This window comes from Staphylococcus sp. 17KM0847 (assembly GCF_013463155.1).
In the GTDB taxonomy this organism is placed as follows: domain Bacteria; phylum Bacillota; class Bacilli; order Staphylococcales; family Staphylococcaceae; genus Staphylococcus.
Window position 1 is genome coordinate 173014 of record NZ_CP040781.1, and the last position, 115343, is coordinate 288356.

111 protein-coding genes (2 of these 111 only partly in view) are annotated in these 115343 nt (G+C 35.6%); 82 read left to right on the forward strand and 29 right to left on the reverse strand.

All coding sequences use genetic code 11. From position 1 onward, the window contains the following. The 6 genes from rpoC to tuf all read left to right on the forward strand — a co-directional run. Positions 1-2887: the 3' portion of a DNA-directed RNA polymerase subunit beta' gene (gene rpoC, locus FGL66_RS00860; protein ID WP_374757665.1), read on the forward strand. It extends 731 nt beyond the left edge of the window; the window shows 2887 of its 3618 coding nt (coding positions 732-3618); its start codon lies beyond the left edge, outside the window; the stop codon is at positions 2885-2887. A 352-nt stretch (positions 2888-3239) separates the two neighbouring features. After that, positions 3240-3494, forward strand: a complete 255-nt coding sequence (locus FGL66_RS00865; RefSeq protein ID WP_180809738.1) for a ribosomal L7Ae/L30e/S12e/Gadd45 family protein — start codon at positions 3240-3242, stop codon at positions 3492-3494. A 96-nt stretch (positions 3495-3590) separates the two neighbouring features. Further along, positions 3591-4004: a 30S ribosomal protein S12 gene (rpsL, locus tag FGL66_RS00870; protein ID WP_180809739.1), complete on the forward strand. Its 414-nt coding sequence runs from the start codon at positions 3591-3593 to the stop codon at positions 4002-4004. An 82-nt stretch (positions 4005-4086) separates the two neighbouring features. After that, complete coding sequence (gene rpsG, locus FGL66_RS00875) at positions 4087-4557, forward strand: 30S ribosomal protein S7 (protein WP_014614746.1); 471 nt, start codon at positions 4087-4089, stop codon at positions 4555-4557. 144 nt (positions 4558-4701) lie between these two features. Then, positions 4702-6783 carry an elongation factor G gene (fusA, locus tag FGL66_RS00880; protein WP_180809740.1) on the forward strand — a complete coding sequence of 694 codons (2082 nt, stop codon included), beginning with the start codon at positions 4702-4704 and terminating at the stop codon, positions 6781-6783. Between the two features lie 146 nt (positions 6784-6929). After that, on the forward strand, positions 6930-8117 hold the full coding sequence (gene tuf, locus FGL66_RS00885; RefSeq protein ID WP_180809741.1) for an elongation factor Tu: 1188 nt from the start codon (positions 6930-6932) through the stop codon (positions 8115-8117). A gap of 102 nt (positions 8118-8219) precedes the next feature. Here the strand turns inward: tuf and FGL66_RS00890 are convergent, their stop codons facing one another. Beyond that, positions 8220-9386 carry an amidohydrolase gene (locus FGL66_RS00890; protein ID WP_180809742.1) on the reverse strand — a complete coding sequence of 389 codons (1167 nt, stop codon included), beginning with the start codon at positions 9384-9386 and terminating at the stop codon, positions 8220-8222. Between the two features lie 112 nt (positions 9387-9498). On the opposite strand from FGL66_RS00890, the gene FGL66_RS00895 reads away from it, so the two are divergent. From FGL66_RS00895 to FGL66_RS00910, 4 genes are all read left to right on the forward strand, one after another. After that, a complete protein-coding gene (locus FGL66_RS00895) occupies positions 9499-10686 on the forward strand; it encodes a glycine C-acetyltransferase (protein ID WP_180809743.1) in 1188 nt (395 codons plus the stop codon). A gap of 219 nt (positions 10687-10905) precedes the next feature. Continuing rightward, entirely contained in the window at positions 10906-11868 is a 963-nt protein-coding gene (locus tag FGL66_RS00900) for an NAD-dependent epimerase/dehydratase family protein (protein ID WP_180809744.1), read from the forward strand. A 202-nt stretch (positions 11869-12070) separates the two neighbouring features. Further along, on the forward strand, positions 12071-13156 hold the full coding sequence (locus FGL66_RS00905) for a branched-chain amino acid aminotransferase (protein ID WP_180809745.1): 1086 nt from the start codon (positions 12071-12073) through the stop codon (positions 13154-13156). Between the two features lie 218 nt (positions 13157-13374). Continuing rightward, entirely contained in the window at positions 13375-14073 is a 699-nt protein-coding gene (locus FGL66_RS00910) for an HAD family hydrolase (RefSeq protein ID WP_258007287.1), read from the forward strand. 109 nt (positions 14074-14182) lie between these two features. On the opposite strand, the gene FGL66_RS00915 is transcribed toward FGL66_RS00910, so the two are convergent. Beyond that, positions 14183-14845 (reverse strand): deoxynucleoside kinase, encoded by a 663-nt coding sequence (locus FGL66_RS00915; protein ID WP_180809747.1) that lies wholly within the window; start codon positions 14843-14845, stop codon positions 14183-14185. Continuing rightward, a complete protein-coding gene (locus FGL66_RS00920) occupies positions 14832-15455 on the reverse strand; it encodes a deoxynucleoside kinase (protein ID WP_180809748.1) in 624 nt (207 codons plus the stop codon). Before FGL66_RS00920 ends, FGL66_RS00915 begins: the two co-directional genes overlap by 14 nt. A 66-nt stretch (positions 15456-15521) precedes the next feature. On the opposite strand from FGL66_RS00920, the gene tadA reads away from it, so the two are divergent. From tadA to FGL66_RS00935, 3 genes are all read left to right on the forward strand, one after another. Beyond that, positions 15522-15992 (forward strand): tRNA adenosine(34) deaminase TadA, encoded by a 471-nt coding sequence (gene tadA / locus FGL66_RS00925; RefSeq protein ID WP_180809749.1) that lies wholly within the window; start codon positions 15522-15524, stop codon positions 15990-15992. A gap of 126 nt (positions 15993-16118) precedes the next feature. Beyond that, positions 16119-16979 carry a Cof-type HAD-IIB family hydrolase gene (locus FGL66_RS00930; RefSeq protein ID WP_180809750.1) on the forward strand — a complete coding sequence of 287 codons (861 nt, stop codon included), beginning with the start codon at positions 16119-16121 and terminating at the stop codon, positions 16977-16979. Between the two features lie 32 nt (positions 16980-17011). After that, a complete protein-coding gene (locus tag FGL66_RS00935) occupies positions 17012-17578 on the forward strand; it encodes an NADPH-dependent FMN reductase (protein WP_180809751.1) in 567 nt (188 codons plus the stop codon). Between the two features lie 115 nt (positions 17579-17693). On the opposite strand, the gene folE2 is transcribed toward FGL66_RS00935, so the two are convergent. From folE2 to FGL66_RS00955, 4 genes are all read right to left on the reverse strand, one after another. Then, positions 17694-18575 (reverse strand): GTP cyclohydrolase FolE2, encoded by an 882-nt coding sequence (gene folE2, locus FGL66_RS00940; protein ID WP_180809752.1) that lies wholly within the window; start codon positions 18573-18575, stop codon positions 17694-17696. Positions 18576-18623: 48 nt separating this feature from the next. After that, a complete protein-coding gene (gene bshB2, locus FGL66_RS00945) occupies positions 18624-19301 on the reverse strand; it encodes a bacillithiol biosynthesis deacetylase BshB2 (protein ID WP_180809753.1) in 678 nt (225 codons plus the stop codon). A 17-nt stretch (positions 19302-19318) separates the two neighbouring features. Further along, positions 19319-19678: a YojF family protein gene (locus tag FGL66_RS00950; protein ID WP_180810441.1), complete on the reverse strand. Its 360-nt coding sequence runs from the start codon at positions 19676-19678 to the stop codon at positions 19319-19321. Positions 19679-19780: 102 nt separating this feature from the next. Further along, entirely contained in the window at positions 19781-20599 is an 819-nt protein-coding gene (locus tag FGL66_RS00955; RefSeq protein WP_180809754.1) for a MurR/RpiR family transcriptional regulator, read from the reverse strand. Positions 20600-20828: 229 nt separating this feature from the next. On the opposite strand from FGL66_RS00955, the gene FGL66_RS00960 reads away from it, so the two are divergent. The 6 genes from FGL66_RS00960 (at position 20829) to FGL66_RS00985 (ending at position 26663) form a co-directional block, all read left to right on the forward strand. Next, complete coding sequence (locus tag FGL66_RS00960; protein WP_180809755.1) at positions 20829-22358, forward strand: maltose/glucose-specific PTS transporter subunit IIC; 1530 nt, start codon at positions 20829-20831, stop codon at positions 22356-22358. Positions 22359-22371: 13 nt separating this feature from the next. Further along, on the forward strand, positions 22372-23046 hold the full coding sequence (locus tag FGL66_RS00965) for an N-acetylmannosamine-6-phosphate 2-epimerase (protein WP_180809756.1): 675 nt from the start codon (positions 22372-22374) through the stop codon (positions 23044-23046). Between the two features lie 6 nt (positions 23047-23052). Next, positions 23053-23829: a glucosamine-6-phosphate deaminase gene (nagB, locus tag FGL66_RS00970; protein WP_180809757.1), complete on the forward strand. Its 777-nt coding sequence runs from the start codon at positions 23053-23055 to the stop codon at positions 23827-23829. Between the two features lie 119 nt (positions 23830-23948). Then, entirely contained in the window at positions 23949-24584 is a 636-nt protein-coding gene (gene hxlA, locus FGL66_RS00975; protein ID WP_180809758.1) for a 3-hexulose-6-phosphate synthase, read from the forward strand. A 4-nt stretch (positions 24585-24588) separates the two neighbouring features. Continuing rightward, the gene (hxlB, locus tag FGL66_RS00980; RefSeq protein ID WP_180809759.1) at positions 24589-25134 is read left to right on the forward strand and encodes a 6-phospho-3-hexuloisomerase; all 546 of its coding nucleotides are present in this window, start codon (positions 24589-24591) and stop codon (positions 25132-25134) included. A gap of 275 nt (positions 25135-25409) precedes the next feature. After that, the gene (locus FGL66_RS00985; RefSeq protein WP_180809760.1) at positions 25410-26663 is read left to right on the forward strand and encodes a DUF1958 domain-containing protein; all 1254 of its coding nucleotides are present in this window, start codon (positions 25410-25412) and stop codon (positions 26661-26663) included. A 60-nt stretch (positions 26664-26723) separates the two neighbouring features. Here FGL66_RS00985 and FGL66_RS00990 read toward each other — a convergent pair whose 3' ends face one another. Further along, positions 26724-27965, reverse strand: coding sequence for an MFS transporter (locus tag FGL66_RS00990; RefSeq protein ID WP_258007288.1), 1242 nt, complete (start codon positions 27963-27965; stop codon positions 26724-26726). Between the two features lie 114 nt (positions 27966-28079). Beyond that, positions 28080-29684, reverse strand: coding sequence for a PucR family transcriptional regulator (locus tag FGL66_RS00995; RefSeq protein WP_180809761.1), 1605 nt, complete (start codon positions 29682-29684; stop codon positions 28080-28082). Positions 29685-29829: 145 nt separating this feature from the next. On the opposite strand from FGL66_RS00995, the gene allW reads away from it, so the two are divergent. Both allW and allB read left to right on the forward strand, forming a co-directional pair. Continuing rightward, on the forward strand, positions 29830-31269 hold the full coding sequence (gene allW, locus FGL66_RS01000; RefSeq protein ID WP_180809762.1) for an allantoin permease: 1440 nt from the start codon (positions 29830-29832) through the stop codon (positions 31267-31269). Between the two features lies 1 nt (position 31270). Beyond that, on the forward strand, positions 31271-32638 hold the full coding sequence (gene allB, locus FGL66_RS01005; protein ID WP_180809763.1) for an allantoinase AllB: 1368 nt from the start codon (positions 31271-31273) through the stop codon (positions 32636-32638). A 121-nt stretch (positions 32639-32759) separates the two neighbouring features. On the opposite strand, the gene FGL66_RS01010 is transcribed toward allB, so the two are convergent. Both FGL66_RS01010 and FGL66_RS01015 read right to left on the reverse strand, forming a co-directional pair. Continuing rightward, positions 32760-34004 (reverse strand): M20 family metallo-hydrolase, encoded by a 1245-nt coding sequence (locus FGL66_RS01010; RefSeq protein ID WP_180809764.1) that lies wholly within the window; start codon positions 34002-34004, stop codon positions 32760-32762. An 11-nt stretch (positions 34005-34015) separates the two neighbouring features. Next, a complete protein-coding gene (locus FGL66_RS01015) occupies positions 34016-34789 on the reverse strand; it encodes an alpha/beta hydrolase (RefSeq protein ID WP_180809765.1) in 774 nt (257 codons plus the stop codon). Between the two features lie 177 nt (positions 34790-34966). On the opposite strand from FGL66_RS01015, the gene allC reads away from it, so the two are divergent. The 9 genes from allC to ltrA all read left to right on the forward strand — a co-directional run bounded on the left by allC (position 34967) and on the right by ltrA (position 45667). Continuing rightward, the gene (gene allC, locus FGL66_RS01020) at positions 34967-36190 is read left to right on the forward strand and encodes an allantoate deiminase (protein WP_180809766.1); all 1224 of its coding nucleotides are present in this window, start codon (positions 34967-34969) and stop codon (positions 36188-36190) included. A 14-nt stretch (positions 36191-36204) separates the two neighbouring features. After that, entirely contained in the window at positions 36205-36996 is a 792-nt protein-coding gene (allE, locus tag FGL66_RS01025) for a (S)-ureidoglycine aminohydrolase (protein ID WP_180809767.1), read from the forward strand. Between the two features lie 17 nt (positions 36997-37013). After that, positions 37014-38039, forward strand: coding sequence for an ureidoglycolate dehydrogenase (allD, locus tag FGL66_RS01030; RefSeq protein ID WP_180809768.1), 1026 nt, complete (start codon positions 37014-37016; stop codon positions 38037-38039). 19 nt (positions 38040-38058) lie between these two features. Next, positions 38059-39108: an ureidoglycolate dehydrogenase gene (allD, locus tag FGL66_RS01035; RefSeq protein ID WP_180809769.1), complete on the forward strand. Its 1050-nt coding sequence runs from the start codon at positions 38059-38061 to the stop codon at positions 39106-39108. A 15-nt stretch (positions 39109-39123) separates the two neighbouring features. Next, positions 39124-40875, forward strand: a complete 1752-nt coding sequence (gene fdrA, locus FGL66_RS01040; protein ID WP_180809770.1) for an acyl-CoA synthetase FdrA — start codon at positions 39124-39126, stop codon at positions 40873-40875. Further along, complete coding sequence (locus FGL66_RS01045; RefSeq protein ID WP_180809771.1) at positions 40875-42140, forward strand: YlbE family protein; 1266 nt, start codon at positions 40875-40877, stop codon at positions 42138-42140. The genes fdrA and FGL66_RS01045 overlap by 1 nt, the downstream gene beginning before the upstream one ends. Next, on the forward strand, positions 42137-42886 hold the full coding sequence (locus tag FGL66_RS01050; protein ID WP_180809772.1) for an oxamate carbamoyltransferase subunit AllH family protein: 750 nt from the start codon (positions 42137-42139) through the stop codon (positions 42884-42886). Before FGL66_RS01045 ends, FGL66_RS01050 begins: the two co-directional genes overlap by 4 nt. A gap of 12 nt (positions 42887-42898) precedes the next feature. Further along, the gene (arcC, locus tag FGL66_RS01055; protein ID WP_180809773.1) at positions 42899-43834 is read left to right on the forward strand and encodes a carbamate kinase; all 936 of its coding nucleotides are present in this window, start codon (positions 42899-42901) and stop codon (positions 43832-43834) included. Positions 43835-44380: 546 nt separating this feature from the next. Continuing rightward, positions 44381-45667, forward strand: a complete 1287-nt coding sequence (gene ltrA / locus FGL66_RS01060; RefSeq protein WP_180809774.1) for a group II intron reverse transcriptase/maturase — start codon at positions 44381-44383, stop codon at positions 45665-45667. 353 nt (positions 45668-46020) lie between these two features. Here the strand turns inward: ltrA and FGL66_RS01065 are convergent, their stop codons facing one another. The 3 genes from FGL66_RS01065 to thiD all read right to left on the reverse strand — a co-directional run bounded on the left by FGL66_RS01065 (position 46021) and on the right by thiD (position 48386). Next, positions 46021-46371, reverse strand: a complete 351-nt coding sequence (locus FGL66_RS01065; RefSeq protein ID WP_180809775.1) for a cupin domain-containing protein — start codon at positions 46369-46371, stop codon at positions 46021-46023. A gap of 14 nt (positions 46372-46385) precedes the next feature. Beyond that, the gene (locus tag FGL66_RS01070) at positions 46386-47339 is read right to left on the reverse strand and encodes an NAD(P)-dependent oxidoreductase (RefSeq protein ID WP_180809776.1); all 954 of its coding nucleotides are present in this window, start codon (positions 47337-47339) and stop codon (positions 46386-46388) included. A gap of 216 nt (positions 47340-47555) precedes the next feature. After that, positions 47556-48386, reverse strand: coding sequence for a bifunctional hydroxymethylpyrimidine kinase/phosphomethylpyrimidine kinase (gene thiD / locus FGL66_RS01075; RefSeq protein ID WP_180809777.1), 831 nt, complete (start codon positions 48384-48386; stop codon positions 47556-47558). Between the two features lie 253 nt (positions 48387-48639). Between thiD and FGL66_RS01080 the strand changes: the two genes are divergently transcribed. From FGL66_RS01080 to FGL66_RS01095, 4 genes are all read left to right on the forward strand, one after another. Next, the gene (locus FGL66_RS01080) at positions 48640-49287 is read left to right on the forward strand and encodes a uracil-DNA glycosylase (RefSeq protein ID WP_180809778.1); all 648 of its coding nucleotides are present in this window, start codon (positions 48640-48642) and stop codon (positions 49285-49287) included. A 13-nt stretch (positions 49288-49300) separates the two neighbouring features. Further along, positions 49301-49594, forward strand: a complete 294-nt coding sequence (locus FGL66_RS01085) for a DUF5327 family protein (protein ID WP_180809779.1) — start codon at positions 49301-49303, stop codon at positions 49592-49594. A gap of 15 nt (positions 49595-49609) precedes the next feature. Continuing rightward, positions 49610-49972, forward strand: coding sequence for a DUF423 domain-containing protein (locus tag FGL66_RS01090; protein ID WP_180809780.1), 363 nt, complete (start codon positions 49610-49612; stop codon positions 49970-49972). A 242-nt stretch (positions 49973-50214) separates the two neighbouring features. Continuing rightward, positions 50215-51666 (forward strand): APC family permease, encoded by a 1452-nt coding sequence (locus tag FGL66_RS01095; protein ID WP_180809781.1) that lies wholly within the window; start codon positions 50215-50217, stop codon positions 51664-51666. A gap of 396 nt (positions 51667-52062) precedes the next feature. Here the strand turns inward: FGL66_RS01095 and FGL66_RS01100 are convergent, their stop codons facing one another. Both FGL66_RS01100 and pta read right to left on the reverse strand, forming a co-directional pair. Next, a complete protein-coding gene (locus FGL66_RS01100; protein WP_180809782.1) occupies positions 52063-52917 on the reverse strand; it encodes a lipoate--protein ligase family protein in 855 nt (284 codons plus the stop codon). Beyond that, the gene (pta, locus tag FGL66_RS01105; RefSeq protein ID WP_180809783.1) at positions 52917-53906 is read right to left on the reverse strand and encodes a phosphate acetyltransferase; all 990 of its coding nucleotides are present in this window, start codon (positions 53904-53906) and stop codon (positions 52917-52919) included. The genes FGL66_RS01100 and pta overlap by 1 nt, the downstream gene beginning before the upstream one ends. Before the next feature lie 170 nt (positions 53907-54076). Between pta and hemQ the strand changes: the two genes are divergently transcribed. The 18 genes from hemQ (at position 54077) to FGL66_RS01195 (ending at position 70454) form a co-directional block, all read left to right on the forward strand. Then, the gene (gene hemQ / locus FGL66_RS01110; protein ID WP_180809784.1) at positions 54077-54838 is read left to right on the forward strand and encodes a hydrogen peroxide-dependent heme synthase; all 762 of its coding nucleotides are present in this window, start codon (positions 54077-54079) and stop codon (positions 54836-54838) included. Between the two features lie 306 nt (positions 54839-55144). Continuing rightward, positions 55145-56506: an APC family permease gene (locus FGL66_RS01115; protein WP_180809785.1), complete on the forward strand. Its 1362-nt coding sequence runs from the start codon at positions 55145-55147 to the stop codon at positions 56504-56506. A gap of 18 nt (positions 56507-56524) precedes the next feature. After that, entirely contained in the window at positions 56525-57280 is a 756-nt protein-coding gene (locus tag FGL66_RS01120; protein WP_180809786.1) for a threonine/serine exporter family protein, read from the forward strand. Between the two features lie 12 nt (positions 57281-57292). Continuing rightward, positions 57293-57757 (forward strand): threonine/serine exporter family protein, encoded by a 465-nt coding sequence (locus tag FGL66_RS01125; protein WP_180809787.1) that lies wholly within the window; start codon positions 57293-57295, stop codon positions 57755-57757. Positions 57758-58049: 292 nt separating this feature from the next. Next, positions 58050-59591 carry an SLC13 family permease gene (locus FGL66_RS01130; protein ID WP_180809788.1) on the forward strand — a complete coding sequence of 514 codons (1542 nt, stop codon included), beginning with the start codon at positions 58050-58052 and terminating at the stop codon, positions 59589-59591. A gap of 130 nt (positions 59592-59721) precedes the next feature. After that, positions 59722-60057, forward strand: a complete 336-nt coding sequence (locus FGL66_RS01135) for a YuzB family protein (RefSeq protein ID WP_180809789.1) — start codon at positions 59722-59724, stop codon at positions 60055-60057. Between the two features lie 155 nt (positions 60058-60212). Continuing rightward, on the forward strand, positions 60213-60773 hold the full coding sequence (locus FGL66_RS01140) for an NAD(P)H-dependent oxidoreductase (protein WP_180809790.1): 561 nt from the start codon (positions 60213-60215) through the stop codon (positions 60771-60773). Between the two features lie 68 nt (positions 60774-60841). Next, positions 60842-61324 carry a GNAT family N-acetyltransferase gene (locus FGL66_RS01145; protein ID WP_180809791.1) on the forward strand — a complete coding sequence of 161 codons (483 nt, stop codon included), beginning with the start codon at positions 60842-60844 and terminating at the stop codon, positions 61322-61324. Further along, positions 61325-62647 carry an HD domain-containing protein gene (locus tag FGL66_RS01150; RefSeq protein ID WP_180809792.1) on the forward strand — a complete coding sequence of 441 codons (1323 nt, stop codon included), beginning with the start codon at positions 61325-61327 and terminating at the stop codon, positions 62645-62647. A gap of 46 nt (positions 62648-62693) precedes the next feature. Beyond that, positions 62694-63209, forward strand: coding sequence for a YwhD family protein (locus FGL66_RS01155; protein WP_180809793.1), 516 nt, complete (start codon positions 62694-62696; stop codon positions 63207-63209). A 184-nt stretch (positions 63210-63393) separates the two neighbouring features. Next, positions 63394-63807 carry a YwiB family protein gene (locus FGL66_RS01160; RefSeq protein ID WP_180809794.1) on the forward strand — a complete coding sequence of 138 codons (414 nt, stop codon included), beginning with the start codon at positions 63394-63396 and terminating at the stop codon, positions 63805-63807. Between the two features lies 1 nt (position 63808). Then, on the forward strand, positions 63809-65467 hold the full coding sequence (gene argS, locus FGL66_RS01165; RefSeq protein WP_180809795.1) for an arginine--tRNA ligase: 1659 nt from the start codon (positions 63809-63811) through the stop codon (positions 65465-65467). 97 nt (positions 65468-65564) lie between these two features. Then, the gene (locus tag FGL66_RS01170) at positions 65565-66446 is read left to right on the forward strand and encodes an ABC transporter substrate-binding protein (RefSeq protein ID WP_180809796.1); all 882 of its coding nucleotides are present in this window, start codon (positions 65565-65567) and stop codon (positions 66444-66446) included. A 43-nt stretch (positions 66447-66489) separates the two neighbouring features. Further along, complete coding sequence (locus FGL66_RS01175) at positions 66490-67401, forward strand: FecCD family ABC transporter permease (protein WP_258007290.1); 912 nt, start codon at positions 66490-66492, stop codon at positions 67399-67401. A 41-nt stretch (positions 67402-67442) separates the two neighbouring features. After that, entirely contained in the window at positions 67443-68159 is a 717-nt protein-coding gene (locus FGL66_RS01180) for an HAD family hydrolase (RefSeq protein WP_180809798.1), read from the forward strand. Further along, complete coding sequence (locus tag FGL66_RS01185; protein ID WP_180809799.1) at positions 68146-68946, forward strand: alpha/beta fold hydrolase; 801 nt, start codon at positions 68146-68148, stop codon at positions 68944-68946. Before FGL66_RS01180 ends, FGL66_RS01185 begins: the two co-directional genes overlap by 14 nt. Before the next feature lie 84 nt (positions 68947-69030). Then, a complete protein-coding gene (locus tag FGL66_RS01190; RefSeq protein WP_180809800.1) occupies positions 69031-69531 on the forward strand; it encodes an SA0570 family protein in 501 nt (166 codons plus the stop codon). A 206-nt stretch (positions 69532-69737) separates the two neighbouring features. Next, positions 69738-70454: a hypothetical protein gene (locus tag FGL66_RS01195; protein WP_180809801.1), complete on the forward strand. Its 717-nt coding sequence runs from the start codon at positions 69738-69740 to the stop codon at positions 70452-70454. A gap of 67 nt (positions 70455-70521) precedes the next feature. On the opposite strand, the gene sarA is transcribed toward FGL66_RS01195, so the two are convergent. Next, on the reverse strand, positions 70522-70893 hold the full coding sequence (sarA, locus tag FGL66_RS01200) for a global transcriptional regulator SarA (RefSeq protein WP_180809802.1): 372 nt from the start codon (positions 70891-70893) through the stop codon (positions 70522-70524). A 432-nt stretch (positions 70894-71325) separates the two neighbouring features. Then, positions 71326-72231: a hypothetical protein gene (locus tag FGL66_RS01205; RefSeq protein WP_180809803.1), complete on the reverse strand. Its 906-nt coding sequence runs from the start codon at positions 72229-72231 to the stop codon at positions 71326-71328. A 344-nt stretch (positions 72232-72575) separates the two neighbouring features. On the opposite strand from FGL66_RS01205, the gene FGL66_RS01210 reads away from it, so the two are divergent. Beyond that, complete coding sequence (locus FGL66_RS01210; protein WP_180809804.1) at positions 72576-72809, forward strand: hypothetical protein; 234 nt, start codon at positions 72576-72578, stop codon at positions 72807-72809. Between the two features lie 170 nt (positions 72810-72979). Here FGL66_RS01210 and FGL66_RS01215 read toward each other — a convergent pair whose 3' ends face one another. Both FGL66_RS01215 and FGL66_RS01220 read right to left on the reverse strand, forming a co-directional pair. Further along, a complete protein-coding gene (locus tag FGL66_RS01215) occupies positions 72980-73198 on the reverse strand; it encodes a DUF2922 domain-containing protein (RefSeq protein ID WP_180809805.1) in 219 nt (72 codons plus the stop codon). Positions 73199-73217: 19 nt separating this feature from the next. Next, the gene (locus tag FGL66_RS01220; RefSeq protein ID WP_180809806.1) at positions 73218-73424 is read right to left on the reverse strand and encodes a DUF1659 domain-containing protein; all 207 of its coding nucleotides are present in this window, start codon (positions 73422-73424) and stop codon (positions 73218-73220) included. 218 nt (positions 73425-73642) lie between these two features. Between FGL66_RS01220 and FGL66_RS01225 the strand changes: the two genes are divergently transcribed. From FGL66_RS01225 to FGL66_RS01260, 8 genes are read left to right on the forward strand one after another with little or no spacing between them, the layout of a single operon-like run. Continuing rightward, positions 73643-74194, forward strand: a complete 552-nt coding sequence (locus FGL66_RS01225; RefSeq protein ID WP_180809807.1) for a tyrosine-type recombinase/integrase — start codon at positions 73643-73645, stop codon at positions 74192-74194. A 21-nt stretch (positions 74195-74215) separates the two neighbouring features. Continuing rightward, on the forward strand, positions 74216-76597 hold the full coding sequence (locus FGL66_RS01230; protein WP_180809808.1) for a DUF4040 family protein: 2382 nt from the start codon (positions 74216-74218) through the stop codon (positions 76595-76597). Continuing rightward, positions 76584-77009, forward strand: coding sequence for a Na+/H+ antiporter Mnh2 subunit B (gene mnhB2, locus FGL66_RS01235; protein ID WP_180809809.1), 426 nt, complete (start codon positions 76584-76586; stop codon positions 77007-77009). The genes FGL66_RS01230 and mnhB2 overlap by 14 nt, the downstream gene beginning before the upstream one ends. Further along, positions 77006-77350 carry a Na+/H+ antiporter Mnh2 subunit C gene (gene mnhC2 / locus FGL66_RS01240; RefSeq protein ID WP_180809810.1) on the forward strand — a complete coding sequence of 115 codons (345 nt, stop codon included), beginning with the start codon at positions 77006-77008 and terminating at the stop codon, positions 77348-77350. Before mnhB2 ends, mnhC2 begins: the two co-directional genes overlap by 4 nt. Further along, positions 77343-78842 (forward strand): Na+/H+ antiporter subunit D, encoded by a 1500-nt coding sequence (locus FGL66_RS01245; RefSeq protein WP_180809811.1) that lies wholly within the window; start codon positions 77343-77345, stop codon positions 78840-78842. Before mnhC2 ends, FGL66_RS01245 begins: the two co-directional genes overlap by 8 nt. Beyond that, a complete protein-coding gene (locus FGL66_RS01250; RefSeq protein WP_180809812.1) occupies positions 78843-79325 on the forward strand; it encodes a Na+/H+ antiporter subunit E in 483 nt (160 codons plus the stop codon). Continuing rightward, entirely contained in the window at positions 79322-79624 is a 303-nt protein-coding gene (locus FGL66_RS01255) for a monovalent cation/H+ antiporter complex subunit F (protein WP_180809813.1), read from the forward strand. Before FGL66_RS01250 ends, FGL66_RS01255 begins: the two co-directional genes overlap by 4 nt. Continuing rightward, the gene (locus FGL66_RS01260; protein ID WP_219621803.1) at positions 79599-80039 is read left to right on the forward strand and encodes a Na+/H+ antiporter subunit G; all 441 of its coding nucleotides are present in this window, start codon (positions 79599-79601) and stop codon (positions 80037-80039) included. The genes FGL66_RS01255 and FGL66_RS01260 overlap by 26 nt, the downstream gene beginning before the upstream one ends. 55 nt (positions 80040-80094) lie before the next feature. Here FGL66_RS01260 and mntC read toward each other — a convergent pair whose 3' ends face one another. The 3 genes from mntC to FGL66_RS01275 are packed head-to-tail and all read right to left on the reverse strand — an operon-like array spanning position 80095 to position 82611. Further along, positions 80095-81021, reverse strand: coding sequence for a manganese ABC transporter substrate-binding lipoprotein MntC (gene mntC / locus FGL66_RS01265; protein WP_374757673.1), 927 nt, complete (start codon positions 81019-81021; stop codon positions 80095-80097). Next, entirely contained in the window at positions 81021-81860 is an 840-nt protein-coding gene (locus tag FGL66_RS01270) for a metal ABC transporter permease (protein WP_180809816.1), read from the reverse strand. The genes mntC and FGL66_RS01270 overlap by 1 nt, the downstream gene beginning before the upstream one ends. Then, positions 81835-82611 (reverse strand): metal ABC transporter ATP-binding protein, encoded by a 777-nt coding sequence (locus tag FGL66_RS01275; protein WP_180809817.1) that lies wholly within the window; start codon positions 82609-82611, stop codon positions 81835-81837. The genes FGL66_RS01270 and FGL66_RS01275 overlap by 26 nt, the downstream gene beginning before the upstream one ends. A gap of 120 nt (positions 82612-82731) precedes the next feature. Between FGL66_RS01275 and FGL66_RS01280 the strand changes: the two genes are divergently transcribed. After that, the gene (locus FGL66_RS01280) at positions 82732-83379 is read left to right on the forward strand and encodes a metal-dependent transcriptional regulator (RefSeq protein ID WP_180809818.1); all 648 of its coding nucleotides are present in this window, start codon (positions 82732-82734) and stop codon (positions 83377-83379) included. Between the two features lie 167 nt (positions 83380-83546). Here the strand turns inward: FGL66_RS01280 and FGL66_RS01285 are convergent, their stop codons facing one another. Further along, on the reverse strand, positions 83547-84290 hold the full coding sequence (locus FGL66_RS01285; protein ID WP_180809819.1) for a M50 family metallopeptidase: 744 nt from the start codon (positions 84288-84290) through the stop codon (positions 83547-83549). A 212-nt stretch (positions 84291-84502) separates the two neighbouring features. Here FGL66_RS01285 and tarA point away from each other — a divergent pair, with 212 nt between their 5' ends. Then, positions 84503-85273 (forward strand): N-acetylglucosaminyldiphosphoundecaprenol N-acetyl-beta-D-mannosaminyltransferase TarA, encoded by a 771-nt coding sequence (gene tarA, locus FGL66_RS01290; RefSeq protein WP_258007291.1) that lies wholly within the window; start codon positions 84503-84505, stop codon positions 85271-85273. Positions 85274-85374: 101 nt separating this feature from the next. Here tarA and tagH read toward each other — a convergent pair whose 3' ends face one another. After that, positions 85375-86169, reverse strand: a complete 795-nt coding sequence (tagH, locus tag FGL66_RS01295) for a teichoic acids export ABC transporter ATP-binding subunit TagH (RefSeq protein ID WP_180809820.1) — start codon at positions 86167-86169, stop codon at positions 85375-85377. A gap of 232 nt (positions 86170-86401) precedes the next feature. Here tagH and FGL66_RS01300 point away from each other — a divergent pair, with 232 nt between their 5' ends. The 3 genes from FGL66_RS01300 to tagD all read left to right on the forward strand — a co-directional run bounded on the left by FGL66_RS01300 (position 86402) and on the right by tagD (position 88894). Further along, on the forward strand, positions 86402-87205 hold the full coding sequence (locus tag FGL66_RS01300) for an ABC transporter permease (RefSeq protein WP_180809821.1): 804 nt from the start codon (positions 86402-86404) through the stop codon (positions 87203-87205). Between the two features lie 105 nt (positions 87206-87310). Beyond that, positions 87311-88405, forward strand: coding sequence for a teichoic acid glycerol-phosphate primase TarB (gene tarB, locus FGL66_RS01305; protein ID WP_180809822.1), 1095 nt, complete (start codon positions 87311-87313; stop codon positions 88403-88405). A gap of 90 nt (positions 88406-88495) precedes the next feature. Next, positions 88496-88894: a glycerol-3-phosphate cytidylyltransferase gene (tagD, locus tag FGL66_RS01310; RefSeq protein ID WP_180809823.1), complete on the forward strand. Its 399-nt coding sequence runs from the start codon at positions 88496-88498 to the stop codon at positions 88892-88894. A gap of 381 nt (positions 88895-89275) precedes the next feature. Here the strand turns inward: tagD and FGL66_RS01315 are convergent, their stop codons facing one another. Together FGL66_RS01315 and pbp4 are read right to left on the reverse strand one after the other, a co-directional pair. Next, complete coding sequence (locus FGL66_RS01315; protein WP_180809824.1) at positions 89276-91594, reverse strand: CDP-glycerol glycerophosphotransferase family protein; 2319 nt, start codon at positions 91592-91594, stop codon at positions 89276-89278. Positions 91595-91966: 372 nt separating this feature from the next. Next, positions 91967-93244: a penicillin-binding protein PBP4 gene (pbp4, locus tag FGL66_RS01320; protein ID WP_180809825.1), complete on the reverse strand. Its 1278-nt coding sequence runs from the start codon at positions 93242-93244 to the stop codon at positions 91967-91969. A 214-nt stretch (positions 93245-93458) separates the two neighbouring features. On the opposite strand from pbp4, the gene FGL66_RS01325 reads away from it, so the two are divergent. Continuing rightward, positions 93459-95192 (forward strand): ABC transporter ATP-binding protein, encoded by a 1734-nt coding sequence (locus tag FGL66_RS01325; protein WP_180809826.1) that lies wholly within the window; start codon positions 93459-93461, stop codon positions 95190-95192. Between the two features lie 224 nt (positions 95193-95416). Here the strand turns inward: FGL66_RS01325 and feoB are convergent, their stop codons facing one another. Both feoB and FGL66_RS01335 read right to left on the reverse strand, forming a co-directional pair. After that, a complete protein-coding gene (feoB, locus tag FGL66_RS01330; RefSeq protein ID WP_180809827.1) occupies positions 95417-97411 on the reverse strand; it encodes a ferrous iron transport protein B in 1995 nt (664 codons plus the stop codon). Next, positions 97404-97640 carry a FeoA family protein gene (locus FGL66_RS01335; protein ID WP_180809828.1) on the reverse strand — a complete coding sequence of 79 codons (237 nt, stop codon included), beginning with the start codon at positions 97638-97640 and terminating at the stop codon, positions 97404-97406. Before FGL66_RS01335 ends, feoB begins: the two co-directional genes overlap by 8 nt. 344 nt (positions 97641-97984) lie before the next feature. Here FGL66_RS01335 and FGL66_RS01340 point away from each other — a divergent pair, with 344 nt between their 5' ends. From FGL66_RS01340 to FGL66_RS01410, 15 genes are all read left to right on the forward strand, one after another. Next, complete coding sequence (locus FGL66_RS01340) at positions 97985-99211, forward strand: NupC/NupG family nucleoside CNT transporter (RefSeq protein ID WP_180809829.1); 1227 nt, start codon at positions 97985-97987, stop codon at positions 99209-99211. A 407-nt stretch (positions 99212-99618) separates the two neighbouring features. After that, entirely contained in the window at positions 99619-100494 is an 876-nt protein-coding gene (locus FGL66_RS01345; protein ID WP_374757666.1) for a YitT family protein, read from the forward strand. A 361-nt stretch (positions 100495-100855) separates the two neighbouring features. Further along, positions 100856-101659, forward strand: a complete 804-nt coding sequence (locus FGL66_RS01350; RefSeq protein ID WP_180809831.1) for an ABC transporter ATP-binding protein — start codon at positions 100856-100858, stop codon at positions 101657-101659. Positions 101660-101684: 25 nt separating this feature from the next. Further along, positions 101685-102686, forward strand: a complete 1002-nt coding sequence (locus tag FGL66_RS01355; RefSeq protein ID WP_374757667.1) for a FecCD family ABC transporter permease — start codon at positions 101685-101687, stop codon at positions 102684-102686. Next, positions 102683-103699, forward strand: coding sequence for a FecCD family ABC transporter permease (locus FGL66_RS01360; protein WP_180809833.1), 1017 nt, complete (start codon positions 102683-102685; stop codon positions 103697-103699). The genes FGL66_RS01355 and FGL66_RS01360 overlap by 4 nt, the downstream gene beginning before the upstream one ends. Positions 103700-103870: 171 nt before the next feature. After that, entirely contained in the window at positions 103871-104371 is a 501-nt protein-coding gene (locus FGL66_RS01365) for a hypothetical protein (protein WP_180809834.1), read from the forward strand. Positions 104372-104642: 271 nt separating this feature from the next. Then, on the forward strand, positions 104643-106058 hold the full coding sequence (locus tag FGL66_RS01370; RefSeq protein ID WP_258007292.1) for an MDR family MFS transporter: 1416 nt from the start codon (positions 104643-104645) through the stop codon (positions 106056-106058). A 406-nt stretch (positions 106059-106464) separates the two neighbouring features. Then, positions 106465-107532 (forward strand): YkvI family membrane protein, encoded by a 1068-nt coding sequence (locus FGL66_RS01375; protein WP_180809836.1) that lies wholly within the window; start codon positions 106465-106467, stop codon positions 107530-107532. A 42-nt stretch (positions 107533-107574) separates the two neighbouring features. Further along, positions 107575-108606, forward strand: coding sequence for an alpha/beta hydrolase (locus FGL66_RS01380; protein ID WP_180809837.1), 1032 nt, complete (start codon positions 107575-107577; stop codon positions 108604-108606). A 150-nt stretch (positions 108607-108756) separates the two neighbouring features. Then, the gene (locus tag FGL66_RS01385) at positions 108757-109437 is read left to right on the forward strand and encodes a response regulator transcription factor (RefSeq protein WP_180809838.1); all 681 of its coding nucleotides are present in this window, start codon (positions 108757-108759) and stop codon (positions 109435-109437) included. Beyond that, complete coding sequence (locus FGL66_RS01390) at positions 109424-110446, forward strand: sensor histidine kinase (RefSeq protein WP_180809839.1); 1023 nt, start codon at positions 109424-109426, stop codon at positions 110444-110446. Before FGL66_RS01385 ends, FGL66_RS01390 begins: the two co-directional genes overlap by 14 nt. A gap of 112 nt (positions 110447-110558) precedes the next feature. After that, positions 110559-111320, forward strand: coding sequence for an ABC transporter ATP-binding protein (locus FGL66_RS01395; RefSeq protein ID WP_180809840.1), 762 nt, complete (start codon positions 110559-110561; stop codon positions 111318-111320). Continuing rightward, on the forward strand, positions 111310-113211 hold the full coding sequence (locus FGL66_RS01400) for an FtsX-like permease family protein (RefSeq protein WP_180809841.1): 1902 nt from the start codon (positions 111310-111312) through the stop codon (positions 113209-113211). The genes FGL66_RS01395 and FGL66_RS01400 overlap by 11 nt, the downstream gene beginning before the upstream one ends. Positions 113212-113795: 584 nt before the next feature. Beyond that, positions 113796-114413 (forward strand): DUF47 domain-containing protein, encoded by a 618-nt coding sequence (locus FGL66_RS01405; protein WP_180809842.1) that lies wholly within the window; start codon positions 113796-113798, stop codon positions 114411-114413. Between the two features lie 13 nt (positions 114414-114426). Next, positions 114427-115343: the 5' portion of an inorganic phosphate transporter gene (locus FGL66_RS01410; protein ID WP_180809843.1), read on the forward strand. The gene runs 85 nt beyond the window's last position; only the first 917 of its 1002 coding nucleotides appear in the window; the start codon lies at positions 114427-114429; its stop codon lies off the right edge, out of view.

Genomic DNA, 115343 nt, shown 5'->3' on the forward strand with positions numbered 1-115343 from the left:
GGATGGTGGTCGTTTTGCGACAAGTGACTTGAACGACTTGTATCGTCGTGTCATCAATCGTAACAATCGTTTGAAACGCTTATTAGACCTTGGTGCACCTGGTATCATTGTTCAAAATGAAAAACGTATGTTACAAGAAGCGGTTGATGCATTAATTGACAATGGTCGCCGAGGACGTCCGGTTACAGGTCCGGGTAACAGACCGTTGAAATCATTATCACACATGCTTAAAGGTAAGCAAGGGCGTTTCCGTCAAAACTTACTTGGTAAGCGTGTAGACTATTCTGGACGCTCGGTTATCGCAGTAGGTCCAAACTTGAAAATGTATCAATGCGGTTTACCAAAAGAGATGGCACTTGAGTTGTTCAAACCATTCGTAATGAAAGAACTTGTACAACGTGAAATTGCAACAAATATTAAGAATGCGAAAAGTAAAATTGAACGAACTGAAGATGAAGTGTGGGACGTTTTAGAAGATGTTATTACGGAACATCCAGTACTTTTAAACCGTGCACCAACCTTGCACAGATTAGGTATTCAAGCGTTTGAACCGACATTGGTTGAAGGTCGTGCAATTCGTCTACACCCACTTGTGACAACAGCATATAACGCAGACTTTGACGGGGACCAAATGGCTGTTCACGTACCATTATCTAAAGAGGCTCAAGCAGAGGCACGTATGCTTATGTTAGCAGCACAAAACATCTTGAACCCTAAGGATGGTAAACCAGTTGTTACACCATCACAAGACATGGTATTAGGTAACTACTATTTAACATTAGAGCGTAAAGATGCTGTTAACACGGGTATGTTGTTTAATGATACAAATGAAGTATTAAAAGCATATGCCAATGGTCATGTGCATTTACACACACGTATCGGTGTACAAGCATCATCATTTAACAATCCAACATTTACTGAAGAGCAAAAGCGTAAAATTTTAACAACATCTGTTGGTAAAGTGATTTTCAATGAAATCATTCCAGATTCATTTGCATACATCAACGAACCAACAGCGACAAACTTAGAGAAAAGCACACCGGATAAATATTTTGTTGATGCATCTAAGCTTGGTGAAGGTGGTTTAGCAGCATACTTTGAAGAAACTGAACTTGTACCACCATTTAATAAAAAATTCTTAGGAAACATCATCGCAGAAGTGTTTAATCGTTTCAGTATTACAGACACATCAATGATGCTTGACTTGATGAAAGATTTAGGATTTAAATACTCATCAAAAGCAGGTATTACAGTAGGTGTAGCAGATATCGTTGTACTACCAGACAAACAAGAAATCTTGGATGAATCAGAAAAACTTGTTGAACGTGTACAAAAACAATTTAGTCGTGGTTTATTAACAGAAGAAGAACGTTATAATGCGGTTATTGAGATTTGGACACAAGCAAAAGATAAAATTCAAGCAAAACTGATGAAATCCCTTGATAAAACCAACCCAATCTTTATGATGAGTGACTCGGGTGCTCGTGGTAATGCATCGAACTTTACACAATTAGCAGGTATGCGTGGTTTGATGGCCGCTCCATCTGGTAAAATTATCGAGTTGCCAATTACATCATCATTCCGCGAAGGATTGACTGTTTTAGAGTACTTTATCTCAACACACGGTGCGCGTAAAGGTCTTGCCGATACAGCATTGAAGACGGCTGACTCAGGTTACTTAACACGACGCCTAGTTGATGTTGCACAAGATGTTATTGTACGTGAAGAAGACTGTGGTACAGATCGTGGTTTACTTGTTTCAGACATTAAAGAAGGCACTGAGATGATTGAACCATTTATCGAACGTATTGAAGGCCGTTATTCTAAAGAAACAATTCGTCATCCAGAAACAGATAAAATCATTATCCGTCCTGATGAACTAATCACTGCTGAAATTGCCAAAGAGATTACAGATGCTGGCATTGAGGAAATGTATATTCGCTCAGCATTTACATGTAACACACGTCACGGTGTATGTGAAAAATGTTACGGTAAAAACTTAGCAACTGGTGAAAAAGTTGAAGTGGGTGAAGCAGTAGGTACGATTGCCGCTCAATCAATTGGTGAACCAGGTACACAGTTAACAATGCGTACATTCCATACAGGTGGTGTAGCAGGTAGCGATATCACACAAGGTTTGCCACGTATTCAAGAAATCTTTGAAGCACGTAATCCAAAAGGTCAAGCTGTTATTACAGAGATAGAGGGTGTCATTGATAACATCACAGTTGGCAAAGACAGACAACAAGAAATCGTTGTTAAAGGTGCCAATGAAACACGCTCATATCTTGCATCAGGGACATCACGCTTAAAAGTGGAAATCGGTCAATCTGTTGAACGTGGCGAAGTATTAACAGAAGGATCTATCGAACCGAAAAACTACTTAGCCGTAGCCGGTTTAACAGCTACTGAAGCCTACTTATTGAAAGAGGTACAAAAAGTTTATCGTATGCAAGGTGTAGAAATTGATGATAAACACGTAGAAGTCATGGTACGTCAAATGCTGCGTAAAGTTCGTATTATCGAAGCAGGAGATACGAAACTTTTACCAGGATCATTAGTAGATATTCACAACTTTACAGATGCAAACCGTGAAGCATTCAAAGAGCGTAAGCGTCCAGCAACAGCAAAACCAGTATTACTAGGTATTACAAAAGCATCACTTGAGACAGAAAGTTTCTTATCTGCAGCGTCATTCCAAGAAACAACACGTGTTCTTACAGACGCAGCGATAAAAGGTAAGCGAGATGACTTACTCGGTCTTAAAGAAAACGTTATTATCGGTAAGCTTATTCCAGCTGGTACGGGTATGAAACGTTATAGTGATGTGTCACTTGAAAAAGAAGAAATGCCCCGTAATATAGAAGAGCCACTTATGACTGAATAATTATTGTTGTACCGTAAAATCATAGATTGATCATGAGAACAATATATCGGTAAACAAAGAAGAAGTGACTATAAATTTTTAACAACACTTGATAGTGTTTAAGAAGATGATATTAAAATTCTTAAACCTAGTTGTGATTGATGGAGCAATAAAACCTTAATGATAACAAAGGTTTTGTTGCTCTATCTTCAATTTGTTGAACTTTTGGGTTATATGTGCGATACGTGATAGCGTATAATATAGAAAGTACTGCAAAATTTATATATTTATAGATAATAAGTGTTGACGAACCATTTAGAGAGATGATAATATAGTAAAGGTTGATGCAAGCAGTACTTTGGAGGATATGTAAATGTCTAATGAAAAAGTCACACGCTTCAATGGGCAAGCCTACGTTGTTGGTCTTAAAGAGACGCTAAAAGCATTGAAGAGACAACGCGTTAAACAATTGATTATAGGTGAAGATGTGAATGTGCATCTATTAGCACGCGTGTTAAGCTTTGCCAATCAAAATAAGATACCTATTGAATTCTTTTCAAGTCGACAAGTGCTTGGAGAGTATGTTGGTATAAAAGTGAAAGCAACAGTAGTTGCTTTGCTAAAATGAGATTAGTAAGTAGTAATGCTTACTAAATTTTATTTAACTTTAAAATGAACCACCTGGATGTGTGGAATTAAGAAGATGAGAGAGGAGGACACTTAAATGCCTACTATTAACCAATTAGTACGTAAACCAAGAAAGAGCAAAACTCAAAAATCAGATTCACCTGCTTTAAATAGAGGTTTCAACAGTCAGAAAAAACAATTCACAAAGCTAAATTCACCACAAAAACGTGGTGTATGTACACGTGTGGGTACTATGACACCTAAGAAACCAAACTCTGCGTTACGTAAATATGCACGTGTGCGTTTATCTAACAATATCGAAGTAAACGCATATATCCCTGGTATCGGACACAACTTACAAGAACACAGTGTTGTACTTGTTCGTGGTGGACGTGTGAAAGACTTACCTGGTGTGCGTTACCATATCGTACGTGGTGCATTAGATACGTCAGGTGTTGACGGTCGTATGCAAAGCCGTTCATTATACGGTACTAAAAAACCTAAAAAATAAGTTTTCGTAATTGGAAACTCAATTTAAAATTTAAGACGATTTAATGATAAATATATTATAATAGGAAGGGAGGACTTGTATTATGCCTCGTAAAGGATCAGTACCTAAAAGAGATGTGTTACCGGATCCAATTCACAACTCTAAGCTAGTAACAAAGTTAATCAACAAAATCATGTTAGATGGTAAACGTGGAACTGCACAACGTATTCTTTACTCAGCATTTGACCTAGTTCAAGAACGTTCTGGTCGTGATGCTATGGAAGTATTCGATGAAGCAATCAACAATATTATGCCAGTACTTGAAGTTAAAGCTCGCCGTGTAGGTGGTTCAAACTACCAAGTACCTGTAGAAGTTCGTCCAGAGCGTCGTACTACTTTAGGTTTACGTTGGTTAGTAAACTATGCGCGTCTTCGTGGTGAAAAAACTATGGAGGAGCGTTTAGCTAACGAAATCTTAGACGCAGCCAATAACACTGGTGGTGCCGTTAAGAAACGTGAAGACACGCACAAAATGGCTGAAGCGAACAAAGCATTTGCTCACTACCGCTGGTAAGATAATTGCTAATTCCCTGAGCACGAAGCGTATAGACACTCATCAACATGCTGCATAGCTATTGATTCTTTTGTCTTGCACTTGCTTAGGGTAAAGCTATATCTAATAATTTAATCCAATATTCTGGAAGGAGAAAGAATACCCATGGGAAGAGACTTTTCGTTGAAAAATACGCGTAATATCGGTATCATGGCGCACATTGATGCTGGTAAAACGACGACTACTGAACGTATTCTTTATTACACTGGACGTATTCATAAAATTGGTGAAACACATGAAGGTGCTTCACAAATGGACTGGATGGAACAAGAACAAGACCGTGGTATTACAATTACATCAGCTGCAACAACAGCTGCATGGAATGGTCACCGTGTAAACATCATCGATACACCTGGACACGTAGACTTCACTGTTGAGGTTGAACGTTCATTACGTGTACTTGATGGTGCTGTAACTGTACTTGATGCACAATCAGGTGTAGAACCACAAACTGAAACAGTTTGGCGACAAGCAACAACTTATGGTGTACCACGTATCGTATTTGTAAACAAGATGGACAAAATGGGTGCAAACTTTGATTATGCAGTAAGCACTTTACATGACCGTTTACAAGCTAATGCTGCACCTATTCAATTACCAATTGGTGCTGAAGATGAGTTTGAAGCAATCATTGACTTAGTTGAAATGAAATGTTTCAAATATAACAACGATTTAGGTACAGAAATTGATGAAATTGAAATCCCAGAAGATTATCAAGAGCGTGCAGAAGAAGCACGTGAAGCATTAATTGAAGCAGTAGCTGAAACTAATGATAATTTAATGGAAAAATACTTAGGTGGAGAAGAACTTACTGTAGCTGAGCTTAAAGACGCAATTCGTCAAGCAACAACAGATGTTGAATTCTACCCAGTATTATGTGGTACAGCATTTAAAAACAAAGGTGTTCAACTTATGTTAGATGCTGTTATTGATTACTTACCATCTCCATTAGATGTTAAGCCGATCGTTGGACATCGTTCTGACAACCCTGAAGAAGAAGTTATTGCTAGAGCTGATGATGATGCAGAATTCGCAGCGTTAGCATTCAAAGTTATGACTGACCCTTATGTTGGTAAATTAACATTCTTCCGAGTGTACTCTGGTACATTAACTTCAGGTTCTTATGTTAAAAACTCAACAAAAGATAAACGTGAGCGTGTAGGACGTATCCTACAAATGCATGCTAACTCACGTCAAGAGATTAGCACTGTATACTCAGGTGATATCGCAGCTGCAGTAGGTCTTAAAGACACTGCAACGGGTGACACGCTTTGTGGCGAGAAAAATGACATCATTCTTGAGTCTATGGAATTCCCAGAGCCTGTTATTCACTTATCAGTTGAGCCAAAATCAAAAGCTGACCAAGATAAGATGGCACAAGCACTTCAAAAACTTCAAGAAGAAGACCCAACTTTCAAAGCACATACAGATGAAGAAACAGGTCAAGTTATTATCGGTGGTATGGGTGAACTTCACCTTGATATCATTGTAGACCGTATGAAGAAAGAATTTAATGTAGAGGCTAATGTGGGTGCACCAATGGTATCTTACCGTGAAACATTCAAACAAGCAGCTGCAGTACAAGGTAAATTCTCTCGTCAATCTGGTGGTCGTGGTCAATATGGTGATGTTCATATTGAATTTACACCTAATGAAACGGGTGAAGGTTTTGAATTTGAGAATGCTATCGTTGGTGGTGTAGTTCCACGTGAATACATCCCATCAGTTGAACAGGGTCTTAAAGATGCAATGGAAAACGGTGTATTAGCGGGATATCCATTAATCGATGTTAAAGCAAAATTATTTGATGGTTCATACCATGATGTCGACTCATCTGAAATGGCCTTCAAAATTGCTGCATCATTAGCACTTAAAGAAGCTGCTAAAAAATGTGAACCTGTACTATTAGAACCAATGATGAAAGTTACTATTGAAATGCCAGAAGAGTATCTTGGTGATATCATGGGTGATGTAACTGCTCGTCGTGGTCGAGTAGATGGTATGGAAGCACGTGGTAATGCACAAGTTGTTAATGCATATGTACCACTTTCAGAAATGTTTGGTTATGCAACATCATTGCGTTCTAATACGCAAGGTCGCGGTACTTACACAATGTACTTTGATCATTATGCAGAAGTACCAAAATCAATTTCTGAAGAGATTATCAAAAAAAACAAAGGTGAATAATCACTAAGTGTGAACTTCCCTTGTTTATAAATTGATTTTTTTAGTAAAATGCTTTATAAAGGTAATAAAGATTATCTATCTCATGTTGGTGAGTAACTTTCATGAGAGATATTAAAATTTTTAAGTTAAAGAGGAGAGATTTCATAATGGCAAAAGAAAAATTCGATCGCTCAAAAGAACATGCCAATATTGGTACTATCGGTCACGTTGACCATGGTAAAACAACTTTAACAGCTGCAATCGCAACTGTATTAGCTAAAAATGGTGACAGTGTTGCACAATCATACGATATGATTGACAACGCACCAGAAGAAAAAGAACGTGGTATTACAATCAATACTTCACACATCGAGTATCAAACTGACAAACGTCACTATGCACACGTTGACTGCCCAGGTCACGCTGACTATGTTAAAAACATGATTACTGGTGCTGCACAAATGGACGGTGGTATCTTAGTAGTATCTGCTGCTGACGGTCCAATGCCACAAACTCGTGAGCACATCTTATTATCACGTAACGTTGGTGTACCAGCATTAGTTGTATTCTTAAACAAAGTTGACATGGTTGACGATGAAGAATTATTAGAATTAGTAGAAATGGAAGTTCGTGACTTATTATCTGAATACGACTTCCCAGGTGATGACGTACCTGTAATCGCTGGTTCAGCATTAAAAGCTTTAGAAGGCGATGCACAATACGAAGAAAAAATTCTTGAGTTAATGCAAGCAGTAGATGACTACATCCCAACTCCAGAACGTGATTCTGACAAACCATTCATGATGCCAGTTGAGGACGTATTCTCAATCACTGGTCGTGGTACAGTAGCAACTGGCCGTGTTGAACGTGGTCAAATCAAAGTTGGTGAAGAAGTAGAAATCATCGGTTTAGCTGAAGAATCTTCTAAAACAACTGTTACTGGTGTAGAAATGTTCCGTAAATTATTAGACTATGCTGAAGCTGGTGACAACATCGGTGCATTATTACGTGGTGTTTCACGTGAAGATGTACAACGTGGTCAAGTATTAGCTGCTCCAGGTTCTATTACACCACATACAAAATTTAAAGCGGAAGTTTATGTATTATCAAAAGACGAAGGTGGTCGTCATACACCATTCTTCTCAAACTACCGCCCACAATTCTATTTCCGTACTACTGACGTAACTGGTGTTGTAAACTTACCAGAAGGTACTGAAATGGTTATGCCTGGCGATAACGTAGAAATGGAAGTTGAATTAATTTCTCCAATCGCTATCGAAGACGGTACACGTTTCTCAATCCGTGAAGGTGGCCGTACAGTTGGATCAGGTGTTGTAACTGAAATCCACGCTTAATTTTAAGTGATATATCGTAAAAGCTAGCGCATCGTGCGCTAGCTTTTTTGTATTTCTTTAAGAACTTCATCCATATAGAAATAGCGTATTTACACTTTTTGACTATAAAACATTTTCTAACTCTAAAATCTTCATAAAAGTACTGACTGTATATTTCATAGCAGATTCATCAATATCAAAATGTGGACTATGATGTGGCCAGTCACTTTGTTTCTCTTTATTGCCACATCCTGTAAGGAAAAATGCACCAGGACGCGCTTGTAAATAGTATGAAAAATCTTCTCCAATCATCATAAGTTCAGCATCATGATAACGAAAATTAAGTGTATTGGCAGCGCTTTTAACAATATGTGCAGATGCATCATGATTATAAACGGGGAGGTAGCCTTTAATATAATTTAAATCATAAGTAATATCATTAGCTAATGCGAGACCTTGCAAAAGTTTATCCATTTTATTATAAATATGTTGTTGAACTTCGGGATTAAATGTACGTACCGTTCCCCGACAATATGCTGTATCCGGAATCACATTGTCTGCTTCTCCCGCTTCAACTTTGCCAAAAGAGATAACGGCTTGATTGACAGGATTGATCGTACGAGCCACAATTTTTTGTACACTTAATATAAATTCAGCCATAATCACAATAGGATCAATGGTTTCGTGAGGTTTTGCCCCATGTCCTCCTTTGCCATAGAGTGTAATATTAAATTCATCAGGTTGTGCCATCATGGGTCCCGGACGAGTATGAATTGTTCCAGTAGGATAGCCACTCCACAGGTGATTGCCGTAAACTTTATCTACACCGACTAAAGCATTGTCAGCAATCATTCCTTGAGCACCGCCAGGCATTTCTTCTTCACCATATTGAAAAATTAAAACGACATTTCCTTTAAGATGCGTACGATGTTCATGCAAAAGCTCAGCTACTGTGAGTAGAATAGCGGTATGTCCATCATGTCCACATGCATGCATGACACCAGGTATTTTTGAACGATAGGGCACCTCTTTTAAGTCTTCAATGGGTAAAGCATCAAAGTCAGCACGTAAAGCAATAGTAGGACCGTCAGCTTTACCGTGAATCGAGGCAACAATACCGTTTTCCCCGACTTTGTCTTGAATTGTAAAATCAAGTTGTTGCAGGCGCTGTAAAATATAAGCGTGTGTTTGGATTTCCTTAAATGAACGTTCAGGATATTGATGTAGATGGCGACGTGTTGCAATCATATCTTTCTCTTTTTCACATGCGCGTTGAAACCAATCCGTCAATAGTATTCCTCTCCTTAGTAAATATTATGATAATATTATACACGCGCTTTTAAGTTTGTTCAAAATGGGTTATGATAAAGATGAATTAAAGAATAAGAAAGGGGAATAAATCGTGGTACAAAGATTACACGACTTTCTAGAGGAAAATATTAACTATCTCAAAGACAATGGATTATACAACGAGATTGACACCATAGAAGGGGCAAATGGACCAAAAATTACTATTGCAGGCAAATCATATATTAACTTATCATCTAATAACTATTTAGGTCTTGCAACAGATACAGACTTGAAAGCAGCAGCTAAAGCAGCGATTGATTCACATGGTGTAGGTGCAGGTGCTGTTCGTACAATCAACGGAACATTAGATTTGCATGATGAGTTAGAAAAAACACTTGCAAAGTTTAAAGGAACAGAAGCAGCTATTGCATATCAATCAGGCTTTAATTGTAACATGGCAGCTATTTCTGCAGTAATGAATAAAAACGATGCTATTTTATCAGACGAATTAAACCATGCATCTATTATCGATGGGTGTCGTTTATCGAAAGCTAAAATTATTCGTGTAAAACATTCAGACATGGATGACTTACGTGAAAAAGCTAAAGAAGCTGTTGAGTCAGGTCAATACAATAAAGTCATGTATATTACAGATGGTGTATTCAGCATGGATGGTGATGTTGCAAAATTACCAGAAATTGTTGAAATCTGTGAAGAATATGGCATCATGGTTTATGTTGATGATGCACATGGTTCAGGTGTTATGGGTAAAGGTGCAGGAACAGTGAAACACTTTGGTCTGCAAGATAAAGTAGATTTCCAAATTGGGACATTATCAAAAGCAATTGGTGTTGTAGGCGGATATGTTGCAGGCTCTCAAAAGCTAATCGATTGGTTAAAAGTACAATCACGTCCATTCTTATTTTCAACATCGTTAGCACCTGGAGATACTAAAGCAATTACGACAGCAGTAGAAAAGCTTATGGCATCAACAGAGTTACATGATAAGCTGTGGGATAATGCAAACTATTTAAAAGAAGGTTTGAATCAACTAGGCTTTAATACGGGTGAGTCAGAAACGCCGATTACACCAGTGATTATTGGAGACGAAAAGAAAACACAAACCTTTAGTAAGCGTTTAATGGATGAAGGTGTATATGTAAAATCTATCGTATTCCCAACTGTGCCACGTGGAACAGGACGTGTACGTAATATGCCGACAGCTGCACATACGAAAGAAATGTTAGATGAAGCATTAGCAGTATATGAGCGTGTAGGTAAAGAGTTAGAAATTATTTAACTATAAATATAGCATTTATAAGCAACTACCCAATAAAGTGTGTAGTTGCTTTTTTATGATCATATATTAAAAATAAGTTTGTAGACATAACTTAGTATGTCCCCTCTCCGTGTACAAGTAAGCGTTTTAATGCTATAATACAGATGAAAAACAAAGATAAAACCTATTGAGAAGAACATATGTATTTTATATAAAGACAGTTAGGAGATGTGTTGATCCATGAAAAAAATCTTTATTACAGGGGCACTTGGACAAATTGGTACAGAACTTGTTGCGAAATGTCGCGAATTGTATGGCAATGACAATGTATTAGCAACAGATATTCGCGAGCCAGAAGAAGGTTCTATTGTTGCAGAAGGTCCATTTGAAATATTAGATGTGACAGATGCTGAAAAAATGGAACAATTAATCGCAGAGTTTAAGCCTGATACAATGATGCATATGGCTGCATTATTATCTGCAACAGCGGAGCAAAAGCCATTATTAGCTTGGAATTTAAATATGGGTGGTTTAGTCAATGCTTTGGAAGCTGCACGTAAATATGATTTGCAGTTTTTCACTCCAAGTTCAATCGGTGCATTTGGTCCAGACACACCTAAGAAGAATACGCCACAAGTCACAATTCAACGTCCAAATACCATGTATGGTGTAAATAAAGTATCAGGTGAATTATTATGTAACTATTACTTTTCTAAGTTTGGTGTAGATACGCGTAGTGTGCGTTTTCCGGGATTAATTTCATATATTAAAGAACCTGGTGGTGGTACAACGGATTATGCAGTTGATATCTATTTCCAAGCTGTACGCGAAGGAAAATACACGAGCTACATTGATCGTGGAACATATATGGACATGATGTTTATGGATGATGCAATTGACGCAATCATTCAATTAATGGAGGCAGACGGTGGTAAATTAATTAACCGTAATGCTTATAATTTGAGTGCTATGAGTATCGAACCAGAAATGGTTAAAGAAGCAATTCAAAAGCATGATCCAAACTTCACATTAGATTATGACGTTGATCCAGTACGTCAAGGTATTGCAGAAAGCTGGCCAGATAGTATTGATACAAGTTGTGCACGTGGTGAATGGGGCTTTAATCCTAAATATGATCTCGAAACGATGACTCAACGTATGCTTGAGGCAATTCAAGAAAAAGAAGCGAACAAAAATGTATAAAAACTAGGTACCATTACCGAGTGTTTTCGATAAAAGTCGTTGCAATGATATTCATGAATTGTAGCGACTTTTCATATTGAAATATCATAAACAATATAATTGTTAAGAATAAATTTAATTTTCGAAAAACTCATTGAATTGTGATGATATGGTTGGTATAATGCTTTTATTACATTTACATAGATTACAGGGGGCATTTATTATGACAGAATTAGTGAAACTTGAACCACGTCAACAGTTAAAAGAGAAACCAGATCAATCTTCTCTCACATTTGGCGAAGTATTTACAGATTATATGTTGAGCTTTGAATATTCGGCAGATCAAGGGTGGCATGATTTAGAGATTGTACCGTATGCGCCGATTGAAATCTCACCCGCTGCACAAAGTATTCACTATGGTCAATCTGTATTTGAAGGACTAAAAGCATATAAACACAAGGGTGAAGTGGTTCTATTTAGACCTGAAGAAAACTTTAAACGTATCAATATGTCACTAGAACGTTTAAAAATGCCGCGCATTGATGAAGCACTCTTATTAGAAGGACTAAAGCAATTAGTTGACGTTGAGCGTGATTGGGTACCAGAGGGCGAAGGACAATCTTTATATATTCGTCCAGTCGTATTTGCGACAGACGGTGTATTAGGTGTTGCACCATCGAAAAAATATCGTTTACTCGTGTTATTATCACCATCAGGATCATACTATGGTGGAGATTCGTTAAGACCAACAAAAATTTATGTTGAAGATGAGTATGTACGTGCTGTCCGTGGAGGTGTTGGATTTGCCAAAGTAGCGGGTAACTATGCAGCCAGTTTATTAGCACAAGCCAATGCCAATGCCCTAGGTTTTGATCAAGTATTGTGGCTAGATGGTGTAGAACAAAAATACATTGAAGAAGTCGGAAGTATGAATATCTTCTTTGTTATTAATGGAAAAGTTGTGACGCCAGCATTAAATGGCAGTATTTTGCCGGGTATTACACGTAAAACTGTCCTTGCATTGGCAGAAACATTAGGCTATGAAGTAGAAGAACGTCGTGTATCTATTGATGAGTTAATCGAACACTATGAAAAAGGCGAATTAGAAGAAGTTTTTGGTACGGGGACAGCAGCAGTTATCTCTCCAGTAGGTGAACTTCAGTTTAAAGATAAGAAGATTGTCATCAATAATAATGAAACAGGTCAAGTTACACAAACATTGTATGATCATTATACAGGCATTCAAAGTGGTAAGTTAGATGATCCACATCATTGGCGTTTAGTAGTACCACGTTATGATCGCAAATAATGAGAATATTGAATTATAAGATCAATATTGAGTCGGATATTCAAATATTTTATCACTATTTAAAAATAATATAGAGCCGTACGAAACAGAAACTTTTAATACTGAAAAGTTTCTGTTTCGTATTTTTAGGTTGGAATTATCCGGTAGAGAGGATCAGTAAAAGATATGAATAGAATATGTTAAAGTATGTATGATAAGACAACGGGAGATGATATATGATGGTACGTTGGATTTTGTTTGATAAAGATGGAACGTTAATTGAATTTGATCAAAGCTGGGTTAAAATCGGTATACAGCTTGTTGATGACGTATGTAAGCATTTTAATATTGAACAATATGAAATGTTATGTGAAGAAATAGGTATCGATGGTGACACATTTAAACCGGGAAGTATAATGGCATCGGGTTCTCTTGAAGATATGGTAAGTATTTTTAATCGGTATACACAAGAGGATACATCTTCATGGGCAGCAACTCGAAGTCAACAGTTGATCGATACACGTGAACCAGAGAGTATCTTATATGAAGGGGTTTCTGAGGTGCTTTACACATTAAAAGAGCGAGGCTATCACTTAGCTATTGTCACGGGAGATAATGCTTCTGGTATGCATCACTTTTTAACAACAACAGGATTTGAAACAGTGTTTGATTGTGTGATTTCAACAGATAGCCATCATTATGAAAAACCAGATGCTCGATTATTACAACCCTTGTGGGAAAAAGGTATCAAAGGTGAAGAGATGGTAATGGTTGGAGATACAGATTTGGATATGCAAATGGGGTATAATGCAGGGTGCTTACGAACGGTAGGAGTACGTACAGGTTTAGGAACACAAGCAACATTTGATAAAGCGGACATTGTACTTGATGATGTTACAAGATTATTAGCGTACTTGGATACAATATCACTTAAATAGAAGGTAGGATGACAAAATCTTTTTGAATGTCTAAAGTGTTGTCATTCTACCTAAAAGGAATTGGGACTTTTTAATACGCTTACAGTATAATTGCGATATTGTTAATCGCCTAACGCATATCGATTTGACGATGAGTTTGTATAATATGAGCTGTTTTATGAATAACATGATCGATAGAATCGGGATCATCGTACAAATCGTACTCATTAATATTGATACGAACAACGGGACATGCGTTGAATTGATTAATCCATTCATCATAACGTTTAAATAACATTTGCCAGTATTCGGGATCTGTATCCATTTCCATTTGGCGGCCGCGTGCATTGATACGATCAATAATGCTATCATAGTCAGACTCTAAGTAAATTAATACATCGGGTTTTGGAAAATAAGGTGTCATGACCATAGCACTAAATAAATTAGAGTATGTTTCAAAATCTTCTTGTGTCATTGTACCTTGTTCTTGATGCATTTTGGCAAAGATATCAACATCTTCATAAATCGAGCGATCTTGAATGAAACCTCCGCCATATTCAAACATACGCTTTTGCTCTTTAAAACGTTCAGCCAAAAAATAAATTTGTAAATGAAAGCTCCATCGACGGAAATCATCATAAAATTTATCTAAATAAGGATTATGATCGACATTTTCATAAGATGTACGGAAGTTGAGTTTTTTAGCGAGTGCACGCGTGAGTGATGACTTCCCGACACCTACCGTACCGGCAATTGTAATAATAGCATCAGATGGGATATTATAGTTTTTCATGTGTGGTTCCTCCAATAAGTTCATTAATACGTGTTAATACAGTTTGATAGTCTTTGGTATTAGCGACAAAGTCCATATCAGTTGTATCAATCCATAGTACGTTATGCCCCTCTTGTGATAACGCTTTATAATAAGCAGCATAATCGGCTTTTAATTTTAATAAGTAATCATCTTCTATATGTACTTCAAAACTACGGTCACGCTTAGCAATGCGCTGTTTTAACACTGCTAAATCCGCATCTAATATAATTGTGTAGTCAGGCGTTATTAAATCTTCTGTTAAAATGTCATAAATACGTGAGAACTTAGCATATTCAGCTTTAGAAAGTGTATTGCGTGCGAAAATTTTGTTTTTGTATATATGATAGTCACAAACAATACCTTGATCGAGCATTGCTAAGTCTTGATAAGCTTTGTAGCGATTGCAGAGGAAAAACATCTCTGTTTGAAAACTCCACTTTGAAATATCCTCGTAAAAATCTGAGAGAAAAGGGTTCTCCCCGACAATTTCTTTTGCTTCATAAAAATGATAAGATTGACTCAACTTGTGTGTGAGTGAGGACTTACCAACACCAATCGGCCCCTCGATAACGATAAAAGGTTTAGTCATATTTTGTTCGCTCCATCTCATGTAGTCAGTATTACAAATTTTAACATAAGTGAGGCAATTTCTGTTATGAGAAGTCATGAATATTATATGTCACTTGCATTAGACGAGGCGAGAAAGGCGGCAAAGCAAGGAGAAGTGCCAATTGGTGCAGTGATTGTGAAAGATGACCATGTGGTTGCACGTGCATATAATTTAAGGGAAACATTGCAACTCCCGACTGCACATGCAGAACACTTAGCAATTGAACGTGCAGCAGAGGCATTAGGGACATGGCGTTTAGAAGACTGTACACTTTATGTTACCTTGGAACCTTGTGTCATGTGTTCGGGTACAATTGTGATGAGTCGTATTGCACGCGTCGTGTATGGTGCAGATGATGCTAAAGGGGGGTGCAGTGGAAGTTTGATGAATCTCATTCAAGATACGCGTATGAATCATCGAGCGGATATCATCACAGGGGTACTGTCGTATTCATGTAGTGAAATTCTGAAGTCTTTTTTCAAAGCACTCCGACAGCATAAAAAGTGTTCACAATAGAACATTTTTATCGAAAACAAAATTTAACATTGTTTTTTGAAACTTTGGTACACTACTTGTGTATGTCTTAAACATCAAGTGCAATATTGTAAATAGAGAGAATAAAGTAAAGAGAGGGAATAAGGAATGGTTAAGCTAATCGCCACAGATATGGATGGTACACTGCTAAATGCAGCACATGAGGTATCCGAAGAAAATATCAAAGCGATACAATATGCACAATCACAGGGTATTACGGTTGTGATTGCGACAGGTCGTGCTTTTTATGAGGCACATACACCTGTTACTGAGGCGGGCTTAAAAGTCCCATATATTTGCTTAAATGGTGCAGAAGTAAGAGATGAAAGTCTTAATATTATTCATACGGCAAGTATTAATGATGAACTATACCATAGTGTACAAGAAATATTACATGAAGAAGGTATATATTATCAGCTTTATACGAATTTAGGTATTTATACAGAAGATCCTGAAAGAGATATAGAGATTTATATGGATATTGCCAAACATGCAGGACAACAAGCGAATATTGAGAAAATCCGACAACATGTTCAATATCGTATTGATCGTGGAACATTGAAAGTGGTATCGGACTATAAACAAGTAGAAGCGGTGCCTGGTGAATTGATTATGAAAGTTTTAGCATTTGACTATGATTTAGAAAAACTGAATCGTGTTAAAGAAAAGTTAGCCACACATACAAATTTAGCGGTGTCTTCTTCTTCAATGGGGAATATTGAAATTACACATGTACAAGCACAAAAAGGTGTAGCACTAACCGCTATTGCTGAGCAACTAGATATTGATAAAGAGGAAATTATGGCAATTGGTGATAACTTAAATGATGTTTCTATGCTTGAACGTGTAGGTTACCCGGTAGCAATGGCGAATGGGATGTCGGAAGTTAAAGATATTGCAGCATTTACTACAACGAGCAATGAAGAGAGTGGCGTAGCAAAAGCAATTTATCGTGTGTTAGATATATAAAAATTAAAAAGTGATGAAAAGGATGTTGAAATATGAAAGGTCTTATTATCGTAGGAAGTGCACAGCAAGGTTCACATACAAGGGCGTTGGCACAATTTTTAAAAGAACAAATTGAAACGCACCATGAAGAAGTCACTGTATTTGACTTGGCAGAGCAACCTATACATACATTGGATTTTACAGAGGTTAACCAAGTGCCTGAAACGTATCAACAAAATGCTGAACAGCTGAAAAAGTTAGCACGGGAAGCGGATTTTATGATTTTAGGAACACCGAATTATCATGGTTCATATTCAGGTATTTTAAAAAATGCATTAGATCATTTAACGATGGATGATTTTAAGATGAAGCCGGTTGGTTTAGTCAATAATAGTGGAGGTATTGTAAGTGCTGAACCGCTATCACATCTTCGTGTTATCGTCCGTTCATTGTTAGGGATTGCAGTACCAACACAAATTGCGACACATGATTCTGATTATGATCGAACAGAAGATGGGACACTGTACTTGTCTAACGACGAATTTCAATTGCGTGCAAAATTATTTATTGATCAGATTTTATCATTTGCGAACAATAGTCCGTATGAACATTTGAAATAATAAAATAAAAACCCCCTTACATTTCATGCTTTGATGTACACCCCAAAAGTTAGATTTTTAGTTGACTTTTGGGGTTTAGTACACTTGAGACATAAGTGTTTAGGGGGTAGCTGTTTTATGGTTGACGATATTTTAGTTTGGCAAAGGCATCGTGCTGATGGATGGATTCTTCATTACGACATTCAATGTCAAAGCCAGTGAGCCATGAGAGATTTACAAGGTCTGCGGCGATTAAGCGAATTAAGTCCTCTACAAAACGCGGATTTTCATAAGCACGTTCGGTCACACTTTTTTCGTCCGGACGTTTTAAAATCGGATATAACATTGAGCTGGCATTCGCTTCCATGGCGTCTAACAATATATCTTTGAAGTCCACAGGTAGTGTACGAGAAGGGTCAATATAAGCTTTAACTGTGATGATGCCACGTTGGTTGTGAGCAGAATATTCGCTGATTTCTTTCGAACATGGACAGAGCGTTGTAACTGCTGCTTCAAGAGTTAATGTTTTATGTGTCACATGATCGTGATGTACAGCCAGACCAAATGTCACATCTGCATGTCCAACTGCTTTGATCTTTGTGATAGGACTAAGGCGATTGAAAAACCATTTACCATGTACATCGACAGCTGCACTATGCTGATGCATACGCTCTTTTAAATGATTGAGCAATTGTGTTAAGGCATCAAAGTCTAACTGAATTCCGTTGTCGTATTCGGCTTCTACAGCTTCTAAAATACGGCTCATATTAATGCCTTTTTCATCTTGATTTAAACTTGTTGAAAAGCTAAAGTTACCAGCTGTTTGAAACTGATCAATCCATACTGGGTAAACAAGATTTTTAATACCCACTTGTTCGATTTCAAATAAAAAGTTTTTATGTGTACTTTGAAGGTCAGTCATTTCTGCTTTCGTTGTAGGTTTTGTACCTTGAATAGGGTCAACAGAACCGAAATGTTTCCAACGTCCTTCGCGTGTTGATAAATCAAATTCCGTCATGTTATTTCCTCCATAAAAATGTCACAGTATTATGGGATACTGTGCAACTTATTTAAAGCGATATGTCCAAAAAGTTTCAGTTGTTAAATAGGTAGCCGCTTCACGTGGTACACCGGGTGCATTGCCTTGAGGGTTAGCCAGTTGTTCTAAAAATGGGCCTGTTTGTGATTGGTGTGCTTGAAATGCACGCAGTTTCTGATCTTGATATGCAGAGATGTCATTGACAATATCTGGTTCCCCAAGTGCATCTACGGCATCATTGCTAAATGCGACCAGCCAAAGTTTCGGGCGTTCATTTTTAGGCATGCGTTTTACTGTGCGAACAACTGCTTCTGCTGTAGCTTCATGATCGGGGTGTACAGCATATCCAGGATAGAATGAAATAATGGTTGTAGGTTGTATTTCATCAATAAGAGATTGTACCATAGCGTCCATTTCATCGTGTGGTTCGAATTCAACGGTTTTGTCGCGTAGCCCCATTTTACGTAAATCTGTAATTCCAATCTCTTTAGCTGCTTGTTCAAGTTCTCGCTCACGAATGGCTGGTAAAGACTCACGTGTTGCGATAGGTGGATTACCAAGATTACGTCCCATCTGTCCTAAGGTTAAGCAAGCGTATGTTACAGGTATACCTTGATCAATAAAATGTGCAAGTGTGCCTGCTGAAGAAAATGTTTCATCATCAGGGTGTGGAAAGATGACTAATATATGTTTTTCAGATGTCATAAGTTTTCAACTCCCTTTTACGCGTCAAATGGTGTGCGACTGATTTCGAGTGCCGCAGCCAATTGTCCTTCATAATTAAAACCTGCAAGTAAGAACGCCCCATTATCTGTAACTTCATAATGTGTCAGTCCTTGAACGTATACCCATCCGCTATTGTTTAACTTGAGACCTACACGGAAAGGGTCTTTATTGCCACCTTTGAGCTGTGCATGTTGATAGGTGATTTGGATGTTACGCAAAAATGTGCCTGCATTGAACACACGTTGATCAAAATGGTTCGCATAAGCCCCGTTTGTTGTTTCAACATGCAAATAGACAGGTTCATTTGCATACTGATTTAATAATGATTGTACAGTTTCATTTGTAATCGTTTGCAAAACTTTCACTGCCTTCCTTTTCTGTTTATCTACTCATTTTACTAAAAAGTGATTAAAATTCATATCCCCTTGCTCACTTTATTGCGTGAAATGAACAAAAGATCAGAAAGACGTGTCATTTTCACGATAGTTGAGAAGTTGTTCATAACTTTCAGTATAGTGTGATAGGCATTGCGAGTCTTGCAATAGATGGTAACTTAATAAATCAATAATAAAGTGATTAGCCAATTGTGAATTAATAAAATAAGGGTCATGCGTACTTCGTCTGTCAGCAGTAATAATAATACGTGTACAATGTTCAGCTAATGTATCTGTTCGAAAATTTGAAATTGCAATGACTGTGGCTCCATTCGCTCGTCCGTGAGTAATACTCTTAATAATCTCTTGTGTTGAACCGCTGTTGGTTAGTGCAATAACTGTTGTTTGGGTATTGCACATATGTCCTACAACTGCCATAAGATGTGCATCGGTAATCGCAATTGTATTGAGCCCCATACGAGCAGTTCTAAAATAGAGTTCCTGTGCAGTGAGACCTGAGCTACCAATTCCAATAAAAATAATTTTTTCACTTTGCTGAATCTTTGAAACTAAAAAGTTCAAATCATTTTCAGCAATAAACTCTCCTGTATGATTGAGGATAGACATATAATGTTCATACATCGTTTGAATAGAAGGGCTGTTATCGATATGTTCAGAATGTAATTCGTGCTGAACTGCAAAGCGAAACGATTGAAAGCTGTCATAGCCTAGTTTATAAACGAAGCGTGTCACACTGGAAGATGAAACACCAACGTCGTTTGCAATAGTATGAATGGCTCCAACATCTGAAGCGTCATGCAAGTTCGATAAGTAGGCTGCAATTTTACGGTCATTTTTAGTGAATTGATGTCGTGCTTTTTGAATACGATTTTCAACTTTCATTGTTAAAACACCTCTTTTGTACACCTTTTTGAAAATAAATTCCAATCAATTATATAATATTGATTAAAAATTTCAAAGTGATATATTTAAAGTGTATATAGAACTTGTGAATAGGAGTTTTTGAATCTAAACGGTTGAACGATGAATCATATTTCTATATTGAAGTTTAAAGTTTTATAATCTGAAAAATAATATAAAACAATATATAAGGAAATAGGTGGTGGATAAGATGAACCGAGTCTTTGATAAAGCACAACAGTTTGGCAAATCATTTATGTTACCGATCGCAATTTTACCAGCAGCAGGACTTTTGCTTGGTATTGGAGGTGCATTGAGTAATCCGAATACAATTAAAGCCTATCCCATATTAGACATCGCATTGTTGCAGCATATTTTTGTATTAATGAGTGCAGCAGGTAATATCGTATTTCAAAACTTACCTGTCTTATTTGCGGTAGGTGTGGCAGTGGGTTTAGCTAAAAGTGATAAAGGAACAGCCGGATTAGCAGCAATTCTTGGATTTTTGATTATGAATGCAACAATGAATGGGATGTTGACAATCACAGATACATTGGCAAAGAGTGATCAATTAGCCAAAGCAGGACAAGGTATGGCACTAGGAATTCAGACAGTGGAAACGGGTGTATTTGGCGGTATTATTGTTGGAATATTGACTGCATATTTGCATAACAAGTACAACAAGGTGAATTTACCCCAGTTTTTAGGCTTTTTTGGGGGATCGCGTTTTGTACCTATTGTGACATCTATGGCATCTATTCTGTTAGGTGTTGTGATGTTCTTTATATGGCCGGCTGTCCAATCTGTTATTTTTGGAGCAGGTGGGCTTGTTAATAGAACGGGTGTTATTGGTACGTTCATTTATGGTTTTATTTTACGTATGTTAGGACCTTTTGGTTTACATCATATTTTTTATCTTCCATTTTGGCAAACTGCACTGGGTGGAACGATGGAGCTTAATGGCAAGTTAATACAAGGAACCCAAAATATTTTCTTTGCTCAACTTGGTGATCCGCATATCAAACATTATTTTGAGGGTGTTTCTCGTTTTATGTCTGGTCGCTTTATTACGATGATGTTTGGATTGCTCGGTGCAGCCTTAGCAATCTATCATACAGCACGACCAGAGAAGAAAAAAGTTGTAGGTGGTTTGATGTTATCTGCTGCTTTAACTTCATTTTTAACAGGGATTACAGAACCATTAGAATTTAGCTTTTTATTTGTTGCACCACTTTTGTATGTTGTTCATGCATTATTAGATGGATTGGCCTTTATGATGGCGGATATTTTTAACATTACAGTAGGCCAAACGTTTAGTGGAGGTTTTATTGATTTTATATTGTTTGGCGTACTACAAGGTCAAGCGAAAACGAATTATTTATGGATTCTCCCAATAGGACTTATTTGGTTCTGTTTATATTATGTTATTTTTAGATTTTTAATTACAAAATTTAACTTTAAGACACCTGGGCGTGAAGTGGAAGAAGAGATTCAAACTGTTAAACAAAGTGAACGCGCACGTATGATTATTGAAGGATTAGGCGGTGCGGATAATATCGAAGTCGTCGATTGTTGTGCAACGAGATTACGCGTTACGTTGATAGATGGTAGAAAATTAGATGAAACCAAAATTAAAGCGACAGAGTCCAGAGGGATTATTACGAAAGGCAACGGTGTTCAGATTGTCTATGGTCCACATGTGACGTCAATCAAAAATGAAGTAGAAGAAGCTTTACAATAAGGAGAGGTTATAAATGAAGTTACCACAAGGATTAATTGTATCATGTCAGGCATTAGAAGATGAGCCATTACACTCATCATATATTATGAGCAAAATGGCATTAGCTGCTAAAGAAGGTGGTGCTGTTGGCATTAGAGCAAATACTAAAGAGGATATTATAGCAATCAAGAAAGAAGTAGAGTTACCAGTAATTGGTATTGTTAAACGTGATTATCCTAATTCATCAGTGTTTATTACTGCAACACAAAAAGAAGTCGATGAACTATTAGAAAGTGGTTGCGAAGTGATTGCGTTAGATGCTACATTGCGTGCACGTCCTGTAGAGTCACTTGAAGCACTTGTGCAATATGTACGCCAAAAGGCACCAGATGTAGAGTTAATGGCGGATATTGCAACATTAGAAGAGGCGATCAATGCAGAACACTTAGGTTTTGATTACATTGGTACAACGTTACATGGTTACACAGAGGAAACTAAAGGATGCTTACTCTATGACGATGATTTTAAGTTTTTAGTTGATGTTCTTGAAAATGTAAATCAAAGAGTGATTGCAGAAGGAAATGTTATAACGCCTGAAATGTTGAAGAAGGTATTTGATAAAGGGGTTTATGCCTCTGTAGTAGGTGGAGCGATAACACGCCCACGTGATATTACGAAGCGTTTTGTTAAAATGATTGAGGAGTCGTGATGGTGTATGAAAATAATAAACTTAGGTACGTCTCACCAAGCAGCATTTTACGTTGCAACAGAGTTATATAAACAAATGTTGCTTAATAAAGAGAGTAAGTTAGGGCTGGCAACAGGTGGTACGATGATTGAAATGTATAAAGCACTCGTTACGCTTTTGCAAAACAATCGGTTAGACGTCTCTCAAGTTGAAACATTTAATTTAGATGAATATATCGGTTTAGATTCAGATCATCCAGCGAGCTATCATTATTATATGCGTCATATTTTATTTGATCGTTATCCAATGTTTGATACAGCTAAAATACATCTGCCGAGTGGTATCACCGAAGATGCAGATGAAGAAGCTTTGAGGTATGAAGCGTTACTTGATAAACGTGGACCTGTCGATATTCAGATATTAGGCATTGGCCAAAATGGACATATTGGCTTTAATGAGCCGGGAACACCGTTTGACAGCCTGACACATCGTGTAGATTTAACAGAGAGTACAATAGAAGCAAACAGTCGTTACTTCGATAATAGAGAGGATGTTCCCAAACAAGCTATTTCTATGGGGTTACAATCAATTATGAAAGCAAAGCGTATTATTTTATTGGCTTTTGGTGCGCATAAAAAACAAGCGATAGCACAACTGGCTTCTGGGAGGATTACGCCCGAAGTTCCTGCAACTATTTTACACCAACATCCGAATGTTGAAGTTTATGTTGATCATGCAGCAATGGTAGATTTGAATAGTCAAAATGTGGGTTTGGATGAGAGCTGTCGAGGGGACCAAGTATAGCAAAACGCATTTTGTATCTCCGGTGAACGTTCTTATTTTTATCACGTTTAGTCATTTTATGTGTGGGTAGAACAAATAATGTGATATAAATTTAATCAATGTAGGAGTTGAGTAGAACGATGGAATTACAATTAGCGATTGATTTGTTAGATAAGGAAGCAGCAGCAAATCTAGCAAAGCAGGTGACAGACTATGTAGATATTGTCGAAATTGGTACACCGATTGTGATTAATGAAGGGCTACCAGCAGTTCAACATTTGAAAGATAGTGTGAAAGATGAAGATGTTAAAGTTTTAGCAGATCTTAAAATTATGGACGCAGCAGACTACGAAGTGAGTCAAGCTGTGAAATATGGGGCAGATATTATAACCATCTTAGGTGTAGCAGAAGATGCATCCATCAAAAATGCAGTTGCAGAAGCCCATAAACACGGTAAAGCATTATTAGTAGACTTAATTGCAGTACAAAATTTAGAACAACGTGCAAAAGAAATAGATGAAATGGGTGCGGATTATATTGCAGTACACACAGGCTATGACTTACAAGCAGAAGGACAATCGCCGTTAGAGAGTCTACGCAAAGTAAAATCTGCAATTACCCATGCGAAAGTAGCAGTAGCAGGTGGTATTAAGCCTGATACTATTGAAGAGGTTGTAGCTGAAGCACCAGATTTAATCATTGTTGGTGGTGGCATTGCCAATGCAGATGATCCACGTGAAGCAGCAAGACAATGCCGAGCAATCATTGAAGGGTGATAAAATGCAACAACCAAAATATCAATTGATCTTAGATGAACTCTCTCAATTACTGCACCAAATAGACATACAATCAGTCAAACAGTTAACCACATATATTATGAATGCAAACGCAGTGTTTGTAGCGGGAAAAGGGCGTTCGGGGCTTGTGGCACAGAGCTTTGCGATGCGCCTCAATCAACTGGGAAGACAAGCGTATGTCGTAGGTGAAACAACAACACCACCGATTCAGAAGGGGGATTGTTTGTTGTTTATCTCTGGCTCAGGAAGTACAGCACATTTGCAATATCTTGCGGATAAGGCGACGTCAGTTGGTGCGATGATTTTGTTGATTACAACAGAACAGGAGACGCCTATTGGAGAATATGCCGATTCAACGGTGATATTACCAGCAAGTACAAAGCATCGTGTGGAAGGCTCAATACAACCAATGGGCAGTTTGTTTGAACAGAGCAGTCAAATTATATTGGATAGTATTGTTTTAAATATGCAGGAACAACTCAATATGGATGAGCAAGACATGCAACGAAATCATGCGAATTTAGAATAATAATGACGAGATGGGGACGTAGAAAAAATTGTACCCAATCAGTAAGTTAATAGATGCAAATAGCAGTAGGCGTATGAAATGGAAACACGTGTACTGCGAGTTAATTAGGCTAGAGCGAGACAGAGCTTTTTCAAAAATGGGCTTCCTGTCTCGCTCTCTGTTTTTATCTTGAAGTCAAATATATATACTGACATAAATATTTTCTTGGCGTGAATTGTCAGAAAAAGTAAATATTGCTATGATAAAGTTATTCAAAAAAGAGGGAGTTTATGGGTATGGTAAGGAGGTTTTTTAAGTGTTTGCTTGGACTGATGCTTTTTAATATGTTAGTGACTTCGAATGTTGAAGCGATGACAACCCCTTATAATATGGCGAAAAAGCATCAATCACAGGCAATGCAACAGTATCAGCCTGAAAGTGCATTGACTGTGTCACAAACAGGTCAGATTTTATATGATTATCGTAGTGAAAAATCACTTTATCCAGCATCATTAAGTAAGTTAATGACATTTTATTTAGTTTATGATGCATTGGAAAAAGGTGAGATTCATCTCACTGATAAAGTGAAAATTACTAAAAATCAACAAGGTGTAGCACAATTGCCGAATGTTTCAACGTATCCCATTCAATCAGGGCAAGTATTTACAGTTGAAGAACTATTGAAACAATCTATTATGGTTTCAAGTAACGCAGCATCAATGGTATTAGCAGAACATGTGGCAGGCGATACGTCTACATTTACAAAGCAGATGAATCAAAAAGCTAAAATGTTAAAGATGAATCATACATATTTTACAAATCCAACAGGCTTGGATAATGCTTGGTTGAAACAATATGCACCTAAAGCATTTCGCAACGAGGGAAAGACAATGACAACGGCACAAGATATGGGAATATTAGCCACACATCTTGTGAATGATCATCCACAAATTCTTAATATAACCTCAATAAGACAAGATATGCAAAAAGCAGGCATCCTTCATACAACGAATTATTCGTTGCCGGGCGAAACAAATGGTATGAAAGGTGTAGAAGGACTTAAAACAGGAACAGGAGATCAGGGGTATCATTTTGTATTAACAGCGAAACAACAACAATTACGTCTGCAAACAGCAGTTCTGCGTGTTACACCAGCGAATAATATTCATGCAAAACATGCAAGACACATTATGGCAAATGGTATTACCGAGGAAATATTTAATCAATATACGTATAAAAAAGTATTGTCACGCGGAGAACAGCGTATTAATGGTAAAAAATATGAGGTAAAAAAAGACTTATATGATGTAGTACCTAAAACCATGTCTGCATCAGATTATCATTTTAAAGTTGACGAAGAGAAAGAACGTGTGACTTTAAAATATAAGCGACATTTTATTTCAGGTTATCATGCACCATCTGTTGCTGTTGAACGCAAAAGTTTATTAAATCTAGTACAGTCTAATATGACGGTGATCGCTATTGGGTTGATTAGTACAGCGACCTTACTAGGCGGCGTAGCATGGTTAGCTTATAAAAAAGCATCTTAAAGTAAAAGAGAAAAACCAGTAGAAGGTCTCTAAGAGATTTCCTACTGGTTTTTTAATGTATTAAGCCATTTTTGAATGTCTTTCCTCTGTTCTATAAACGATAAGGAAGAAAATAATAGCTGCAAGTACAAGTAATATAGCTGCAATATAGAATGCTAATACTTTAGAGCCTGTAATATCGCTAATATAACCTGTTAACCATGGTGCAACTACTGAAGATGCCATACCAAAGAAGTTAAATGTGCCTAATGCTTTGGCTAATCGATCTTGTGTTACAGAACTCGATACAAAAGTGATGAGCACAGGGTCTATTGCGAGTTTACCTAGTAAGCCGTAAAGGATTAGAGCAATATAAAGAACTGCTGGGTTAGGTGAAAATACTGTTAAACTAATTGTTAATGCTGCAGCAAGCAATAAGAATAAAATCAATTTCAATCGATGCTCACCATGTTTATCGATGTATTTTGAGAAGAACAATGCACCCGGAATGGCGGTAATGGCAACGATAGCTGCAACATAACCAACAGAAGATTGTGCAAAGCCTTTTTCGGACACTAAAAATGATGGAAGCCATGTCACAATCATGTAGTAACCATAACAAGTAGCAAAATAAACGAAGTATGTTGCAAGTTGTTTGGGTGCAAAAAGTGTCGCATCTTGTGTTGTGCTATCATTGGAAACTATTGCTTTTTCAGCTTTTACATGATCTGCTTGCTGTTTATCACTCTTAATAAATGTCATGAAAATAAAAGTAACAGCAAGAATAATAACAGCAACTATATATAACATATAGTTCCATTGTACGTTTAAACCGGCAACTAATACAGATGAGCCAACGAGTCCAATGACCATACCTAAGGCAGAACCACTGTTGATGATGGCATTAGAGAATGATTTCTTTTCTTTTGGCATATGTTTAGCAGAAAGAGAGTAAGCCGCACCATAATATGATCCAGTTGAAATACCGGCAACTAAAGCACCTAAATAAACTTGTGTAATTGTTGAGCTTGTCCCTATAATAATAGCCGCTGCTGCAAAGCCTAAGAATGCAGGGATCAGTACACGCTTTTGTCCGAACTTATCAACAAGTGCTCCAGACGGGATTTGCATACCTGTATAAGCAAAGAAATATATTGAAGCGACTAGCCCCATTTGAGAGTCACTAATATCGCCTAAAGCATCCTGTATTTGTGGGTAAATGGGTGTTAATATTGTTCGATATATCCAAATCGCAACCCATCCTAAAACAAGGGCGACAATAATCTTTTTGTAATAATTGTCATTTGATTTAATATTGTCCATAATGATATCCTCCTCAACCTTATAGGTGTGTACTTAAAGGATAGGTGATAATAGTGAGGAGGACATTAGTGTAAATAGACAAACTTATTTTTACTTATGTCTAATTTGACTAAATTATAAAGTAAGATGTTCTGAAGTGAAGATGGCTAATCGAATATCTAATGAGTTTTTAGGATTACTAATATCCATTTTTAAGAGTTCTTCACATTTATTAATTCGGTATTTAACTGTATTTCGATGTACATACATTAATGAAGCAGTCTTTGTAATATCGCACTGGTTTTCCATATAAACTTTTAGTGTTTTTTTCAATTCTTTATCTTTTGTTTGTGTAGGATAGGCAAGAGGCCCTAACGTATAGATAACAAAAGGTCTTAACTTATCAACGGGAATTAATTGTAACAACTCTTCAACATTTTTAGAGCGATAAATTTCGATAAACTCTTTAACATAACTATTATTATGCGTATCATAAACTTCATTTGCTTCAATAAAAGATAAACTGATTTGTTTAAAATCTGTGACTTGGTTCCCAATGCCAAAAGATAATGAACTATTGAATATTTTCTTGTATTCTTTTTGAAGGAATTTACAGTATTCAATATAGTTTTCATGTTTTTTCTGCATTAAAATAACAAATTCAAAGTCATTGTGTAAACCATAGATACTAATATGGTCATCTATGGTTTCTAACATTTCTTTAAGCCACGCAAAAGTCATTTGGTAACGCTCACTTAAATAAATACTATTTTCCATTCCTTCTTCTCGGTCTACCCCACAAATAATGACTTGATAATAGTTTGAGTGTTTAAGGTGATACTGTTTGAAAAAGTCTGGGTTCTGACTAATATCAATGGGAGAGCTATCTTTCGACTTCATCAGAGATTCAAAAAATTGATTGATATCTTCTTGTTGCTGAGCAATGAGTCTCTTTTCTTTGTAGATTGCAAAACTCAGTACATTGACGGCTTGTTCAATGGCTAAATAACTAAAAGGATAGGTTAATTTTTGTATTTCTAAAATCATAATATAATACGGAAAATAATTGAAAGCGGGTACTTCGTAAACGGCATACTCATTTTCATCAAAATCTACCTTTTTACTTTGACTATTGAAGTTATCTGTGAATTTTTTTAAATAATAGTTAGATGCTCTTGGATTTTTTCTGAAATATTGACTTTCACTTTCGATTTTCAAAAAAGGATTGATGAGTAAAATAGGTGCTTTAATTAGCTTTGAAAGTTGGTCTATTACTTTATCAATCGTATATTCATTAACAATCATTTTGTTCATTTTTTGTTGTAAATCTAATGCGAAGTTTAACTTTTCATTTTCATCATCAGCAAGGTAAGAAGCGATTTCGTGCGTGATTGAACCAAGCTTCCAATAATATGGAATTTCAATGAGAGGAAATTGTAATTTATTTGCATAATCAATAACTTCTGGGTCTACCTTTTGGAGAAATCTTGAAAGCTTAATACCTAGACCTGCAACATTAACGCTATATAATTCATCAATAAGTTGAATTAAGCCATGTTGATTGTCTTTATAGCTCATTGCAGTTGTTAAAAGTAATGTATTCTCAGAAATGTAATCTTTAATATCAGGTGTTTCGGATATATCTACAAATTCAACGACACGTTGTAAGTCTCCTTTACTATTAATGAGTTTGAGTCCAGAGAATAATTCAATGGCCATGATGTCTTTTAATACAGTCATATCTCCACCAACTTTTTATTTTATTGTACAAAACAACCAAAAAAATTTTTATATATGTTCATTCTGACATATAAAGAAAGCGCATACAATAGTACATTTTTAATAAAGCGAAGGATTCTTCCAAAAACGTAGGAGGAGGTTTGAAATGGTTAGTGATAATAGGCGACTTCACCTATATGAAGAGAGAGGTTACAACAAGGATATCATTCCTAAGACACAAGAGCAACGAAACTTCAATACGTTTAACTATTTTACGTTGTGGATGGGAGCGGTGCATAACATACCTAACTATACAGCAGTAGGTGGATTTTTATTATTAGGTTTATCTCCATTGCAAGTGATGATGGCTCTTGTTATTAGTTCGATAGCTATTGGTATTTTATTAGCTGTCAATGGTTATGCAGGTTCGAAATACGGTATCCCTTTTGCTATGCATTTAAGGTTAACTTATGGTGACTTAGGTGCAAAATTACCGGGTATTTTACGAGGTGTTATTGCTGGGATTGCATGGTTCGGACTTCAAACATATGCAGGTGCACTTGCGTTAGTCGTACTTTTAGATAAGTTATTCCCAGGATTTGCAGATATTGGTGGAGGGGGTAAATTTCTAGGATTGACAGCATCTGCTGCAATTGCATTCTTTATTTTCTGGATTATTAACTTTGCGATTGGCTTCGGTGGAGGATCTATCCTGAATAAATTTACTGCGATCTTAAATCCATTAATATACATTATATTTGGTGGTATGGCGATATGGGGGATTAAAGTAGGAGGTGGTATAGGAAATATCATGTCTTATGATTTATCTACTCATAGCAGTTATCCCGTAATATTAGGATTTCTCGTTGTAATGAATTCTTTAATTGCTGTTTGGGCAGCACCAGGAGCAAGTGTGGCAGACTTCACACAAAATGCAAAGTCTACACGTTCACAAGTTATTGGGCAAATTGGAAGTGTAGTTGTCGCTCATATTTTATTTGCGATTTCAAGTGTATGTATTTTAATTGGGGCATCAATATTTAGTGGGACACAAGAATGGAATATTTTATACATTATTGGACAATGGGATAGCTTGACTGCAATTATCTTTGCAATGGGTGTATTGTTGATGACAACGATTTCTACGAATGCAACGAGTAACATTATCCCAGCAGCCTATCAGTTGAGTGCACTTATGCCGAAACTGATTACATATAAACGAGGTGTAATTGTGGCTGCAGTGATTAGTGTATTAATTATGCCATGGAAGATGATGGAAAACAGCGATAGTATCTTTATGTTCTTAAATCTAATCGGTGCAATACTTGGTCCAGTAGCAGGCGTTATGATTGCGCATTTCTATCGTGTTATTCATAAGCAGGTTGATTTGGATAGACTTTATTTTGATACGCACAATCCACCAGCAGACCTTGAGCGTATTAATAAGAAAGCATATATTGCTACAATCATCGGTGTCGTCATCTCATTTTTAGGATTTTTACCAGGTTTAAAAGTGATTTCAGATTTATCATGGTTTATCGGATTTACAACAGCAGGATTAATATATTTAATATTAAAAAAATTCGGAAAAAGAAAGGTGAAATAACATGAAATTTGAAACTTTAATTAAAAATGGTTTGGTTATTTTAGAAGATGAAGCAAAAGAGGTTGATATTGGTATTGCAGATGGCAAAATTGTTGAGATAGGTAAAGATTTAGGAGAAGCTGAAGAAGTGATTGATGCAAAAGGATTAATCGTTTCACCGGGTATGATTGACGCACATGTTCATATTACTGAACCGGGTGGAGGTTATCGTGATGACTGGGAAGGCTATGAGACAGGAACAAGAGGTTCCGCTAAAGGTGGCGTTACAACAATTATCGAGATGCCACTAAACCAAGTACCAGCAACGAAAGATCGTGAATCTATTCAAATTAAATATGAAGCAGGCAAAGGTAAATTAGCAGTTGATGTTGCAAGTTATGGTGGACTTGTACCTTATAATCTCAATGGTGGTATTCAAGAATTAGATAAAGATGGAGTTATTGCATATAAGTGTTTTGTTGCAACGTGTGGAGATCGTTCAATTGATGGAGATTTCATGAATGTAGATGATTACTCACTGTATGAAGGTATGAAACAAATTGCAAAAACGGGCAAAATATTATCTATTCATGCTGAAAATGCAGAAATTACGGATAGACTTGGACAAATTGCATATGAAAATGGTGAAACTACGATGGCAGCTTATGTCGATAGTCGACCTGCCTTTACAGAAGTAGAACCTATTCAAAAACTCATTTTATTTGCAAAAGAAACAGGTTGTCGTATTCACATTGTACATGTTGCGTGTGAAGAAGGAGTCGAAGCGATTGTTCAAGCGCAAAAAGAAGGTGTAGATGTTACGTGTGAAACATGTACGCATTACTTATACTTCTACAAAGAAGAATTAGATGATATTGGGCCAGTTGTTAAATGTTCACCACCAATTCGTGAAAAATCACGTTTAGAAGGTATGTGGCAACGTGTATTAAACGGAGATATTAACTTTGTAACAAGCGACCATTCACCATGTAACCCAGAATTGAAAGACAAAGACAATGCATTTGAAGCATGGGGTGGTATTGCAGGTGTTCAGAACAATGTAGACGTTTTGTTTGATGAAGGTGTACAAAAACGGAATATGACATTAACACGTTTTGCAGAAATTATTGCAAAGAATCCTGCTGAAAGATTTGGGTTAAAAGATAAAGGTAGTATTGCCAAAGGTAAAGATGCAGACTTTGTATTGATTAAAAAAGACGCGCCTTATACACTCAAAGCAGAGGATTTGGCTTATAGACATCAAATTAGCCCATATATCGGTCGTGAAATTGGTGCACAGGTTGTTAAAACAATTTTACGTGGTACAACGATTTATGATCAAAAAGAAGGATTATCAGAAACATTCACAGGTACTTTTATTAAAAAATAGGAGAATTTTAAGATTAAGGCAACTTAATTAAGTAAAGTGAATATCGTATTATAAAGCCCTATACCATGCTGCTTTAGTATGGTGTAGGGCTTTAATTATAATAAGTTTTTGAATAGGTATTTTATAATTTTGTACTTGAAGAAGCGAGATCAATAGCAGTATCAATTAAAAGACTGATTCCGTTTTCAATTTGTTCTGTTGTCACAGATTCCTTTGGAGAATGACTAATGCCATCTTTACAAGGAATGAAAATCATACTTGTTGGACAGAAGTTCGCCATATTCATGGCATCATGACCTGCGCCACTAAACATCTTGTAAGCATTAAGATTTTGTAATTTAGCTTTTTCTTCTATGATATTAGCGATACTTTCAGAAAGTTTGACCGGTGTATCTTGACCCAAAGAATCAATGGCAACATCAATTTTTCGATTTTGTGTGATTTGTTCAATCATTGTTTTAATTTCATGAGCTACTGTTGAACGCACCTCTTTATCAATACCTCTAATATCAATCAATAATGTGACATCACCCGGAACAGCATTCATAGTATTAGGTGTAACATCAACACCACCAACTGTTGCGACGATACCGTCTTGGTGGTACTGGTTCGCAATTGATTCGACGTTTACAATAATTTCAGCGCCACAAGTCATAGCATCTTTACGCATGGGCATCGGTGTAGAACCTGAATGACTTGTTGTACCTGTGAGTTGTACTTTGAAACGTTCTGGTGCAGCAATATGTGTCACAATACCAATATCTTTTTGCTTATTCTCTAAAATAGGGCCTTGTTCAATGTGAAGTTCCAAAAAGGCTTTCATATTATTGTTATTATGATTAGAAGTATGGTTAGAGTCTGTTGATGTCATAGACTGTACAACATCTAGTAATGTTTGTCCTTCAGCATCTTTGAGCGTTTTCATATCTTCTTCGTTTAGCATGCCGCATAAGTATTTACTACCAACTGTTGCAACATTAAAGCGTGCAGACTCTTCACAACTGAATGCAATAATTTCAATAGGATGATCGGTTACAATGTTCATATCATGCAAGTGTCTGACAACCTCTAAAGCACCGACGACACCTAGAAGCCCATCATATTGTCCGCCCTCTGGTACGGTATCAATATGTGATCCGATGACTACGGCAGGTAAGTCATTATATTTTCCTTCTTTTCTAGCAATGACATTTCCAATTTTATCAAAATAGACATGCATACCGAGTTCTTGGCAATACATAGAAAATTTTAAAGCAGCTAATCGTTCATTATGTGTAAAAGCAAGTCGATTGATTCCTTCTAATTTTGTACTAATTCCTAAATTGTTAAAACTATTTAAAGTAGATAGTATACGATGAATGTTCATATTTCTGCCTCCTATAAGATATATTCACAAGCTTGTTCATAAAGTTGGATGTTTGCTTCGGTTACTTCACTATCAAAGTCATGTATATGACTATTTATTTTGACAAGTTTAGCATTATTATGGATGTTTGCTAAGTCGATACTGTATGCAATAGGCACATCAGGGTCATTAATAGCATGGGCGATAAATAGTTTAGGTGGTTTTTTAAGTTGTTCATTCGAAATATTGTAATGGATAAGAGATGGCCATATACCACGTTCTCGATAATATAAATAGAGCAAAAAGCGTGGTTGAGGTGGTTCGTTTGTTGTGACAGTTCTTTTTATTAATGAATGTTTCAGATGGCCACTTAACATATGAGCTATATTTTGGTGGTTCGTTGGCAATCGATAAAATGCTGAATGCGATAAGTTATAAAAACCATAAAAATCAATAACACCTGCAATATCGAAAAGCGTAGCATAAGTAAGAGCTAAAAAACCACCAGCTGAACGTCCCATACAATAAGCAGTTTTAAAGTTTTGGGAGACGTAAGCGTTAATATGTTTCAAATCATCGACAATATCATCCCAACTTGACTCGGGTAATAAGCGATAATCCACAGTCAGTAAATGATATGTACGCGTAATCACATCAACATATTCATCAGGTAGATCATCTCTTTGTCCAAATATAAACCCACCACCGTGGAAATAAATCATGACGCGATGACAAGTTTTTGCAGCACGATAGAGGGTTCCATGTAACTGATAATCTGAATTGGCAAAAATAGTAACGTGTTCCATTGGTAACGTCCTCTCTATATGAATATAGTACTCTAATGATATTGTATGATGACTACCTCTCATGATGTTTGTTTGATTTGAATAAAATTACAATAGAGTATTGTATAAAGTGTCAATGAACTGAAATGTATAGAAACGTAACATAGAAATAGAAGATATCATGAGGAGGGGAATATTTTGGATATTCGTACAATGTTTGAACGTTTAGATAAACAGTTTACAAGCTATGGTGGTCTTAAAGGTGGAGGAATCACAAGATTGCTATATTCAGATGAATGGATAGAAGCCGTGAAGGCATTAGAAAAGCTCCTTAAAGAAGAAGGATTTGAAGTGTCATTCGATGATGTTGGTAATCTCACAGGTCGTATAGAAGGCAGTGAACAACCTGAAGAGACGATTATGTCAGGTTCTCATATCGATACAGTTGTAGAAGGTGGCCACTTAGATGGTCAATTTGGTATTTTATCTGCAATTGTTGCAATGAAATATTTGAAAGAAAAGTACGGTCAACCTAAAAAATCTCTTGAAGTGTTGTCACTTGCTGAAGAAGAAGGAAGTCGATTCCCATATACATTCTGGGGAAGTAAAAATTTCTTCAATTTAGCAAATACTAAAGATGTTGAAACGATTGCAGATGCAGAAGGTGTTCAATTTATTGATGCGATGACGCGTTCAGGCTTCCAATTCCGTCAAAATGATACAGTACGTGACGATATTAAAGCCTTTGTAGAAATGCATATTGAGCAAGGTAAAGTATTGGAAACAGAGCAAAAATCAATTGGTGTTGTTACAGGTATCGTGGGACAAAAACGATACACGATTAACTTAAAAGGTGAAGCCAATCATGCAGGTACTACACCAATGGGATTACGTAAAGATGCGGTTGTAGCATTTACTGAAATTGTACAACGCCTTGTTCAGCGTGCAGAAGAAATAGGCGATCCATTGGTTTTAACATTTGGACATGTCACACCAGTTCCAAATACTGTGAATGTTGTACCGGGTGAAGTTGAATTTTCGGTAGATTGTAGGCATATAGATCAAGAAGTATTAAATACGTTTGCAAAAGAGATTGAAACTACAATTAAAGAAATTGCAGAGCAAAGAGGAATGGATGTCAATATTAATTTATGGATGGATGAGACACCGACATTAATGGATGATGCCATTATTGAGAAAGTGGAAGCCTCTGCAGAAGAAATTGTCGGTGCAGCTTATAAGGTAATGCCTTCAGGAGCAGGACATGATTCACAAATTTTTGCGAAACATGTGCCAACGGGTATGATATTTGTGCCGTCAATTAAAGGTATTTCACACAATGTTGAAGAGGAAACACTAGTAGAAGATTTAGTGAAGGGTATAGAAGTATTAGCCAGCGTTTTATATAAATTAGCATATTAAAAGGAGAGATTATTGTGGGTTATTTAAATCATCAACAAGGTTATAGAGAAGGTTTATTGGAATCAAGAGCGATTATTAAGAAAGATAATTTTGCACTAATTACACCAGATGGCTTAGTTAATAATGTTGTGCCTGGATTTGAAGATTGCGATATTACCATCTTAGGTTCACCAAGATTGGGTGCAAGATTTGTTGACTATCTCGTAACTGTTAAAAACCAAGGGGGACATAAGCAAGGATTCGCAGGAGAGGGCGTACAATCATTTGTTTATGTTGTATCAGGTGCTATTAAAGCAAAAGCAGATGGCAAAGAATACGAACTGAATCAAGGGGGCTATTTATACGTTCCACCACATTTAAAATTGACGTTTGAAAATAATAATAGTGGCGAAGATAGCCGTTTGTTCTTATATAAAAAGCGTTATCAAGAAGCCGAAAATGTAGGTAAACCAGAAGTGGTCTCAGGTAATGTTCATGACATTAAACAAGAAGCATATGAAGGTATGGAAGAAGTGTTAATTCAAGATTTACTCCCTAAATCTCTAGCATTTGATATGAATATTCATATTTTATCATTTAAGCCTGGAGCGTCACATGGTTATGTTGAAACACATGTTCAAGAACATGGGGCATATGTATTAAGTGGTAGAGGTATGTATAACCTTGACAATAACTGGGTTCCAGTAGATAAAGGGGATTATATCTTTATGGGTGCATATTCTCCACAAGCGACATATGCAATCGGTTTAGATGAGCCATTTGCATACATTTACTCTAAAGATGCTAATAGAGATATTGAACTTTAAGAGGAAGGAGAATTACGGTGGATGACGCACTAGTTTATGTTAACAGAGATGAACTGAGAGCATTGTTTTTAAAATTATTAATCCATTCAGGATTACCTGAAAAATATGCAGAAAAAACTGCAGATTTAATGATCTTTGCTGATGAACGTGGGATTCATTCCCACGGCTCAGTAAGGGCAGAGTACTATGCTAATCGCATTAAAGCTAAAGGGTATAATTTGAATCCTAAACTGACATTTGAGCGTACAAGTCCTTGTACAGGTTTATATCATGGTGATAATGCAGTGGGTCACTATGTTGCTTATAAAGCGATGGAAGAGGCAATTGCTATGGCAAAAGAAAATGGTGTAGCGATTGTAGGTGTCAAAGAAATGGGACATAGTGGTGCGATAGGTTATTTTGCAAAACAAGCGGCATTAGAAGGAATGGTGGCACTTACAGTATGTCAATCGGATCCAATGGTAGTCCCTTTTGGAGGAACTAAGCCATATTTTGGTACAAATCCAATCGCATTTGCTACACCGAGAAAAGAGGGTGAACCGATCGTTTTTGATATGGCAACGACTGTACAAGCATGGGGGAAAATTCTCGATGCAAGAAGTAAAGGCAAAGATATCCCAGAAACATGGGCAGTAGATAGTGAAGGCAATCCTACGACAAATCCACATAACGTTGCGGCGTTACTTCCTATTGCGGGGCCAAAAGGTTATGGATTAATGATGATGATTGATATTTTGGCAGGAACACTATTAGGTTTACCATTTGGTCAGCACGTAACGTCTATGTATAAAGACTTATCTGAATATAGACGACTGGGACAATTGCATATTGTGATTAACCCAGCTTTTTTTGGCGATCGAGATGCGTTTTTAGCACAAGTTGCTCAAATGGTAGAAGAGTTGCATGCTATTACTCCAGCTCAAGGATTTGATCAAGTGTACTATCCTGGAGAAATCCAAGAGACAGTCGTTAAAAAGTATCAAGAAACAGGTATACCAGTTGCTCGAGAAATTTATGATTACTTGTTATCTAAAGCCGAATAAAAGAAAGGGGGGGACATGTATGAAAGTAACAAAAGCCGAATTGTTTAAATTGATTAAGAAAAAATTGATGAAAGCAGGTTTACAAGAAACATCGGCAGAACGTGTTTCGGATGTGCTGGTTTTTGCTGATCATCGTGGTATTCATTCTCATGGAGCAGTGCGCGTAGAATATTATGCTGAAAGAATTGCAAAAGGAGGTATCACAGTTCATCCTGAATATCAATTTGAAAAAACAGGACCATCATCAGGTATCTATTTCGGCGATAATGGTCCGGGTCACGAAGTAGCATATTATGCAATGGAAGAAGCTATTGCTATGGCTGAGAAAAATGGTGTAGCGATTGTTGGGATGAAAAACATCTCACATAGTGGTGCGTTAGGTTACTTTGTAGAAATGGCAGCTAAAAAAGATATGTTAGCGATAAGCATGTGCCAATCAGATCCAATGGTAGTACCATTTGGGGGAACAGAGCCATATTTTGGTACCAATCCTATTGCGTTTAGTTGTCCAACAAATGATGAAAGATTGATTACATTTGACATGGCGACGACTGTACAAGCATGGGGAAAAGTACTCGATGCGCGTAGTAAAAACAAAGATATTCCAAATACATGGGCAGTAGATGCATCGGGTCAACCAACGACAAACTCTAGAGATGTCCATGCGTTATTACCAATAGCTGGTCCAAAAGGTTATGGTTTGATGATGATGGTCGACATTCTCTCTGGATCACTACTCGGTGTTCCACACGGTATACATGTATCTTCAATGTATCAAGATTTAACAAAAGGTCGAGACTTAGGTCAACTTCATATTGTTATTAATCCGTCATTTTTCACAGACCCTAAAGCATTTAAACAACAGATTTCAACGATGTTAGATGAACTCAAACAGCAACCAGCTGCAAAAGGATACGATGAAATATTCTATCCAGGTGAACGTGGTAAGTTAAGAGCCCAAAATTATGATAAAGAGGGCATAGAAATTACAGATGAAATTTATGCATATTTGGTTAGTGATGATATTCATTACGATAGGTATCATGGGAAAAATCGATTTGCAGAATAGAGAAGGAGGACGATTATGCTTTATACAGTAATAAAAGAAAACACTTATCAAGATTCAATAGTGCTGATGTTACTTTCGAATAAATTGAGCGGTATTGATGGCGTCAATAAGGCTTCTGTAATGATGGGGACGCCTGCAAATAAAGATATCTTTAAGTCGTCTGGATTAGGAACAGAAGAATTAGAGCAAGCGGGTCCAAACGATATTGTTATCGTTATTGATACAGAAGATTCTGAAAAAGTTCAAATAGTGCAAGATGAGGTTGAAGCAGCATTAAAAGGTGAATCTGAAACAACGAATGATTCAGAGGTAAAAGAAGCAATCAGTTGGAAGCAAGCATTAGATTTGGCCGATAATCCTAATTTAGCATTAATATCGATCCCTGGAACATACGCAGCTATGGAAGCAGAGAATGCTTTAAATCATAACTTGAATGTATTTATGTTTAGTGACAATGTTCCAAAAGATGAAGAGGTTAGACTTAAAAAGTTAGCGCATGAAAAAGGATTGCTCGTAATGGGTCCTGACTGTGGTACCGGTGTTATTCATGGCGTGCCTTTAGCATTTACAAATACAGTTAATAAAGGTGATATAGGAATCATTGGTGCGTCGGGTACGGGTATTCAAGAGGTAACAACGATTATTGACCGGTTAGGACAAGGTGTTACAAATGCGATTGGTACAGGTGGTAGAGATTTATCTACTGAGGTAGGTGCCATTACAATGATAGATAGTATTAAAGCACTTAACGCAGATCCAACTGTTAAAGTCATTACTGTTATTTCTAAACCGCCAGCAAAAGAAGTACAAGAAAAAGTAATGAACACATTGAGAAATATCGAAAAACCAATAGTTACATTATTTTTAGGACATAAACCAACTTATGATGAGCAAAATATTTATAATGCTTATACATTGGAGGAAGCAGCGGTCGTATCAGTTCAACTTTCAAAAGGTGAAAAACCATCCTACGAACCACATTGTGTAGGGGATATTAGCGTAAATCTACAACCTGAACAACAAGGGATTAAAGGTTTTTACTCAGGTGGAACGTTAGCATACGAAGCAGCAATTTTAATTCAAGATGCATTGAATTTAACAGGTGAACATGAAGAAGGATATACATTGAAATCTAAGATGCACGAGGTGATTGACTTAGGTGATGATATGTATACGCAAGGTAAACCTCATCCAATGATTGATCCAGAAATCCGTAAAGAAAAATTAAGACAAGCAGCAGATGATGACCAAGCAGCAGTGATTATGCTTGATAATGTCATAGGTTATGGTAGTCATGATGATATGGCGAGTGAACTTGCGCCGATTATTTCAGAAGTTATTCATAAAACACGTGAACAAGGTCGTGAAATTGTAGTGCTTGCGACAGTAGTAGGTACAGAACAAGATTATCAAGGTTATCATCGTCAGCAAAACATTTTGAAAGACGCAGGAGCAGTCATTTGTGATACGAATGATCAAATGGTACGTACAGCTATTGCGTTAATTGGTGGAAAAGTAGAACAACCAGAAAAAACAGTAGAGACATTTGATGTTATTGAAGACACATTAACTGTGGATGAAAAAGTATTAAATCTTATTAATAACAAACCAAGCGTTATTAATATTGGTTTGAAAAGTTTTACAACAGCCTTACAGGATCATGATGCCAAATATGTACAGTTCAATTGGAAACCTATAGCAGGTGGCAATACAGAACTTATTAAAGTGTTACAGTTTTTAAATCATTATAAAGAGGAGGCTAAATAATGAATTTCAAGACAATAGATGAAGCGAACCGAGCGGTTGTTGATAAAGTGATTGCTGCGTCTCCATTTTTAACAGATGTTGTGCCAGCGCATACTGTTATTCCAGAACTTGAAAAGCATGTCCTATTACATGCAGGACCACCAATGACATATCAAGATATGACAGACCCAATGCAAGGTTCGTGTGTCGGAGCAATTCTATTTGAAGGTTGGGCAAAAGATGAAGCAGCAGCACGTCAACTTTTAGAAGAAGATAAAATTAAGTTTATACCGTGTCATCATGTCAATGCGGTGGGACCAATGGGTGGTATCACTTCTATGAGTATGCCTGTTCTTGTTGTTGTAAATAAAGAACATGGCAACGAAGCCTATTGTCAAATGAATGAAGGTATTGGAGCGGTATTGCGCTTTGGTGCTTATAATGAACAAGTTGTATCAAGACTTCATTGGATGAAAGATGTACTTGGTCCTACTTTGAGCAAAGCACTACGCTCAATTGAAGATGGTTTGAATATCAATGTATTAATCGCTAAAGCAATTGCAATGGGTGATGAGTTTCATCAGCGTAATATTGCTGCGTCATATGCATTTTTAAGAGATATAGCACCTATTATTTCAAACCTTGAAGATGTGACGCAACAAGATAAAACAGATGTCTTACAGTTTTTATCAGATACCGACCAGTTCTTCTTAAATATTGCAATGGCTACCGGAAAATCAATGATGGATGCTGCGCGTACGATAGAAGCAGGTACAATTGTAACTGCAATGTGTCGAAATGGTAAAGAATTTGGGATTAGAATTGCAGGGATGGGTGATCAATGGTTTACAGGCCCTGTTAATACGCCACAAGGTCTATATTTCACAGGTTATTCAGCAGAAGATGCAAACACAGATATTGGAGACTCAGCTATTACTGAAACAATTGGTGTAGGTGGTATGTCTATGATTGCAGCACCTGCTGTAACACGATTCGTTGGAACAGGTGGATTTAATGATGCACTTGAAACATCTAACGAAATGATGGAAATTTGTACAACAGAAAATCCAAACTTTATTATTCCAACTTGGAACTTCAAAGGCGCACCATTAGGTATTGATGCGAGAAAAGTAGTTGAAACAGGTATTACACCAGTGATTAATACAGGTATTGCACACAAGATTGCAGGTTATGGTCAAATTGGTGCTGGGACAGTACATCCACCCATTGAATGTTTCGAAAAAGCGATTACTGCCTATGCTAAAAAATTAGGGTATCAATCTTGATATGTCATGCCCAGTCTATGGGCAACTATGCCCATGACTATTTAAAGGCGCCACATCTTGTTGTGCATAGCATATTTAAAAAAGGATTCAATATTATTAATCAAGATAATAGGCTGATATTTATAGGGACAGCAGAAAATGGCTTGTTTCCATTTGGTATTAATATCGATGAACAGACGAAAAAAGTAGTATTAGATCGTATTAAAGTTGGACAGTCTGTATTACTAAGGAATAATTGCTTATATTTTAATGAAGTTATTTTAAATTTAAATTGCAATATTATTCAATTTACTAAACCTGAATACTATCAGCTCAATTTTGAAAGCGATATTAAAAAAATAGACTTTAGTCATTATGAAACAACAGACTTTAAAAGACGGAATATTCAGTTATTGATGGATGATTTGAAAGCAGCTCAAGATAAAGGCATGTTGAAGTATTTTATCGGTCGAGGAAATGGTTTAACACCTACTGGAGACGATATTTTAGTAGGGATGTTATTGGTCCATACAATAAAACCATTTATTTCATCCACAAAACTTACGTATATCAATACGTTGTTAAAAGAAGATTGTACGACACAAGTGAGTAAGCAGTTTTTGCAATTAGCCATTGAAGGAATATTCAGCTCCCGTTTAACAGATTTATTTGACGCTACCAACGTCGCAATAAATATAGAACGCTTATTAAATGTCGGATCTTCATCAGGAAAGGATACCGCCTATGGTATCTTTTCTGCTTTATAAAGGAGGATAACTATGGGGAAAAAAGTTGTTTTAGCTTTAGGTGGTAATGCGATATTAAGACCTAAGCAAGAACCTACTTATGAAAATCAATATGATAATGTAAAAAAAGCCAGTGATAATATGATTCGTATTAAAGAAGCGGGTCATAATATTATTGTAACACATGGCAATGGACCACAAGTTGGTAATATTATTGCTCAAAATGAAGCAGCAAAGGATATTATTGCACCACTTCCTATATTTATTAGTAGTGCAGAATCACAAGGGTTCATTGGCTTTATGCTTGAAACATCACTAAAAAATAAATTACGTGCAGCACAAATTGATATTAATGTTATCACTTTAATGACTATGGTTGAAGTAGATAAAAATGACACAGCTTTCAATCATCCTACAAAGCCGATTGGTGTCTTTTTTACAGAGGAAGAAGCTAAAAAATTAGAAGAACAAAAAGGTTATGATATGGTAGAAGATGCAGGAAGAGGCTTTAGAAGAGTTGTTCCTTCGCCAGAACCCCAACATATTCATGGTGTTGATGCAATCAATCAATTGGTAGATAACACAATTATTATATCATCTGGTGGTGGAGGTATACCTGTCTATCGAGATGAACAGGGAGATATTCATGGTGTTGATGCAGTAATCGATAAAGACAGATCTGGTTTGAAACTTGCACAGCAAACACATGCAGATGTATTTATGATGCTCACTGATGTTTCCAATGTATATATCAATTGGGGAAAAGAAAATCAGAAAAAGTTAACACATATGACTGTTGAACAGGCAGAACAGTATATTGAAGAAAATCAATTTCCAGAAGGTAGCATGTTACCGAAAGTTGAAGCAGCTGTTGAGTTTGCAAAAACAGGAAAAGAAGCTATTATTTGCGCTTTAGAAGATGCAGTTGATGCATTAGCAGGTCGTGCAGGTACTAGAATAACATTATAATAATTTATATTTATGGTGGGACGGCATAGTTGCTGTCCTTTTTAGGTGCGCCCGGCATGGGTAATAACTTGACGGTGAAAGTCCGTTACAGGCTTGGTAGTAGGAACTGTTGGCGAAAGACAAGGGTGTCCATCGTGAGGTGGAATCTGAAGGAAGTCGGACGCAAACACTCGCGCTGACGAACAGAAATATCATATTAAGGCTATGTAGAATGGACGAGTTTGCCTAACACGATAAAGTCCGATACTACCCGAGTTCTATATAGTAAATGATGCAGTGATGTGAGTGGAAAGTGATTACGCTTACCCGGGGAGGTCTCATCAGCGACAGAATGCCGTAGTAACAACGAATGATGAGAAGTCAGCAGAGGTCATAGTAGGTAGAAATACTGAAGGACTGAACAATATTCATACAAAGTAAAGAATGGAGGTTATAGATTTACGATGTACAGAAAACGGTAAGTACCGGCAACTTATAGAGAGATAAGTAGTGGAACGAAAAAGGGTATATAAGTGTGTACAGTAAATCTTAGGTGAAATGAAAGAAATGTATCGTGAGTCTCCATCACTGATGGAGCTTGTTGTAAGACCAAGTAACATTGAAAAAGCGATTAAGAGAATTAAGAAAAACAAAGGAGCACCTGGAATTGACGACATGAAAGTCAGTGAACTGAATGGACACTTTGCGCAATACTTTCCACAAATTAGGAAGAAACTGCTTGATGGCACATATAAACCACAAGCAGTAAGGAAAGTTGAAATCCCGAAACCAAACGGGAAAAAGCGTGTGTTGGGAATTCCTGTCGCTAGAGATAGAGTTATCCAACAAGCCATTAAACAAGTCATTGAACAGAAAATCGACCGTACATTCTCAAAACACAGTCATGGCTTTAGACCCAATCGCAGTACAGGCACTGCACTTAAGCAATGTGCAACGTACTATGAAGAGGGCTATTCGGTCGCAGTTGATTGTGATTTAAAACAGTGCTTTGACATGCTGAACCACGATAAGTTGATGTATTTATTTGAACGTCATGTTCAAGATAAAGCAATTTCAAAGTTCATTCGTAGAAGTTTACAAGTTGGAGCGATAGACCTCAACGGTAACTACAAAAGTAGGGAAATTGGTGCGCCACAAGGTGGCGTTATATCACCGCTACTATGTAACATCTATCTACATGAATTAGATAAAGAACTGGAAAAACGTGGACATCGTTTTGTTCGTTATGCCGATGATTTTGTCATCTTTGTGCGTTCAAAACGAGCAGGTCAACGTGTCAAGGAAAGTGTGACAAAATTTATCGAAAAAGACCTTAAACTCATTGTAAATAAGGAAAAGAGTAAAGTAGGTGCAGTCACACATTTAAAGTTCTTGAGTTGTCTAATGACCAAAGTAAATGGCATTTATCGTTTCAGACCGACTATGGAAGCCAAAGGGAATTTAAAACACTCCTTAAGACGTCTAACGAAACGAAATAGACCAGGGACCTTCAAAGAGATTATAACAGAAATTAATCAAGTGATTCGAGGGTGGATAAATTACTTTGGTAGAGGTTTTATTAAAGATTTTATAAAGAGGTTACAATCTTGGTTAAACCGACGCATTAGACAACTAATTCTCAAAAGATGGAAGAACCCAAAAACGAAATACAAGATGTTACATAAATATGGACTTGATCATAAAAGTGCCATGAAAATCGCACAATCGCGTAAGAAGTATTGGCGACTCTCAAGCACCAAAGAAGTCCATCTCGCGCTTACAACAAAACAACTCTACAAGTGGGGACTAATACCGTTAGTCGAACTTGCAGAGTTGGCTTACGCAAGATATTGAACCGCCAAGTACGGGTCCGTACGCTTGGTGGTGTGAGAGGACGAATAGTCAATTAATGGCTATTCTCCTACTCGATTATGGAATCGGATAGCAAACGCATTTTCATAAAAATTTTGGAGTCTCGCCTTAATTTAGTAAAGCGTGAAACATAAGGAAAATGGCTTTAAATAAGGGTATAAATAGCAGTAAATGTCCAAAGTGAAAAGACATTTAGAAAATTTTTGCTTCTAGTTATCTTAATCATAATAGGGGATTGAATATATAGATAAAACCCTAAAGTATTTAGAAAAGTGATTTGTCAATACTTTAGGGTTGTCTTTAAAGAGAGGTTTGTTTATGGCGTAATTAAGAGGCTAGCATTCAATAAAGTCAAGTGGCATCGGTGTGGCAAATCCAAGCATTACAAAGTTTTCAGTGCCTTTGTTGTAGACACCATGAATGTCACCAGGAAAAGAAACGATAATATCTCCTTTAGAAATTATGCGTTTTTCATCATGATTTGTAATGAACTCACCGGTACCTTCTAGCACAATCCATACATCGTCTGCTTGTGCGTGTTTATGGGGCTTTAAAAATTGTCCCGGTTTAATACACCATACTGCACCTGCAGATTGTTGGGATTGATAAAAAATATTCTTCTTTGCTTCAAAGTCACAATATTGATGTAATGTATCTAATTTAAAATAGCGTTCTTTTGTACACATAGCAATCATCACTCCTAATTCACAATATAATCAGGTGTTTGTCCATTGGATTTTTTGAAGATATTTGTTGTAACAATTTCAGCCATCATGTCACGTGCTTCAAAAGTGGCATTACCGATATGAGGTGTAATGACAACATTGTCTAAAGTTTTCAACTTGTCATTAATTTCAGGCTCAAACTCAAAAACATCTAAAGCAGCACCTTCAATGATTTGCTTCTCTAAAGCATCTGCTAAAGCAGCTTCGTGTACGATAGGGCCTCTTGACGCATTGATTAAATAAGCGGTTGATTTCATCATTTCAATTTCTTTTGTATCAATCATATGTTTCATTGAAGGATTGTAAGAGCAGTTGATTGTGATAAAATCTGCTGATTTAAGTAACTCTTCTTGAGAAACATATTGAGCATCTAACATTTTTTCTTTTTCCTCGTGACGTGTAGGACCACAGTATAAAATATTCATATCAAAACCTTTAGCTCTTTTTGCAACGGCAAATCCAATTTCACCTAGACCGATAATACCAATCGTTTTGCCAGAAACTTCTCGACCACGGAAAAACAAGGGAGCCCAACCATTAAAACCAGTCGTTCTGCATAATTGATCGCCTTCGACAACACGTCTTGCAGCAGCTAATAAAATTGCTATTGTTAAATCGGCAGTCGCATTCGTAGAAGCATTGGGTGTATTGGTGACATCAATATTTTTTGAACGTGCATAAGCAACATCGATGTTATTAAAGCCGGCTCCATAGTTTGCAATGATTTTTAATTGGGGTGCAGCATCAATAACTTCCTTGTCTACATTAGTTGATAATAAACTAATCAAAGCATCTTTGTCTTTAATTTTTTCGATCAGAACCTCTTTGGTAATGAGCTTTTCACCTTCAAATACATCAACATGCTCAAAATTTTTTTCTAAAAAATGCATACCTGATTCAGGTATTTCACCAGCAACTAAAATTTTCATTTATGTTTCCTCCTTATCATTCTGTTGTAATTTCATTATAAGATAAGAATTATAGTTCGTTTAGCACAAAAATGTATATTATAAAACATCTATTTGTTTACTTAGCACAAATTTATGGTGGGCGTTTTTTTAATGTGTAAGTGTATAATGAAGAAAAAGAAAGAAAAAACCCTAAATTCCAGATCGTCCTACCGGAATTTAGGGAGAATATATCAATTAGATTTCTGTTACAGTTACTTCAACTTTTTCAATACGGTTATATGCACCATGATCAACGGGCCCAACAAACGCATTCATTTTCCAACCATTTTTAATAGCAGAAGCAACGAATGCTTTGGCATTAATCACGGCATCTTTCGGAGGTTGTCCATTTGCTAAATTTGCCGTAGTTGCAGCAGCAAATGTACATCCTGCTCCGTGGTTATAACTTTGTTGGAACATATCTGTTGAAAGTTGGTAGAAGGATTGTCCGTCATAGTAAAGGTCATATGATTTATCTTGATCTAAAGCTTTGCCCCCTTTAATAACAACGTGCTTTGCCCCTTGCTTATGAATAATTTTAGCAGCTTTTTTCATATCATCAATAGATGTTAATGAACCCAGTCCAGACAGTTGCCCCGCTTCGAAAAGATTTGGCGTAACGACTGTTGCTTTAGGTAGCAGATATTGAATCATAGCTTCTGTATTTCCGGGATTTAAGACTTCATCTTCACCTTTGCATACCATAACAGGGTCTACAACAAAAAATTTGGCACCTGATTCAATAAAGGCTTCACCCGCGCGTTTAATCACTTCTTCTGTTCCGAGCATTCCTGTTTTAATCGCATCAGGTTTAATACTAATAGCCGTTTCGAGTTGTTTGTTGAATACTTCGAATGGAATAGGTGATACATCATGAGCCCATGTTGATTTATCCATTGTAACAATTGCAGCAAGTGCCACCATTCCATATGTATCAAGTTCTTGGAATGTTTTGAGGTCAGCTTGCATACCTGCTCCCGCACTTGTATCAGAACCTGCAATTGTTAATACTTTTTTTAATGACATATAATATACACTCCTTTAGTTTGCTAAATGTAACGTTCACATATTTTGTAGCAATTGCGTGTGAGCTTTACAGTGAAGATTAAGGAAATCCTACTTAATCACTATAATATCATTGACGGCAAGTGGAGTACAGAAAATATAAAGATAATTAATAGAGGATTTAGTCGCATATACAATACTTATTTGGTCAATGCTATATGTTACTGCAATTATCATTTAAACCTATGTTAAAATATGGACTGAGGTGATATTGGTGGAGTGGTCAACGATTTTTCATGATATTACGACAAAACATGATTTTAAAGAGATGCATGACTTTCTTGAGAGGGAGTATGCAACGGAAATTGTATATCCTGCTCGTGAAAATATTTATCAAGCATTTGAATTAACGCCATTTGATAAGGTTAAAGTTGTGATTTTAGGTCAGGATCCTTATCATGGGCCGAACCAAGCACATGGACTAGCATTTTCAGTACAACCTAATGCTAAGTTTCCGCCATCATTGCGCAATATGTATCAAGAGTTGGCAGATGATATAGGATGTCATAGAACAACCCCTCATTTACAAGATTGGGCAAGAGAGGGTGTGTTATTGCTCAATACGGTATTAACTGTCCGACAAGGTCAAGCACATTCTCATCGTGATATTGGTTGGGAAATTTTTACGAATGAGATTATTAAGGCAATTTCGGCATATAAGTCAGATGTAGTGTTTATACTTTGGGGTAAGCCTGCGCAGCAAAAGATACGTTTAATTGATACGACAAAACATTATATTATTCAATCACCCCATCCGAGTCCTTTGTCAGCATATAGAGGGTTTTTCGGTTCTAAGCCTTATTCTAGAGCGAATGATTATTTAGTGAAACATGGGATTGACCCTATTCATTGGTGTGAGTAAAAGGAGTGAGTTTATGCAAAAAGGAAATTTGTTACAGTTGTTAGAACGAGAGTTAATGCAAGCAGATCAAGCTGTGTCGGAAGCGGATTTTGAAAAACATATTTATGCTATTCATACATTGACAGCTTTATACACAGGAGCGTCGCAATCGACAGTCACACATACACAGTCTGTATCATCAACATCTGAAGTTACAGCTGAAGAAATTCGTATGATGGGGGGACATGTTGAACCAACTCAAACATCTAATCATCGTCTTGTTACAGATGACGAAATCGGTAACGGAGAATCTATTTTTGACTTCTAAAAGGAGGAATATTATATGAAAGTATTTATTATTTTAGGTGCTATTAATGCATTGATGGCTGTTGGGACAGGTGCATTTGGTGCCCATGTTCTAGAGGGTAAGCTATCCGAGCATTATTTATCTGTCTGGGAGAAAGCGACGACGTATCAAATGTACCATGGTTTAGGTCTTATATTGATTGGGATTATCGGTGGCACACTTAACTTAAATGTGGGATGGGCAGGCTGGCTCATGTTTTTAGGTATTGTTTTTTTTAGTGGTTCATTATATATATTATCGACAACACAGATCAGTATATTAGGTGCCATTACACCTATTGGAGGCATACTTTTTATTGCCGGTTGGTTAATGTTAGCCATTGCATCATTCAAATTATAATATATCAAAGACGTACTTTATTTTGATTGTTTGTATATAATCAGATAATGTACGTTTTTTATTTTTTTGAAATAAATATTTTAAAGTTATGCTATGAAAAATAGAGTTCATATTCTTTTTCTCAGCTCATAAAAACTTTTGCTATGTCAATGTATTTCATGTATGATAATTGCTTAAACATTAAATATATCGTTATTAAAGTTTTATCTAGGGTATAAAGGATATTAGGGGTGAATAGTAATATGTCAAAAAATAATAAAAAACCTGACCGTGGCGACTTACAACAAAATTTGTCAGAAAAATTTGTATGGGCAATTGCATATGGTTCTTGTATTGGTTGGGGGTCTTTTATATTGCCGGGTGATTGGATCCAAACATCGGGACCCATTGCTGCATCCATTGGCATTTTTATTGGGGCATTATTAATGATGATTATTGCAGTAAGTTACGGTGCTCTAGTAGAACGATTTCCTGTTTCTGGTGGCGCATTTGCATTTAGCTTTTTAGGTTTTGGACGTTATATTAGCTTTTTTTCATCATGGTTTTTAACATTTGGGTATATTTGTGTTGTAGCACTAAATGCCACAGCGTTTAGTTTACTGATTAAGTTTTTGATACCTGATGCAATTGCAGTGGGCAAATTATATACTATTGCAGGTTGGGATGTTTATATTACGGAGATTATTATTGCATCAGTTTTACTACTGGTATTTATGGTTATTACGATTCACGGTGCTAGTGTATCGGGTTCGTTGCAATTTTATTTCTGTGTCGCAATGGTTATTGTCGTTGTTGCAATGTTTATTGGATCGTTTTTTGGAGAGAGTTTTTCACTCGATAATTTACGACCTTATCAAGGCCCTCAATATGGTTGGTTTCAAGCCATCGTAATGATTGTATCCGTTGCCCCGTGGGCATATGTTGGTTTTGATAACATTCCGCAAACAGCTGAGGAATTTAATTTCTCACCCAATAAAACATTTAAGTTGATTGTATATAGTTTATTAGCTGCAAGTGCAACGTACATCATGATGATTTTATATACAGGGTGGTTAACAGCACCACAAGATGAACTTTGGATGACAGGTGCAGTAACACGTGAGGCATTTGGTACAATAGGATTAGGCGTATTAGCAGTTGCGATTATTATGGGGATTTTTACAGGATTGAATGGTTTCTTATTAAGTGCGAGCCGTTTATTATTTTCGATGGGGCGTTCAGGTATTATGCCGACAGTCTTTAGCAAGTTACATCCACGTTACAAAACCCCGTATGTTGCTATTATCTTTTTAGTTGGATTAACTTTAATTGCACCGTGGTTAGGACGTACAGCACTGACATGGATTGTAGATATGTCTTCCACAGGTGTATCTATTGCATACTTTGTTACATGTCTTGCAGCGGCAAGGTTATTTAGCTATGATAGGCAAAGTAAGACATATGGTCCGGTTTATAAAACATTTGCCATTATCGGATCAGTGATTGCGTTTATTTTTCTTATTTTATTATTAGTGCCAATATCACCAGCTTCATTATCATTACCGTCACATATTGCATTAGGGTTATGGTCACTATTAGGACTTGTTTTCTTCTTCATTCGACTGCCGAAGTTACGACGTATGGATAAAGATGAATTGTCACAGTTGATTTTAGATACACGTAAAAAAGATGTAGAACGTATGATTGAAGATTAGTCATGAGACAAGACGATATCAGTGTACTTTGTGACTAAAATGTGATTGAAAACTACAAAAATATAATAATTCGTAATAAATTAATGAAATATTAATAATTCTTTCCCAAAAACTTATTAAAACGTGGTACATTAGAACCAAGCAAAAGATGTGGTCTGTAACCATCAATCTTTTTATGCTTTTCATTTTCAAAAAAGTTCTCCAATAATAAGGTCCGTTAGTTCTTATCATGTAGCGATGATAGAACTAACGGACCTCTTTTTTGATGATTGCGTGTAGTGGAAATGTAATGCGATCATGCTTGCACATTTTATTTAATAGAAAAGAATAGAAACTTAGACGTATAAATCGTTTCTACCTCAGTTTTATGAGTAAATGATTAAGCCATTTTATAGATTAAATGCTGTCATCATGATAGTCGAGTTGCGCATTAATTTTAGCATTACGCACAATCATACGATCATAATAATATTCGTAACGTGACCATTCATCAGCTGTGATGGCATCAGTGTTCAAGTGTCCCCCTAAATCTTTAATCGCATATAAGAGTTTGAACATTACATCTTGTACAGTAATTGGACGTCCTAATAATGACTCCAAAGAAGCCATACATGTTGGATCGATATGTGGGTAATTGAATTTTGTAACTTCACCTTTTAATGCACGTGTGTAAAAATCACGCATCAGCAGTGCACGTTCAGAACCAGAACCTTCTACACATAAGTAAATTTGGACTGCAATACCACCACGCACACGACGTTGTGAGATGCCAGCAAATTTTTTATTATCAATACTAAGGTCGAATTTTCCCGGGCAATAAGAGTGAACAATCTCGTGAGTATGAATATCTATATCTTCATCTTCAAACATTTTACAGATAAGCATGTACATTACAGTAAAAGCCTCGTCAATAGATACTTCTGTCTTGCCTTTAAACATGAGAGAAATATTTAATACACCTTGATCAAGGACAACACCGAGTCCGCCAGAATTGCGCACAATTGCATTGTAGCCACGTTCATTTGTTAATAATGAAATGCCATCGTTGAGGTAAGGTAAACGTGAATCATGAATACCTAGAATAACAACATGCTGATGTACCCAAGTTCTCACAACATTTGGCGATAAGCCTTTGCCGACACTTTCTGAAAATGTATCATCAAATGCAAAGGATTGCATGGGTTCAAGACCAGTTGTATGGTCTATATAACGCCATGCAATACCATTGAAATACTTTGTAGCTAAATCCATTATTGCAATGCTTGTGCTGCTGTAATAATAGATAGATTGTATACGTCTTCTGAAGAGCAACCGCGTGATAAGTCATTAACAGGAGAGTTTAAACCTTGTAATACAGGACCTACTGCATCATAACCACCTAAGCGTTGTGCAATTTTATAACCGATATTACCTGCCTCTAAACTTGGGAAAATAAATACGTTAGCATCACCTTGAATTTTTGCATCAGGTGCTTTTTTCTTAGCTACTTCAGGCACAATGGCAGCATCGAATTGAAATTCACCATCGATAACAACATCTGTTAAGTTTTCAGATGTGACTTTTTCTTGTGCAAGTTTAACAGCTTCTACAACTTTTTCAGTATCATCAGACTTCGCTGAACCTTTTGTTGAGAAACTTAACATAGCTACACGTGGTGACATACCAAAACTTTGTGCAGATTTGGCGCTTTCAATCGCAATTTCAGCTAAATCTGATGCGCCAAGTTCTGGGTTGATGGCACAGTCACCAAAAATATATTGTTTATCTTCTTTAATCATGAAGAAAATACCTGATGTTTTTGAAACGCCGGGTTTTGTTTTGATGATTTGTAATGCTGGACGGACAGTATCAGCTGTTGAATGGGCAGCTCCACTTACAAGACCATCTGCTTTACCAGCGTAAACAAGCATTGTACCAAAGTAGTTAACATTGTTGAGTAGTTCTTGTGCTTGTGCTTCTGTTGCTTTACCTTTACGGCGTTCTACAAATTTGTTTACAAGGTCTGCTTTAAGTTCGCTTGCATCAGGTTGAATCATTTCAACACCTTCAATGTTCAAACCTTTATCGGCAGCAAGTGCTTTAATGTTATCCACATTACCTAACACAATTGGAGTAACATAATCAGAAGCCTGTAATTCAACGGCCGCTGATAAAACGCGTTCATCTTCTCCTTCAGGTAATACGATGCGTACATTTTTACCTGATAATTTGTCTTTTAAAACATTTAATAAGCTAGACATAATAGTCCTCCTTTTACGTTCCTATATCAATCATTTCCGTTTATCATTATACGCTATTTAATACAAGATTTCCAAGACGTGAAATTTATGGGTTTTATTTCATTTTAGTATAATGCTTGTGATACTATTTACATGTAGATGAATTTTATAAAGATGAAGGAGTGTTCGGAATGAGTCACGCAGCTGAAACTTTAGATGGATGGTATAGCTTGCATTTATTTTATGCAGTAGATTGGGCATCATGGCGACTAGTACCAGAAACAGAACGCATGGAGATGATCGCTCAATTTGAATCACTATTGACTGAACTCAAAGGTGCTAAAGATACAGGTGAGGGAGATCATGTTGCTTACAATATTGCAGGTCAAAAAGCAGATATTTTATTATGGTTTTTACGACCTGACATGAAAGCATTAACTGCAATTGAGACGGCGATTAATAAGCTACCTATTGCAGATCACTTTATTCCAACATATTCATATGTGTCGGTGGTTGAGTTGAGCAATTATCTTGCAGGCAAATCAGATGAAGACCCTTATGAAAATCCACATGTCCGTGCACGTCTCTACCCACAATTACCGGAGACAGACTATATTTGTTTTTATCCAATGAACAAGCGTCGTAATGAGACGTACAACTGGTATATGTTATCAATGGAAGAACGTAAAAAATTAATGTATGACCATGGCATGATTGGTCGTAAGTATGCAGGTCGAATCAAACAGTTTATTACGGGATCTGTTGGTTTTGATGATTTTGAGTGGGGCGTGACGCTTTTCTCAGATGATGTATTACAGTTTAAGAAAATCGTATACGAAATGAGATTTGATGAGACGACTGCACGTTACGGAGAATTTGGTAGTTTCTTTATTGGCAATAAGTTAGATCAACAAACGTTCCGAGAAATGATGGCAATCTCTGTTGAAAAATAAGAGCAGTTATTACTGGATATTAAAAGACAATATCGTCTCATCTATCCACAATAGGTGAAGGTATTAACATAAGAGTCGCACCCCTGCATGGTTGTACATCATGTGGGGGTGCGTCGTTTTAATATTACAAAAAAGTGGCATTTATCCGTCCCCCTTTTTCATATATTTTCTCAATAATATTAATGCTTAAAAAGCCCTCTTAAACAAGCTAGGCCACCTTTTGTTAAGAATAAAGTTCTGTATTAAACGTATTCATGTTATAGTAAAAGCATTAAAAGACTAAATGGATAAAGGGGAGACAAGGCAATGGATTCGGAAAAGCAAACTTTGAAACCCACGATAGGTCTATTTACTGCAGTAACAATCATTGTTGGAACAATTATAGGGTCGGGGGTTTTCGTAAAACCGAGTTCTGTACTTGAATATGCTGGAACAAGTAATTTGGCATTGTGGGCATGGTTGCTCGGTGGGTTACTTACACTTGCATCGGGATTAACAATAGCTGAAGTGGGTGCACAGATTACGCGTACAGGTGGCTTGTATGCATATATTAAAGATATTTATGGCTCGTTTTGGGGCTTTTTAACAGGGTATACTTTGACTGTTTTGTATGGTCCAGCAATCATTGTATCACTCATTTTGTTTTTAGGTATTTTGATTACTAATTTTTTTGCGCTTGATACATTTTGGACAATTCCTATTGGTAGTGGCATATTTTTATTTCTATTACTACTCAATATTGCTGGGACATACTATGCGAATGCAATGCAAAATGTTACGACACTTGCTAAACTTATTCCTATTTTTGCAATTGTTGTGTTTGGTCTTGTTTATGGTGAATCCGGTGTCTTTGGTAGCGATGTGACGCAAATTATTATGAACAATGATGGTACAGTTAATTTTGGTCGTGCAGTATTAGCGACATTGTTTGCATACGATGGATGGATTATGCTAACCACAATGTCTGGTGAAATGAAAAATCCACAGAAACATTTACCACTCGCCATGTTAATCGGTATTTTGATCGTGACGTTTGTTTACTTGATGATCAATATCGCTGTTTTTAAAACTTTACCAGCTTCAGAAGTCTATTTATTTGGTAATCGTGTAAGTGCTGAAGCGGCGACAATACTATTTGGAAGTATTGGAGCTAAAATTGTAAACATCGGTTTGATTATCTCGATTATTGGAACGTTGAATGGCAAGTTAATCACGTTTCCACGTATTCCATTTGCGATGGCGCAAGATAACTTATTACCTTATTCTCAATATATTCAATACGTTAGCAAGCGTTTTAGTTCGCCAATTGGAGCACATATCGTGATGAGTGGTTTGACATTGCTGATTTTAACGTTGAGTATCGTTTTTCCAACCATTTTTGATGCAGACTATTTATCTGAAATCACGATATTTATTATTTACTTTTTCTATATGGCATCATTTGTAGGATTATTTATTTTAAGAAGACAAAATAAAGGAAAGCCTCGTGCTTTTTCAGTTCCGTTTTATCCTATCTTACCATTACTCGCTATGGGTGGTGGACTCTTTATTGTTATTAATACATTCATTTCAGACCCACTTGGTTCTGGTATTGCAATTATGGGTCTATTGTTCGGTATTCCACTGTACTTATTCACAGTTAAAAGTCAGAAAACGAATAAGTTTTAAAAAAAGAAGGTGACAACGATGACAAAATCAAAACCATCTGATCAAGATGTAATGAATATTGTAATATTGGCTGGTCGTATTTTATTAGAATGTGGTGCAGAGGCAAATCGTGTAGAAGATACAATGCACAGAATAGCAGCAGCCTATGGTTATGAAGAAACACAAGGATATGCTTTGAATATTTTTATTAATTTTTCGTTGTCACCTGATCATGATACACGTATGGTGAAAATAAAAAAGAATGACACAAATTTGCGTAAAGTTTTTTTGGTTAACCATATATCACGTCAAATTGCACAACAAAAGTTATCATTTGACCAAGCATATCAAACCTTAAAGCGTATTGATAGAGAGCAAAACCGCTATGTATTATGGCATAAGATGTTATTTGCTGGTTTGATTTCAATGGGCTTTTTATATTTGCAAGGTGGTTATTGGGAAGACTTACTTCCAGCTGTTCTTGCAGGTGCATTAGGATATTTTGTGACAGAATATATGAAAGGGAAACAATTGACACTGTTTATTCCGGATTTATTAGGGGCTATTGTCATTGGTCTCATTGCTATTCCAATTAATCATTGGATTGGCAGTCCCAACTTAGGTGCTACAATTACGGCTGCTGTAATGCCTATCGTTCCGGGCGTGTTGATTACTACGGCAATCCAAGATTTATTTGAGCGACATATGTTGATGTTTACCGCAAAGTTTTTAGAGGCGATTGTTACCTCTTTTGCAATTGGTGCAGGTATTACAACAGCATTTCTTATTCTATAAGGAGGTTGAGTTATGGCGATTCCAATTATTTTCATTTGTAGTTTCTTAACCTCTTTTTGCTTTGCATTTATTTATGATGCACCAAGACGTTTATTTTTACCAGCTGGATTATGCGGTGGATTTGGCTATTTAATCTACCATTTGACACAAGTTGAATTTGGTATTGATGGGATATATGCAAGCTTATGTGGTAGCTTTGCGCTTGGCATTATTAGTCACCTTATGGCACGTCGATACAAATCTCCTGTGATCATTTTTATGATTCCAGGCATTATTCCGCTTGTACCGGGAAGTATTTTTTTAAAAGCAACTCAAAAATTACTTACATTAGAATTTAATGAAGCAAGTGATATTTTTGTGCGTGCTACATTAATTGCTGGTGCTATTGCTGTTGGCTTATTAATGTCTGATCAAATTTCAAAATCGTTTATCCGCAAGCCCATTGCAATTATTAAACCTAAAAACGCTCAAAAATAAGAGGTGTATCTCGTTTTTTGAAATAAATCAAAAATAGCGTATCACAAGCTTGAAGTGTATGTGTATTATTTGGGGTTACTGAGTGCGGAGTGGTCATATCTCGTATATGATTGCTCCGTATTTTTATGCCATGATAAGAAGAAGTTATAGCATATAGGAGGTTATTTGTATCATTTGAAGGCAAGAATATTGTGAAAGTATATATCATAATAACGTTTTAATGTGATATACTATTTAAAAATGTGTTATGTTTTATGGTGTTGTAAGGGAAAGTTAGCAAGGGGGGACTCACATGACAAATCCAAAAGAATCACGTTTATTGACGTTTTTTACAGTTAAAAAGAAAGATCCATCATATACATTATCACAGCTAATAGGATTGGTTTTAGGACCTTTACTGTTTGCGTTGATTTTGTTATTTGTACGCCCAGATGATTTAAGTTTTAAAGGGTTATATGTTTTAGCGATTACAGCATGGATTGCCGTATGGTGGATTACAGAAGCTATTCCAATTCCGGCGACAAGTTTGCTACCGTTAATCCTAATGCCACTGGGTCATGTTATGGATAGTGCAACGGTATCTGCACAATATGGTAACGATATTATTTATCTGTTTTTAGGTGGCTTTATTTTAGCTGTTGCAATGGAGAGATGGGATTTGCATACGCGTATTGCATTAACAATTATTAATAATATTGGGACAAGTACAGGGCGTATTCTACTGGGATTTATGGTAGCAACAAGTGGCTTATCGATGTTTGTATCTAACACGGCTGCTGTAATGATTATGATACCGATTGGACTTGCAATTATTAAAGAAGCATACGCATTGAAAGAAGATCATCAAGATGATAGTAGTATTATGAAGTTTGAACGCTCACTTGTTCTAGGTATTGGTTATGCTGGAACAATTGGTGGGTTAGGAACATTAATTGGAACACCGCCACTTATTATTTTGAAAGGACAGTATGCTACAAATTTTGGTGAAGAACTCAGTTTTGCAAAGTGGATGATTATTGGCGTGCCGACAGTTATCTTACTTATTTTTTTAGCGTGGCTATATTTTAAGTTTATTGCATTTCGTCATGATATGAAGACATTGCCGGGTGGAAAAAAAGTAATTGAAGATAAGCTCACTTCATTAGGTCAGGTAAAATATGAAGAAAAAGTTGTTTTTTGTATTTTTGTACTTGCATCATTTTTATGGATATCACGTGAATTTTTATTATCAAAGTGGCAATTTACTGAATTGATTGCTGATGGTACGATTGCCATGTTTGTATCGATATTGTTGTTCTTAATTCCGGCTAAAGATCATCATAAACGTATTTTAGATTGGTCGGTAGCCAAAGAATTGCCATGGGGCGTACTATTGCTCTTTGGCGGGGGTCTAGCTCTAGCAAAAGGTATTCAAGAAAGTGGATTAGCAGCATGGCTGGGGACACAAATGACGCTACTTAAAGGTGTCAGCCCCATTATTATTGTGATTGTTATTACTGTGTTTATTCTTTTTTTAACGGAGATTACATCAAATACGGCGACTGCAACAATGATTTTACCTATTTTAGCAACATTATCAGTAGCTATTAATGTACATCCATTGTTGTTGATGGCACCTGCAGCAATGGCAGCAAACTGTGCGTACATGTTACCCGTAGGAACGCCACCCAATGCCATTGTTTTCGGAACGGGTAAGATACAAATTAAAGAGATGGCAGTTAAAGGTTTTATAATGAATTTAATCAGTATTGTTGTGATTATTCTGGTTGTCTATTTTGTTTTACCGCCTGTTTTAGGTATAGATATTACACAAAGTATTCCATTACATAAATAAGAAGACACTGATTACAATGTGATACACTTCGTATGCTTTCTATACGTCTAGTCATCGAGTGAAAACCTTGAAAAAAACTCAAAAAAGAGTAAAATGATTAGAGTTATTAGGCTAAGAGAGGTGGAGTTAGGTGAAAAATAAATTCATGGTTTGTGATGATTGTCAAGCAGTTAATGTAAAAAGTGTCACGAACAAGTTGAAAAAGTTGGACCCTGATGCTGAAATAGAAATAGGTTGTCAATCATACTGCGGGCCAGGGAGACGTAAAACATTTGCATTTGTTAATAACCGTCCACTTGCTGCACTCACTGAAGAAGAACTTATGGAAAAAGTTGAAAAACAGTTACAAAAACCACGTGATCCGGAAGAAGAGGAACGCCTGAGAAAGCGTAATGAAGAACGCAAACGTCGCAAAGAAGAGCAAGATCGAAAGTTGAAAGAAAAACTTGCTAAGCGTCAACGGTAATAACGTGTTCAAAAACAAATAAACAGTTAGTGAGCCGAATTCATTGTTATGAGTTCGGCTTTTTACATTATTTGGTGAATCATATATTTTATGAATAATGTGTGGGTAATATGGGAATAAAGTGACTATAATAAAGATAAAAAGGGATGTTTTCTATGATTACAGTATTATTTGGAGGATGTCAAGAACAAGAAAATACAGTAGCTTTGACAGAACAAGTATTACGTGGACATGATTATAGATGGTTGAATTTAGAGAAAATAGTGGATAACGCATCATTACGAGATAAACAAATAAGTGATATGACGTATCAAGATAATACGGTATGTCAACAAGCTGTTTCACAAGTGTTGGAGAGTCATACAGTGCTTTTGGTATCACCAGTATGTTGGTATAGTATGAGTGCATCATTACATGAGTTTATCGGAATGTGGTCTGAAGCACTGGAAAGCCCATCGTTTCAGAGTGCTAAAGAACGCATGGCAGATATTAATTTTCGACTCATTTTAATTGGTGAAGATAGTCCGCGAATTAAAGCTTTGCCTTGTGTACAGCAAGTTGAATATAGTTTACAGTCTTTAGGTGGTCACTTACAAGATTATTTAATTGGCTGTGTAGAAGAAGCGGGAGATATTTTTAAAGATAGTTATGCGATTAAGGAAGCGACACGTTGGAATGAACAATACACTTTAGATGCTGTGGGAGAGGCAAAATAAAGCGATTTATAAATAAAACTTGTGGTATAATGAAAGGTATTCAACAAAGCATATGAGGAGCGAAGACTATGACATATGAAGTGAGAATTGCGACACCCGAAGATGTTATTGGCATTCGTGATGTTGCCACAAAGGCTTGGTATAATACTTATTTAAATATATATGCCGCAAGTACGGTTAATGACTTACTAGCAGCTTCATATAACGAGACACATCTCTTAAAAAGACTAAAAGAACAACTTTTTTTAGTAGCCATAGAAGACGATATGGTTGTCGGTTTTGCGAATTTTATCCAAGGTAGTGAACTTTATTTAGCGGCACATTATGTTCGACCGCATTCACAAAACAAAGGGTATGGACGTTTATTGTTGGAAAAAGGACTTGAATACTATAAAGGTCAATATGACACTGTTTATTTAGAAGTGGATAAACATAATGAAAAGGGTGTATCGTTTTACGAACGTGAAGGCTTTGAGGTCGTTCGTACATATGAACATATCATGTACGGAGAAACGATGTCTCTTGCATTGATGAAAAAAGTATTAGTCTAAATGGCTATTGAGGAGGAATGTCTAGTGGTAGTAACATCTTATGCCAATCACAAGCTACCTGAAGAAAAGGTATTTAAAGATCCGATACATCGCTATGTTCATGTCCAAGATCAGCTGATTTGGGACTTGATCAAAACAAAAGAATTTCAGCGATTGAGACGCATTAAACAACTCGGAACTTTGAATCTTGCTTTTCATACGGCAGAGCATAGCCGTTTCGGTCATTCACTAGGTGTTTATGAGATTGTAAGGCGCATGATTGATGAAACATTTAGAGGGCGTGAGGCTTGGCATAATGAAGATCGACCACTTGCAATGTGTGCAGCATTGTTACATGATTTAGGGCACGGCCCATTTTCTCATAGCTTTGAGAAAATATTTGGAACGGATCATGAAGCGTTTACACAAGCGATTATTACAGGCAATACTGAAGTGAATCAAGTGCTTAAACGCGTTTCACCATCATTTCCAAAAGAAGTTGCAGAAGTGATTAATAAAACACATCATAATAAACTTGTGATTTCAATGATTTCATCGCAGATAGATGCAGACCGAATGGACTATTTACAACGAGATGCTTACTTTACGGGTGTGTCGTATGGTGCATTTGATATGGAACGTATATTACGCTTGATGCGACCTTCTCGAGATGAAGTTTTAATCAAGGAAAGCGGGATGCATGCAGTTGAAAGTTTTATTATGAGTCGTTATCAGATGTATTGGCAGGTATATTTTCATCCTGTAAGTCGAGGAGGAGAGGTCCTGCTCAATAACTGTTTTATGAGAGCAAAATATTTATATGAACAAGGTTATGCATTTAAAGTTGCACCACGTGACTTCGTACCATTTTTTGAAAATCGTGCAACAGTAGAAGAATATGTGCGATTGGATGAGACAGATGTTATGTTTTACTTGAAGGAGTGGATGCATGAAAAGGATTTTATTTTAAGTGATCTTTCAAGACGTTTTATACATAGGGATTTATTTAAATATCTACCGTTTGATGATGGTTATCTCACGCAAGCAGAACTAAAAGATTTATTTACGCAAGCGGGTATAGATCCAGATTACTATTTTGTCAGTGATTCCTTTTCGGATTTACCATATGATTATGATCGTCCCGGTTCAGATCGTCGACCGATTCATCTATTACAAGCAAATGGAGATATTAGAGAAATAAGCAGTCAATCACGCATTATTTCAAGTATTACAGGTATCAAACGTCAAGATTATAAGTTATATTATCCGAAAGAACGTATTCTTAATATTCAAGACCCTCAACTTAAAGGGACAATTATTAATTTATTGAATGAACTCAAATAATATGGCATGTTGTAAGAGAGCCAAGGTTTTGAATGGAGGTTTCGTAGTGGCACAGAAAAAGGGCTTTAATTTTAATATCATCAAAAATGACCCACTCGATGGACATAGAGGAACGAATATTGGAGCGATTAGTTTAGACAATATTGCACCGGTATTTATTGATATTGATGCACAAGAAGCATTTATTGATATTGGAGCAATGCATGCACGTGCAGAAGTTGAAAAAGGTGTGAAGTGGATTACGGAGAAAGAAACCGTTGATGTCGAAGGCGCTAAGGCATATTGGTTATGTTGGGTTACGACGGAGAGAGGGGAACAAGGACCTTATTATGCAGGACTCACGGCCGCATACCTACTTGTAAACAAAAAAATTCGACGTGGCTTTAAAAGTATGCCTGAACATGTCAATATGATGGATAAATCGATGAAGCATCGTGTGATTGTAGACCATATTGGAGCAGATAATAAACGTATTTTAGCGCAATTTTTAAAGCAGCATAATGCAGAAATGTGGCGTAATTCAAGTGAAATATTGCACCAATCTTTAGAATCAGAAGAATAAGTATGTAGTATACAATAGGGCAAAGACATAAGCATATGTCTTTAGCCCTTAAAATATAGATACATATCTACTGGAATATCGAAATATAACGGTAGATTGTTCGCTTCAGGGATTGACGCTTTTTTATAGAAAGAGTATGTTATAATGACTTGTATTATTTATTAAATGTAAGGTGGCTGACGCTGTGGAACAACATGTAAAGGTTCAGGTACATCAAACTGTAAAGCAAGGTGATACTAAGAACCACTTTAACCATCAAACACAAGGTATACACATCAATAAAAATGCGTCATTTATTCGCTATGATGAAACGAGTGACGAAGCGCGTACAACACATGTCACAGTAAAAATAACAGATGCCGACGTGAAAATTATACGCAAAGGTGATGTGAATATGACATTGCATTTTGTAGAAGGGCAAGATACGATAACATATTATCATATTGCTGAAGGGAAAATGGTTTTTACTGTTCGTACATTACGTGTTTTACATTTTGTGACACCTGAAGGCGGTAAGCTGAAAATACACTATAAACTTTACCAAGAGAATCACTTAATAGGTACTTACCAATATGAACTGACATACAAGGAGTGTTAGCATGAACGTTATAGATCAAGTTAAGCAGACGTTAATTAAAGAAATTGAAAAGAGCATTAAACAAGCAGAATTGGCGGATGAAGTGCCAAATATTAAGATTGAAATCCCAAAAGATGTACAAAATGGAGATTATTCAACAAATATTGCAATGGTATTAACAAAAGTGGCAAAGCGTAATCCACGTGATATTGCTCAATTGATTGTGGACAACTTAAACACAGAAGCAGCACATGTCAAAGCGGTAGATATTGCTGGACCGGGTTTTATCAATTTTTATTTAGACCCTAGTTATTTACATGTTGTTATTGATGATGTATTAACTCAAAATGAAAAATTTGGATATGCAGAAACACCTAAGAATGAGAAAATACTTGTAGAATATGTTTCAGCGAATCCAACTGGAGATTTACATATCGGTCATGCACGTAACGCAGCAGTAGGTGATACATTAAGTAATATTTTGGAGGCTGCTGGGTATGATGTAACACGTGAGTATTACATTAATGATGCAGGCAACCAGATTACAAATCTAGCTAAGTCTATTGAAGCACGTTATTTACAAGCACTTGGTGAAGATATTGCTATGCCTGAAGATGGTTATCATGGAAAAGATATTATTAATATTGGTCAAGATTTGGCGACGACACGTCCAGAATTACAAAAAATGCCTGAAACGGAGCGCATCGAAGTATTCCGTAAATTGGGCGTAGACTATGAAATGAAAAAGTTACGTCAAGATCTATCAGACTTTAATACACATTTTGATCATTGGTTTAGTGAAACAAGTCTGTATGAAAAAGGTGATATCCAAGCTGTGTTACAAAAAATGCAAGATTTAGGATATACATATCAGAAAGACGGTGCGACGTGGTTGCGCACAACAGACTTTAAAGACGATAAAGATCGTGTATTAATTAAGAAGGATGGGACCTACACGTATTTTTTACCAGACATTGCATACCACTACGATAAAATCCAACGTGGCAATGACAAACTAATTAATCTTTTCGGAGCAGACCACCATGGTTATATTAACCGTATTAAAGCCTCTTTGGAGACATTTGGTGTGGATAGCAGTCGTCTAGAGATTCAAATTATGCAGCTTGTACGTCTTATGCAAGATGGTGTTGAAGTCAAAATGAGTAAACGTACAGGAAATGCAATTACATTACGTGAAATTATGGATGAAGTAGGTGTAGATGCTGCACGTTATTTCTTAGCAATGCGTAGCCCGGATACACACTTTGATTTTGATATGGCTTTAGCAAAGTCACAGTCACAAGACAACCCTGTTTACTATGCGCAATATGCACATGCGCGTATTTGTTCAATTTTACGTCAAGCAGAGGAACAAGGCTATAAAGTCACAACAAAAGGTAATTACAATACGATTGTTAATGATAAAGCGATCGAATTATTGAAAAAAGTAGCAGAGTTTGAAATGATGATTGAAGGTGCCGCGGAAGCACGTGCACCACATCGTGTTACGAACTACATTCAAGATTTAGCTGCACATTTTCATAAGTTTTATAATGCAGAAAAAGTATTAACAGAAGATGTTGACAAAACAGTCGCACATCTTGCATTAATTGATGCAGTTCGTATTACATTGCGCAATGCACTGCGTTTAGTAGGGGTATCAGCACCTGAAAATATGTAGTAGTATGCTAAAAGGGCATTGAATAGGTATATGATTATAGTGCAATAAGCATTTATACCTGTATTCATGTGAAGGATATTCGATTGAGGTGTAGGAGATGAAGTGGAAACATATTGTTGTACTCACAATACTTGCTGTATTTGCATTAGTAGGGTGTAACTTTCAAGCAAATGAGTCAAATAAGACGGGAAAAACATCTAACAAAGTACCGAATCGAATTGTCTCTCTTATGCCGAGTAATACAGAAATCTTGTATGAACTCGGTTTGGGCGATAAGGTCGTAGGGGTATCAACGGTAGATGATTATCCAAAAGAAGTGAAGAATAAAGAACAGTTTGATGCTATGAATTTAAATAAAGAGGCATTGATCAAGGTGCAACCAGACTTGATTTTAGCACATGAAACACAGCGTGCATCGCAAGGTAAGGTGCTAGAAGGGCTTGAAAAGAGTGGCATTAAAGTGGTGTACATTAAAGATGCACATACAATCAATGATATGTATAAAACATTCGAACAAGTAGGGGAAGTTACAGGTAGAGATAAAGAGGCGAAGACCTTAGTTCAGGACACAAAATCTAATATTCAAGATGTTATTGACAGTGTACCTAAACAAAAAAGCACACCGAAAGTTTTTGTTGAAATCGCCTCAGAACCAGAAATATATACAACAGGAAATGATACATTTATGAACGACATGTTGTATCAACTTAAAGCAAAAAATGTGTTTGCTGATACGTCAGGTTGGCCTAAAGTAACGAAAGAACAAATTATTAAGAAAAACCCTGATGTCATGATTACAACATCTGGTACAACAACTCAAGAATATCAACAGTTAGTGTCTCAACGTAGTGGCTTGGAAGATGTCACAGCTGTGAAGGACAAACAAGTAAAAGCATTAAATGATGACTTACTATCACGCCCTGGTCCACGTTTAGATGACGGACTTAAACGTTTGAGAGATGCGATTTATGATGAATAGTAAATGGAGGGGCTTCATAACATTAAGTGTATGGAGCCTTTTTTTGATAGCGGTATGTTGTTACAGTTTATTAAGTCAGCTCACTTGGAATGATTCCTTAGCACCAACATTAATATGGCAAGTCCGTCTCCCCCGTACATTACTAGCACTATTTGCAGGCATGGGGTTAACATTAGCCGGGCAAATGTATCAGCTTATTCTTAACAATCCTCTGGCAGATAGTTTTACATTAGGTTTAGCCAATGGCGCAACATTGGGAGCAGCTATTGCGATCTTTAGTGGTTTATCCTTTTTATGGGTTGCACCAGTCGCAATGTTTTGTGGTCTGATCTCACTGATGATCGTTATAGTACTTGCACATATGTTATCGTCGGGTTATCCAACGCAGTCTCTAATACTAGCAGGTATTATGATAGGTGCATTATTAAATGCGGGCTTATTTTTACTGATACAATTCAACCCTAATCGGATGCAGAATATAGTAGGATATATGTTTGGAGGCTTTTCGTCTGCCGAGTATCGAGAAGTTTTATGTATTAGTATTGTACTCATTGTTGTAACAAGTATCTTATTTTTGTTAGCGGCACGTATCAAATTGTTACAGGTTAATCATTGGTCTGGTATCGCATTAGGTTTACGTGTACAAACGTTGTCGTTAATTGTATTACTCCTTGCTACGTTATTAGCAACAGTCATTGTTGGCTATGTCGGTGTGATAGGTTTTATCGGAATGGTTGTCCCCCAATTCGTACAACGTGTTACGAAAGGTACACTGGTATATAGGATGGTGCTTAACTTGATTATTGGTGGTACAGTAATGGTGTTGGCAGATGTGATAGGTGCTCAATTGTTAGCGCCTGTTCAACTTCCAGCGAGTATTGTACTCGCACTATTGGGTATTCCGATGATGTTTTACTTGATGATGGTTGAGCGGCGACAGACGATCGACTCATAGTAAGCGTATAAATTTTCAATAAAAATAATGGGGTTAGTAAAATGGATTTATCAAAAATTAAAGCAATTATATTTGATTTGGAAGGTACACTGCTAGATCGAGAGAAGTCTCGAGACAAATTTATAGAAGAACAATATGAACGTTTTCATGATTATTTGGTACGCGTACAAGCAGCAGATTATCGAAAAAAGTTTATTGAACTTGATGACGATGAAGACCATGATAAGCCAGACCTCTATAAAGAGATAATTAAACAATTTAATATTGATCGTTTGAGTTGGAAAGACTTATTCCATGATTTTGAGATGCATTTTTACCGTTATGTTTTTCCGTTTCATGATACACATTATACGTTAAAAAAATTACATCAAGCAGGTTACAAATTAGGTGTTATTGCAAATGGTAAATCAAAAATCAAGCAACATCGTGTGTACGCGTTAGGAATTGAAGATTATATCAATCATATGTCTACTTCTGAAACGGTCGGATATCGTAAGCCACACCCTCGAATTTATGAAGACATTATTGAGAAACTTGAAGTCACACCACAAGAAGTTTTATATGTTGGTGATGATGCGTTAAATGATGTTGCACCAGCACATGCGATGGATATGGTCAGCGTATGGTATCGTCATGAACAGTATGATAATGACTTAGCACCTCTTGAATCTGAAATGGATTATGAAATTACATCACTCGAACAATTATTAGATATATTACATATACCGAAGGGGGTACAAAATAATGCAACTTTTTAGAACTTCAGATGGAACGGCAATTAATTATCGATCGATGGGCAATGGTTACCCTATCGTAATGATTCATTCCATTTATATGAACCATACTGTATTTGAAACAATAGCACAGAGGTTGTCACGTTATTTTCAAGTGATTTTGATTGATATGCGTGGACACGGATACTCTGATAAGTCTTTGAAAATTACATTTCAGCAGTTTAGTCAAGATGTTAAAGAACTGATGGACTTTTTATATATTGACAGTGCAACTGTTATTGCAAATGAATTGGGAAGTTCCATTGCTCTTGATTTAGCAGCAAGACAACCTAATATGGTAAAAGAACTTATCTTAATTAATCCGACAGTTCAAGACGATACATTGCCACATGATCGCCTGTTTAGAAAATACGCTGAAAAAATCCGTACTTGGGATGATTCGGAACAAGAGAAATTTTTAGATAAACATTTATATTATTCTAATCGAAAAGTACGAAAGTTTTTAAAAACTGTAAATGATTCATCAGCCTTACTAACAGATTATGAAAGAGCGGCTGTAGACAATGCTTTTTTACATACAAATGTCGCATTGTTGCTCCCTGATATCCATGTTCGCACGCTTGTTATTGCGGGTCAGGCAAACAGACGAGTTACGCCATTAGAATCTAAAGATGTTGCGGATATGTTACCTAATGCAGAGTATGAAGTGTTTAAGAAGTCAGGTGTGTATCCATTTGTTGAAGAAAAAGAATACTTTCTTAAAGTGGTGAAGGCATTTATGCATAAGACAACACACCATATGCACTTGTAACCTTTTTGTAATCTCACTGTTATTATTTTGACATTTAAGTTATACTGTTCATATGTAATAAAAGTGAATAGGAGTGTTTGCTTTATGAAAAAGTTCGTCAGTTTATTCTTGATAGCGGGACTTATATTGATATGTCCAACAACTGCTCAGGCAATGACAGGCAATTCGATTCAATCAGTTAAGGCACTTCAAGCAGGCGATCAAGTGGTCGAGGGCGTTGAAATAGGGCAAAGCATGAAGGATGTTTTTAAAGAAAAAGGACAAGGTATTCATACGATGGCGACATACAGTGATGAGCAATATTATGAATATCATACGGAGCAAGGACTTTTACGTATTACAGCCAATCACGATAAAGCGAATGCCAAAGTCATACGTATTTCAATGAGCTATAATGAGCCTACGGGTCCATCTTATCGTACCGTTCAAAAACATTTAAGTTCAAATGCGATTCAGCGTGAGCATTATAACAATATTACAGGAAATACAGGTTATATTGTTGATGGCAAAGTTTCTTATCAATTTACAACAAAACAACCAAAAGATAAGAAATTAAAACTCTACCGCATTGATATAGAGGCATAGTTTTATGTTGTGGTATGGATGGAACATTTAATCATTACGCATACTTTACTGTTTCGCTTATAGCAAAGGGAATTGCCTCAAAAAATTGTTAGTATAAAGTCAGATGCTAATGGTTAAGTTAAAGCCTTTGTCATCTTAGTTCAATATGAAATCATACATTGATGTACAGTGAATATAAATAGGAAAACATAAGATGGAGGGCGTTTATGAGAACAAATGATCGCATCCTACTAGAAAATGTAGCGGATTATTTAGAGCATAAAGGCATCGCATTAAAGGTAAGAGATGATGTTGAAGAAAGTCTAAGAAAAGATATTCAAAAATCAGAAAAACAAGATATGGATTATATTGAGTATCGTCAAAAATCACCAGCTGAAATTATTTTAACCATTCAAAAAAACATATATATAATGCAATTCAATACTATTATATTTTTTATTCTTAATTTTGTGCTTCTTTCTTATTTGTATGATAAACAACTTGTTCAATTCGGTGCGGCAACAGGATTATCTATGATTTACATTGTTGTGATATTGCCATTATCTATTGTTGTTTATGGACGTATTACACGCAAAACGTATTTATATCACAATAAGATAGAGCGGTATTTGGGTATTCTACTTGCTATTATTGCATTTATTTTAATTGTAATGCATACATTTGATGTAACACTAGGGATATTCATTGTTACACGCTATGCACATATGACAATTGCTATTCTAGGTGTTATTGCTACGCTCTATGGTTTGTATCGTAGTTATTTTGAATATATGGGTATAGGGTTACTGTTCATACAAAAAACAATTGATGTAATGATACCTTATACACAGGTCGCACAATACATTTCAATGGCATTATGGATTGTATTGCTTGTAATGTTTATTGTTTATATTATTGAATTTTCTTCGCGTAAAACACGCTAATTCATGCTGCATAATAAATAGCCATGTTCTGAGTTTAAATATGCTTCAGAACATGGCTTTATTATGTTTATTGTGGTTTGATTGTCGTTTCTTTAATTTTAGTATTAACACGTTCCAATAAAGCATCTATTTTTTTTCGTTGTGTATCATCGACTAAAATTAATACAGTTCGTTCATCTTGCTCATTGCGACGTTTGTTAAAATACCCATTTTGTGATAGGTTTTTAACTGCTTTGACAACTTGAGGTTGTTTGTAGTTTAAATTATTGATAATATCTTTTAAATAATATTCAGCTTCAATTTGATAACTTAGATGTGTAAGTACAGCAAACTCCTCAAAGGTAATTTTGAATTCCTTTTTTATCATGCTTTTAAGTCTGTCAGCATATGTTACCATTGATAAAAGTTCAAAGCAGTTCTTGATTTTTGACACAGTCATTTCGATAACCTCCCATTAATGCATCGGTAAAATAGCTTTCACTTATACATTCGAGTATGCTTATAATATAGATGAAATGTCATTTTTCCATCACATATTATAGCAAATTTGTTTTGTTATATTCATAAAAACATAAAAAACTTAAAATATTGCTATTATATTGGTAAAGTTTTGAATGAACTTAATAATACATTATATTTTAAATAATTATGATTTATGATAGGCGATGTCCATAAGCTGATAGTATTGTCTGAAATGATACTGTTTATGTTTTGTTATTTAGCACTATCATTTTAATAATATAATAGATTGATTTTATAGAACATGAAGTTTTATGCAGAAGATGTAAGTGGAATTTAGTATAAATAAAGTAAGATATTATTTATACTGTATTAAAAAATAAGAAAAATACTTAGATATTTTTGTCTAGTGCTAATTCGTTTTTAATACAGTTTTATTAGGGTTTCGGACAACTTTTTCGCCAACAAATATCCCGCTTTTTATTATAAGTTGCTCATTTATTCTATCATAATTTATTATTCTTTTAACGTATTTCTTGTTTTTTTGGATTATGATAGAATTTTTATCAAACAAAATGTCAGCAGGTAAGATCATTTGAGGGTGCCCTAAATAGACGGTCAATGATGTACCGATTGGATACTTTTTTGTTGTTTTAATTCGTGCAAAATGTCGAGGAGAATAGTTGTTGGAAATAGGGTCTAAAGGGCGATGAAATAGTACTTTAATATGACCTTTCACACTTTCTTTAGAGCTATTATTAATGATTGTTACAGTGCGTTGTTTTTGTAATTTAGAATACATATCCGTGGGTATCCGTGTAATAATACATTGTGTTTTAGATTGGATTTCTAATACAATTGAATCTTTTTTAGAAGGTACAATTTCATGCAAACGCACGATTCCAAATACAGGTGTTTCGATTGTTGTATAGAGTTGACTTTTTAGTTTTAAAAGTTCGTAGGTCAATTTGTGTGCTTGTTGAGAAGAGAGAGGTCGTGAGATAAGTGTTGATAGTGCGTTGATTTCTGGTATTTTGAGAGGGTTATAATAAGTTAGAAGAGGTGTTTCAGGTGTGACAACTTGCCCCTCCTTGACATGAATTTCTTGTACATATCCATATTTAGGTTCATAGGTCACAAAATAGCTATAGTCCGATTGCACAATACCGGTCGTTTTGTAAGGGAATGTTAAGTCTGCTTGAATCGTTGCAGGTGAAGACGGCGTATTGTTACGAAAGAAGAAATAGGTGACAAATAGGAGTGCGATTAGGAAGAGCAGAGCAATAAAAGATAGGGAGATTTTTTTAGTCATATTCATTGTAAACACCTCTTTTATGATGGAGTATTTCTATTATACAAACAAGGTATGAATAGGCAAGTACAAGCGTAATAACATACTTTGTTAATATTGATATATTAGAGGTGTCCCTTATATTTGAAACATGGAGGAGATGACCATTACGGGTTTGACCATGTGTGAATATGAAGTAGATTAAAAGGATATGGATTAAGTTTTTATACCCCAAACGATGAATTACTCATGTAATATAATAGATGGGGATATATGAAGATCGTTTCAAAGTGAATGAAATTACGCATTAAGTTCCAAAATACTTAAAAGGTTATGAATATAAGAGATACTCTAAAAAGTGTGGTGATTGTATGCATCAACATGAAATTGTACGTGTTATGGATGAACAAATGTTTTTTGTAAATGTTAAAAAAACGTCTAATATAGCGATTGGGCAATATGTAGAAGTATTAAATACAGCGAAATCTTATAAAACGCTAGCCAGAGTAATAGAGTTATATGAAAAATATGCGATATGTGAAAAACTTGGTAAGCGTAAAGTGTTCTACGGTGATGAAGTTAGATTTAGACCGCAACGAAGCTAAAAGTAAAGTATCAGGACGGAAAGCTTTTGTATTTCAGCGTACCTAGCTTGAAATAGATAGATATCTTATTACTTAATTTATGTTAATCCATTTTTATCTTGCTTATGGTTCAAGCATTTTTGATACACAGAAAAAGCAGCCGCCCATAAATTTGGTGCGGCTGCGGTATTTTAAAAAAGTATAGTTGTTGTTTTATCAGTGACTTGTGCGTGTTTTGCACGTATGACTAAGTGACCAGAGGGCGTGTACAAAATTTTGGATTGAATGATTTTTTCTACTTGTGCAATGACCAGCTCTTTTGTAATAAGTTGTTTGATTTTGGGAAGCGTGAGTTTGACTTCTTTTTGTTGCTCTGTTTCAAAAATAATATCTAATGTTTTTGAATTCATATCTTATCGGACTCCTTTACTATTCGTTTATGGCTTCTGTTTTTACAATTTCAATAGTGTCGTAATTTTCACCTGTAAGTGCTTCAATCGTTTCGGCAAATACTTGAATATCCGCTTTGTTAGCACTTGGCTTCAAGTTGTTAATTTTGCGTGTGGCCTTTGTTACTTTACCTTCTGATGTAACAATATTTTGTGTCAAAATAATTGAAAGTTTCGTAGCAGTCATTGTTTGTCACCTCCCTTCATACTATATATCGAAATTTAGAATGAAAAAGGGACAGGTGAGTCAAATGTTTTTTAAAATTTTTTCCTGATCAATAGCGTTGTTATTTGAAGGTGTGAAAAGTTGCAAAAAACAATAGACAGAGAATAAGAAAAAAACCTTTCATGTAACTTAAATATATTATATTATTGTATGAGAAACATATGACTAGGGTGAATAATATGAATTGTGTGGATCCGATAAGAGAGAGAGAAGATATTCAGAAAATGTATATGTTTTTAAGAACCCAATCAATGCGTGATTATCTATTATTTAAACTTGCTATTCATACAGGCGTTAAATTGAATGTACTGTTGAATTTAACTGTGTATGACGTATTGGATGAGGCTTATGATATAGTAGTAGGTTGGAAAACTTGTGAAACTCAAGGTATCTGTGTGGTATTACCTGAGAGGTTACGTGAAGAACTAAAAGCATATATTGTTGCAGAACATTTAGAAGTGGAAGATTTATTGTTCCAATCTAAAAGGACGAAGAAGGGATTGAGTCGGCAACAAGCTTATCGCATTATACATGCAGCGGCGGTTCATCTCGGTATCCCACACATAGGGTTAACGACATTGCGCAAAACATTTGCATATCATACATATCGCTCTGGTATATCTATTACAACGATTCAGAAATATTTAGGACATCAAACAGTCCAAGAAACCTGGAAATTTATCGGAGTAGACAGAAAAGCTATAAATACGATAATTGCTCTTGATTTATAAAAGGAAAAAGGAGGCTTAAATATGTTTATTAGTCTACTCATTACATTACTTGCGATTATGTTAGTGCTTGTAATGATGATGAAATGGAATACAAAACGGTTACCTGGCTATGTTGCATTGCTTGCGCCACTCGTATCCTCAGCTGTTTTTATTTATCACATTCCTAAAGTACTCAACCATCAGTATGTGACGGAAGTTTATCAATGGTTACCCGCTTATGATATTAACTTAGTACTACGCCTCGATGGTTTGAGCTTATTTTTCACATTGCTTATTTCATTGATTGGTGTTGCTGTCTTCTTTTATGCAACGCAGTATTTATCATATGAAAAAGATGATTTACCTCGATTTTTTTGTTATCTTATTCTATTTATGTTCAGTATGATTGGCATTGTATTGTCTGATAATACAATTATACTTTATATCTTCTGGGAGTTAACAAGTGTTTCGTCATTTTTATTAATTAGTTATTGGTATGACCGCTCAGAAAGTCAACAGGGAGCCATGACATCGTTTATGGTAACCGTATTTGGTGGATTAGCTATGCTTGTTGGCTTTATTATGCTATATGTTGTAACAGGAACAAACACGATCACTCAACAGATAGCACTTCGCGAAGATATTGCGACTCATCCACTCTTTATTCCAATTGTGGTGATGTTGTTATTAGGTGCTTTTACAAAATCAGCGCAATGGCCATTCCACTTTTGGCTACCTAAAGCAATGGCAGCACCTACACCCGTAAGTGCGTATTTACACTCTGCTACGATGGTAAAAGCAGGTATATTTCTTCTTTTACGCTTTACACCTATCTTAGGATATAGTGATTTTTATACGTATACTGTAACGTTTGTTGGACTGATTACAATGATATATGGTTCGTTTACGGCAATTCGACAAGTAGACTTAAAGGGAATTTTAGCATATTCGACAATTAGTCAACTTGGAATGATTATGTCTATGGTTGGTTTAGGTGGAGGCATAGCTAAGGTAACGCATGATGGAATGGCGGAAGCCTATGCTTTTGTACTCTTTGCTGCTATTTTCCATTTGTTCAATCATGCATTGTTTAAAGGTGCATTGTTTATGGGAGTAGGGTTGATTGATCATGAAACAGGTACAAGGGATATTCGCTATTTAGGTGGTCTAAAGCGTCACTTACCCCTCACAATGGTAGTGATGTTGATGGCATCATTATCAATGGCAGGTGTGCCACTACTTAATGGCTTTATTAGTAAAGAAATGTTTTTTGATAGCCTCGTGCATGCTTACGAATTAAGTGCATTCAACAAAATGATTACGGTGATCATTGCTGTGATTGGAGTTATAGCAAGTATTTTCACTTTTGTGTATGCATTGCATATGATTAAAGCAACATTTTTTGGAGAAGGTCAGACTAAGCAACACTTACATGAACCTAAGTTATTTATTTTACCTGCAGTTGTATTAGCGGCTTTATTACCTATTATATTTGTAGTTCCTGACTGGATAGGTGAAAACTTAATTAAACCCGCCTTTACAAGTGTTGTGGCAAATGAAAAGGTCGTACAATTTGCACCACATTTAGCTGTATGGCATGGCATTAATTTACCGTTGATACTCAGCAGTATTGTCATTATGATTGGACTTATTGTATTAATGCGCTTAGATTTATCACGCTATTTTTCTATTAAAGAAAATAAATGGTCTATACCTAGATTGTTCGATAATTCATGTCGTTCGATTGAGTCATATTCAGGATGGGGATTACGTACATTAATGAATAATCGACTTAATTCGTATATTATCGTTACTTTTATTATTTATTTTGTGATTAACCTTTATGCACTGAGTCGCGTAGGCATACCAGAGCTGTACCGAATCGAAGTAACGGATTATCATATTTTTCACGTTTTATTACTTATAACTGTTGTTGTTATTGGAGTAGCACTTATCTTCATTCGACAAAGATTGACGATGGTCATCTTAACAGGTGGTATAGGTTATGCTGTGACGTTGTTTTTCATTTTAATGCGTGCACCGGATTTGGCATTAACACAACTTGTAACAGAAACCATTACAACTGTACTATTTATCGTAAGTTTTTCAAGACTTCCTAATATTCCAAGAGGACAGTTTAATATAAAACGAGAATCCGTCAAAATTATAATTTCATTGATGACTGCATTAACAGTTATAAGTTTGATTTTTATGGTTCAGCAAGCTGATGCGCTAGAAACCATCTCAGTTTACTATCACGATGCTTATGAAAAATCAGGTGGTAAAAATATTGTGAATGCTATTTTAGGTGATTTCCGAGCACTAGATACAATGGCAGAAGGACTGGTATTAATTATTGCAGGTTTAGGTATTTATACATTGCTTAATTATAGAGATAGGAGAGGTCAAGATGAAAGAGAATGATTTAGTGCTAAAAACTGTAACACGTGTAGTTGTCTTCATCATTTTAACATTTGGCTTCTACCTCTTCTTTGCTGGACATAATAATCCGGGCGGTGGTTTTATTGCAGGTCTTGTGATTAGTTCTGCATTCATCTTAATGTTTTTAGCTTACGATGTTGCAAAAGTTTTAGAAGCACTGCCAATAGATTTTCGACAACTCATGATTATAGGTGCTTTTGTATCCTTAGCTACGGCAGTGACACCCGTATTTTTTGGTAAAAACGTACTTTATCAAGCAGACTGGTATGTTCATTTTCCATATTTTGGAGAGGTCCATATCTCTACAATTACACTGTTTGAGTTAGGGATTGTCCTCGTTGTTGTTGGTGTTGTAGTCACAACGATTCTATCACTAAGTGGAGGGCGATCATGAATATTATCTTACTTATTGTTATAGGATTTTTAGTATTTATTGGAACATATATGGTACTATCACGAAACTTAATCCGTATTGTGATAGGTATTGCGATCTTTACGCATGCAGGCAATTTGATCATTATGAGCATGGGGGAGTACACAATAGATAAGAAAGAACCGCTTATTGTATCAGGCTATGAAAATTATGTAGACCCACTACTTCAGGCAATTGTACTTACAGCAATTGTGATAGGCTTTGCGATTACAGCATTTTTACTGGTTCTCGTATATCGTACATTCAAGGTCACAAAAGAAGATGAGATTGATGTATTAACAGGAGGTGAAGAGGATGAATGATAATATATTAGCCTTACCCCTCCTCTTACCACTTATTGGTGCATTGATTATGGGGATGCTGAATAGGCAAGTGCGGCTAGCGAGACGTTTGTCATTATTTGTGTTATTCGTATCATTTGTGATATCGCTATGTATGTTGGTTTATGTAATACGTCATACCCCTATTGTTCTTGACTTTTCAGGCTGGCCTGCTCCGTTCGGTATTCAATATGTTGGAGATCCATTGAGTTTATTGCTTGTTACTACAACGTTTTTTGTGGTGCTTATGATTGTAGCATTCGGCTTTGGACGTGGTGAAAAAAGAGCAAGTCGTTATTATTTACCATCTTTTATTTTATTTCTTACAACAGGTGTTGTTGGTTCATTTTTAACATCGGACTTATTTAATCTCTATGTTATGTTTGAGATTATGCTCCTTGCGTCTTTCGTGTTGATTACACTAGGACAATCGGTTGAGCAATTGAGAGCCAGCATTATCTATGTTGTCTTAAATGTTTTAGGCTCATGGATTTTTCTTGTAGGCATTGGTATGCTCTATCGTCAAGTTGGAACATTAAACTATACACATATTGCTATCCGTATTCAAGAAATAGATGATCCGACAGCACTTCATTTAGTAGCGATGTCTTTTATTGTTGCTTTTGGTTCCAAAGCGGCATTAGTATTATTTATGTGGTTACCTAAAGCATATGCTGTTTTGAATACAGAGCTTGCAGCGTTATTTGCGTCTTTAATGACAAAAGTAGGTGCTTATGCATTAATACGATTTTTCACGTTAATATTTAATCAGAGTGGAGATGTTGTAGAACCGCTCCTTGTGATGATGGCATGTATTACGATGGTGATAGGTGCTGTTGGAACGATAGCATATCGAGATATTAAAAAGATTGCTGCATATCAAGTTATTTTGTCTATTGGATTTGTCGTTTTTGGTCTAGGTACAAATACAGTAGACGGTATTAATGGAGCGATTTTCTATTTAATGAATGACATCATTGTTAAAGCATTATTATTCTTTATTATTGGTATTATTGTTTATACAACGGGTTATCGCCAATATCGTTATCTTCAAGGATTGGCACGTAAAGAACCGTGGTTAGGTGTAGCATTTATTGTAGTAACATTAGCAATTGGTGGTGTACCGCCGTTTAGTGGTTTTCCCGGGAAATTATTGATTTTCCTTGGTGCAATAGAACATCAACACTACATAGGTTTAGTATTGATGATCATAACAAGCCTTATAGGTATGTATAGTTTGTTTCGAATCTTCTTCTATATGTATGCCGGAGATGCTTCAAAAGGTGCAATCGTTGATTATAAGCCTATTAAACCGATTCGTAAACAAATTGTCTTATTTTTAACCGCTATTACATTGGTAATTGGGCTAATGGCTCCAGTTATCTTTAAAGCAACAGATCTTGCGACTAAGATGAACATGGATGTACAAGTATATGAGAAAATGGTTAATCCAGAGCTACGAGGGGGTCATTAGATGAGACAGGTAGGCTTGAATATGATGATTGCGATTTTATGGGTCTTGTTTCAAGATGAAGATGCCTTTCGTTTCCCAACATTTGTAGTAGGATACATTATAGGTCTGATTATCATTTATTTACTGCATAAGTTTTTTGATCAAGAATTTTATCCTAAAAAAATATGGGTATCCATCAAATTTTTAGTCATTTATCTTTATCAATTAATTACAGCGACATTTTCGATTATTAATTATGTCTTGTTTAGAACGCATAAGATGGACCCTGGTCTTGTACGGTATGAAACAAAACTTGAAACAGACTGGGCGATTACCTTTTTAACAGTTATGGTCATTATTACACCCGGTTCTACTGTGATTAGTGTTGATCGTAATCCTAATATATTTTTAATCCATGCGATAGATTTAACTGAAAAAGAACGTAAAAATTTATTGAAGAGTATTAAGCAGTATGAGGAACTCATTGTGGAGGTGACGAAATGATAACGGTTTGGACACAATTTTTTCTATCAGGTGCCCTAGTGTTGTTTGCGATTTCTTTAGTTGTTGTATTATTTCGTCTGATTAAAGGACCTACCACTGCAGATAGAGTTGTTGCATTTGATGCCATGAGTGCTATCTTAATGTCGACAGTAGGTGTACTCAGTTTGTTATTTGGAACGTTTTCATTTTTGGACTCTGTCTTATTAATTGCAATTATTTCATTTTTAAGTTCGATTACAGTTTCTCGCTTCATTGAAAGGGGGAACGTGTTTAATGGCAACAATAAACGAGATCATTAAACTTTTTGCGGCCCTCTTTGTATTTGCGGGGAGTATTATTGCTTTAATCAGCGCAGTGGGACTTGTACGGTTTAAAGATGTTTTCTTACGCATTCACGCTGCGACAAAAGCCTCTACGGCAGCAGTCTTATTAACATTAATCGGTGTATTTATTTATTTTATTGTGTCACAAGGATATGTTAGCGTTCGAACGTTACTTGCTTTAGTATTTATTAACATCACGTCACCGGTAGGAGGGCACCTCGTTTCACGTGCAGCTTATCGAACGGGAGCATATATGTATCAAAAACATTCAAATACTGAAGGCGCAGATTTGAATAAAGATGACGTCGACAAAGAAACACAGCGTCAGTTGCGAATAGCTAAACGAGCCAAAAGACGAAAAAAAATCTATTCACGTTTGGATCAAGATTAAAAATAAGTGAGGCAGCAATCTTAATGATGAAAAAGGTTGCTGCCTCATTTTGATGTTATTTATTTTGAATCATACTTTTATGAATGGTGCTAATGTTGGCATCCATCATTTTGTAGTATGAATCGCCATCACTGCCCTTTTTGCCAATAGAATCTGTATATACCTTTCCAAAAATAGAGGATTCAGTTTCTTCACTAAGACTGCGCATACTTTTATCATTTACACTCGTTTCAATCAAAAGATTTGAGATACGATGTTTCTTTACAAAATCAATAGCTTGTTTCATTTGTTGAGGTGTACCTTGATTTTCTGTATTAATTTCCCAAATATAGCCGGGTGTGACATCGTATTGTTGTGCAAAATATTTAAAAGCACCCTCACTTGTAATCATTACACGTTGAGATTTTGGAATGTCTTGAAACTTATTTTTACTCTCTTTACTTAACTTTTCAAGTTGTTGAATATAAGCATTTCCTTTTTTTTCATAATCTGATTTATGCTGCTTATCTGTATGGATCAGTGCTTGTTGTATATTTTTAGCATATTGTATACCATTATCGATACTCAGCCAGGCGTGTGGGTCGATATGCTGCTTTGTATGTTTTCCTTCTTTCAAATAAATCGGTTTAACATGTTCTGTTGCACGTATAACTGAAGGATCATCTATGGATTTATTTGCTTGTTTTAAAGCGTTCTCAAACCATCCATTACCACTTTCTAGGTTAAAGCCGTTGTAAATCACAACATCAGCATCAGTGAGTGCTTGTATGTCTTTGGGTTTTATTTCATATTCGTGAGGATCTTGACCAATAGGGACGATACTGTGTATTTCTGCATGATCTCCTGCGATATTTTTAGACATATCATATAAAATCGAATTTGTCGTGACGACTTTTATCTTATGGTGTTGAGTATCTTTATGATTGAAATTACATGCAGTTAAGAGGACTGCGATGAATAGAAATGTGAATATACGTTTAATCATGTTGATGTGTACCCTCCTTTGTGAGGTAAATGAATATATTTTGTAATAATAAATGTCATAGCATAAAGTGATGAAGCGACTAAAACAATAACCGCACCACTTGGAAGATTGAATTTAAAGCTAAAATAAATACCTACTGTTGCGCTAATTACACTGAATAGACTTGATACAGCCATCATTGTAGATAATTTTTTTGTAATGAGATAAGCCGTTGATGCTGGAGTGATTAATAAAGCAACTACTAAAATAACACCAACAGTCTGAACACTTGCAACAATAACAAGGGCTAAGAGTAACATGACAAAGTAGTGAATGACTGTCGTATTTAGACCACTCATTCGACTGAATATAGGATCAAATGTTGACATTTTAAGTGGTCGATACAAAATGATAATAAGTGTGATAACAATAATACTAACAATAAAAGTTGTATAGAAAGCACCTTGTGTAATCGCTAATATATTGCCGAATAAAATATGGTATAGGTCAGTCGCACTGTGAATGACACTAATAAGAACAATACCTAACGCCAAAAAAGTTGTGAATGTAATTCCAATTGCAGCATCTTTTTTAGTTTTAGATGTATCTGAGATATAGCCAATAAGTATACTACTCAGCATACCTGTGATTAAAGCACCAATAAACATAGGAATATTGAGCCAAAAAGATAGAGCAACACCTGGTAAGACGGCATGACTCATTGCATCCCCCATTAAAGATAAGCCTCTTAAAATAATGAAACAACCTACAATCCCACATACAATACCAACCCATATAGCTGTTAACATTGCACGTGATAAAAATTGATATTCAAAGAGATGTTGAATGAATGACATGATGTAGTTCCTTTCTTTTATTTTTTGTATTAGAGGATTCTTGTTCATAGGGATGAGATAGAAAGACAGACTCAATGTGTTCGGGATTTAGCGCTTCAGTAGCTGATCCTAAAAAACGAACGCTTTGATTGAGTAATAGAATACGATCAAAATAATGCTGAGCTGTTTCTAAATCATGATGTACAATAAGAATGAGTTTACCTTTCTCTTTTAATTGCATGAGTTTTTTTAAAATAATATCTTCACTTTTGAAGTCAATACCGACAAATGGTTCGTCTAATAAATATACTGAACTGTCTGACATAAGGGCACGTGCGATAAAGACACGTTGTAATTGTCCACCACTAAGGGCATGTAGTTGTCTTTTGCGTAAATTTTGAAGGGACAGTTCATGTAATAATTGCTCTCTTTTTTGCTTGATACGTTTAGGAGGGCGTTTGAACCAGCCGATTTCTTGATAACATCCAGACAGTACTAAATCCTCTACATTGATAGGGAAGTCTAAGTCAAGAGACGCTTTTTGTGGAATATATGTCATATCAGTTAGAGATTGTTTGATGGGCTGGTTGTTGAGTGTTATGGTACCATTAGCAGTATACTCACCGATAATGGATTTCATTAATGACGACTTACCACTGCCGTTAGGCCCCATAATACCGATTATTTCGCCGTGGAGTGGTAAATTGAAAGTAATATTTTTCAAAACGTGCTTATGTCCTAAAAATAAATTCAAGTTTTTTATAGATAACATATTAAAGACACCTCTTTTTAAAATTAGGTAAGCCTAACTATTTCATATTATATACTGAAAATTATTAATGTCAATGTATTTCATGATACAATAATACTAATCCATACAAGAGGTGAAAGTATGTTAACGGAAGAAAAAGAAGATTACCTCAAAGCCATATTAAGCCACGACGGTATACATCAATATGTGTCTAATAAAACACTTTCTCAGTTCTTACATATCAAACCGCCATCTGTAAGTGAAATGGTGAGCCGTTTAGAAAAAGAAGGATATGTTGAGACCAAGCCATATAAAGGCGTAAAATTATCGGAAGTTGGTTTACGCTACACTTTAGATATTATTAAAAGACATAGATTAATTGAATTATTTCTAATAGAGGTACTGGGGTATACGTGGGAAGAAGTACATGCAGAAGCAGAAGTTTTAGAGCATCGTGTTTCGCAGTTATTTGTAGAGCGACTCGATGCATTACTGGAATATCCCCAAACTTGTCCGCATGGTGGTGTTATTCCAAGAAATCAGCATTATCAAGAAATTTATCAAACATCATTGTTAAAATATGAAGAGGGCGAAACAGTTACAATCAAAAGAGTGAGAGATAAAACAGAGCTTCTTGTGTATCTATCAAGTAAAGCGTTATCTATTGGAGATGTTGTGACAATTAGTAGAAAAGACCCTATTAATCAAATGATAGAACTAAAAAATGCTGAAGAGACCGTCATATTGAGCTATCATAATGCTGAAGTGATTTTTGGTGAAAAAATATAGAATATTATCAATACGCATACATAGCTGATGTTCATCTTCTATGTATGCGTTACTTACATTTGAGGAGTATATATTCAAAGAAAGATTAAGCTGTTCAGGATGCTATATGCGCAAATATGATGTACCAATGTATTGTAGGGCATATTGACGTTTCTAACATCTTTGTCTTAAATAAAAATTTGTTTGAATAAAAAATAGATACTGGCACAATTTAACAGAATCCATAAAGCTGAAAAAAAGAATGTGGGGATGTGTGTTAAATCACGCAACGCAGTTCCGTCCCAACTGGGTTGAGGACGTAATAGTGTAAGTTGTGTAATTGTAATAGTTGATTGGATTACTTCACCGAATAGTGTACCGAGTAACCAATGGTAAGTGAGCATATAAATTAAAGAATAATGATGTAGATTTTCAGAGTGTAAACCTAAATACATAATCATACATAATAGCAAAATGATGATCATAGGGGTGAGTTTTCGAGATGTCACAAATGTAAAATATAAAAAAATACAAACATAAATGAGTAAAAAGATAACGCCTTGACCTTTATTTTGCATAATGAGACCTGTACTAAGCATGAGGGGCGGCATAATATAGCCACCTAATGTTGTACAAATTTGACCGACGCGACTTTTACTCTGTGTGATCGCATATCCTTGTTGTCCTGTTATTTGGCGTTCTTGAGGAGTCATTACAATGACTAAATCTACAACACGTCCGCCGCTTAATCGATTAAAGAAAACGTGCCCCCATTCGTGTGTTAATACAGGAATATAGTTAGAAGCAATATTAAAGAGTGAGAGCAAAGGGTGTCTCCGATAATAGTGACTGAGTAGATATAGTCCAGTAATGAGAAACAATAATACAATGGAAATGGGGACAGGTGAGATAAACCATGTAGCTCCAGTCATAACGTGTGTATCCTTTCTGACAAATGATTATGTTGATTATACCTTTTTTAGACGATAGTTTCTATGGACTTAAGATGTATTCAGTGACATATAGAGAATGCAAGCGCTGACATATCGATATGTCTTTAAAGATACCATGACTTAAATAAATGATTTTTTTAATTGAGAATAGCGTATAAAATATATAAAGTAACTGAGAAGGGGTGATAGAAGTGATAAGAAATAACAATGAAATATCACAACGATATGAAAAAGTGAAAGTTTTAGATGTTCAATTTGACAATGTAACGATGAAAAGTATGTATCAGCATATTATGGGATACTGTACTAAAAATACAGGACGTAATCTATTTATCGTTACAGCAAATCCTGAAATTGTACAATATGCTTCAGAAACACCACAATATGCCGAAGTGATACAACAAGCAGATTATGTTGTGCCAGACGGTATAGGGATAGTGCATGCAGCACGATTGCTCAAAACGCCGTTGCAAGCTCGGGTACCAGGCATTGAGTTGATGGAACTGTGTTTTGGTATTGCGGAAAAAGAAAGAAAAAAGGTGTTTTTGCTAGGTGCTAAAGAAGAAGTGTTGAATAAGGCTATACATCGTATCCAAAGCCGTTATCCCAATATTATTATCAAGGGACATCACGGCTATATTAACCAAGATGACGTATCAATCGCTGAAGAGATTTGTGCATTTAACCCTGATTTTTTATTTGTTGGAATGGGCTACCCTAAGCAAGAGGAATGGATTCAAATGTATCGTAAATGCTTTACACATACTGTAATGATGGGTGTTGGAGGATCAATTGATGTATGGAGTGGCGAGGTGAAACGTGCCCCATTAATATGGCAAAAGCTTAATTTAGAATGGTTATATCGTAGTATTAAAGACATTAAACGCATCAAACGATTACAAAGATTACCTAAGTTTGTATGGGCAGTGTTAAAACAAAAATATACAAATGTTGGTGAATAAGTCGTTGCACAATAAAAGAGAGCTGAATCCAAAAAGACCTTTAATTTTTAGATTCAGCTATCCAATGATTGGAATATTCAAATTTAAAGTTTTGAAACGGGTTATTTAATAACGAAACGATGTTCATCCAGCTGCTGTCTAAACGCCTTTTGTTCTTTAACAGACTTCTTTTTAAAATCTTTAAGGAAAGACTCGTATTGTGGGAGCACTTCGTCGACAGAGCCGATAGCTTTAAGGCGTCCCCCCTCAATCCATGCAATTTTATTACAGAAGTTCCGAACTTGACCTAGATTATGGCTCACAAAAAAGATTGTTTTCTCTGCTTCTTTGAATTCATAAATTTTGTTTAAGCTTTTTTGAGTGAAGGTTTGATCCCCAACAGAGAGTGCCTCATCGATAACAAGGATTTCTGGGTCAACGGTTACACTAATTGAAAATCCTAGCTTTGAGCGCATCCCACTGGAATACTTTTTAACCGGTTGATAAATAAACTCTCCTAGTTCACTGAAATCAATGATTTTCGGTGTGAGTTTTTTAATCTCTTGTTTATTAAACCCCATACATAACATCTTGAACTCAATGTTTTCGATGCCAGTAAGATTGCCGTTAAGTCCTGCATTAATAGCAATAACACTAACTTCGCCTTTGCGTTTAATATGTCCTTGTGTAGGTGTAAGTGAACCGCCAATAATATTACTAAGTGTAGATTTACCTGAGCCGTTGATTCCAACAAGCCCAACGACATCACCAGCGTATGCATCAAAAGAAACATCTTTTAATGCATAAAATGTTTTGTTTTTGTTTTTAGGCCATAGTGCATCTTTAATGCGCTCTTTATTATTACGATAAATACGATATTCTTTTGTGATTTGATTAATCGAAACTGTTGGATTCATGTCTGTACAGTCCTTGCTTTCTGAATTTATATAGAAAATGGTTAGTTTTACTTTCGTTTAGCTATGTATTTAGATTATAATATATTACTAAGTAGTTGTTAAATATATAAAGCAGTTTGTTTTTCAACATAAAGAATACATGACGATATTGTATTTGTACAGTTGTTTGAGTTCTGAGCGTCAAACTTTGAGTATCATGAGCAATATCGTGCTTATGAAAGCGTGGTAAACAATGAGTTCTGTAATAACCGTGTTAAAAGAGCATATCAATAGTTTTTATTTGATTCAGAGGTTAGCGCAATTCCAGTTAAAAATTGCGAACCATAATAATTATCTTGGGTTAGCTTGGGAGATTATTAATCCAATTATTCAAATTATGGTTTATTGGTTTGTTTTTGGGTTTGGAATTCGGAGTAATAGTCCAATAGAAGATATTCCTTTCATTTATTGGTTATTAGTGGGAATCAGCATGTGGTTTTTTATCAATCAAGGTGTTCTTGAAGGCACAAAGTCGATTACGACAAAATATAACCAAGTTGCTAAAATGAACTTCCCATTATCCATTATTCCAACATATATCGTAACGAGTAAGTTATATGGTCATTTAGTTCTAGTAGTTGCTATTGTTTTGTTATGTGCATTCGCAGGAATAACACCTACAATCTATATTGTTCAATTGTTACTTTATGTTCCGTTTGCTTATCTGTTTACAATGTCAGTCACATTATTAACTTCAACATTAGGGGTATTAGTGAGAGATACACAAATGCTGATGCAAGCTTTATTAAGAGTGCTTTTCTATGCGTCACCGATTTTGTGGGTACCTGAGCCAGGGTCAATGCCAGAGAAGATTATGATGTTTAATCCAGTTTACTTTATTGCAGAGAGTTATAGAGCAGCAATATTATTCCAAGAATGGTATTTTATTATTCATTGGAAGTTAGCACTGTATAATGTATCTGTAATGCTGATATTCTTTGTTCTTGGTTCAATGTTGCATATGCGATATAGAGACCACTATGCCGATTTTATGTGATACTTTTCGGGAAGCCTTCAATACAGAAAACTGTGTTGGAGGTTCATTTATATTAAAATGACGGAAAATAAAAGTGAGTCATAACGTTAAGAAGGGATGATGTGAATGATACGTTTTTTAATTAAAAAAATTTATTTGACTATGGTGACGGTCATACAATTGTTTTTTAAGAAACAATCTATTGTAAAGAATCATATTGTGGTTTTAATGACTTTTAAAGAAGACTTGTTGCCTGTGATATACAAGTTGGCAGAACGTGGATTTAGAGTGACTGTTTTTACAGACAAGCAGCATTTTTCGCTATTAAAAAGTCACGCCAATATTTCATATGAACCCCTTCATCAATATCGTCTCTATCGACAACTTTATGCACTAACAACAGCCAAAGTGATTTTTATTGATAACTATTATTTGCTATTAGGTTCTTTTCAAAAACGAGAAGGTCAAACGATTATTCAGACATGGCATGCGGCAGGTGCATTAAAAAAGTTTGGTCTACAAGATCATGCAGTGGACTTAACACAAAAGAAGACAGTGGCACAATACCGAGCAGTTTACAAGGCAACGGATAAATATTTGGTCGGTAGTGAGAAGATGGCACAGTGTTTTCAGCAAGCTTTTGATGCACAAGATGATCAATTGATTGGCTTTGGTATACCAAGGCTGACGAGCTACTGGACATTAAATAGAGATGAGCATAGACAGAAAATTAAGATGCGATTAGGCATTGAAGGTAAGGTTGCCGTATATCTTCCGACTTATCGTGAAGAGGGTGAAGACAATCGTACTATTGATAAAGTTGCATTTGAACAAGCATTGCCAGGTTATACCTTAATTAGTAAGTATCACCCTACCGTTAATCATGTTGAAAGAGGGATGGGGCTGAGTACACGTGATTTGTTAATTATTGCTGATGTTGTTATTACAGATTATAGTTCGTTAGCGATTGAAGCAAGTTTGCTCGAGACACCTGCCTTGTTCTATGTATATGATGAACAAAATTATGAACGTGTACGTGGCTTAAATCATTATTACTACCATGATATTCCAGCAGATTACAAGGTGTACAATGAAAGAGAGCTGCACCAACGTATTGCTCAGAAAAAGCTGGTGCCATTGTTCAAAGATTGGCATACTTTTAATACAAAAGAGAGTTTAAATCAAATTGTCAATTATGTTGAAAAGCTCGTACGCGTCTAAAAGCTGATAACGAAGGTTGTAGCATAAGAGAGGCATATGCTATACTTTTGGTGAGTGATGTAGAAAAGGCATAATGAAGGAGACATAAATATGAAACGAGTTATTACTTATGGAACGTACGATCTTTTACACTACGGTCATATCGAATTATTACGCCGAGCACGAGAGATGGGCGACTATTTAGTTGTTGCATTGTCAAGTGATGAGTTCAATCACATTAAAAATAAAAAGTCTTATTATGATTATGAAAAGCGTAAAATGATGTTAGAATCTATTCGCTACGTAGATCTTGTTATTCCTGAACATGATTGGAACCAAAAAGAACGAGATGTAGAAAAGTATGAGATTGATACATTCGTTATGGGGCATGATTGGGAAGGCGAGTTTGATTTCTTAAAAGATAAATGTGAAGTTGTTTATTTAAAAAGAACAGAAGGTATTTCTACAACACAAATTAAAAAAGAACTCTATGGCAATGACGCTAAATAAGAAAAGAGCCCTAATACAATTATAGTTTGTGGTCAAAATAATGAATTGGTTGGATAGAATTATTTAGTTCTTCACTTTTTGTGGTGGGATGGCATATGCTGTCTCACCTTTTTTGGTATACAAAATCACATATGTCTCTATAATTTAAGTGTCTAAACTCAAATTAAAGTATTTATGTCTGCAGGAAAATGAGCGATTAAGAAAAAAGTAGTACTGAAAAAGCGCACAACCCATCAAGATTGTACGCTTAGAGTTTCTTCGCATATAAAATTATAATAAAAATAAAACGAGGACTTTTAATGATTTATCTACGACGAGAGATAGACAGGTGAAAATGTCCGTATCTTAAGTTGCTTTGAGTCACAAATGTAATGATATTGGTTATTCCATTTGAAAAATAGTATCTAAAATCATCTCTGATGAACGAGAAGTATCTTTGTTAAGAAGTGTACGAATAAGTGGTTCATAATTTATATATTTAACCGTATTTAACTGTTTTGCAAGTTGAGCTTCATCATCTGATGCTACTGGAAAACTCCCTATTTCTTCTAAATCAAAGTAAAATCCAATTTCTTGCTGATACTTTGTTGTGTCTTCCTGTAATAAAAAGATAGGCTTATTTAGATGAGCATAATCAAAGATAGTAGAAGAATAATCTGTAATCATTGCTTCACTTAATATATATAGCTCTTGAATATCTACAAGTTCATTATAAAAACAATGAATTCTTGGATCTAACTTACTATATTTTATACGTAATCGCGATTCATTTGGATGAAGTTTAACAATTATCTCATAATTTTCTGGTAAGTGGTCTAACAATTTAATTAAATTGAGATTTGTAAGGCTAGTCCTTTTTCCTTTTCTCCAAGTAGGACAATAAAGGATGTATTTAGCTTGTGGATTATATTTGAATAAATATTTACTTTGAATTCTACGCCTTTCTTCTTGAGTATTATTATTAATTAAATATTCATTTTTAGGGGCTCCAGATTCAAGTATTTTGAGTTTATGATTTTCTTCAAGTTGAAATGCAGATTTAAGTAGCATTGTCTGAATATTTGAAGATGTTAAAAGATAATCCCATTTCATCATACGTGGTAAAAATTGAGATAATTGTTGATTTCTCTCTTTTTCATCGTTAAGGTCACTTACCATTTTTTTGAGTGGAAAACCATGCCATGTTTGAATAAATATTTGCTGCTTTCCTTTGAAAACTTTATCCCATGAATTCCCATTTATTACGACATATTTACATGATCTGAATACTTTTTTATATGCCTCTGAACCAAATCGAACAGGAGTAAAACCATAGTTACGAATTTCTATATCAACTAAAGAATTAGAAGAGCTGACGAATACTTTCATATCTTTAAAGCGTTCTTTTATTTTTAAAGCGAGATACTTGGGATCCCCACTAAAATTATTTCCATGAAAAGATTCAACAAAGACTCTATTGTTTTTTACTACAATATCATCAAGTGATTTTAACTCGATTTTGTGCTTTTTATAATTATAGAATTGATGGAATTTTGTTAATATCGTATTGTTATTAAGTATTTTTTTAAAGAACTTTTTGTTTTTTAATTTATTATATAATTTTTTACGTTGATTCAATTTGTGAAGCTCGGTTACGTGTTCTTTTTTGAGCTTATACTTATTTCCTTTTGATTTTTTTATGTCTTTTAAAGAAGTAGATAATTTATCTAAATAAGTAGAAGCGTAGTTATTATTAACAAAGTCTAATTTTAAGTTTTTAATATCTAACTCTCGTTCTTCTCTAGTATATTTTGAGTCTAAAGTACTAAGAACTTTTTGAGTGTCTTCTTCAAAATCTTTGCTTAAAAATTTTATGCCATTATACTGTTGGTAAATTTCTTCTAAGACATTATCATCGCCTCGATAGACAAGAGCCTGATTCCCTTTAGCTAAAGATTCTAAAATTGAATAACCAAGTGTTTCATATGGTGATGTGGAAATATATATATAATTGATAGGTTCTTTTGTATTTATATGGACGTTATCTGAAAGGTTATAGTATTTCACTAGGTTTTTATATAGCGTTTCGGATGGACCATAACCTTTAATATAAAGCTGTATATCATTTCTGTTTGTGTTATTCTTGATATAATTTATTAATTTAATAGCATATGAAATATCTTTGATTCCATCTTCGAATCTAGCTTTAATTAGGAGATTTCTTTTTGTATTAGAAGGTTTATGATGAATATGAATATGCTGTGCGTTTACATAATGGTTAAAAACAGAATCGAAATGATACTTTGTTTTAAACTCGTTTTTAATTGACTCTGTACTAACTCTAATACTATCAATACTATCTAAAGATAAATCTATGTCGTCATTGATATACTCTAGGGGACCATGAATTTCACCAACTACACGGATATTTCTGTTCATCTTCTTAACAACTTGAGAATATATAAATAGATCTTCTCTTGTGATAATTAAAATATCACCATTTGATAGCTTAGAAAAATTCTCGCTGGAATAAATATTGAAAACTTTTGAATATAGCCCCTCATGGATAGTTAATTTTATAATGTCTTTAGAATCGAAATCTCTTTTATTAAAGTAATTTACTTCATGACCATCATCAAGGAAGGATTTAATTAAATTAATATTACTTCTTGATGTACCGCCTTTAGCAAAAATGTTGAACCCTAAAATATTTATTTTCATTTTTACTCTAGCTCCCTGTTGATATTAATATATTTACAAATAACAAATATAATGTATTTAAAAAATGCAAAACGATTATTATAATATCATATATATCTACAAATTCATGATACTATAATTACTTTTTTGAAATCTACCTATTTTTCATTTTTATTATAAAAAATAAAATAATTAATGATATTTTAAAGAATATTACTAATATTGTATGTTATTATATTGAACGCCGTAGCGATGATTTTTAATATAAATGGTATATTAGAAATTTTTCAATGAGTTGTGTTGCTGTGTTAGTTAGATAGTAATAAATTTAAACAATACAAAAACCAAGTCGATTCAACAGTTATACCTGAATAGAATCGACTTGGTTTTTGTTTAATGTTTACGAAAACGTAATAAGATATAGTAAATAATAATACTAAAGAAAGCAACTAAGAAAAATAAACCGATTGTTGTAAGTATTGGATGGTCGTCCCAACTTGATTTAACAATGGATTTAGAGCCATGAAGGAAAGGACGCTCTACATTAACTGTTGGAGGGCCATAGGCTTTTGAAATAAAGGTGCGGTCATATTCAATATGGAGCTTTCCATTTTCGACAACATATTGATATGATGACTTTTTATTTTTAGGAATAACATCGTAAAGGTCCTTTTTAACATAATACTGTGTGCCATTAATTGTTTGGTAGCCTTTAGACATGACTTTGCGATAAGTATAATGATCAAATACATAATTGATAACACTAGCATTCATCATATCACGTTGTTTTTCGCCCCCTAAGCTGACATAATCTCCAGCACCCATAATCACACTATAAATTCGAAAGTCACCTCGTTTAGTGGTAACGGTACTATTGTAATCAGCTTTATCACTTGAACCTGTTTTTAATCCGTCTGTACCTTCCTGGCTCATATCAGCACCTTCTAACAAATGATTATAGGTGTAATATGTAACGCCATGTTGAGTAGGAGCAACTTGTTTAGTGAACTTCAAAATCTCTGGCGTATCAGCAATGACGTGTTGCGATAAAATAGCGTAATCGCGTGCAGAGCTAACAGAAGAGGACGTTTCTTTATAACGAGAAGGTGCATACTCTAGTAATAGTTCATTTTCTGCACCAGTAGGGTTTACAAAGTGTGTATCATTCATCCCCAGATCTTTAGCCGTAGCATTCATTTTGTCCACAAAATCAGAGGTATTCTCTGAAACTTTATTTGCTAAAATCAGTGAAGCTGCATTGCTTGAAGCAGAGACAGTAATTTGTAATAACTCTGCAATAGTATAAGTTTCACCAGGATAAAGTTTAGTATTACTTAGATCCGGTAAAGTAGACATACGGTAATGATCAGATGTAATCTTTACTGTATCTTTTAAGGACAGCTTATCCTCTTTCACAGCTTTTAATGTTAAATACATTGTCATTAATTTTGTCATGGAAGCAGGATTCCATGTTGTTTCACCTTGGAATTCATACAATATTTGACCGGTATGACTGATATTAATAAGGCCTTCAGGTTGATAGCGATCATCCACTGAATAGCCATATTGTTGTGCTAAGTCAACAGGTGTCTGGGTGTACGCTCTGGCATATGGTGTTATAATAGACATAGCGAAAAATACAGTAATTATTGTACATATTAACTTTTTCATACCTTACTCCCTTACTTTACATCATTATCAAATGAAAAATAACGTTATAATTTTATCACAATATGTTTAGAAGATAAATCATTCGAAATATTTGGTGAGTATTTTGGACTTTCATTGAGAGGAATAAAAGTACAGGAGAGTTAGACTGACCGCATAGTGATGTTAGAGTGCGGTGCGTCTTTTTTATACAAAATATATGATGAGGATGGATTTTATGAATTCAGGTAACCCCTTGTTTTATTTACTCAAGAAAATATCTTGGCCGGTGGGTTTAATTGTTATCGCTATTATTATTTCATCATTAGGAAGTTTAAGTGGTTTGCTTGTACCATTGTTCACTGGCAAGATGGTTGACAAATTTACGTTATCTTCCATTAACCCTTGGTTTATCGGGGCACTTATTGTAGTTTTTTTACTGAATGCTATTTTGAGTGGGATCGGTTATTATTTACTGAATAAAATTGGAGAGAAGATGATTTATGCTATTCGTTCGGTATTATGGCGACACATTATTCATTTGAAAATGCCGTTTTTTGACAAGAATGAAAGTGGTCAATTGATGAGTCGTTTAACAGATGATACCAAGGTTATTAATGATTTTATCTCTCAAAAGCTCCCCAATTTGTTTCCATCTCTTATTACACTAACAGGTTCATTGATTATGCTGTTTATTTTAGATTGGCAAATGACACTCATGACGTTTATTACGATTCCTTTATTTGTAGCGGTAATGATTCCGTTGGGAAAGATTATGCAAAAAATCTCTAAAAATACACAGACAGAGATTGCAAACTTTAGTGGCTTATTAGGACGTGTGTTAACAGAAATGCGTTTAGTTAAAGTTGCAAATACTGAAAAGTTAGAGCTTGAAAATGCACATAAAAACTTGACTGAAATTTATCGTCTAGGACTAAAACAAGCTAAAATTGCTGCGATTATACAACCTATTACCGGTATTATTATGTTGGCGACAATTGGTATTATTTTAGGATTCGGTGGACTGCGAATTGCATCTGGAGCGATTTCAGCTGGAACTTTAGTAGCGATGATCTTTTATGTATTAAATCTATCTATGCCACTGATTAACTTATCAACATTGATTACTGATTATAAAAAAGCAGTAGGAGCAAGCAGTCGTATTGATGAAATATTACATGAGCCATTGGAGATCATTGAAGTCCCACGTCAATCTGCTTATATTACAACAGGTGATTTAACATTTAAGCATGTTGATTTTGCTTATGAGGCACAACCAGTTTTGCAAGATGTGTCATTCAATATAAAACCAGGAGAAGTTACAGCTTTTGTTGGTCCATCGGGATCTGGAAAAAGTACAATATTTAGTTTGATTGAGCGAATGTATGATGTAGCAGCTGGAACGATTACTTATAATGGTCAGTCGATTTATGAACTATCACTGACTGACTGGAGACGTAAAATAGGCTATGTGATGCAAAGTAACGCAATGATGAATGGAACAATTCGCGATAATATTTTGTATGGTATTCATCGTGACGTGTCAGATGAAGAATTGACACATTATGCACGTTTAGCACACTGCCATGACTTTATTATGTCATTTGAACAAGGATACGACACAGTAGTAGGAGAGCGTGGGTTGAAGCTGTCAGGCGGGCAACGTCAGCGTATAGATATTGCACGTAGCTTCGTGAAAAATCCAGATATTTTGCTACTCGATGAAGCAACAGCTAACTTGGATAGTGAAAGTGAGCGTAAAATACAAGAGGCATTAGATACGTTAATGATCAATCGAACAACAATTGTAATTGCACATCGGTTGTCGACTATAAAAAAAGCAGGACAAATTATCTTTTTAGATCAGGGGCAAGTAACAGGTTGTGGAAAGCACGAGACACTCATGCACACACATGCTAAATATCAGAAGTTTGTTGAAACACAGAGCCTAACGCAACAACAATCTTTATAATCAAAAAATAGCCTCACTATTGTTCATAAGTTTGACAATAGTGAGGCTATTTTTATTGAAGATGTTTAGGAAGTTGTTCTGAATTACATTTTTTGCTGATTTCGCATGCACTGCACTTTCCTTGCTTTGAACGCTTGATATAACGTGTCAGAACAAAGAGGGAGTAACTTGCGATACATATGATAAGTAACAAATTGATGAGTAGAGTCATGCTTATAACCTCCTTAAACAAAAAGTGAACCAATTTGGTATACAGCTAGGGACAAGATGTATGCAGTCACCAATGGATAGGCTACTGCAAATGCAGTCCATTTCCACGAAGTCGTTTCTTTGCGTATTGCAGCAACAGTCGCTAAACATGGAATATATAATAGAATAAAGACCATAAATGAGTAAGCAGATAATGCTGTAAAATGAGTAGATACCATTGAAACAAGAGCATCATCATTTACTGCATAGATGATAGCCATCGCACTGACTACAACTTCTTTAGCGAGAAAGCCAGGAATCAATGTTGCAGTAGCTTGCCAAGAGCTGAATCCGAGTGGAATAAATAAAGGTGCGAGTGCTGCGCCGATTAAATGTAAGAAGCTTTCATCTATTGGAACATCAAATCCACCCGGCCCGGCATAATTGAGTAGCCAAATAATAACAGAGCCTGCAAAAATAAAGGTGCCTGCTTTTTTGACAAACCCTTTCCCTTTTTCCCACGTACTGCGCCATAATGTTTTAAGAGATGGTAAGCGATAAGGTGGGAGTTCTACTACAAAAATAGAAGTGTCTTTTTTGAGAACCGTTTTGGATAAAATCCAGCTTACGATAAGTGCAACGACAATACCTAGCACATATAAACTTAATACGATCAATGCCTGATGTTGCGCAAAAAAGATACCAACAAAAAGGGCGTACACAGGTAGACGTGCTGAACAAGACATAAAAGGTGCAATTAAAATAGTTGTTAAGCGTTCTTTTTCTTCTTCTATACTACGAGCTGCCATAATTCCGGGTACGTTACAGCCGAATCCGATAATCATCGGGATGAAGGATTTGCCATTTAATCCAAAGCTCTCCATAATTCTATCCATAATAACGGCAATACGTGCCATATATCCAGAGTCCTCTAAAAGTGAAATGAAGAAAAATAGCACTAAAATTTGCGGGACAAACACGAGTACACCACCGACACCAGCAATAATCCCATCTGTCACAAGGTCTTGAATTGTAGGATAGATTCCGACTGAAGTCATAAGCTGCTTAACGAAGTCAGTTAAAGCACCCCCGAAAAAAGCATCTAATTTATCTGATAATGGTGTACCTATCCATGTGAAAGTGGTTTGAAAAATAAACCACATAATCCCTAGAAAAATAGGAATACCTAAAATTTTATGTGTTAATAGCTTATCAATGCGTTCTGTAAGATAATGTGTTTTTTGATTAGGGTAAGTAACGGTCTGTTGTAATAATTGATGTATGTATGCTTGACGGCATTGTTGAATATGGTGGGCAATATCTAAACTTGCCGATGCGTTTGATGCATGAATAACCATGTCGAGTTGTTTACAAAGCATGTCACCCAAGTAAGTTTTTACGGTAGGGTTATTGAGCAAATATTGAATTGCTAAAAAACGATAATGTTTTGTTTCTAATGATAAGTGCTTTGGTAATTGTTGAATGATTGCCTCAATAGTCGTTTCTACTGTTGGTCCGTAATCAATTTTAAGAGGTCTTCTTGTTGAAGTGTGGTGATCGCTTAAAGCTTTTAAGACTTCACTACTTCCTTTTCCTGTTCGAGCGATGACGGGTATAATAGGGATGTGTAGTTTTTTCATGAGTGATTCATGATCGATACGAATTCCCCGTTTACTTGCCACATCAACCATATTGAGACCGATTAACAAAGGCGCACCAAACTCCATAAGTTGTACGGTTAAGTTAAAGTTACGTTCAATCTGTGCTGCATCGATAATATTGACCATACCGTCAAAACTACCATTGAGTAAATAATCTGTAACAACGGTTTCATCCCTTGAAATAGGAACAAGGTCGTAAATACCAGGAAGATCTACGAGTTGACCTGATTTTTGTTTGAGCTGTCCGATTTTCTTTTCAACGGTCACACCGCTCCAATTGCCTACATATTCATATGAACCAGTGAGTGCATTGAATAAAGAAGTTTTGCCAACATTGGGGTTTCCAAGAATACAATATGTACTATTCATAGCTGTACTCCAAGCATATGTCGCAGGCATCACAGTTTCTAATACAAATGTGTTGTCCGTTAATATTAAGTGTACAAGGTCCTTTAAACAATCCCTTTTGATGAACTGAGATTGTTGTTCCTTCATGACATCCGAGTGCGCGTAGGCGACGTTGTAAATGAAGGTTCGTTGTGCTTAGAGACTTAATTCGGTATTGTGTACCGACTTCTGCATTTGCTGCATGAATCATACTTCCACCCACTTCTTAACATTAATGATAATCATTTTCAATTATAGAATACGATGATTTCTACTTAGGTGCAATAGTTATTTGAGTGTAAATGTGTAAAATTATCGAAAAAATAAGTGGAGAACAACATATTTTCTATAAAAATGTTGTTTGGCTGTATTTTAGCAGTATGTATCTAAGAATAACGCGTCTTCAATGACTGAATGTATAATGTTATTTTGGATTATAAAATATATTTTATACGTTATAAGTTTTTAATGAATTAAGATTTCTGTCCGCTATCCTACATGGTATAATGACGTTGATTAATATCAAATTATTTGGAAAGGTTAGAGGTAGGGTCTATGTTTTTATTAATTAATATCATAGGATTATTGGTGTTTTTAGGTGTCGCTGTTCTTTTCTCTCGTGATCGCAAAAATATCCAGTGGGGTTCTATTGGCGTTTTAGTTGTATTGAATTTAATTTTAGCTTGGTTTTTTGTGTATTTTCCAGCTGGTACATGGGTTGTTGAAAAAGCAGCAGCAGGTATAGCTTGGGTCATCGATGCAGCATTTAAAGGTATCGGTTTTGCATTTGAAAGTTTTACTACGAATGAATCCATGGATATGGCAGTAGCTGCATTATTCCCGATTTTATTAGTTGTACCACTATTTGATATTTTGATGTATTTAGGTATTTTGCCAAAGTTTATTCGTGCTATTGGATGGGTGTTGGCTAAAATTACACGTCAACCTAAATTTGAAGCATTTTTTGGTATTGAGATGATGTTTTTAGGGAATACAGAGGCACTTGCTGTGTCAAGCGAACAATTAAAACGCATGAATGATGCACGTGTGTTAACTATTGCGATGATGTCTATGAGTTCGGTATCAGGCGCCATTGTAGGTGCATATGTCACAATGATTCCAGGAGAATTAGTATTAACAGCAATTCCGCTGAACATCGTAAATGCAATGATTGTGTCATCTATTTTAAATCCTGTGAAGATAGATGCAGATGATGACGTCATTTATGAGCTGCGTTCAAATGAGGCGCGTCAGCCGTTTTTCTCATTTTTGGGTGATTCGGTATTAAATGCAGGGAAATTAGTTTTAATCATTATTGCTTTCGTTATCAGCTTTGTTGCGTTAGCTGAATTAGCAGACCGTCTTATTCACCTTATTACAGGTGGCTTAGCATCGATTATACACCTTAAAGGTAGTTTTGGATTGGATCAAATCTTAGGTGTATTTATGTGGCCATTTGCTTTACTACTAGGTTTGCCACTAGAAGAGGTATGGCCTGTTGCGCAACAGATGGCGAAAAAGATTGTGACAAATGAGTTTGTAGTAATGGGTGAAATTGCAGGAGAGGTGAATGACTATAATCCACATCGTCGTGCAGTGATTTCAACATTTTTAATTTCTTTTGCAAACTTCTCAACAATTGGGATGATTATTGGGACATTAAAAGGAATTGTTCAAGAAAAGACATCAGATTTTATTTCTAAATATGTTCCGATGATGCTGTTAGCAGGTATTTTAGTGTCATTACTTACAGCAGGTTTTGTTGGTTTATTTGCTTGGTAAGTCATTGATAAAAATCTCATGCATGAGATAAACCATAATAGGAGTAGGGGTCGAAGCTTTATGAATGATTAAAGATTCGACCCCTACTCCTATTTATTTTTATAAAAGAAAAGAGTAAGATATAAAGTTTTAGACATCAATGGCTAAACTTCTATCTTACTCTTTTCACGGGAAATGAATAATTGAGGTAGGTACTCGAGCAAATACCTACCAATGAGCAAAACCCTTCTCACTATAAACAACACAAAGGAGATGGCCTATTGTTGAATAAACAATCAATAAGGTAATTTTTATTATACAGAGTAAAAGATAGAAAGTAAACTAAAAAATCAGAAAATTTTAAAATAAGATATATCGTGCAAGATGAGTGCTTGAGAGGTTACGCGATGTGACAATTTTGTGATAGTATGGCTTATGATAGTATTATTTCTATTAAAGGGTGTGATTGGGTGAAACGGACAACAAGAGATTTGATATTAGTCCTTATTGGTTCATTTATCTTTGCGGCGGGTGTTAATGCCTTTATTATTGCAGGAGACTTAGGTGAAGGTGGCGTGACAGGATTAGCAATCATTCTTTATTATGCATTTCATATTTCACCAGCCATTACTAACTTTGTCGTTAATGCTGTGTTGATTGCAGTCGGATACAAGTTTCTAAGTAAGCGTAGCATGTATCTGACAATAGTAGCCACAGTGTTGATTTCTATATTTTTAGGTTTAACAGAAACTTGGCAAGTACAGACAGATAATGTCATGATTAATGCTGTTTTTGGTGGATTATCTGTTGGTTTAGGTATTGGTGTCATTGTTCTGGCGGGAGGGACAACGGCTGGTACAACTATTCTTGCACGTATTGCAAATAAGTACTTGGACGTTAGCACGCCATATGCGCTACTGTTTTTTGATTTAATTGTCGTGTTGATTTCGTTAACAGTGATTCCTTTGGATCGTGCGCTTGTTACGGTAATCAGTCTATATATTGGTACAAAAGTTATGGATTTTGTGATTGAAGGGCTGAATCCTAAAAAGGCTGTTACTATTATTTCAAAATCACCAGATCGTATTGCAAAAATGATCGATGAAGATATTGGACGAGGCATAACGATCTTAAATGGTCGCGGTTATTTTTCTAAGAGAGAAACCGATATTTTATATGCAGTGATTAGTAAGACACAGTTATCACGTACAAAACGTATGATTCGTAAAATTGATGCAGATGCGTTTGTTGTTGTTCATGATGTTCGAGACGTTTATGGTAATGGCTTTTGGGTTGAAGATTAATCACGCAAAAGTTAGAGTGATAACATTGATAGTGACCGCTTACAAATACTGTATTGCTGGGTCTGAAGTTACAATAAAAACGATTCTAAATCTGTAAGTAAATACAGGTAGCTGCCTAAAATGAAATCGTGTGTATACTCTTTTGGCTTCTAACCTTATTTGAATGGAGTGGGACTACGAAAGCTTTTTACAACAATGCGCTTTCTGTCTCGCTCCTTTTTGTGTCTAAGGAAAATAGTCATGTATGGTGTTAGTAATATCATGTGAAAAATGGTATAATACGCCAAGTATGATAATGATTCTCAATTGTATGGTGAGTTTATAATATAAATGAAGAAGATATATAGAAAGAGGGATGACAATGAGCAGATTAACGGGGAAAGAAGTAACGATTGGTTACGGTGATCGTGTCATTGTGAATAATTTAGATGTTGCTATACCAGATGGTCAAATCACTTCTATTATTGGTCCTAATGGTTGTGGCAAGTCAACACTTTTAAAGGCTTTATCACGATTATTAAATGCTAAAAGTGGTGAAATCTATTTGGATGGTAAAAACATACAGTCGCAACCGACAAAAGAAGTGGCTAAAAAGATTGCTATCTTACCCCAATCACCTGATGTTGCAGATGGTTTAACAGCAGGTGAGTTGGTATCTTATGGGCGTTTTCCACATCAAAAAGGTTTTGGCAGACTGAGTGAAAAAGATAAAGAAGAGATTGACTGGGCTATGCGTGTCACAGGTACGATTGACTTTAAACATCGTGCGGTAAACGACTTGAGTGGTGGACAAAGACAACGCGTATGGATTGCTATGGCATTGGCACAAAAGACGGATATTATCTTTTTAGATGAACCGACAACATATTTGGATATCTCCCATCAACTTGAAATTTTAGAGCTTGTTCAACAATTAAATGAAGAACATGGTACGACAATTATTATGGTGTTACATGATATTAACCAAGCAATACGTTTTTCAGACCATTTAATCGCGATGAAACAAGGTGAAATTATTAAGCAAGGTGAAACACAAGAAGTATTGACAAATCAAATATTAGAAGAGGTTTTTAATATTGATGCCGAGCTGAGTACAGACCCACGAACAGGAAAACCTATGCTTGTCACTTATAATTTATTATGTAAACACTATGAAAAAGTATAATGAAAAGTAATAGAGGAAAATGATAATGAAAAGAAAATCAATCGGTCATATACCCTTTACATTACAACTTGTATTATCAATTGTTATTTTGTGTGTTGTATTTGTTCTATCTATTATTTTAGGGGATGCACGTGTTCATGTGACAACGATTGTTGAGGCGATTTTGCATTATAATCCTACAAATCAGTCACACAATGTTATTTCTGAGATTCGTATCCCTCGTAATATCGGCGCATTATTAGTAGGTGTTGCACTAGCTACTGCAGGCGCGGTTATACAAGGCGTCACAAAAAATAGTTTAGCAGACCCTAGTCTAATTGGATTGAATGCAGGTGCGGCATTTGCATTGGCTGTTACATTTGCTTTTTATCCCAATGCTTCGTTTCTTGTTCTTATCTTTTCAAGTTTTGCTGGAGCTGTTTTAGGAGGCGTGCTCGTACTTATTATTGGATCGTCTAGACGTGATGGTTTTAACCCGATGCGATTGATACTAGCAGGAGCGGCTGTTAGTGCTTTACTAACAGCATTAAGCCAAGGTGTTGCACTTATTTTTCGTCTTAATCAGTCGATTAATTTTTGGAGTGCAGGTGGTGTATCCGGAACAAACTGGCAACAAGTATGGATAGCTACACCTATTATTGGCATGGCACTTTTAATCTTAATATCAATGAGTAGACAGCTTACAATATTGAGCTTAGGAGAAGCATTAGCAGCGGGGCTAGGTCAAAATATTAAGTATATCCGTTTAGTGAGTGTACTGTTAACGATGTTGTTAGCAGGAATTTCGGTTGCAATGGTTGGACAAATTGCATTTGTTGGATTGATTGTCCCTCATATTGTACGCTTTTTAGTCGGTACAGATTATGTCAAAGTTTTACCAATGACAGCCGTATTAGGAGGAACGTTAGTACTGGCTGCTGATTTAATTGCACGCTTATTAGGTGAGGCGCCAATGAGTGCGATTATTTCATTTATCGGAGTGCCTTACTTTCTATATTTAATTCGTAAAGGAGGGCATACGATATGATTCATCCACAACATATATTGAAGCAACGTATCGTTTTGTGCATTACCGTAATCATGCTATTCATGGCTATGATTTGGAGTATGACAACGGGTGAATATCCTATGACATATCATCAAATCGTACAAACACTATTAGGTAAAGGGACTTATGCAGATACATTGATACTCATGGACTTTCGTATGCCACGTGTTGCAATTACGTTGATGGCTGGTATTGCATTAAGTATGAGTGGTGCGATTTTGCAAAGTGTTACTAAAAATCCATTAGCTGAACCCGGAATTCTGGGCATTAATGCTGGAAGTGGCTTTGCCATCGCTTTATTCATTGCAGTCGGTCATATTAGTGCGGATCACTTTGTGTATATTTTACCTCTTGTCAGCATGATAGGTGGACTCGTAACAGCACTTTTTATTTTTCTATTCAGTTATAGTGGAACAAAAGGACTGTCTCCTGCAAGTATGGTACTCGTTGGTGTGGGATTATCAGCTGCATTGTCAGGAGGCGCATTAACTTTACTAGCTACGTTCGACCGTGATCAGTCTGAATTTATTGCCACATGGTTTGCTGGTAATATATGGGGAGACAGTTGGCCATTTGTATGGGCATTCTTACCTTGGTTATTGCTGCTTGTACCCTATCTTTTCTATAAAGCAGAGACACTTAATATTTTACATACAAACGATTTGACTTCAGTAAGTCTCGGCATATCTTTGAATAAAGAACGTTTTATACTGGTATTGGTTGCTGTACTTTTATCTTCGGCAGCAGTATCAGTCGCAGGGTCAATCGGTTTTATCGGATTGATGGGACCACATATTGCAAAATCAATAGTAGGGCCACGCCATCAGCTCTTTTTACCGATTGCATTGATTACAGGTGCTTTCTTATTGGTCATATCTGATACTATTGGAAAAATTGTACTTCAACCTACGGGGGTACCGGCGGGGATTGTTGTAGCTATTATTGGTGCACCGTACTTTTTATATTTAATGTATCGTACACGTTCGGTTTGAGTAATATTCAATCCAAAGGCGGAGTACAAAAGTGGGTCGGCATGTTATACTGGGTTTGGATATGAAAATTGATTAAAAGTATCGTTTTTTCTTTTACAGTCGAGCATGTATGACTATATTATGATACACTAGAAATATTAAAATTGATGGTATATGTGTAGGAGGAGCGCCATGAAAGATTTAATTAAAAACCATGTCTTAAACGGTGAATTTGAATCAGTGAAAAATTTAATGGCTGCAACGGACTTCCTAGAGTTTGAAGAGGCTTTTATATCAAGTGCACATGAACAAGAGAGCGTAATGTATTATACGTGTTTGTTAGATATGATTAAAGAAGAGGAAACATCTGAAATTCATGACCTTGCCTTTTTGTTACTCGTCTATCCCTTGAGTGATGTAGCAGGTGCTTTAGATGCGGCATATTACCATGCTAAGGCATCTATTGAACTCACGAAGGGACAAGAAGTGAAAAGTCTATTGCAAATGTTATTATTACATGCAATTCCCGAACCTGTAATTTCAGATAAGCAGGCTTTTAATACATCGAAACAGATTTTAAAACTTGATCCGAACAACAAAGTAGCACGCAATGTTCTGAAAGAAACAGCGAAACGCATGGATCAAGTTGTTGTAGACTTTGATCAACTGAATACTTATAAGGATGCTAAATAAATAGAGTTATCATTCAATACTTAGTAGTTAACCGAGATATTTTGTATGACGTATGGATTCAAATATCTCAGTGAGCTACTATTTTTTATTTTTAAGAATAGAGATAAGAAGGATATTTTTTGATCATATACGTTTGCCATTACTTTGATTCATCCATAACTTTACTTTTTATAAAAGTAAGCGATTACCTTGAGTCGAATACTTTTCTTTGCTATTTGTACCATGTATAATGTCAAAGTTACTTTATTTTAAGAAAAAGGAGCAATCAGTCATGGCGCAACAACATACTAAAATTATTATGACCGTTTTTTTAATAGGTGCCTTTTTTATGATTTTAAATGAAACTTTATTAAATATAGCATTACAAGAATTAATGAATTATTTTGATATTTCTCGTACAACAGTACAGTGGATGGCAAGCGGGTTTATGATGGTAACAGCTATTGTTTCCCCCTTATCAGCCCTTATTATTCAATGGTTTACGACACGTCGTTTATTTTTAATGATTGTTGCTGTATTTACTTTGGGAACACTTATCTCCGGTTTAGCAGTCAACTTTCCAATGCTATTAGCTGGGCGTATGATTCAAGCAGTAGGTACAGGCTTGATGATTCCGCTTATTATGAACGCAATGTTATTGATGTTTGATGTTTCAGTACGGGGACGTGTTATGGGCTTTTTCGGTTTAATTATCATGTTTGCACCAGCAATAGGTCCCACATTATCTGGTGTGATTGTAGACTACTTGGGATGGCGTTGGTTGTTTTTTAGTGTCATTCCCTTCATGATATTTACTTTTATTTTCGCTGCACGTTTTCTGAGAAATGTTGGAGAAGTTACACGTCCAAATATTGATATAAGATCAATATTCCTTTCAACAATAGGAATTACGGGTGTGATTTATAGTATCTCAACAGTTAGTTCAGTTGAAGGTGGACTACTTACAGCACAAATTTTAATTCCCTTTATTGTAGGTATGGTCTGCATCATTGCATTTGTGCGTCGCCAGTTGACCTTGGAAACGCCTATTTTAGATTTTCGTGTACTTTCAATCCGAAATTTTCGCAGAGGTATGTTTGTTTTTATTATTGTTGTGATGAGTTTATTTGCTTCAGAAATTGTAATGCCAATGTATTTGCAAGGGCCTATGGGTTTTTCAGCTAAAGTAGCAGGTTTGATTTTATTACCAGGTGCATTGCTTAATGGCTTTTTATCACCATTCATGGGAGGTTTGTTTGATCGCATAGGACCACGTAAAATGATTTTACCGGGACTTATTGTATTGTTAAGTGTAATGATTTTTTATACAACGATACATCCAGGTGTACCAGTATGGCATTTTATCGTTGCATATATGTTATTGATGGTGGCAGTTGCAGCAATTATGATGCCTGCAAGTACAAATGGGCTTAATGCATTGCCAAAAGAAAAATATCCACACGGTACAGCAATTTTTAATATTCTTCAACCTCTTGCTGGTTCAGCAGGTATTTCAGTATTTGTAGGTATTCTAACAGGGGTTCAAAATAGTGAAATGGCAAAGCATCATACGGTGACACAAGAGATACAAGACCAAGCAATGACGTCAGGGATGCATGCAGCCTATTTATTTGCAATTGCACTTATCGTGATCGGTATTGGGATAGCATGTACATTAACTAATGCTTCTAAAGAAAACTTAAAATAGGAATGATAAACGTTGGCGAAAGAGGATCATATGATCTTTTTCGTCAACGTTTTTTATACAATAAAGTCACGATCATAACAAAATGTAAAGGCGGTATTATAAATTTTGAGTGTATTTTCATTTATATGGTGTATTAATCCTTTTATATTTTGCTGTTTTTTTGAAAATAAAAAGAGTATCGTTTGAAATTAAAGGATCGAGTGAATTTTTATACAAAATAAAGTCTTTTATATGTATTGATATTCAATTTGGCGTATGATTACAGTCCCTAAAAAGAATCATTATTTTGTTTATCCTTAGTGTCGCAAAGGGTATAGCATATTGAATAGCCTGAAGAAATTTGAAATCAATCGTATATTATGGTTTAATGTTTAACGTGTTTTGCAAATTGAGGAGGTCAAAACAGATGCAAAAATATGGAGAAGCAATCAAAATTGCTTTCGCTTACGTAGGAGTTGTTGTAGGAGCAGGATTTTCTACTGGTCAAGAAGTACTACAATTCTTTAGTAAGTATGGTATTTATTCGTATATCGGTGTAATTATTTCAGGGCTTATCTTAACATTTATTGGGCGCCAAGTTGCTAAAATTGGTACAGCCTTTGATGCAGATAACCATGAATCTACACTTGAATATTTATTTGGTAAAAAATTTGGTTTAATTATTGACTATGTACTTATTTTATCGCTGTTTGCAGTTACAATTACAATGATTGCAGGTGCAGGTTCAACATTTTATGAGAGTTTTAACATCCCGGTATGGTTAGGTGCATTAATTATGTGTGCACTTGTATACCTAACACTGTTAATGGATTTTAACAAAATTGTAGGGGCGCTTGGTGTGATTACACCGGTTCTTATTGTGTTAGTTGTTATTATAGCGGCGACTTATTTGTTTAAAGGATCTATTTCATTTGGTCAAATTAATAGTGTTGTAGAAGAACCAAGCTTGTTAATGGGAATTTGGAAAGGTTTTAACTATGGTGGTCTTGCCTTTGCAGTCGGCTTCAGTACACTTGTAGCTATCGGTGGAGATGCGTCTAAGCGTCTTGTTTCCGGTATGGGTGGACTCATGGGTGGTATTGTATACCTAGTATTGCTTGCATTAATTAACTTTGCATTGCAATCTGAATATCCAAGTATTCAAGACTCAGCTATTCCAACACTCGTGTTAGCCAATAACATTTCACCTATTTTAACTTTTGTATTATCAATTGTTATGTTAGCGGTTATGTATAATACAATTTTAGGTTTGTCTTATTCATTTGCTGCACGTTTTACAACACCGTATTCTAAAAAGTATTATGTGATGATTTCTATTATCGTACCACTTGCTTATGGTTTAAGCTTTGCTGGTTTTGAAGTTTTAATTCAGTATGTATACCCAATTATGGGAGCAATCGGTCTTATTATTGTTGGCGGTGTGATTGTGAAGTATGCTTATAGAAAGTCACAAGATAAGAAATTCATTGCTTAATCATTAAAATATGTTAAAATTTCCCCGAAAGGGAAGATCGATATGACAAATCACAGAAAGAGATGGATTGTGATTGCTTCGATTATTTTACTTGTGATAGCCGGTCTTGTTACCGGCTATTTTTTCGAACATCATGAAAAAAGGCAAGAGAAAAACGAAGTGACAATTCAAAATAAAAATGTATCTGTATTTACAAACATTACTTATATGGAGAGCTTACCTAACAGTCAATTGGATATTTTAATGCCTACACGTGTCAATGCGGATGATAAACTTCCTGTTATTTTCTGGGCACATGGAGGTGGCTTTATAGCGGGTGATAAGCAATATAAGAACCCGCTACTGGCACAAATTGCAGAGCACGGTTATGTTGTGGTTAATGTGAACTACGCTTTGGCACCAGCATATCAATATCCTACACCGCTTATTCAGATGAGAAATGCTGTTCAGTTTATTAAAACAAATGAGCAACATTTACCTGTTGATTTAGATCAGGTGGTCATTGGAGGAGACTCTGCAGGTGCTCAAATTAATAGTCAGTTTGCAGCGATACAAACCAATACACAATTGAGACAGCAGATGAACTTTCCACAGCAATTTTTACCAGAGCAAATTAAAGGTGCTATATTTTTAGGTGGTTTTTACGATATGAAAACGGTTCGTGCAACTGAGTTTCCACGTATCGATTTATTTATGAAGAGTTATACAGGTGTAGCAGATTGGGAGAAAAACTTTAAAAACATTGCAGAAATGTCTACGATTGATCAACTGACACCTCATTATCCATCAACTTATCTGTCTGTGGGTGATGCAGATCCATTTGCAAGTCAAAACAAAGTATTTGCCAAGGCTTTACGTGATGAAGATGTTGCTGTTGATACTCAATTTTATAATGGATCACACCATTTGAGACATCAATATCAATTTCATTTAGACAAACCGGAGTCAAAAGAGAATATTAAACGTATTTTAAGCTTTTTAAGCAGACATACAAGTCAAACCAGAAGTACGGATAGAATAAATGGTGATACCGTACATACAGAGATTCATTTAAATCCATATAATGAGTTATAATAGTGTGAGGATTGTTTTATGCAGAGTTATAATATTCTGTATAAGAACGATCCTCCTTTTTTAGTTATTATTAGATTGATAACAATTTCAACGAGGTGGCATATCATAGACATAGTATATCGAGGTATGCGTTATAGAAGGTGAAAAGTAATGAAAATATTGTTAGTGGAAGATGATCAAACATTATGCCTACAAATTAAAGAAGCTTTGAATCGATGGGACTTTGAAGTCGTAACAGTAACTGATTTTGGACAAGTTATAGAGATTTATGAACAAAGTATGCCACAAATAGTTGTAATGGACGTAACATTGCCTAAATATGATGGCTTTTATTGGACGCGTGAAATTCGACAACGCTCTAATGTTCCTATCATTTTCCTGTCATCACGTGATAGTCCAATGGATCAGGTGATGAGTATGGAATTAGGAGCAGATGATTATATTCAGAAGCCATTTCATATGCCTGTGCTGGTTGCTAAACTGCAAGCCGTGTATAGACGTGTTTACCAATATAACCTTGATGAGAAAAGAACATTGGTTTGGCAAGGCTATACGTTAGATTTAGCAAAAGATTGTCTTGTACAGCATGATACTTGTATCAATCTTTCTAAAACAGAAATGCTCATTTTAGAGGTACTTATAAAAAAGAAAAATCAAATTGTAACACGTGAAGAGCTGATGACGACGTTGTGGGATGATGAGGCATTTGTGAGTGATAATACATTGACGGTTAATGTCAATAGATTGCGTAAAAAACTGGAAAGTATTCATTTGGATAAAGCGATTGAAACAAAAGTAGGAAAGGGTTATTTAGCACATGAATCCATTTAAATGGTGGTGCTACTTTTTATATGAACGTCGCAGTTGGATTGTACTACTGATTTTACTTGATATACTACTGTATGGTGTTGCGTATATCGATAAAGATATTGCTGTTTATAGTGCATTGTATATAATAGGTATCCAGTGGTTGATGATAGTTGTTTTTTTAATGCTCACTTTTTTTCGTGAAACTTCCTTTTATCGAAAGTTAGAAGAGGGCACACCTATACGCGCAATACATCATCAAGAGTATGCAGAGACACCATTCGAAAAAACAATGGTGACTTATTTGGAAAACAAATTAGATATACAACAGCGAACTTTAGAAGAACAGAAACAACAGTTACATATGCATGAGCAAATACTGACAGAGTTTGTACATGATATAAAAACACCTATTACCGCAATGAAATTATTAATTGAACAAGAAGATGATTTTTCACGTCGTCAACAAATGATGTATGAATGGTCACGCATTGACTATATGTTGGATCAGCAACTTTTCTTGTCACGTTTAAATTATAAAGCCAATGATTTATATTTTGAAACGGTAGCGCTACGTTCATTAATTGTTGAAGAAATTCATCAAATGCGACATGTAAGTATGCGCAAGGGGATTGGCTTTCAAATTGATTTAAAAGACGATTTATACGTTCATACCGATAAGCGTTGGCTCAAAATGGTGTTACGTCAAATTTTGTCGAATGCTGTGAAATATATGGTATCTGGAGAAGTTTGGGTTAAGGGACAGAAGATAGGAGAACATGTTCAGTTAATCATACAGGATGAAGGATGTGGTATTGCACAACATGATTTACCCCGTATTTTCCAACGTGGTTTTACGGGTTCACAACAACCGATACAATCTACAGCATCAGGTATGGGCCTATATTTAGTAGATGCTATGAAAGAAGCGTTAGGTTTAAATTTAAAAGTGAAATCTAAGGTGAATGAGGGAACGACTGTCATCATTTATTTTGCTAAACAGAATGAGCATATTGCACGCATGTCTAAGTGACAATATTGTCACTTAAGACATGCGTTTTGTTATATGATTCAAACGCAAATAAATAGAAAAGGAGGTATGATGAAGTCAATCATCCATTGAACTTAAAGGAGTGTAAGGAGATATGTCTATCTTAAATGTTAAAAATGTAACAAAAGTTTATGGGAATCATAAGCAATCTTTTGAAGTCTTAAAAGATATTAATTTTGAAGTGGCACGTGGTGCGTTTGTATCTATTATGGGACCTTCGGGTTCTGGGAAAACAACACTATTGAATATATTAAGCTCTATCGATTATGTCACACAGGGTCACATTGAAATTAACGGCCAAGATATTACAAAGATGAGCAACACAAAACTTTCTGATTTTCGTAAACAGGAAGTAGGGTTTATTTTTCAAGATTATAATGTACTGCACACTTTAACGGTAAAAGAAAATATTATGTTGCCACTATCAATTACTCAATTAAGTAAAGAAGAGAAAGCGTCACGTTATGAAGAAGTGACAGCGGCATTAGGGATACAAGATTTAAGTCATAAATATCCGAGTGAAATATCCGGTGGACAACAACAACGTACGGCAGCAGCACGTGCATTGATTAGTAAGCCGACGATTATTTTTGCGGACGAACCGACAGGCGCACTTGATTCTAAAAGTGCACAAGATTTGCTAAAGCGATTAGCTGCGATTAATCGGGACATGAAGACGACAATTATTATGGTCACACACGACCCAGTGGCAGCAAGCTATTCAAACCGTGTGATTATGTTAAAAGACGGTCAAATTCATACTGAACTTTTTCAAGGTGATAAAACAACCTCACACTTTTATCAAGAGATTATTCAAAATCAAAGTGTTTTAGGTGGTGTGACTTATGACATTTAATCATATTATTATTAAAAACCTTATACAAAACTTAAAATATTATGCAATGTATTTATTTGCACTTATGTTAAGCATTACAATGTACTTTAGCTTTGTTACATTAAAATATACAAAAGGTGTTGACCAAGGAGGAGAGATTGTTACACATGGCGCGAGTATTGGAGAGAAGTTTTTATTTATTATTATTTTAGTCTTTTTAATGTATGCTAACCATTTGTTCATTAAAAGACGTACGAAAAGCTTTGCATTATTTCAACTCATTGGATTATCACGTAAAGATTTACTGCGCATGTTTATTTTGGAACAAACGATTATTTTTTTCATTACCACAATGATTAGTATATTTATCGGTGTTTTTGGTTCACGTTTATTACAATTGATTTTAATAAATATATTATCTATTCCAATACATGCTGAAATTGTATTGCACCTAGAGGCAGTGAAGGTAACACTGATTTTAATATTTTTTGCTTTTTTGCTTATTATATTTCAAAGTTATATGTTTATTAGACGGCGTTCAATTGTTCAATTAATGCATGATTCTAAACAATCAGAAGTGCAGGATCCACATATTACCAAACGAGAAGCTATCTTAGGTGTGTTGGGTTTATTGATGATTGGTACAGGTTATTATCTCTCAACCATTATGTTTGATAATGAAATATTAGTCACTATGATTATGGCAAATGCACTATTTATACTGTTTTTAACAGTATTAGGCGCATACTTCTTTTTTAAAAGTTCTGTATCATTGATTTTTAAAACATTGAAACTCAAGAAAAATGGCAATGTATCGATTACAGATGCTATATTTACCGCTTCTATCATGTATCGCATGAAGCGAAATGCTTTTTCTTTAACAACAATTGCAATTATTTCTGCTATTACGATATCTGTTTTGTCTTTTGCAGCATTAGGGTATGCAGGTGTACAAAAAAATATTAACTTCACAACGCCATATGAGTATACCTATTATAACGAGCAACATGCCAAAAAATTTGAGTCGGCACTTCAATCACAAGGTATTGCTTACGATAAATATATGCAGCGCCTTACAACAGTACCGGTTAAAGGGAAAGATACACAGTTGAATAAGAAGTTTACTGCTGTATCCATCGTTCGTGATACAGAAATAGAGGGTATGAATGTGGAACCAGGAGAGGTGAAATTTGTAAATGTATTTGAAGTGACAAATAATTTTGCAGGTTTAGAGAAGGGGATGATGCTTTCTCTGGGCAAGGGCTCACATCAAGCAACACTCAAAGTCACAGCGCTTGATTCTGATAACTATGTTGCGAATGTTTTTTTACAAGGCACACCTTTAGCTGTCGTGGATACGCATACTTATGAAAAGTTAGAGGCATCAAAATTGGAAGGAAAAGGACATAGTGATGCAACACAAGTCGGTTTTGAGTTGAAAGATCGTAAAGCGTATCAACATGCAACAACATTAAATAAGAAATATAATCCTCAGAATCCAGAATCACGTACTGAAGTAGAAAAAGAACAGTTGAAGTTTGCAGGAATGTTTTTATTTGTAAGTAGCTTTTTAGGGATTGCTTTTCTTGTGGCAGCAGGATGTATTATTTACATTAAACAAATGGATGAAACAGAAGATGAAATAGGGAATTATCAAATTTTGCGTAAGATAGGTTATACGCATCAAGATATGTGTAGAGGTTTAGCATTGAAAGTGGCATTTAACTTTGGATTGCCACTCATTGTAGGTTTAGGACATGCTTATTTTGCAGCACATGCCTTTAATGTATTATTAGATACACCAAGTTTTACCCCTGTACTGATTGCTATGGCAGTATATTCATTAGTTTATGCACTGTTTGCATGGATTGCTTATATTCATTCGAAAAGAACAATTAAATATAGTTTATAGATTAAAGCAAACTGGACAAGGAGAAATTGTCCTAAACAAGTGAGTAAATATCTATAAGTAGCAGTAGGTTTCTAAAATGAAAAAGTATTTTAACAAGCGCTTTTCACTTTGAGTTACTCTTGCTAGGGCGGGATTGCAAAAGCTTTTTGTTCCGTCCTTATTTAATATAAAGACGAAAGAAATTTTTAAAAGATATTCCATACCTCGATCAGCGACTTATGATTGAAATAATAAAACAGCTATGTAGTACTAATAATGTGAAAATATGAACAATTATTCACAATATAACAAAATAAAATGTTAATGTTTTGTAAATTTAATTGTAGAGTGACGAGATGTGTGCTACTTTCAAATAGGTGTCTAAAAAATTTTGTATTTTAACTTCGAATATCTTTTGATAATGAGAGATATAGACATTGCTTTTATTTACAAGTTGAACGAATAGAATATTAGAAAGTGAGTATGACGTCTTAATCGTAATAAGATAAGAATTATAAGTTAACATTGAATTAACAGTGTTTTATAATTAAGTAAACAATACATTTACAAAGTGATTTCATAAATCGCTGATCGGAGGATTACAAATGATTAAGAAGAAAAAGGATAAGTTCATGGAGCGCCTAGAGGATATGATTTTCAACTTAGACCGTGCTGCAGTTGAGTTCGGTAAGATGGATTTCAACACACACCTAGATTTGAGAACTTATGCTGATAACATTAAAACGTACGAGTCTCACGGTGATGATTTGATGCATCAAGTCATTACAGACTTGAACCAAACGTTCATTACACCGATAGAGCGTGAAGACATTATGGCGTTGTGTAATGCAATTGATGATGTGCTTGACGCTATGGAAGAGACTTCGGCTATGTTTGAAATGTATTCTATTGAGTACACGGATGAGTATATGTCAGAATTTGTCGATAACATTCAAAAAGCAATTGGTGAGATGAAGTTAGCGATTGGTTTAATGACGGAAAAGAAATTAGCGCATATGCGTGTGCATTCTATCAATATCAAAGAGTATGAAACAAATTGTGACGGCATTTTACGTCAATCGATTAAACATATTTTTAATAGTGAAACAGACCCAATAACATTAATTAAAATCAAAGATATTTATGAGAGTTTAGAAAATATTGCGGATCGTTGTCAAACAGTCGCAAATAATTTTGAAACAATCATAATGAAAAATAGCTAAGGAGTCTTCAACTATGGAGTTTTTGATGATTATAACAGTAGCTATTATTATTTTTTCGTTGGTTTTTGACTTTATTAATGGATTTCATGATACAGCGAATGCCGTAGCTACAGCCGTTTCTACACGTGCATTGTCACCAAGACATGCAATTCTTTTAGCAGCAGTGATGAACTTTATTGGTGCGCTCACATTTACAGGAGTGGCATCAACCATTACAAAAGAGATTGTTAATCCATTTACACTTGAAAATGGATTGGTTGTTGTATTAGCAGCAATTTTAGCGGCTATCATTTGGAACTTAGTCACATGGTATTATGGTATACCAAGCTCATCGTCTCATGCTTTAATTGGTGCGATTGCAGGTGCTGCTATTGCGTCAGCAGGGTCGTTAAATGTATTACATTTTCAAGGGTTTACAAAAATTGTGCTCGTATTAATTTTGTCGCCTATCATTGCATTTACAGTGGGTTTTATTATTTATTCATTAGTAAAACGTATTTTTAAAAACGCAAACCTTGCACGTACGAACCGTAATTTTCGTTTGTTTCAAATTTTCACAGCATCATTACAATCTTTTTCTCATGGTACTAATGATGCACAAAAATCTATGGGTATTATTACGATGGCTTTAATTGTTGCAAATGTTCAGACGAGTGTTGAACCTGCATTATGGGTTAAAATATCATGTGCAACAGCAATGGGGTTAGGTACAGCAGTTGGTGGTTGGAAAATTATTAAAACGGTGGGCGGTAATATTATGAAAATCCGTCCGGCTAATGGCGCTTCGGCAGATTTGGCATCAGCATTGACGATATTTGTTGCTTCATCATTACATTTTCCATTGTCAACAACACATGTCGTATCGTCATCAATTCTTGGTGTAGGATCAGCCAATCGTATCAAAGGTGTACATTGGAATACGGCTAAACG

What these genes read in the sequence shown, in the direction of transcription:
- FGL66_RS00865 (WP_180809738.1), top strand. Translation starts at nt 3,240, where the DNA reads ATGTCTAATGAAAAAGTCACACGCTTCAATGGGCAAGCCTACGTTGTT.
- rpsL (WP_180809739.1), top strand. Translation starts at nt 3,591, where the DNA reads ATGCCTACTATTAACCAATTAGTACGTAAACCAAGAAAGAGCAAAACT.
- rpsG (WP_014614746.1), top strand. Translation starts at nt 4,087, where the DNA reads ATGCCTCGTAAAGGATCAGTACCTAAAAGAGATGTGTTACCGGATCCA.
- fusA (WP_180809740.1), top strand. Translation starts at nt 4,702, where the DNA reads ATGGGAAGAGACTTTTCGTTGAAAAATACGCGTAATATCGGTATCATG.
- tuf (WP_180809741.1), top strand. Translation starts at nt 6,930, where the DNA reads ATGGCAAAAGAAAAATTCGATCGCTCAAAAGAACATGCCAATATTGGT.
- FGL66_RS00900 (WP_180809744.1), top strand. Translation starts at nt 10,906, where the DNA reads ATGAAAAAAATCTTTATTACAGGGGCACTTGGACAAATTGGTACAGAA.
- FGL66_RS00905 (WP_180809745.1), top strand. Translation starts at nt 12,071, where the DNA reads ATGACAGAATTAGTGAAACTTGAACCACGTCAACAGTTAAAAGAGAAA.
- FGL66_RS00910 (WP_258007287.1), top strand. Translation starts at nt 13,375, where the DNA reads ATGGTACGTTGGATTTTGTTTGATAAAGATGGAACGTTAATTGAATTT.
- FGL66_RS00915 (WP_180809747.1), bottom strand. Translation starts at nt 14,845, where the DNA reads ATGAAAAACTATAATATCCCATCTGATGCTATTATTACAATTGCCGGT.
- FGL66_RS00920 (WP_180809748.1), bottom strand. Translation starts at nt 15,455, where the DNA reads ATGACTAAACCTTTTATCGTTATCGAGGGGCCGATTGGTGTTGGTAAG.
- tadA (WP_180809749.1), top strand. Translation starts at nt 15,522, where the DNA reads ATGAGAAGTCATGAATATTATATGTCACTTGCATTAGACGAGGCGAGA.
- FGL66_RS00930 (WP_180809750.1), top strand. Translation starts at nt 16,119, where the DNA reads ATGGTTAAGCTAATCGCCACAGATATGGATGGTACACTGCTAAATGCA.
- FGL66_RS00935 (WP_180809751.1), top strand. Translation starts at nt 17,012, where the DNA reads ATGAAAGGTCTTATTATCGTAGGAAGTGCACAGCAAGGTTCACATACA.
- folE2 (WP_180809752.1), bottom strand. Translation starts at nt 18,575, where the DNA reads ATGACGGAATTTGATTTATCAACACGCGAAGGACGTTGGAAACATTTC.
- bshB2 (WP_180809753.1), bottom strand. Translation starts at nt 19,301, where the DNA reads ATGACATCTGAAAAACATATATTAGTCATCTTTCCACACCCTGATGAT.
- FGL66_RS00955 (WP_180809754.1), bottom strand. Translation starts at nt 20,599, where the DNA reads ATGAAAGTTGAAAATCGTATTCAAAAAGCACGACATCAATTCACTAAA.
- FGL66_RS00960 (WP_180809755.1), top strand. Translation starts at nt 20,829, where the DNA reads ATGAACCGAGTCTTTGATAAAGCACAACAGTTTGGCAAATCATTTATG.
- FGL66_RS00965 (WP_180809756.1), top strand. Translation starts at nt 22,372, where the DNA reads ATGAAGTTACCACAAGGATTAATTGTATCATGTCAGGCATTAGAAGAT.
- nagB (WP_180809757.1), top strand. Translation starts at nt 23,053, where the DNA reads ATGAAAATAATAAACTTAGGTACGTCTCACCAAGCAGCATTTTACGTT.
- hxlA (WP_180809758.1), top strand. Translation starts at nt 23,949, where the DNA reads ATGGAATTACAATTAGCGATTGATTTGTTAGATAAGGAAGCAGCAGCA.
- hxlB (WP_180809759.1), top strand. Translation starts at nt 24,589, where the DNA reads ATGCAACAACCAAAATATCAATTGATCTTAGATGAACTCTCTCAATTA.
- FGL66_RS00985 (WP_180809760.1), top strand. Translation starts at nt 25,410, where the DNA reads ATGGTAAGGAGGTTTTTTAAGTGTTTGCTTGGACTGATGCTTTTTAAT.
- FGL66_RS00990 (WP_258007288.1), bottom strand. Translation starts at nt 27,965, where the DNA reads ATGGACAATATTAAATCAAATGACAATTATTACAAAAAGATTATTGTC.
- FGL66_RS00995 (WP_180809761.1), bottom strand. Translation starts at nt 29,684, where the DNA reads ATGACTGTATTAAAAGACATCATGGCCATTGAATTATTCTCTGGACTC.
- allW (WP_180809762.1), top strand. Translation starts at nt 29,830, where the DNA reads ATGGTTAGTGATAATAGGCGACTTCACCTATATGAAGAGAGAGGTTAC.
- allB (WP_180809763.1), top strand. Translation starts at nt 31,271, where the DNA reads ATGAAATTTGAAACTTTAATTAAAAATGGTTTGGTTATTTTAGAAGAT.
- FGL66_RS01010 (WP_180809764.1), bottom strand. Translation starts at nt 34,004, where the DNA reads ATGAACATTCATCGTATACTATCTACTTTAAATAGTTTTAACAATTTA.
- FGL66_RS01015 (WP_180809765.1), bottom strand. Translation starts at nt 34,789, where the DNA reads ATGGAACACGTTACTATTTTTGCCAATTCAGATTATCAGTTACATGGA.
- allD (WP_180809769.1), top strand. Translation starts at nt 38,059, where the DNA reads ATGAAAGTAACAAAAGCCGAATTGTTTAAATTGATTAAGAAAAAATTG.
- fdrA (WP_180809770.1), top strand. Translation starts at nt 39,124, where the DNA reads ATGCTTTATACAGTAATAAAAGAAAACACTTATCAAGATTCAATAGTG.
- FGL66_RS01045 (WP_180809771.1), top strand. Translation starts at nt 40,875, where the DNA reads ATGAATTTCAAGACAATAGATGAAGCGAACCGAGCGGTTGTTGATAAA.
- arcC (WP_180809773.1), top strand. Translation starts at nt 42,899, where the DNA reads ATGGGGAAAAAAGTTGTTTTAGCTTTAGGTGGTAATGCGATATTAAGA.
- ltrA (WP_180809774.1), top strand. Translation starts at nt 44,381, where the DNA reads ATGTATCGTGAGTCTCCATCACTGATGGAGCTTGTTGTAAGACCAAGT.
- FGL66_RS01065 (WP_180809775.1), bottom strand. Translation starts at nt 46,371, where the DNA reads ATGTGTACAAAAGAACGCTATTTTAAATTAGATACATTACATCAATAT.
- FGL66_RS01070 (WP_180809776.1), bottom strand. Translation starts at nt 47,339, where the DNA reads ATGAAAATTTTAGTTGCTGGTGAAATACCTGAATCAGGTATGCATTTT.
- thiD (WP_180809777.1), bottom strand. Translation starts at nt 48,386, where the DNA reads ATGTCATTAAAAAAAGTATTAACAATTGCAGGTTCTGATACAAGTGCG.
- FGL66_RS01085 (WP_180809779.1), top strand. Translation starts at nt 49,301, where the DNA reads ATGCAAAAAGGAAATTTGTTACAGTTGTTAGAACGAGAGTTAATGCAA.
- FGL66_RS01090 (WP_180809780.1), top strand. Translation starts at nt 49,610, where the DNA reads ATGAAAGTATTTATTATTTTAGGTGCTATTAATGCATTGATGGCTGTT.
- FGL66_RS01095 (WP_180809781.1), top strand. Translation starts at nt 50,215, where the DNA reads ATGTCAAAAAATAATAAAAAACCTGACCGTGGCGACTTACAACAAAAT.
- FGL66_RS01100 (WP_180809782.1), bottom strand. Translation starts at nt 52,917, where the DNA reads ATGGATTTAGCTACAAAGTATTTCAATGGTATTGCATGGCGTTATATA.
- pta (WP_180809783.1), bottom strand. Translation starts at nt 53,906, where the DNA reads ATGTCTAGCTTATTAAATGTTTTAAAAGACAAATTATCAGGTAAAAAT.
- hemQ (WP_180809784.1), top strand. Translation starts at nt 54,077, where the DNA reads ATGAGTCACGCAGCTGAAACTTTAGATGGATGGTATAGCTTGCATTTA.
- FGL66_RS01115 (WP_180809785.1), top strand. Translation starts at nt 55,145, where the DNA reads ATGGATTCGGAAAAGCAAACTTTGAAACCCACGATAGGTCTATTTACT.
- FGL66_RS01120 (WP_180809786.1), top strand. Translation starts at nt 56,525, where the DNA reads ATGACAAAATCAAAACCATCTGATCAAGATGTAATGAATATTGTAATA.
- FGL66_RS01125 (WP_180809787.1), top strand. Translation starts at nt 57,293, where the DNA reads ATGGCGATTCCAATTATTTTCATTTGTAGTTTCTTAACCTCTTTTTGC.
- FGL66_RS01130 (WP_180809788.1), top strand. Translation starts at nt 58,050, where the DNA reads ATGACAAATCCAAAAGAATCACGTTTATTGACGTTTTTTACAGTTAAA.
- FGL66_RS01140 (WP_180809790.1), top strand. Translation starts at nt 60,213, where the DNA reads ATGATTACAGTATTATTTGGAGGATGTCAAGAACAAGAAAATACAGTA.
- FGL66_RS01145 (WP_180809791.1), top strand. Translation starts at nt 60,842, where the DNA reads ATGACATATGAAGTGAGAATTGCGACACCCGAAGATGTTATTGGCATT.
- FGL66_RS01150 (WP_180809792.1), top strand. Translation starts at nt 61,325, where the DNA reads ATGGCTATTGAGGAGGAATGTCTAGTGGTAGTAACATCTTATGCCAAT.
- argS (WP_180809795.1), top strand. Translation starts at nt 63,809, where the DNA reads ATGAACGTTATAGATCAAGTTAAGCAGACGTTAATTAAAGAAATTGAA.
- FGL66_RS01170 (WP_180809796.1), top strand. Translation starts at nt 65,565, where the DNA reads ATGAAGTGGAAACATATTGTTGTACTCACAATACTTGCTGTATTTGCA.
- FGL66_RS01180 (WP_180809798.1), top strand. Translation starts at nt 67,443, where the DNA reads ATGGATTTATCAAAAATTAAAGCAATTATATTTGATTTGGAAGGTACA.
- FGL66_RS01185 (WP_180809799.1), top strand. Translation starts at nt 68,146, where the DNA reads ATGCAACTTTTTAGAACTTCAGATGGAACGGCAATTAATTATCGATCG.
- FGL66_RS01190 (WP_180809800.1), top strand. Translation starts at nt 69,031, where the DNA reads ATGAAAAAGTTCGTCAGTTTATTCTTGATAGCGGGACTTATATTGATA.
- FGL66_RS01195 (WP_180809801.1), top strand. Translation starts at nt 69,738, where the DNA reads ATGAGAACAAATGATCGCATCCTACTAGAAAATGTAGCGGATTATTTA.
- sarA (WP_180809802.1), bottom strand. Translation starts at nt 70,893, where the DNA reads ATGACTGTGTCAAAAATCAAGAACTGCTTTGAACTTTTATCAATGGTA.
- FGL66_RS01205 (WP_180809803.1), bottom strand. Translation starts at nt 72,231, where the DNA reads ATGAATATGACTAAAAAAATCTCCCTATCTTTTATTGCTCTGCTCTTC.
- FGL66_RS01210 (WP_180809804.1), top strand. Translation starts at nt 72,576, where the DNA reads ATGCATCAACATGAAATTGTACGTGTTATGGATGAACAAATGTTTTTT.
- FGL66_RS01215 (WP_180809805.1), bottom strand. Translation starts at nt 73,198, where the DNA reads ATGAATTCAAAAACATTAGATATTATTTTTGAAACAGAGCAACAAAAA.
- FGL66_RS01220 (WP_180809806.1), bottom strand. Translation starts at nt 73,424, where the DNA reads ATGACTGCTACGAAACTTTCAATTATTTTGACACAAAATATTGTTACA.
- FGL66_RS01225 (WP_180809807.1), top strand. Translation starts at nt 73,643, where the DNA reads ATGAATTGTGTGGATCCGATAAGAGAGAGAGAAGATATTCAGAAAATG.
- FGL66_RS01230 (WP_180809808.1), top strand. Translation starts at nt 74,216, where the DNA reads ATGTTTATTAGTCTACTCATTACATTACTTGCGATTATGTTAGTGCTT.
- mnhB2 (WP_180809809.1), top strand. Translation starts at nt 76,584, where the DNA reads ATGAAAGAGAATGATTTAGTGCTAAAAACTGTAACACGTGTAGTTGTC.
- mnhC2 (WP_180809810.1), top strand. Translation starts at nt 77,006, where the DNA reads ATGAATATTATCTTACTTATTGTTATAGGATTTTTAGTATTTATTGGA.
- FGL66_RS01245 (WP_180809811.1), top strand. Translation starts at nt 77,343, where the DNA reads ATGAATGATAATATATTAGCCTTACCCCTCCTCTTACCACTTATTGGT.
- FGL66_RS01250 (WP_180809812.1), top strand. Translation starts at nt 78,843, where the DNA reads ATGAGACAGGTAGGCTTGAATATGATGATTGCGATTTTATGGGTCTTG.
- FGL66_RS01255 (WP_180809813.1), top strand. Translation starts at nt 79,322, where the DNA reads ATGATAACGGTTTGGACACAATTTTTTCTATCAGGTGCCCTAGTGTTG.
- FGL66_RS01260 (WP_219621803.1), top strand. Translation starts at nt 79,599, where the DNA reads ATGGCAACAATAAACGAGATCATTAAACTTTTTGCGGCCCTCTTTGTA.
- FGL66_RS01270 (WP_180809816.1), bottom strand. Translation starts at nt 81,860, where the DNA reads ATGTCATTCATTCAACATCTCTTTGAATATCAATTTTTATCACGTGCA.
- FGL66_RS01275 (WP_180809817.1), bottom strand. Translation starts at nt 82,611, where the DNA reads ATGTTATCTATAAAAAACTTGAATTTATTTTTAGGACATAAGCACGTT.
- FGL66_RS01280 (WP_180809818.1), top strand. Translation starts at nt 82,732, where the DNA reads ATGTTAACGGAAGAAAAAGAAGATTACCTCAAAGCCATATTAAGCCAC.
- FGL66_RS01285 (WP_180809819.1), bottom strand. Translation starts at nt 84,290, where the DNA reads ATGACTGGAGCTACATGGTTTATCTCACCTGTCCCCATTTCCATTGTA.
- tagH (WP_180809820.1), bottom strand. Translation starts at nt 86,169, where the DNA reads ATGAATCCAACAGTTTCGATTAATCAAATCACAAAAGAATATCGTATT.
- FGL66_RS01300 (WP_180809821.1), top strand. Translation starts at nt 86,402, where the DNA reads ATGAGTTCTGTAATAACCGTGTTAAAAGAGCATATCAATAGTTTTTAT.
- tarB (WP_180809822.1), top strand. Translation starts at nt 87,311, where the DNA reads ATGATACGTTTTTTAATTAAAAAAATTTATTTGACTATGGTGACGGTC.
- tagD (WP_180809823.1), top strand. Translation starts at nt 88,496, where the DNA reads ATGAAACGAGTTATTACTTATGGAACGTACGATCTTTTACACTACGGT.
- FGL66_RS01315 (WP_180809824.1), bottom strand. Translation starts at nt 91,594, where the DNA reads ATGAAAATAAATATTTTAGGGTTCAACATTTTTGCTAAAGGCGGTACA.
- pbp4 (WP_180809825.1), bottom strand. Translation starts at nt 93,244, where the DNA reads ATGAAAAAGTTAATATGTACAATAATTACTGTATTTTTCGCTATGTCT.
- FGL66_RS01325 (WP_180809826.1), top strand. Translation starts at nt 93,459, where the DNA reads ATGAATTCAGGTAACCCCTTGTTTTATTTACTCAAGAAAATATCTTGG.
- feoB (WP_180809827.1), bottom strand. Translation starts at nt 97,411, where the DNA reads ATGAATAGTACATATTGTATTCTTGGAAACCCCAATGTTGGCAAAACT.
- FGL66_RS01335 (WP_180809828.1), bottom strand. Translation starts at nt 97,640, where the DNA reads ATGATTCATGCAGCAAATGCAGAAGTCGGTACACAATACCGAATTAAG.
- FGL66_RS01340 (WP_180809829.1), top strand. Translation starts at nt 97,985, where the DNA reads ATGTTTTTATTAATTAATATCATAGGATTATTGGTGTTTTTAGGTGTC.
- FGL66_RS01345 (WP_374757666.1), top strand. Translation starts at nt 99,619, where the DNA reads ATGGCTTATGATAGTATTATTTCTATTAAAGGGTGTGATTGGGTGAAA.
- FGL66_RS01350 (WP_180809831.1), top strand. Translation starts at nt 100,856, where the DNA reads ATGAGCAGATTAACGGGGAAAGAAGTAACGATTGGTTACGGTGATCGT.
- FGL66_RS01355 (WP_374757667.1), top strand. Translation starts at nt 101,685, where the DNA reads ATGAAAAGAAAATCAATCGGTCATATACCCTTTACATTACAACTTGTA.
- FGL66_RS01360 (WP_180809833.1), top strand. Translation starts at nt 102,683, where the DNA reads ATGATTCATCCACAACATATATTGAAGCAACGTATCGTTTTGTGCATT.
- FGL66_RS01365 (WP_180809834.1), top strand. Translation starts at nt 103,871, where the DNA reads ATGAAAGATTTAATTAAAAACCATGTCTTAAACGGTGAATTTGAATCA.
- FGL66_RS01370 (WP_258007292.1), top strand. Translation starts at nt 104,643, where the DNA reads ATGGCGCAACAACATACTAAAATTATTATGACCGTTTTTTTAATAGGT.
- FGL66_RS01375 (WP_180809836.1), top strand. Translation starts at nt 106,465, where the DNA reads ATGCAAAAATATGGAGAAGCAATCAAAATTGCTTTCGCTTACGTAGGA.
- FGL66_RS01380 (WP_180809837.1), top strand. Translation starts at nt 107,575, where the DNA reads ATGACAAATCACAGAAAGAGATGGATTGTGATTGCTTCGATTATTTTA.
- FGL66_RS01385 (WP_180809838.1), top strand. Translation starts at nt 108,757, where the DNA reads ATGAAAATATTGTTAGTGGAAGATGATCAAACATTATGCCTACAAATT.
- FGL66_RS01390 (WP_180809839.1), top strand. Translation starts at nt 109,424, where the DNA reads ATGAATCCATTTAAATGGTGGTGCTACTTTTTATATGAACGTCGCAGT.
- FGL66_RS01395 (WP_180809840.1), top strand. Translation starts at nt 110,559, where the DNA reads ATGTCTATCTTAAATGTTAAAAATGTAACAAAAGTTTATGGGAATCAT.
- FGL66_RS01400 (WP_180809841.1), top strand. Translation starts at nt 111,310, where the DNA reads ATGACATTTAATCATATTATTATTAAAAACCTTATACAAAACTTAAAA.
- FGL66_RS01405 (WP_180809842.1), top strand. Translation starts at nt 113,796, where the DNA reads ATGATTAAGAAGAAAAAGGATAAGTTCATGGAGCGCCTAGAGGATATG.